Here is a 115343-nt window from a genome sequence, read left to right as displayed (position 1 = left end):
ATTTTGCAAAAACCGGATGGATCCAGTTGCAGAAACTGCGCTAATTCGGTATTAAGTTGGCGCAACAGATCGGCATGCTGCATGGTCGACAACAAAGAGCTTTGTTGCAGCAACTGACTTAGATCCACTGGTTTCTGAGAATAGCGCGCCATCTTAACTTATGAATTTATACTGAGGTTGCATGAGTGTAACAGTTTTCTATCGTGGCCGACATCGCCACTTCAGCTTTGGCAGTACGCCATCGCAACTGACAGTCACGGCCGTCTTACTTTTTTGTATTGCGTCTGGTGCAGGAGCAGCTTTTGCGAATCTGTTTCAGAAAGGTAATGCTGAACTTGAAAAAGCACAGCTAAGCCGTGCTGCTGAAACTGAGGAGATTGCTGATATTCGCCGTCGCGCTGAAAATCAGCTGGCTGCGTTGACGTCCAAAGTGGCAACACTGCAGGCTCAGGTGAACCGACTGAATATGGTCGGTGAACGGTTAATTGACGCCGCTAATTTATCGACTGAAGAGTTTAACCTGCATCAGGATCCTGCCATGGGTGGACCTGCGCAAACCTCTACTGAAATCAGTCTGGCTGAATTGAACGCCGTATTGTTACAGCTCAATGAGTTAGAACAAAACCTGCAATCAGAACAAACCCGTTTTGCGATGCTTGAATCTCTGGATTTGAATCACCATATAGGAAAAAGCGTTCAGTTATCGGGCCGCCCTGTATTAAGTGGTTATTTATCGTCGAGTTTTGGTGTGCGCAGTGATCCATTTAGCGGAGAACCCGCAGTGCACCGTGGGGTAGATTTTGCTGGCAGGGAAGGTGATTCTATTTTCGCTACAGCAGGTGGTATAGTCACCTGGGCTGGCGAACGTTTTGGTTACGGTAAAATGGTAGAAATTGAGCATAGCGATGGGTACCGCACCCGCTATGCCCACGCCAAAGAGACCACTGTTCAGGTAGGGCAGATGGTAACCAAAGGTCAGGAAGTTGCCATTATGGGCAGCACTGGTCGTTCAACCGGCCCACATGTGCATTACGAAGTACTGAAAAATGGTCAGCAAATTGACCCTATGATGTTTGTTAATCGCCGTATTCAATAATACATACCCAGTTTCCTGAAGCCGGAGTTTCAGAGATGTGGGTAATAATGGCTCAGGCCGGACTCGGAGCGAGTCTCAACCAAGAAGTGGTATTTATAAAATGTTTGGAAAATTTTTCGCCAAATTAATCGGTAGTCGTAATGATCGTTATTTAAAAAAGCTGAAAAAAACGGTTGATCTGATTAATAGCCTGGAACCTTCTTTTGTTGCCCTGACCGACGAACAACTCAAATTAAAAACTGCTGAATTTAAACAGCGTGTTGCAGATGGCGCCACACTGGATGATTTATTACCAGAGGCTTTTGCCACAGTGCGCGAAGCCAGTAAGCGTGTATTCAACATGCGTCATTTCGATGTGCAGCTGATTGGCGGCATAGTGCTGCATCAGGGCAAAATCTCAGAAATGCGTACAGGTGAAGGTAAAACCTTAACTGCTACTTTGCCAGCGTACTTAAATGCGTTAGGTGGTCAGGCTGTACACGTTATTACTGTGAACGACTACTTAGCTCGTCGCGATGCACAAACCAACGCGCCTTTATTTGATTTCTTAGACTTAACTGTAGGTGTCAACGTGCCTGGCATGGGACATCTGGACAAACAAGCCGCTTACAATGCAGATATCACTTACGGTACCAACAACGAATTTGGTTTTGACTATCTGCGCGACAATATGGCCTTTTCGTCAGTAGAGCGGGTTCAGCGCCATTTAGCTTATGCCATTATCGATGAAGTGGATTCTATCTTAATAGATGAAGCCCGTACTCCGCTGATTATTTCTGGTCAGGCGGAAGACAGCTCAGAGTTGTACCGCGTAATCAACACTGTGGTTCCTCAGCTTGTTAAGCAGGAAAAAGAAGACGAAGAAGGCGCTATGGGTGATGGTCATTTCACCATAGACGAAAAAGCCAAACAAATTTATCTGACTGAACTGGGTCAAATTCGTGTGGAAGAAATTCTGCAGGAACTGGGCTTAATTCAGCCGGGCGACTCTTTATTCTCAGCCGCTAATATTACTCTGTTGCATCACACCTATGCCGCTTTACGCGCGCATAACCTGTTTAAGAAAGACGTGGACTATGTGATCAAGGATAACGAAATCGTTATTGTTGATGAGCATACAGGCCGTACTATGGAAGGCCGTCGCTGGTCTGAAGGTTTACATCAGGCCATTGAAGCCAAAGAAGGGGTTCGTATTAACCACGAAAACCAGACTTTGGCTTCTATTACCTTCCAGAACCTGTTCCGTTTGTACGACAAACTGGCGGGTATGACTGGTACTGCAGACACTGAAGCTTTTGAGTTCCAGTCTATTTACGGCTTAGAAACCATAGTAGTCCCAACCAACAGACCTATGGTGCGTAACGATATGCCTGATCTGGTGTATCTGACCGTAGAAGAAAAGTATCAGGCTATTATCAAAGACATTGAAGAGAACCGTGCACTGAAGCGCCCTATTCTGGTGGGTACTGCGTCTATTGAAAGTTCTGAATACCTGTCGAAATTGTTGCACGACGCAAAAATTCCGCATCAGGTGTTAAACGCTAAGTTCCACGCCAACGAAGCACAAATTATTGCTCAGGCCGGTCAACCAGGCACTGTGACTATCGCCACTAACATGGCGGGTCGTGGTACAGATATAGTGCTGGGTGGTAATTTACAGGCTGAACTGGCGGCTTTAGGTGAGGTCAGTGCAGAGCAGATTGAACAAGTGAAACAAGAGTGGCAAAAACGCCATGACGCTGTGATTGAGTCTGGTGGTTTGCATATCATTGGTACTGAACGTCATGAATCGCGCCGTATCGACAACCAGTTACGGGGTCGTTCAGGTCGTCAGGGCGATCCTGGTTCTTCACGTTTTTACCTGTCGTTGGACGATGCCTTAATGCGTATTTTTGCTTCAGACCGTATGGCTGGCATGATGCGTAAATTGGGTATGGAACCTGGCGAAGCTATTGAGCATCCGTGGGTCAGTCGCGCTATCGAAAACGCTCAACGTAAAGTAGAAGCCCGTAACTTTGATATCCGTAAGCAATTACTGGAATTTGATGACGTAGCAAACGACCAGCGTAAAGTGGTGTATGAGCAACGTAACGAGCTGATGGATACGGCTGATATCTCTGAAACTATCAATGCGATTCGTCACGATGTGGTGGCCTCTGTGCTGGACCAATACATTCCACCTCAGTCTCTGGACGAGATGTGGGATATTCCGGGCTTAGAAGCGCGTTTCCGCGCTGATTTCTCCATCGACATGCCTATTGCCAAATGGTTAGCTGACGATAAAAAACTGTTTGAAGAGAAGCTGCGTGAGCAAATCCACGAAGTCGTGGATAAATCTTACGAGCTGAAAGAGCATATGGTTGGTCCTGCAGTACTGCGTCAGTTTGAAAAATCAGTGATGCTGCAAAGCTTAGACACGCACTGGAAAGAACATTTAGCAGCTATGGATCATCTGCGTCAGGGTATTAACCTGCGTGGTTACGCGCAGAAAAACCCGAAGCAGGAATACAAGCGTGAAGCTTTTGAGTTGTTCTCTACTATGCTGGACAACCTGAAGCTGGACGTTATTGGTGTATTATCACGGGTACAAATTCGCGCTGCTGAAGACGTGGATGCTGTAGAAGATCAACGTCGTAAAGCGGAAAGCACTGATATGCAATTTCAGCACGAGGAAATGGAACAAGTGGCGACTGAAGTGCCGCAAACCAGCCCTTCTGCTGTGTTTCGTGATGCGGAAAAAGTAGGCCGTAACGATCCGTGCCCTTGTGGCTCTGGCAAAAAATACAAGCAGTGTCACGGTAAGTTGGTTTAAGGCATGACGCTCAAAGTGGTTCATGTGGCTGTTGGTGTGATTTTAAAGGATCAACAGGTGTTGTTAGCGCTGCGCCCGGATAAGCTGCATCAGGGCGGCCGCTGGGAGTTTCCGGGTGGTAAAGTGGAAGCCGGTGAAACCACCAGCCAGGCTTTAGCGCGTGAACTGAAAGAAGAAGTCGATCTGGATATTGCAGCTTCAAACCCTTGGTTTGAACTGCAGTATGCCTACCCTGAAAAAACAGTATTGCTGGATATCCATCTGGTGCAAGACTTTGCAGGCGAAGCAAAAGGTCTGGAAGGCCAGCCAGTGCGCTGGGTGCCTTTGTCTGAGCTGAGCCAGTATCAGTTCCCTGATGCCAATCAGCCGATACTCGACAAACTTCTTACTGAATTTGGGCAGCCGTAACGGCCGTTTGGGATCGGTTTGAACGGGTAGACGGGCGACCATAAAGGTCGCCCCTACAATTGAACCATTTATTTAAAAAATTCGTTATCCTGCTCCAGTAACTCATTTTCTAACTGTTCTAATTGCTGCTCAGATAGTGGTAAGTCAGCACGGCCTTTATCCGGTATTTTATGTTCTTCATTGGCCCAGGCGCCTAAATCTATTAAACGACAACGGTCAGAACAAAAAGGCCGGAAAGCGGATTCAGGACCCCAGACGACTTCTTTCTGGCAGGTCGGGCATTTAACGATAGTTGCCATTAGTATTTCTCCATCAGCCTTTACAAAAGTGCGCTAGTGTACCGCAGACTGTAGAATTCAGGCGAGCATAAATAGTAGGGGCGGGTCTTGTACCCGCCCGTCCCGAATGACCAACTGTTTGTTGATTGGGTTAGCAACAAGCTAGCTTAAAAGGAATAGCTTTATCCATAGTGGTACGGCCTAAGCTGTCGCAAAGCTGCATAAAACGTATCGCATAGCGGTATCTGTTACCGCTGATGGTGGGATAACTTTGGTATTCCATGGAGTACTCAATGCGCAGTAATTCAAACTGCTCGGTGTTACTTTGGAAAAAGCCATTTTCAGCGGTTAACTCTTTAAACTGGCCGCGCTCCCGAATAAAGGTCAACACATAAGAAATGGCAGTTTCAACCAGAAAGAGTTGATCCAGCCATTCCACCGCCGCTTTTTTACGTTGAGCTAAAGGCTGAGAAAACCAGTATTGCAGTTGAGGCAAATCAAAATAACAGGTGCCACCGGGGATGAAAAAACGTTGGCGCAGTGGGGCGAGGAATTTATCTTCTTTTAAGCTATTGGCAAATTTTCCGCAACGCAATAAGTCACTTTGTAACCGCACCGCTTTTTGTAACATGCTTTGCAGCATCTCATCTGAAATTGCAGGATGACGCGACCAGTTCACCAAAGCTGATTCGCAACGCTCCACATCTTTAATCAGGTCAGGGCGAACATCATTACGTTCCAATACTTCAATCAACGAAAATAGTGAGGTAAAAAAGCCCTGCTGTTGCCATTCTGTTTCCAGTGGTAGCAACTTAGTGACTTGCTGAAACAAGTACTCAACCCGCAAATAGGTGCGTACTTTTTCGTTCAGCGGATGTTCGTAGATGATTGAAGTCATAACTGAAACATTTGTTAACAATGTTCATTACCATAAACCTAAGTAGAGCTTTTTGCTAGTTTTTCCTTGGCAAACTGCTGATAACGACTATGTAGCTGCTGTATCTGCGGTTGAAGCTCAAAAACCGGCACTGTATTAAGCAGTACATCATCTGCCAGACGCAAGCGCTCAGGCCGGGCTATCTGACTGTTCAGAATGTTTTGTACTTGTGCTGCAGGCACCTGATCTCGTTGCATAGTGCGGCTGAGCTGCAGCTCTTCAGGCACATCGACAACCAGCACCCGGTCCGTATAAGTTTGCAGATTGTTTTCCAGCAGTAAAGGAGCAATCAGCAAGGCATAATCCGAGCTACAGGCGGCTAATTGCTGTAGCAAGCGTTGGCGGATCAGCGGATGCAATAATTGATTCAGCCACTGTTTTTCGGCTTCATTGGCGAAAATCCGGGCTCTGAGCGCAGCGCGATCCAATTGGCCATCGCTTTGCAGAACGCTTTGACCAAAATGCATGACTATGGACGCCAAGGCGGGTTCTCCCGGCATCACCACATCGCGTGCCACTAAATCGGCATCGACACTTTGTATCCCTAAATCATGAAATAAATTGGCGACGGTGGTTTTACCGCTGCCTATACCACCGGTCAGGCCTACAACGTATCCAGACATGCTTAAAGACCCATTCTTTACAAACCCATAGTACCAAGATACCAGGCCGTTATATCTTTACCCCATAAAATAGCAATCCAACCTGCAGCCGCTATATAAGGTCCAAAGGGAATTGGTGTTGCTTTGCCTTTGCCTTGAACCAGCAGCATCAGTGAACCAAACACAGCACCCACTACAGAGGATAATAAAATAATCAGTGGTAACAGCTGCCAGCCAAGCAGGGCACCAAAAATGGCCAGCAGTTTAAAATCACCATAACCCATGCCTTCTTTGCCGGTCACCAGCTTAAAGAGCCAGAACACAGACCATAAACTTAAGTAGCCCGCCGCAGCACCAATCAGCGAATCAGTGGGGGATACAGTAAAACCTGTCACGCTAAGCAATAAAGCAAACCATAGCAGCGGCTGAGTGATTTGATCGGGCAACAGCATTTTGTCGATGTCGATAAAAGACAAGGCGATCAGACACCAGGTCACCAGCAAATAAATCAGTGTTTGTTCTGTTACACCAAAATGCATTGCAACCAGCAAAGACAACAGGCCGGTGAAGGCTTCAATAGCCGGATAACGCACGCTGATAGGCGCTTTGCAATAACGGCATTTGGCTTTGAGTATAAGCCAACTGACAAGAGGGATATTGTCCAGAGCCGATAACTGATGCTGACATTTCGGGCAATGTGAATGCGGCAAAGCCAGATTAAACCGGGTTTTTGTTTGCTCGGCGTTTTGATCAAAGTACTGCTGGTAGTCCTGTTGCCAGGCCAGTTCCATCATTTTCGGTAAACGGTAGATCACAACATTCAGAAAACTGCCTACAGCCAGACTAAACAGCACCACAACTACATAAAAGGTCCCAGCTGATTGTTCAAACACCTGCACCAAAGGAGAGAAAAAATCCATTACACAATACTGCCCAGTTGGAAGATCGGAAGATACATCGCGATAATAAGTCCGCCTATTAAGACACCTAATACGGCCATAATCAAGGGTTCAAGTAAGGCTGTTAATCCATCGACTGCATCGTCGACCTCCTGCTCATAAATTGACGCCACTTTCGCCAGCATACTGTCCAAGGCGCCAGACTCTTCGCCTATCGACACCATCTGATTCACCATCTCTGGAAAAGCTGCGGTATTTTTCATTGCCAGATGCATCTGATTACCAGCTGCTACCTCTTCGCGTACTGACAAAATAGCGGCTCTGTATTTTTCGTTGCCAGCAGCCCCTGCAGCAGACTCCAAAGCTTCAATCAAAGGCACACCAGCGGCAAAGGTAGTGGATAAAGTGCGGGCGTATCGTGCCACCGCGGCTTTATTTAAAATCATGCCCATAATAGGCATCTTTAAAATGGCGTGATCTGCTGCGACTTTAAAACTCTGGCTGGTTTTGTAGGATTTAGACAAAATAAACACCGCCGCTATGATGGCCCCCAAGACTATGTACCAGTAGCTTTGCATAAAATCAGAAATACCTAAGACAAACAAGGTAAAAGCAGGGAGTTCTGCCCCCATGCTGCCAAAAATTTCGGCAAACTGGGGCACTACAAAAATTAATAAAATGGAGGTGACTATACCTGCCACCACAATAACGGCTATAGGGTAAAACATGGCTTTTTTTATTTTGGACTTCAGCGCTTCGGCTTTTTCTTTATAAACGGCAATGCGGTCAAAAATTCTGTCCAAAGCACCGGACTGCTCACCGGACTTCACTAAATCACAATAGAGTTCATCAAAATAGTCTTTGTGTTCACGCAGCACCTCAGACAGAGGCGTACCTCCTTGTACTTTCACAGAAATTTTTGCCATCAGCTGACGCAAAGTTTCATTGCTGGCACCGCTGGCAATCAAATCGATACTTTGTACTAAAGGCACACCGGCGCCCAACATAGTGGCAATTTGCCGGGTGACCACCGAAATGTCAGAAGATTTTATACTGGGCTGAGTAAAAGACAGAGGTTTGCTTTTTTTCTTCACTGACGAAGGGGTAAAACCTTGCTGACGTAATAAAGCTTTGGCTTCGGCCACAGAACCAGCTCTAATCTCACCATTGCTGGTTTTGCCTCGTCTGTTAATGCCTTTCCACAAGAAGATATCCAGCTGCTTTACTTTTACTTCGGCCATGATTCTAATCCTTGCTGCTCTGTTGATCGGCTTAGGCGTTAGTCACCCGGTTCACTTCTGCCAGGCTGGTGAGCCCTGCTGCTGCTTTTTTCAACGCTGACTGGCGTAGGTTCGGAAAACCTTCGGTTTGAGCCTGAGCGGCAATATCCAGCGAATTAGCGCCTGCCATAATTTTAGCGGCAATTTGAGCTGTAATAGGCATCACTTCATAGATGCCCAAACGGCCTTTGTAGCCGCCAGTGCAGTGATCACAGCCCACAGGCTTGAAGAGTTTGAGCTGGCTGAGTTGGGTTGCCAAAAAACCTTGTTTTAAGGCTTCCTGCTCGGGCAGTTGTTCGGCGGCTTTACAATGATTGCATAAGCGCCGAGCCAAACGCTGAGCAATAATAAGCGTGACTGAACTTGCCACGTTATAAGCAGGCACTCCCATATTTAATAAACGGGTTAAGGTTTCAGGCGCTGAGTTGGTGTGCAAGGTACTGAGCACTAAATGGCCGGTTTGAGCGGCCTTAATGGCGATTTCTGCAGTTTCCAGATCACGTATTTCCCCAACCATAATGACATCAGGGTCCTGGCGTAAAAATGCTTTTAAAGCCGAAGGGAAGGTTAAGCCTGCTCTTGGATTCACCTGCACCTGGTTAATACCAGGCAGGTTAATTTCAACCGGATCTTCAGCTGTAGAAATATTGGTTTCTTCGGTATTAAGAATATTCAGCCCTGTATACAAAGACACGGTTTTACCTGAACCTGTGGGGCCTGTGACTAAAATCATGCCTTGTGGCTGAGACAAAGCATCCAGATACAGCTGTTTCTGTTCTGCCTCGTAGCCTAAAATATCAATACCCAGCATAGCGCTGTCGGAGTCGAGAATACGCATCACCACTTTTTCGCCCCACAAGGTAGGCAAAGTACTGACCCGAAAGTCGATCGACTTTTTCTGTGACAGCTTAAGTTTAATGCGGCCATCCTGAGGCACACGTTTTTCCGCTATGTCTAATCTCGACATCACTTTTAAGCGGGCTGACAAACGCGTTGACAAAGCCACAGGGGGTGATGCCACTTCGTGCAAAATACCGTCAATACGAAAACGGATACGATAGCTCTTTTCATAAGGCTCAAAATGCAAATCGGAAGCACCTTTGCGAATAGCGTCGTGCAGCATTTTGTTGATAAAAGTAATAATGGGCTGATCTTCACTGTCCGAACCTACAGTTTTTGTTTCTTCTTCATCACCTCCCGCCAAGCCCATTTTGGCCAAATCCCATTGGGTGTCGGTAAAACTGTCGGTGGCTGTGGTATCAAACAACTTGTCGATGGCTTTGTGCAGCTTATCAAACTCCACCACTATCATTTCTGCGTTCAGGCCGGTATTAAATTCAAAGTCTTCCACTGACGTCATATCAGTAGGGTCGACCACTGCCAGAAATAAGGTTTTGTGTCTTTTGCTCAGTGGCAGAATATGGTGTTTGCGAATAAGCTTTTCGTTGCGTAACTGTTCCGGGATCGCATTGATATCAAAAAAATCTAAATCCAAAGCGCTGTGCAGAGTAAAAGCAGCGGCGGCTTCCGCCAGAGCCTTCGACTGGATCAGTTTTTCACCAATCAGCAAATCAGCAATAGTCTGATACTGATGACTTTTTTCCTGCAGCAGTTTAGAGGTGTGCTGAGGATCAACTAAATTAGCTTGCTGTAAACGTTTTAATAATATTGAGTTTGGATTTAATGCCATACAGATTCCCGGTGGTGGAGCTTGGCCTGTCTGGTCGTGCTTTATCCTGAGAAAAACGGCCCTGAACGGGCCGTTTCTGATGCGAGAGACTAAATATTAGACGCCACAACCTTTAATGGGGACGGCGCCAGCACCTGACAAGGCACAAACCCAGGTAATATTCTGGCCAGCCGCAGCAGGTGCAGTGGGGGTCATGGTGGCAGTAATACCATCATAAGTTAAAGACAATACACCGCCAGGTCCGCAGTTTGGTATTGCTGTACCTGAAGAGTCCGTACAGCCCAAAGCTCCACTGGTGGCATAAGCTTCGGCGACTTTAATTTTTTGACCACCTAATGAAGCTACTGCGTTTGAGCCGCGGGCTTTGGCCGTGTAGTCCTGATAAGCAGGTAAAGCAATGGCAGCCAAAATACCGATAATCGCAACAACTATCATTAATTCAATAAGGGTAAAACCTTGATTACGTTTCATGGAACATCTCCTGATTGGTATGCCCACTGTTGGGGCTACTTAATTCTGGTTAATATTTGTTATTAAGCAAGCTTTGCTCTGATGTTTAATTTCAGTTGCAAACAGAGCGGATAAAAAAGTGAATTGGTGGTTAAATTACTGATTTTTAATGGCTATCTCACTGAATTTTTGTTAAAGCAGTGCCACTTTCTGCAAAAATGCGGAGCCGGAGTCAGATAATAACCAAAGTAAAAAACAACTATTGCCATAAATAACAAAACGAAACTCTCGCTGAAAAGGCGCTTTATGTACTTTATGATGCAAACGTTTTTGCGCCAGCCAGGCTCCGGGCCAACCGCCAATTAAGCTGAACATCTGCAAACTTTCTTCAGGTAAACGGCTCTGTTGTCCGTTGCACGCCAGTTTTTTATCAATTTGATACAGCCAATAGGTAAACAAACTGGCTTCGAGATAAAACAGTGGCATGGTAAAGACAAAAGATCCGGCCAATAAAGACAACAGTAACAACACAAAAAACAAGTAACGGAAACACCAGGCCTGATGTTGGATCTGATAAATAGCTGGTTCAGTGTTGCTGGTAGTTTTGGTTGACGGAGTGATCACAGGATCTTTGGCTGAGGCAAATTGCAATGCCAAAGCGCAAGGACGATGCTGTTTATCCTGCCCCAATTGATAACAGAGCAGATCGCCTTGCTGTGGTCTGTGCTGGGGGGCGGTTTCAAAATCCCGGATATGAAAAAACAGCCGCTCGCCGGAGCCAGTGGTAATAAACCCAAAACCTTTGTCATCACGCCAGTAACAGACAGTGCCATGCAAGAGTGGACTAGGATTCATAAGGATCACAGCGCTACGGAAACACTGATTAAAGTGTATCAGCCTTTTACCACTTTGCTGTTTGCTGCGACGAATGACCAGGGCTGTGCAGTAGGACACAGCCCTCTGTCAGTGGATCAGATACTGCGTAAGCGCATTGATAAATCAATGGCTTGCACGTTTTTAGTTAAAGCTCCGCTGGAGATATAATCCACACCAGTGCTGCTTAAAGAACGTAAAGCTTCGGCGGTAATATTGCCTGACACTTCCAGTTTGGCCTGACCTTTGTTTAGGCTGACGGCTTGCTGGATGTCGGCAATATGGAAGTTGTCGAGCATCACAATGTCAGCACCAGCTTTGAGGGCTTGCTCAAATTCAATCAAATCTTCCACTTCCACTTCGACAGGTTTCCCTGGGAAATTCTGCCGCGCTATGCTGACGGCCTTGTCGATAGAACCAGCTGCTGCAATATGATTTTCTTTAATCAAAAACGCATCATATAAACCCAGGCGGTGGTTTTTACCGCCGCCACATGCCACGGCGTACTTTTGCGCTAAACGCATACCAGGTAAGGTTTTGCGGGTATCGAGTAAACGGGTGGCGCTGCCTTCCAGTAAAGACACATACAAAGCCGTAGTGGTGGCCGTGCCACTTAAACTCTGGATAAAGTTAAGTGCGGTACGCTCACCAGTTAATAAAATTCGGGCTGGGCCTGTCAGCTCACACAATATGGAGTTGGCGGTAACTTTATAACCATCCTGAACAAACCATTCCACCTGAACTTCTTTGGATAACTGACGGAAAACTTCCGTCAGCCAGGCGCTGCCACAAAACACACAGTCTTCACGGCTGATAATAGTGGCTTTGGCTTGTTGGGTCGTGGGAATCAAAGACGCGGTAATATCGCCTTGCTCCAGCGGTAAATGGCCTAAATCCTCAGCCAGAGCCTGACGAACAGTCAGTTCAATATCCCGTTGCAAATCAGTAAGGTAAGGGACGTTAATCATCTGTATTTATAATTCCGATAAAATAACAGGCTCTTTGCCCTGTTAAAAGTTAGCGTTGGATTAGCTTCAGCTCATCCTGTTGTTGGCTGAATTCTAATTGTTTTAACGCACTCATGCCTAACAAAATATCTGTGCCATGCAAGCCAGGGGTAATACTGGCGCGTATTTCTGTCAGCACAATATCACCCAGTTGCAGGCTATTCAGTCTGCTGTCGTACGCTGCAGCCAGTCCGTTGGCTGTGCTGACTTGATAACGCTGGCCTTTAGGCATGCCCAATTTGAGTGCTGCCTGCTCTGACACTGCGACTACAGTAGCGCCTGTATCGAGCATAAACTCCATCGGGACACCGTTAAATAAGGCGGTGCCGACATAATGGCCAGCCTTGTTACGCTTTAATATGGTGACTTTTTCACCACTGCTGCCAATCTGACTTTGCAGCTGCTGATTTGGATTTATTTGTAACGAAATCTGATCTTCAAAAAACCAATACAGCAAGGCAAGCAACAGCAGCCAACTGATCCAGCTAAAGAACCGACCTAATTTAGTTGTATTGTCATGTGCTTGCATTCCAAAGTCTCAGGGTTGACAATAAAGGCTCCAGCTTAACCGAGCATGAAGCGCATTTGCAAAACGGGATTGACACTGTGGCGTTAAATCAACAGCAAGTTCCGATTGAACTTGAACAGCGTGCCAGTCCGCATTGGAACAGACGACCACAAGACTGTGATATCAGTTTGTTGGTGATCCATTGCATCAGCTTGCCTGCTGGTCAGTTTGGCAACAGTTACATTGATGATTTATTTATGGGTGTATTGGACACCAGTGCCGATAACAGTTTCGCTGACTTAGCGGGAGTGAGAGTTTCTGCTCATTGTGTTGTTTTTAGAGACGGCTTAATCAAGCAATATGTGCCCTTTCGGCACAGAGCCTGGCATGCAGGCCTATCGGAATTTGACGGACGACAAAACTGTAACGATTTTTCGATAGGAATTGAGTTAGAAGGTACTGAGCATCAGCCTTATACCGATGCGCAGTACCAAAGTCTGGTGCTGTTAACCAGACAACTGATGCAAGACTTTCCGGCTATTAGTCTGGAACGTATTGTGGGACATCAGCAGATTGCACCGGGTCGGAAAACCGATCCAGGCCCGTCATTTGACTGGAGCCGTTATCAATCTGCGTTAAAGGAGAATAGATAAATGACCTTGATCAGTATGCTTATCGCCTTAATCATTGAACGGCTGGCGGTTCGCAGTGAGGCCTGGCAGTTTTCGTTTTATGCCAAAAAGTACCAGTCTCTGAGCCACAGTTCTGGCTTATCTAAACTGTCAGATGACAGCAAAGGTCAATACCTGTGGCTGCTGTTACCCGGTATTCTGTATGCCCTGGTGCTGTGGCTGATTGGCAGCAGTCTGGTAAGCCTGGTGCTGAATACCTTGGTGCTGCTGGTGTGTATTGGCTGCTGGCACTACCGCCAACTCTATAAGCAGTATTTAAATGCCAGTGAAAGAGCAGATAACGAAGCGGCTTTTTTAACAATGCAGCAGTTAAGCAAGGACGCAGGCTTAACAGATGCTGAGTTGAGTTATGGTCAACGTCTGGTGTGGCTGAACTTTCGTTATTATGCCGCTGTATTGTTCTGGTTCGCCCTTTTAGGTGGAGCTGGTGCTATTACTTATGCTTTATTGCGTCAACTGAACGAACCTGTCAGTTGGGATAAACCAGTGACACTGGCAGAAACTGACGACGCAGAAACCGCTGAATTTGTTGAAACAGCTCCTGATATTCCTGTTGCATTCCAGCAGGTCATGTTCTGGGCCGACTGGGTACCAGCCCGTTTATTTGGGGTAGGTTTAGCTTTGGTTGGGCATTTCTCCCGTGCATCCGCTGCGCTGCTGGCATTTTTGGGTGACTTCAGTACGCCATCCACTACTGTCATTACCAGTGTCGCTAAAGCGGCAGAACCTTTGCCTGATGATGCCTATAACTGCGCGGAAGAAACCGCCTGTATGGTGCAACTGGCTAAACGTAATGTGCTGTTTTTCCTTGCTTTAGTAGCAGTGCTGACCTTGTCAGGCTGGTTGGGCTAAACAGAAGAAACAAAAGAAAGCAGCTTCGGCTGCTTTTTTTATGTCCATGGAAGGACGGTATGTCGCAACTGTAGGGAACAGTGTTGCGACGATGTCCATGGAAGGACGGTATGTCGCAACTGTAGGGTGATAGCGGTCTTTCGAAATGCCAACAGTTTGGCATTTCGCCGGTATCACGCCTTCGCGTCTGGCGGAGGCCGGGCTCTTGTTGCGACGATGTCCATGGAAGGATGGTATGTCTTTAATGTTAATGGTCAGACCAATTCTCTTACTGCATTTTTCCTCTGTTAATCCAGAGCTTTTACTCTAATTATTTACCCGCTTTGGTCGCATAATTCCGCAGTTTAATTTACAGTTTGAATCCTTTCTGCTAAGTTATGCCGCATTAAATTGAATTGGTAAGACCAATTTACAAGTGGTCAACTTAAAATAGCCAAAACAATAACCAGAGACTTAACATCAAGGTGGCAATGTCCAGTCTGAGAATCAAACCTGCCAAATTGTCCGATCAAATAGTCCAGCAACTGGAACATATGTTGCTGGAAGGTACTTTTACGCCCGGACAAAAGTTACCGCCTGAACGTGAACTTGCGCTGCAATTTGATGTCTCCCGTCCATCTTTACGTGAAGCTATTCAGAAACTCGAAGCCAAAGGTTTGGTGAATCGCCGTCAGGGTGGTGGCACTTATGTCTGTGAAAATCTGGCTGTGGGTTTAACCGATCCGTTATTTGCTCTGATTGGCCGTCACCCAGAGTCGCAATTTGATTTACTGGAGTTTCGTCATGCTTTAGAAGGCATTTGTGCTTATTACGCAGCTTTGCGCGGTACACAAGCTGATTACGAGTTGATTAAACAACGTTACGAAGAAATTTGTGCTGCCCAGCAGCAACAGGATTTAGACGCTGAAGCGCGGTCAGTTGGCCAGTTTTATTCGGCGGTTGCAGAGGCATCGCATAATGTGGTGCTTTTGCATTTGGTGCGCGGCTTAACGCCGCTGGTAGAGCAAAACATTAAGTTGAACCTTGAAGTTTTGCGGGAAAAAGAAGGCATAGTGAGCCAGCTGAATTCGCACAGGCATCGCCTGATGCAAGCGGTGATCAATGGCGAGCCGGAGCAAGCCCGGCAAGCCAGCAACAGCCATTTAGCCTTTATCGAAGAGGCATTGCTGGAAGCTGACCGGGAGCGCTCACGCATTGAACGCTCGCTCAGACGTTCACAACAGAGCGAATGAGCGTAAGCATACTTTTTAACTGTTAATGTTCCGCTCTCTGGCGTGGAACTGATTAAGGAAACTTTGATATGTCTGAAGTCAATAAGACTGACATCGACGCGCTCGAAACCAAAGAATGGTTAGAGGCTCTTGAATCTGTAGTTCGCACCGAAGGTGTAGAGCGCGCTCAGTTCCTGTTAGAACAAGTGCTGGAACAGGCTCGTCTGGAAGGCGTGGATATGCCAACAGGCATCACCACCAATTACATCAATACCATTCCGCCACAGCAGGAACCTGCGTATCCGGGTGATGTAAATCTGGAAAAACGTATCCGTTCAGTGATCCGCTGGAACGCTATTATGATCGTTTTACGCGCTTCGAAAAAAGAGCTGGATTTAGGTGGCCACATGGCCTCTTACCAGTCTTCAGCTGCGTTTTACGAAACCTGTTTTAACCACTTCTTCCGTGCGCCTAATGAAAAAGATGGCGGCGATTTGGTGTATTACCAGGGCCATATTTCTCCGGGTATCTACGCCCGTGCTTTTGTTGAAGGCCGTTTAACAGCGGATCAACTGGACAATTTCCGTCAGGAAGTGGGTGGTGAAGGTTTATCCTCTTACCCACACCCTAAATTAATGCCTGAATTCTGGCAGTTCCCTACTGTTTCTATGGGCTTAGGTCCTATCACTTCCATCTATCAGGCCCGTTTCCTGAAGTATTTAGATGGCCGTGGTATGAAAGATACCAGCCAACAACGTGTTTATGCCTTTTTAGGTGATGGCGAGATGGATGAGCCGGAAAGCCGTGGTTCTTTATCTTTTGCTGCCCGTGAAAAGCTGGATAACCTGTGTTTCCTGGTGAACTGTAACCTGCAGCGTTTAGATGGTCCTGTGATGGGCAACGGTAAAATCATCCAGGAACTGGAAGGTTTATTCCGCGGCGCTGGCTGGAACGTGATTAAAGTAGTCTGGGGCAGTGGCTGGGACAAGCTGTTAGCCAAAGACACCACAGGCAAGTTACTGCAGTTGATGAACGAAACTGTAGACGGTGACTACCAGACTTATAAAGCCAAAGACGGCGCTTATGTACGTCAGCATTTCTTCGGACGTTACCCTGAGACTGCAGCTTTAGTGGCTGATATGACAGATGAAGAAATCTTCGCGTTAAAACGGGGTGGTCATGAGCCGTCCAAGTTATACGCAGCCTTTAAATCTGCTCAGGAAACCAAAGGTCGCCCAACAGTGATCCTGGCCAAAACCATTAAGGGTTATGGCATGGGTGAAGCGGCTGAAGGCAAGAACATTGCGCACCAGGTCAAGAAAATGGATATGACCCATGTGCTGCAAATCCGTAAGCGCCTGAATCTGGAAGACTACATCAGCGAAGAAGATGTACAAAGCCTGCCTTATATTCAGCTGCCTGAAGGTTCACCTGAACATCAGTATCTGCATGCCCGTCGTAATGCGTTAAATGGTTATACGCCAGTGCGTTTACCGAATTTCACCAAGGCATTAACTCTGCCAGAACTGAACGTGTTTGAGCCTTTGTTGGAAGAGCAAAAACGTGAAATTTCCACCACTATGGCTTTTGTGCGTTCGCTGAACGTCTTGCTGAAAGATCCAAATATCGGCCAGCAAATTGTGCCTATTATTGCTGACGAAGCTCGTACTTTTGGTATGGAAGGTTTATTCCGTCAGATTGGTATTTATAACCCACGTGGCCAGACCTACACGCCGGAAGACCGCGCTGTAGTGTCTTACTACAAAGAAGAAACGTCAGGTCAGGTATTGCAGGAAGGGATCAACGAGCTGGGCGCTATGGCGTCATGGGTCGCCGCTGCTACTTCATACAGCACCAACGATCTACCGATGATCCCATTCTATATCTACTACTCGATGTTTGGTTTCCAGCGTGTGGGCGATATGGCCTGGTTAGCGGGCGATCAGCAAGCCCGTGGTTTCCTGTTAGGAGCTACCGCCGGCCGTACGACCTTAAACGGTGAAGGCTTGCAGCACGAAGATGGTCACAGCCATATTCTGGCAGGCACAGTACCTAACTGTATTTCCTACGACCCGACTTACTCGTATGAGTTGGCGGTGATCATCCAGGATGGTATCCGTCGTATGTACGGTGCTGAACAGGAAAATATTTACTACTACATTACAGTGATGAACGAAAACTACCATCACCCTGCTATGCCAGCAGGTGCTGAAGAAGGTATTCGTCGTGGTATCTATAAACTGGAAAGCCATGCTGGTGAAAAAGCCAAAGTTCAGCTGTTAGGCAGCGGCACTATCATGAACGAAGTGCGTAAAGCGGCTGAAATTTTAAGTGAAGACTACGGCGTGGGTTCAGATGTGTTCTCCGTGACTTCATTTAACGAGTTGGCGCGAGATGGTCAGGATTGTGAGCGTTTCAATATGCTGCATCCTATGGCTGAAGAGAAAGTGCCTTATATTGCTCAGGTGTTAGGCACAGCTCCTGCTATTGCTGCCACAGATTACATTAAAAACTATGCCGATCAGGTGCGTTCATTTATGCCTTCGGTATCTTATAAAGTCTTGGGTACAGATGGTTTTGGCCGTTCTGACAGCCGTGAAAATCTGCGTCGTCACTTTGAAGTGAATGCGGGTTACATAGTTCTGGCGTCGTTACGTGAACTGGCTAAACGTGGTGAAATCGATAAGCAGTTAGTGGCCGACGCCATTGCCCGCTTTGGTATCGACACCAATAAAACTAACCCATTGTACGCATAAGAGGATTTGTCATGACGATTGAAATTCATGTGCCGGACATAGGTGCGGATGAAGTTGAAGTCACCGAAGTACTGGTAAAAGTAGGCGACAAAGTCACGCTGGACCAGTCTTTGTTATCGGTAGAAGGCGACAAGGCTTCAATGGAAGTACCAGCTGCACAAGCCGGTACTGTCAAAGAAATTAAAGTCAAAGCCGGCGATAAAGTAAAAACCGGCTCACTGATTATGGTTTTTGAAGCTGAAGGTGGCGCTGTTGCAGAGCCAGTAGCTCCAGCTCCTGCGGCTGAACCAGCCCCTGCTGCCGCAGCTCCGGCAGCGCCAGCGGCTGCAGAGTTAAAAGAAGTTCAGGTACCTGATATTGGTGGCGACGCCGTTGAAGTGACTGAAGTGATGGTGAAAGTCGGTGACTCTGTTGCCGCTGACCAGTCTCTGTTGTCCGTTGAAGGCGATAAAGCCTCAATGGAAGTGCCGGCGCCATTTGCAGGTACTGTCAAAGAAATCAAAGTGAAAGTAGGCGACAAAGTACAAACAGGCTCTCCAGTCTTTGTATTTGAAGTGGCTGGCAGTGCTCCGGCAGCTACAACTCCTGCGGTAGCCGCTCCGGCTGCTGTTGCTGCGCCTGCTCCAGTCGCTGCTCCAGCGCCTGTTGTATCAACTCCGGCTGCAGCACCATCTGCTCCTGCAAGCGAGTTTACTGAGAATCAGGCCTATGCTCATGCATCTCCTGTGGTCCGCCGTTTAGCCCGTGAGTTTGGCGTCGATTTAAGCAAGGTCACAGGCACAGCCCGTAAAGGCCGTGTGCAGCGCGAAGACGTGCAAAATTATGTGAAAAACATTATTGCGCAAGTGGCGTCCGGCAAAGGCAACGTCACAAGCAGTAGCAACAGTGTGGGTTTTGATTTAATCCCTTGGCCAAAAGTGGATTTCAGCAAATTTGGCGCTGTGGAAGAAAAACCATTGTCACGTATTCAGAAGTTATCTGGTGCGAACCTGCACCGCAACTGGGTACGTATTCCGCATGTGACTCAGTTTGATGAAGCTGATATCACGACTTTGGAAGAGTTCCGCAAAGAGCAAAACGCTCTGGCTGATAAAAAGAAAATGGGCGTTAAATACACCCCGTTAGTCTTCATTATGAAAGCCGTTGCTAAAGCGATGGAAGAGTTCCCAACCTTTAACAGCTCGTTATCGGAAGATGGCGGCAGCCTGATTCTGAAAAAATATGTGCACTTAGGTATAGCGGTCGACACGCCAAACGGCTTAGTAGTGCCCGTAGTACGTGATGTAAACAAAAAAGGTATTATCGAATTGTCCCGCGAGCTGCAGGAGATTTCGTTAAAAGCCCGTGAAGGTAAACTGACAGCTGCGGATATGCAGGGTGGATGTTTTACCATCTCCAGCTTAGGTGGTATTGGTGGTACGGCTTTTACGCCTATAGTCAATGCGCCTGAAGTGGCTATTCTGGGGGTGTCAAAATCGGATATCAAACCTAAGTGGAATGGTAAAGAATTTGAACCACGCCTGATGGTGCCATTATCTGTCTCTTACGACCACCGTGTGATTGATGGTGCTTTGGCGGCGCGTTTCACCGCTACTCTGGCATCTTATCTGGCGGATATTCGTCAGATCATTATGTAAGACGAAACACGACTGAAAGTTGTCCCATGTTCTGAAAAGATACGGGACATCTTTCAGGTAGGGTGATAAAATTCCGTCACTTTATTTCCTGGCCGTCTGATTTTACAGGTGGCTATCTTAGCAAAAGATAAAAAGGTAAAACGATGAGCAACGAAATCAAAACTCAAGTTGTGGTGTTAGGCGCCGGCCCTGGTGGATATTCTGCAGCATTTCGCGCAGCTGACTTAGGTCTGGAAGTGACTTTAGTTGAAGCACGCAGCACACTTGGTGGTGTTTGTTTAAATGTTGGCTGTATCCCATCTAAAGCTTTATTACATGTCGCTAAAGTGATCGACGATGCTAAAGAAATGGCATCTCACGGTGTAACTTTTGGTGCGCCACAAATCGATTTAGACAAAATCCGCGCTTGGAAAGACAAAGTAGTAGCCCAGCTGACCAACGGCTTAGCCGGTATGTCTAAAATGCGTAAAGTTAAAGTAGTGACTGGTTACGGTAAATTCACTGGCCCAAATACGCTGGTTGTGGGTGATACCACTATTACTTTTGAAAGTGCCATTATCGCTGCTGGTTCTGAGCCAGTTGCTCTGCCATTTATTCCAAAAGATGATGCCCGTGTGATCGACTCTACCGGCGCTCTGGAATTAAAAGACATTCCGGGCGAAATGCTGGTTTTAGGTGGCGGTATCATTGGTTTAGAGATGGGTACTGTGTACCGTGCTTTAGGCTCTAAAGTCTCTGTAGTTGAATTTGCTGACCAGCTGGTTCCTGCTGCTGATACGGATCTGGTGAAGGTGTACACCAAGTACAACAAAGACAACTTCAACATTATGCTGTCGACTAAAGTGACTGCTGTTGAAGCCAAAGCTGACGGTTTGTATGTCACTTTTGAAGGTAAAAACGCACCGGCAACGCCAGTACGTTATGACAAAATTTTAGTGGCAGTGGGCCGTCGTCCAAACGGTTCTCTGTTAGATGCAGCAAAAGCTGGTGTAACTGTAGATGAACGTGGTTTTATCAATGTAGATAAACAACTGCGTACTAACGTGCCTCATATCTATGCGATTGGTGATGTGATTGGTCAGCCAATGTTAGCGCACAAAGCTGTACATGAAGGTCATGTGGCTGCTGAAGTTATTTCTGGCCTGAAGCACTTCTTCGACCCACGTTGCATTCCTTCTGTGGCTTACACAGATCCGGAAATGGCATGGGTAGGTATCACTGAAAAAGAAGCCAAAGAAAAAGGCGTTGCTGTTGAAACAGCTACTTTCCCTTGGGCAGCTTCTGGCCGTGCTATCGCTTCAGCCCGTACTGAAGGTTTCACTAAGTTAATTTTCGACAAAGAAACGCACCGTATTTTAGGTGGCGCTATTGTCGGTATTAACGCTGGCGAAATGTTAGGTGAAATCTGCTTAGCAGTAGAAATGGGTGCAGATGCTGAAGACATCGCTCTGACTATCCATGCTCACCCAACTTTAAATGAATCTATTGGTTTAGCAGCTGAGATGTACGAAGGTTCTATCACTGACCTGCCAAATCCAAAAGCCAAGAAAAAATAAGCTTCACTCTGTTATAAGAGATTAAGCACAAAAACCGGCAACTGCTTCGCATTGCCGGTTTTTTTATATTTTGTTACAACTTCCATTAACAAAAAATGGCCTGCCGGAGTAGTATAGTGAGGTTATTTAACCCACTTTGGCAGGAACCCATTCGAATGAAAAAAATTACCTTAACTGCGCTGAGTGTTGCCATAGCACTTGGTCTGGCAGCCTGTGGCAAAGCCCCTGAAACCACCACAACTGAAACCGCAAAACCAGCAGCAGAACAACAAACAACAGCAGAGGTAGCCGCTTTAGTTTCTGGTGTGGATAAAGAAAACTTTGATTCGACAGTACGTTTTCAGGATGACTTCTTTTTAGCTGTGAATGGCGGTTGGCTGAAGAAAACTGAAATTCCGGCAGATAAATCTTCCTATGGTTCTTTCCATATACTGGCGGATAACTCTCAGTTAGCTGTGAAAGCTATTATTGATGAAGTCGCCAGCCGCACTGATCTGGCCCCAGGTTCAGATGGCCATAAGTTAGGTAGCTTCTACAACAGCTATATGAACGAAGCCAAGCTGGAAGAATTAGGCTTAACAGCTCTGCAGCCACAGTTAGAACTGATCCAGAGCTTAAAAGAGAAAACCCAACTGGCCAGTACGTTTGCGTCTTTACAACGTGATGGTGTAACTATTCCGCTGAGCTGGTATGTCAATAACGACGCGAAAAAATCCACTGAATATGCTGTGTATTTTGACCAGAGCGGTTTAGGTTTACCAGACCGCGACTATTACACCAAAGAAGACGAAGCCTCGAAAAAAATTCAGGCAGATTACCAGACCTACCTGCTGGATTTATTTACTTTAGCTAAGCATGCCGACCCTGCAGCTGCAGCACAACGTGTTTATGCACTGGAAACTGAGCTGGCTAAAAATCAGTGGACCCGGGTTGAAAACCGTGACGCAGACAAAACCTACAACAAGGTATCTAATGCTGATTTAAGCAAAACCCTGGGGGACTTTAGCTGGAGTGATTTTGCTGCAGCTTCAAAACTGAGCAATGTGAACGAAGTCATTATCGGTCAGCCAAGCTACTTTGAAGCTTTAGGTAAACTTGTTGCGACCACAGATGTGCAAAGCTGGCAGGACTACCTGACCTTCCATACCATCAATGCCTTTGCTGACAAGCTGAATAAAGCGTTTGAAGACCGTCAGTTCCAGTTTTATTCAGCAACTTTACGTGGCATTAAAGAGCAAAAACCACGCTGGAAAAAAGCTGTGGATGCCAGTGACGCTGTGCTGGGTGAATTAACTGGCAAGCTTTACGTTGAACGTCACTTTAAACCTGAAGCCAAACAACGTATGGAGATGCTGGTCGCCAATTTGATCAGCGCTTATGAGCAGTCTATTAAAGAGCTGGATTGGATGTCGGAAGACACCAAAAAGGCTGCTTTAGTCAAACTGAGTACTTTTGTGCCAAAAATTGGTTACCCGAACAAATGGAAAGATTACTCCAATCTGGACATCAAAGCCGATGACTTAGTGGGTAACTTTGTTCGTTCCACCCACTGGGGTTACGATCAGATGCTGGCCAAATTAGGCAAGCCAATCGACAAAGACGAATGGTACATGACACCTCAAACCGTCAATGCCTATTACAACCCGGTGAACAATGAAATTGTGTTCCCGGCTGCTATTTTGCAACCGCCGTTTTTTAATATGGCAGCAGAAGATGCAGTCAACTATGGCGGCATAGGGGCAGTGATTGGTCACGAAATTGGCCACGGTTTTGATGATCAGGGTGCTAAGTACGACGGTGACGGTAACTTACGCAACTGGTGGACAGAGCAGGACGAAACCAAGTTCCAGGCTTTGGGTAAAGCCTTAAGCGCTCAGTACAGCAAATTTGAACCTGTGACAGGTCACTTTGTAAACGGTGATTTGACCTTAGGTGAAAATATCGGTGACTTAGGCGGTTTAACTGTCGCCCTGAAGGCCTATCATTTATCGCTGCAAGGCAAAGAAGCACCAGTGATGGATGGGTTCACCGGTGATCAGCGTGTGCTATTAAGCTGGGCTCAGGTATGGCGTTCGCAATACCGTGAAGAAATGATGAAACAACAGCTGGCAACAGGTCCTCATTCGCCTCCACATTACCGAGTCAATGGCATAGTGTCGAACTTGCCTGTGTTCTACACAGCTTTTGATGTGAAAGAAGGTGACAAGCTGTATGTAGCGCCGGAAAATCGTGTGAAAATTTGGTAACTCTCAGACTAAATCTGCACTAATAATAAAAAGGGGCCGCTAAACGGCCCCTTTATTGTTTTAAGGGTGATTGATTAAATGATTCCACCTTTTTTAGAGGCTATCCGTATCAACAAACAGAGAGACTGGTGTAGTAGTGCTGATGTTGAGTGCTGCCTTTGACCAGGTAGTATAAAACGAAGACTGGATAAAGGCATTTACACTGGCTGCCACATCAACAAAAAAGCTGGCAGGGGTTAACTGGCAGTTGGTGCAGGCAGGGCAGTGACCATCACAGAAACTGCAGTGAAAGTACTTCGGCGAATAGCCACATGGACCCCAGGAATAAGTAGCCTCAACTCGATAAAAGGCTCGTTTCCCGGTGCTTTTTTGATAGGCAGCCTGCGCTGCATCTTCTTTGGTCACAAAGCAGGTGGTGACATTAAAACCCCATACCATGTAAGGCAAGTTGATGTTGGCTGCACTGCTAATATTGTAGGGGTCGATACTGAACAAGGCATCGGCCAGAGTGTTATCCGCAGCTACCGCATAGTGCGCTGCCTGACCGCCGGCTGAGTGGCCTCCCAGCACATAATGGTTGATACCACTGCACTTGCCTGCAGCCCAGGTCGGCATATTGGCTTTGATTTCTGCGACCAGCGCTGCATAAGCCGTTGCGTCAGTTTTCGTCAGGCCTCCGACATTGTGATCGATAATCACTGTGGCATAGCCGTAGCTGGTTATGGCGCTAGACAGGCTATCGTAACTGGAAGTGGACATAGCAGTACCTACAGCCAGAACTACTACGTCACAGCTGGTGCTGCTGCTTGCAGGCAGGTGCACCCGTACGCCGCCATTGTTCAGACTGTAATCGGTATAAGCCAGCACAGTGCCACTACAGAGGGCTGCGCTTAACAGACTCAGGGATGCCAGAAACTGGCGCAGAGATTGAGTGAATTTCATTGTATTTCCTTGTTGCTTTTGTTGGGATTAAAAGCCACATCGACCTGCCACCTTAGGCACAACAAGGCAGCGCAATGGCGCGCTGTCTCAGCCAGTTTTTACTGCTGATTATTTGGTAGCCCGGGTCCATATGGCCTGGGTTTCATCCTTGTCTTATGGCATCTTCTATGGGCCCTTCCTTGTTCTGTCGGCTGAAGCTGAGCAGTCGGGTTAGAAATACCACAGTGGCCGGTTTCCGTTTAGCCACCTGATCCTTAATTTAGTGATCAGCTTCACCTGGCACCTGCTTACGTCTTCAGGCGGGTATCAAGCTGTCATGGAGTTTAATGAACTCTAAAGCTGTATAAATTGCATTAGCATTAATGCTATGTCAATAAATCATTTTGAGGTTGTTCAAATAATTTTAAAACCTTGATCCCGACAGTTTTTGTTCGAAGTAGCATCATTTTTGAGAATGATTCTCAACTGGATGGGGTATTCACGAAAGTTATAGCGACTATAAGCTTGCTTGCTTATACTCAGGTGTCAATTCAGGCGGTTTTTTCTTATAATCCAGCCTGTTCGAGATTCCTGTCTATCGCTGCGGTACTGATACAGTACTCTGTGGCGACCTAACCAGAGGACATTACTGTGCTTCAACAATACCGTGAACATGTGGCCGAACGTGCGGCTCAAGGCATTCCTCCGTTGCCACTGAATGCTCAACAAGTGGCGTCGTTAACTGACTTACTGAAAAATCCACCAGCGGGTGAAGGCGAATTCTTAGTTGATTTGTTAGAAAACCGTATTCCGCCAGGCGTGGACGAAGCAGCTTATGTCAAAGCTGGCTTCTTAACTGCTGTCGCCAAAGGCGAAGTATCAAGCCCTTTAGTCAATGCAGAGCGTGCAACTGAATTATTAGGCACCATGTTTGGTGGCTACAATATCCAGCCAATGATCGACTTGCTGGATAACCCACAATTAGCTGCTTTAGCAGCGAAAGGTTTATCTCATACTTTACTGATGTTTGATTCTTTCCATGACGTGAAAGAAAAAGCAGACGCAGGTAATGTGCACGCCAAAGCTGTATTACAAAGCTGGGCGGATGCCGAATGGTATACCAGCAAGCCTGCTATCCCTGAAAAAATCACTGTGACTGTATTTAAAGTTACAGGCGAAACCAACACTGACGATTTATCGCCAGCTCCTGATGCCTGGTCACGCCCTGACATCCCTCTGCACGCTTTAGCTATGCTGAAAAACGTGCGTGATGGTATCGAGCCTGATGCACCTGGTTCAAAAGGCCCGGTCAAGCAAATCGAAGCGCTGATCGCCAAAGGTTTCCCACTGGCTTATGTCGGTGATGTGGTCGGTACTGGTTCAAGCCGTAAATCAGCGACGAACTCTGTGCTGTGGTTTATGGGTGATGACATTCCATTCGTACCAAACAAGCGTACTGGTGGTGTGTGCTTAGGCAGCAAAATTGCACCTATTTTCTTCAATACTATGGAAGATTCTGGTTCATTACCTATCGAGTTAGATGTGTCGACCATGAATATGGGTGATGTGATCGACATTTTCCCACATCAGGGTGTGGTTAAACGCCATGGCACTGATGAAGTGATTTCTACCTTTGAACTGCGTTCTAACGTACTGCTCGATGAAGTGCGCGCTGGTGGCCGTATTCCTTTGATCATCGGTCGTGGTTTAACAGACAAAGCCCGTGAAGCTTTAGGCTTACCTCACTCTACAGTGTTCGAACGTCCTGCTGTAACTGAAGTGACCAACAAAGGTTTCACTTTAGCCCAGAAGCTGGTCGGTAAAGCCTGTGGCGTGAAAGGTATTAGGCCTGGCCAATACTGTGAACCAAAAATGACCACAGTAGGTTCGCAGGACACTACAGGTCCTATGACCCGTGATGAGTTAAAAGACTTAGCCTGTTTAGGTTTCTCTGCTGACTTAGTGATGCAGTCGTTCTGTCACACCGCGGCTTATCCAAAGCCGGTTGACGTGAACACGCACCACACGCTGCCAGATTTCATTATGAACCGTGGTGGTATCTCTTTACGTCCTGGTGATGGTGTGATCCACAGCTGGTTAAACCGTATGTTATTACCAGACACTGTAGGTACTGGTGGTGACTCTCACACCCGTTTCCCTATTGGTATCTCTTTTCCGGCAGGTTCTGGTTTAGTGGCTTTTGCGGCTGCTACCGGTGTGATGCCACTGGATATGCCTGAGTCTGTGCTGGTGCGTTTTAAAGGTGAAATGCAGCCTGGTATCACTTTACGTGATTTAGTACATGCAATTCCTTACTACGGCATCAAGCAGGGCTTGCTGACGGTTGAGAAGAAAGGCAAGGTCAATATTTTCTCTGGCCGTGTGTTAGAGATTGAAGGTCTGGAACATTTAACGGCTGAACAAGCCTTTGAATTATCTGACGCTTCAGCTGAACGTTCAGCTGCTGGTTGTACTATCACTTTGTCTGAAGCTTCAGTGGCTGAGTACTTAGAATCCAACATCGTGATGTTAAAGTGGATGCTGAGCGAAGGTTACGGCGATGTGCGTACTATTGAACGTCGTGTTCAAGCGATGCAAGCCTGGTTAGCTGATCCAAAACTGGAACGTGCTGACGCTGATGCTGAATATGCGGCCATCATCGAAATCGACCTGGCTGATATTAAAGAGCCAATTCTGTGTGCACCAAATGACCCGGATGATGCACGTTTGTTGTCGCAAGTTGAAGGCGACAAAATTGATGAAGTCTTTATCGGTTCTTGTATGACCAACATCGGCCACTTCCGTGCTGCCGGTAAACTGTTAGACAAGTTCAAAGGCCAGATCCCAACCCGTCTGTGGATAGCTCCACCAACCAAGATGGATAAAGATCAGCTGACCGAAGAAGGTTATTACGGTATTTACGGCCGCGTGGGTGCCCGTATTGAGATCCCAGGGTGCTCATTATGTATGGGTAACCAGGCTCGTGTAGGCGACAATACCACAGTGGTATCTACTTCTACCCGTAACTTCCCGAACCGTTTAGGTCAGGGCGCTAACGTCTATCTGGCTTCTGCTGAATTAGCAGCTGTGTCTGCTATTATCGGCCGTTTGCCAACAGTGCCAGAGTACCTGGAGTACGCTAAACAGATCGAAACGACGGCTGCGGATACCTACCGCTACCTGAATTTCCATCAGATGAGCCAGTACACCAGCAAAGCGGCTAACGTGATTATTCAGCAAGCTGTGTAATTCGTTTTAACCTGATGCCAGAGGCCCGCTAAGCGGGCCTTTTTATTCGCCATTATTCTTGGGGCAGGTGAGTGATGGAATTCGATTTTATTTACAACACTGATGCGAAGCGCTACAGCCTGAAGTTAAGTTCTGAGCAGCTGGCATTACAGTGTTTTTTGCTGGATGAGTTTGAGCCTAAGGCAAGTGCGTACCAGCTTCTGTTAACGCAGCTACAACAGCTAGATGCTCAGAGTCAGTATCAATGGGATGGCAAAGAATATCGTCTGACGGTACAGGCTTCTGAAGTGGTGATTTGTCATTACGCATTGTTGCAGGACGAAAGTCCTCACATGGAGTTGGATCCTGAGCAGGATCTGGAGTTGGATCAGAGTCAGCTTTATGCTGAATGTGGCCTGGAAGATTTGCTGCATTTAGTGCGGCAATGGCAGCAATTTTTACCTGCCTGATTTGGTTTTTTTATCCATCAGCTGCACTCTGGCAGTGAATAAACGCACCTTATTGGTGCGTTTTTTTTGAGCGTTTTGAATTTTATTTTGTAACTCATTGAAAAATAACATTTATAAATCTTGGCACAAGGTTTTCTTGTCTTATTGGCAAATGCAACAAGACACCATAAGGATAATAACCATGAAACTCGTATGTGCCATCATCAAGCCATTCAAGCTTGACGATGTCCGTGAAGCCATAGCGGACATCGGTATTGAAGGTCTTACTGTGACAGAAGTGAAAGGCTTCGGTCGTCAGAAAGGTCATACAGAACTCTATCGGGGAGCGGAATATCAGGTCGACTTTTTACCTAAAGTAAAATTGGAGATCGCGGTATTGGATGAAAACGTCGAGCGTTTATTGGAAGTGATCCAAAAAGCTGCACACACAGGCCGTATCGGTGACGGGAAAATCTTCGTTTACGATCTCGAACAAGTCGTGCGTATCCGCACAGGTGAAATGGACTCAGAAGCCATCTAAGGGGTAAATCATGCAGGAACAAATTTATCATTTACAGTTTGCAATGGACACTTTCTACTTTTTGGTGTGTGGCGCTTTAGTGATGTGGATGGCGGCTGGCTTTTCCATGCTGGAAGCCGGTTTAGTCAGGGCAAAAAATACCACGGAAATTTTGACTAAAAACGTGGTGTTGTACTCAGTATCATGTGTGATGTATCTGGTCTGTGGTTATCAGCTGATGTATGGCGGCGGCTACTTCTTAACAGGTATTGGCGAAGTGGATGTTGCTCAGACTTTAACCAGTTTCGCCGAACGTGAAAATGGTTTTGAAGGCAAAGCGATTTATTCCAAAGCTTCAGACTTTTTCTTCCAGGTGGTGTTTGTAGCAACTGCTATGTCTATCGTATCAGGTGCTGTGGCTGAACGTATGAAGCTATGGGCTTTCCTGACCTTTGCTGTGGTCATGACAGGTGTGATTTACCCAATGGAAGGTTCGTGGACCTGGGGTGGCCAGTCTGTGTTTGGTTTATACAGCTTAGGTGACTTAGGTTTCTCTGATTTCGCAGGTTCAGGCATAGTGCATTTGGCTGGTGCCGCAGCTGCTTTAGCTGGCGTGATCCTGTTAGGCGCCCGTAAAGGTAAATATGGCAAAGACGGTAAAGCTCATGCATTCCCTGGCTCCAACATGCCACTGGCGGCTTTAGGTACATTAATTCTGTGGTTAGGCTGGTTTGGCTTTAACGGTGGCTCTGTGCTGAAGTTAGGTGATATTGCTAACGCCAATGCGGTAGCAGTGGTGTTCTTAAATACCAATGCAGCTGCCGCTGCCGGAACTATTGCTGCAATTGGCTTGTCTATGCTGTTGTTCAAAAAGGCTGATTTAACCATGGCGTTAAACGGAGCCTTAGCTGGTCTGGTTGCTATCACTGCTGAACCTTCTACACCAACACCATTAGAAGCTTCTATCTTCGGTGCTATTGCCGGTGTGTTAGTGGTTGGTTCTATTCTGGCCTTAGACAAGTTAAAAATTGATGACCCTGTAGGTGCAATTTCTGTGCACGGTACTGTAGGTTTATTTGGATTATTGATTGTTCCTCTGACCAAGCCGTCAGCCTCATTAATGGGTCAACTGGCTGGTGCTGCTACTATTTTCGTCTGGGTTTTTGTTGCCAGCTCTATAGTGTGGTTTGCTTTGAAGATGACAGTGGGTATCCGTGTCACAGAGCAGGAAGAATATGAAGGTGTTGATCGTTCAGAGTGCGGTGTAGAAGCCTATCCTGAATTTGTATCGACAGTAAAGTAGGCAGCCTGGGAAGAGCCGGTGGGGCTTCTCAGGAGCTGGTTGCCAAGCCAGCCGCTACGCAAGTAGCAGTTGGTCTTGGCAACTAAACTCGTACCACCAAATTCGTCTATCCTTGTCCTTTGTCTTTATCAGACAACCCCGGCGGCGTAAGCTTCCGGGGTTTTTTCTTGTGGTCTTAGCCACGGACCTGTGCGCTGTTTTAGTGCAGTCGCCAAATCATTTTGCAAAGAACGCCTGTAATCTAACAGCTGTTTTCAAACAGGAAAAGAGCCTTGGTGAAAAAAACAACATTATTGTTAGTGCGAAAACTCTAAATTGCCTCAGAGTGGCGCAAGAAATGCTTTGAGATGGTGCATGTGTGAGGGGGAAGGTTGCAAATAAATAAATAAAAGCGGTTGCTCTGAAAATAAGACGGGCCGCGAACTTCGCGGCCCCTAAAACTTGGTGGCGTCCTTCCAACCACTATCCCTGATGGATCATCCCTGTGTTCATCCTGAACAATCCGACTGCATCCCCGCAGCATCCTTCTCCATCTAACTCTCATCCTGAGAGTACCTTCTGCCTCCGGCAGAGTCCTTTTCCTTGTATCTTCATCCTGAAGATGTATGCTCAATCCGGAGCCTGTCCCGTTCATCCTTGTGCTACCCTGCATAATCCTTTGGTATCCAAGCGTCCTGCTGCCACCTCTTGTAGCTTGTCCTGCTAAACATCTTGTTTAGCCGTCACATCCAGCGACGAAGTAATTATCGTACATTTATCACTGGAACAGGACCTTGTTTGTTAAATACTTGTAGTGAAACATTATTGTAATCTGTACTTTTTTAGAGGTATTTCATTATTAATCATATATTTAGATATTTGTTATTGGAGTGTTGCCTGCAATAAAAACTACATTGGCTTACTGATTTGTGAGATATATCTCACAAAAATACAGGGCAATTGTCTGCCAGTGCCGGCCACGAGTGAAAACTACTGACCAATACCTGCCAAATTGGTATGATCGCGCTCCCTTGATTCTAGTGAGATGGATATGGCCCGGGAACAATCAGGCATTTGTGCCGAAGCAAACTTGCATTGTTGTTATGTGCTGCTGAATGCCCTGGATGGTCATGAGCATTACGTACGAATGCAGTTAGCTAAAGTACCTATGTTGGTTGAGCGCTTATCGGATCAATTTTCTGAGGCAATGCTGAATGTGGTTGTGGCGATAGGACAAAACTACTGGCTTCATTTATATCCAGAGCAACAACCAGAACCTTGGCCGGATTTTGTGGACAATCTTGCAGGCTTACCTGTAGTGGCACCGGATTTGCTGATCCAAATTCGTGCCGACCGTTTTGATGTCATTCATATTGCTACCCAGCAAATTTACCATTTGCTGCAGCAGCATGTGGACTTGTACGAGCAAGTGCATGCATTTCGTTATCTGGATGGCCGCAGTCTGACCGGGTTTCATGACGCTCCAGATAATCCCAAAGGCAAACAACGGCGTTTGTGTGCGCTGATAAGCAATGAACCTAAAAGCCATATGAGTGCTGGCAGCTATGTGTATATGTTGCGCTATCAATATGACTTACAGCGCTGGCAACAATTAACGATGCCACAACAGGAAGCTGTAATGGGACGAAACAAGTTGGATGGTCAGTTGCTGCCTTCAGCCCAACGTCAGGCAAATTCTCATGCTGATAAAACGGCATTAGAGAATGAGTCCGGGCGTAAACAGATCTTATGGCAAAATATGCCGGTGGCTGATATTCGCTCGCAAGGTATGATTGCTGTAGGTTTTTCTGCGAACGCTGTAGATATACCGCTCTGGTTAGTGAATCGCTTAGGCTTAGGCACTGACAATGCAGATTTGCTGTTGGACTATTGTCAGATTGAAGCGGGGGCTGCTTTTTTTGCCCCCTCTATCAATTTTCTGGAAGAACAAGCCGGTTCAGACCTTTTCAAATAGCTCAGTCACCTTATTCAAGGTGAAGTTGATATTTTTAACACTGGTAGGTGCGATAAAAATGGTGTCATCACCAGCTATGGTGCCCAACACGCCTTCGGCTTTACCAACAGAATCCAATAAACGGGCTATTAGCTGAGCAGCGCCGGGGCTGGTGCGGATAATAATCATCACATCGTTATGTTCTATATCCAGCACTAATTGGCGTAACGGGCTTTTGGTGGTGGGCACACCCAATTCAGGCGGCAAACAATACACCATCTCCTGCTTTGCATTACGGGTGCGTACTGCGCCGTATTTGCTTAACATACGGGACACTTTTGATTGGCTGATGTTGTCAAAGCCTTCCGCTTTCAGCGCGTCCACGATATCGCTTTGTGAGCCAAAACGCTCTTCTTTTAGCAAGGATTTAAAGGCCTGGATCAGTGCTTCTTGTTTCGATTGTTTAGTCATCATTTTTGTTTAAACTTTTTGTTTTTTCGGCCGTCTTGACCGAACTTGGACTAATACTCTGGTTCAGCAAGTAAATTACACCAAAATCGGATAAAATGCTTAGACTTTAGGCGTAAGTGATTTGTATTTTGTGCCACATTTCAGTATTGTTGGCGCGTTTCTTTTGAACCGTAAATTGGGAGAATAGCATGAAAGTTGCCGTATTAGGTGCTGCTGGTGGTATAGGTCAGGCGCTGTCTTTATTATTGAAGTTAAACTTACCTGCCGGTACTGATTTAGCTTTGTACGATTTAGCGCCAGTGACACCAGGTGTTGCTGTAGATTTAAGTCATATCCCTACAGCGGTGAAGATTACAGGTTTTGGTAAAGAAGACCTGGATAAAGCGCTGATTGGTGCAGATATCGTCATGATCCCAGCTGGTATGCCACGCAAACCAGGTATGGACCGCTCTGATTTATTTAACATTAACGCTGGTGTAGTGAAAACTTTGGCTGAAGCCATTGTTGTGAACTGCCCTAAAGCTTTAGTGGGTGTGATCACTAACCCTGTGAATACTACTGTAGCTATTGCTGCTGAAGTGTTCAAAAAAGCAGGCATTTATGATCCTAAGCGTTTATTTGGTGTCACTACACTGGACGTGATCCGTGCTGAGACTTTTGTTGCTGAATTAAAAGGCAAAAACCCGGCTGAATTGATTGTTCCTGTCATTGGCGGCCACAGCGGTACTACTATTCTGCCTCTGTTGTCTCAAATCAAAGATGTCACCTTCACAGATGAAGAAGTCTCTTCTTTAACTTACCGTATCCAGAACGCTGGTACTGAAGTAGTTGAAGCTAAAGCCGGTGGCGGATCTGCAACTCTGTCTATGGGTCAGGCTGCTGCACGTTTCTGTGTGTCTTTAGTCAAAGGCTTACAGGGCGAAAAAGTCTCTGAATACGCTTATGTTGAAGGTCAGGGTGAACATGCCCGTTTCTTCGCACAACCTATCGTATTAGGTAAAAACGGTGTTGAAGCACTGTTACCTATCGGCGAGTTAAGTGCATACGAGCAAAAAGCCATGAACGACATGTTAGGTACGTTAAAAGCTGACATCACGTTAGGCGAAGAGTTTGTTGCTAACGCAAACTAAGGTTCTTTGACCTGTAAAAAAGCCAGCATCAGCTGGCTTTTTTCTTTTAAAATGAACTCGTTTTTAGTGATTCCGTTGCACTGCGATATCGGCTAACGTCAATAAAGCATCTTTGTAACCAGATTCTGGTAAGAAAGCGATAGCCTGACGGGCTTTTTCTGCTTCTTGTTCAGCCATTTCTCTGGTGTAAGCAAAGGCCTTAGTTTGCTCCAGAATCGCCATGATACGGTCCAGATGCTGCATACCGTTGGCATGTTCAATCGCATCTTTCAGCAGTTGCTGATCATCACCACTGGTATGACGCAGCGCATAAATTAACGGTAGGGTAGGTTTACCTTCTGCTAAATCGTCACCGATGTTTTTACCTAGCTCATCCGCATCCGCCTGATAATCCAGTACATCGTCAATGAGCTGGAAAGCTGTGCCCAAGTGCATACCATAGAGTTTCATGGCATTCACTACCGATTCAGGCTGATTTGCCAGAATAGCTGCAAGCTGGGTAGCGGCTTCAAATAATTTGGCAGTTTTGCAGTAAATCACCTGCATATAGTTTTGTTCGGAGGTTTCCGGGTCGTTGACGTTCATCAACTGCAACACTTCGCCTTCCGCTATGATATTGGTGGCATCGGCCAGGATTTGCATAATCTGCATTTTATCCAGCGACACCATCAACTGAAACGCTCGTGTATAAAGGAAGTCTCCGACTAACACACTGGCTTGATTACCAAATACAGCATTGGCCGTCTCTTTCCCACGACGTAGCATGGATTCATCCACGACGTCATCGTGCAGCAAAGTGGCGGTGTGAATGAATTCCACTATAGTGGCGAGAGTAATGTGTTGTTGGCCTTCATAACCCAGCGCACGCGCAGCTAATACAGCCAACAATGGGCGCAAGCGTTTGCCGCCACTATTGACTATATAGATGCCAAGCTGATTAATCAGCGCCACCTCAGAACTAAGCTGAGAGAATATATGTTGGTTCACGGCCGTCATGTCGTTAAGACTGAGCTGGCGGATCTCTTCGAGCGTCATCTGGTAAAACAACTGCTTAGGTATAGAATGTGGCTGATTCTACACCATTGCAGCTGATCAGCTAAAGCAAAACCCGATCCTTTTTGTTGCTCACTGATCTTTTTAATAATTCTGCTTGCGAGGGTAGGGGAAATTGCGTACAATTCGCGCCCTGTGATTATAATTAACACGCCCTTAAAAGTCGGCGTGATTTGTACGGAGTTAACTATGTACGCGGTTTTCCAAAGTGGTGGTAAACAGCACCGTGTAACGGAAGGGCAAACCCTTCGTCTAGAAAAACTAGACTTAGAAACCGGCGCAACTATTGAATTTTCAGCTCTGATGATCGCTAATGGCGAAGACATCAAGATCGGTACTCCTTTAGTTGAAGGCAGTAAAGTAACAGCGGAAGTGGTCAACCATGGCCGTGGCGATAAAGTTAAAATCGTCAAATTCCGTCGTCGTAAGCACTACCGTAAACAAGCTGGTCACCGCCAGTGGTTTACAGAAGTGAAAATTACCGGCATCAGCGCGTAATCGAAGGAGTAACTACTCATGGCAAGTAAAAAAGGTGTAGGTAGCACTCGTAACGGTCGCGATTCAGAAGCGAAACGCTTAGGTGTGAAACGTTTTGGTGGTGAGTCAGTGTTAGCTGGCAACATCATCGTTCGTCAACGTGGTACTAAATTCCACGCTGGTAGTAATGTTGGTATCGGTAAAGACCACACATTATTCGCCTTAACTGACGGTAAAGTGCAATTCGAAACGAAAGGCGAGCACAATCGCAAGTTCGTAAGCATCGTTAGCGAATAACGACGCATTGATTCGAAAAGCCCCGCCTAGTGCGGGGCTTTTTTATTAAGAATCGATCAAAGCCTGATATTTCAGCGTACTGAATATCAGTTTTGTTGCTTTCAATTCATCAGACCCTAGCCAGGCATTCATGCCAGGGCAGAATTGATAGTATAATGAGCCCATAGTTTTTTAAGATCAGGATAGTCCAGATGAAATTCGTAGATGAAGCAGAAATTCGGGTTGAAGCCGGCGATGGCGGCAACGGTATTGTCAGTTTCCGTCGCGAAAAGTTTGTCGCCAAAGGTGGCCCAAATGGTGGTGACGGTGGTGATGGTGGCGATGTTTATTTAATGGCTGACACCAACCTGAATACTTTGGTGGACTATCAGTTTGAAAAGTATCACCAGGCAGAACGTGGTCAGAATGGTATGAGTACCAACTGTACCGGTAAACGTGGTGATGACATGATTTTACGTGTGCCTGTTGGTACACGTGCCGTGGATATAGATACCGCAGAAGTTATTGGCGATTTGACCAAAAATGGTCAGAAGCTGATGATTGCTAAAGGCGGCTGGCATGGTTTGGGCAACGCCCGTTTTACCAGCAGCACCAACAGAGCGCCGCGTAAGAAAACCAATGGTACGCCAGGTGAAGTGCGTAATATCCGCTTAGAATTGCTGTTATTGGCTGATGTGGGTTTGTTAGGCTTGCCTAATGCCGGTAAGTCGACACTCATTCGTGCAGTGTCTTCAGCCAAGCCAAAAGTAGCTGATTATCCTTTTACCACACTGGTTCCTAACCTGGGTGTAGTGCGGGTTGAAAGTCACCGCTCTTTTGTTATTGCCGATATTCCAGGCCTGATTGAAGGTGCTGCAGAAGGTGCAGGTTTAGGTATTCAGTTCTTAAAACACTTAGAACGTTGCCGCTTATTATTGCACGTTGTTGATGTGCTGCCTGCCGATGGTTCTGATCCAGCTGAAAATGCTGTGACTATTTTAAAAGAATTAGATAAATACAGCGACAAGTTAGCCAACAAACCACGTTGGTTAGTCTTCAATAAACTGGATTTAGTGTTGGAAGACGAACTGGAAGAGGTGATTGAGCGTGTCACTAAAGCCATCAACTGGGAAGGCGAGGTGCATAGAATCGCTGCTGCCAGCCGCACTAACACTGAACGTTTAGCTGCAGATATCCTGAATTATATTGAATTGCTGCCTGTTGAAAAGCCAAGAGAGCAGATTGAAGACGCCGTAAACTTCAAATGGGATGATTATCATCAGGACGTATTGGCTGTAGCGGACGACCTGGACGATGAAGATGATGATTTCGATGAAGACGATTATGACGTTGAAGTAATTTACAAGCGCTGAGGTGACTATGCGGATTGCAATGATAGCGGCTATGGCCAATAACAGAGTAATTGGCAAAGACAACCAGATGCCCTGGCATTTACCGGCTGATCTGAAGCACTTTAAAAAAGTGACTTTAGGCAAGCCGGTGATTATGGGTCGCAAAACTTATCAATCTATTGGTAAGGCCCTGCCCGGACGACGTAATATAGTGATTAGTCGTCAGAGTGACGCACTCAGCGCTGATGCTGACTGGGTGCAAAGCATTGAGCAGGCATTGGCTTTAGTACAACACGAAGCTGAAGTCATGGTCATAGGCGGTGCAGAGATTTACCGTCAGGTGCTGCCTTTAGCTGACACTCTATATATTACGGATATAGATTTGACGGTAGAAGGCGATGCCTTTTTCCCGGATTATCTGGCTGAAGCAAGCTGGAATCAGTCTGCCCTAGAGCAACATGCTCCCGATCCTAAAAACCCCTATTTTTATCAGTTCCGCACCCTGAACAGAGAATGAACAAGTCTTCATTGCACCTGTTGTCACATGTTGTTACTATGGATTTGTCTGTTTTTTGACTGCTTCAGGAGTAATGTATGAAATTGTTGCCAGCAGTGTTCTGTGGTGTAGTGGTGGCAGGTGCAGTATTAGTGTCCCCAGTGGTGCATGCTGACGACCAGTTAGCGGCTTCGATGTGTGACTATGTCAAGGCTGACGATAAGAATAGATTACGGAAAGTATTAAGTGATTACCGTCTGCGTCTTCGTAACATCTATGATGGTGTGACGTGCAACGGTGACAGCTTAGTCCGGTTTGCGATAAAAAGTAATGCAGCGGATGTGGGCGAGTTTATTGTTAAGCAGTTACCTGCTGCTCAAGTTGCAGCGTCAGGTGATATTGCCTGGGCAGAAGGCAACGGCTTTGCGGCCTCTCCTTTGTTGGCAGTATTAAAAGAGCGTGCGGGTGGCGGTTAGTCATCATCATTGTAAGCATAAAAAAATCCGCCATCTGGCGGATTTTTTTATGTGGTTGTAACCAACTCAGACCTTGAACTGGTCTACAGATTGACGTAATTCTTCGGCTAAACGAGCCACTTCATGGCTGGACTGAGAGGTTTGTTCAGCGCCTGAAGCTGTTTGTTCCGCGATAGTTACAATAGATTCTAACAAATGACTGATTTCGTTAGAGACCTGATTCTGCTCTTTGGCAGCATGAGAGATCTGTTCGCTCATATCATGAGCTAAGTGAACCGCGTTCGTGATAGATTCCAACGCCTGAGCGGCAACTTCAGTTTGAGTTACACAGTTTTCAGCCTGCTTTTTACCTTTGTTCATGGCTTCTACCGCAGCATGAGCACCGGTTTGCAGCACCTGAATCATCGCCTGAATTTCCTGAGTCGAAGCTTGAGTTTTACTGGCCAGCGAGCGAACTTCATCTGCGACTACCGCAAAACCACGACCTTGCTCACCTGCACGTGCTGCTTCGATAGCAGCGTTTAATGCCAGCAAGTTGGTTTGTTCTGCGATGCCACGAATAACATCAAGAATGCTGCCGATTGACGCACTGTCTTTATGCAATTTGTTGATAACAGTGGAGGCTTGGTCTACTTCTTTAGACAACTGCAGTATGGTCTGCTTGTTATTTTCAGAAATAACCTTAACTCGTTCAGCTTCGCTATCCGCGTTCTTGATTTCGGCCAACGCATCATTTGAGCTTTGCATTACGCCTTGTGAGGTGCTGCTCATCTCTGTAGTGGCTGTTGCTGCTTGAGTCACCTGTGACTTCTGCTCACGAATGGCAGTAGTTGTTTCTACTGTAATGGCAGATGTCTGTTCTGAAGCTGCAGCAAGCTGCGTAGAACGCGAAATAATGCCCTGGATCAACTGACGTAAGTTGGTAATAACCTGGTTGCAGTTACGCGCCAGATCACCAAATTCGTCTTGAGCTTTATCATCCAGGCGTTTGGTTAAGTCACCTGAAGCCACTACACCTAAAATTTCGTTTACTTTAGACAACGGCACTGTGATGCTGCGTACTGTTACCATAGCAATACCCACGGCCAAACCAATAGAAATCAATACAACCAGGAAGATAGTAGTTATAGCCCCAGACACATCAGACTGGGCTTCTGCCTGAATTTCACCTGCTACAGTACGAGCTCTGGATAACAGACGATTTAACCCATCTAAAGCTGTTTTATTGTGACCTTCAGCCTGAGTCAATAATTTTTGAGCTTCAGCTGAGGCTGCCAGCATTTGTGCTTTTAAGCTCAGGATACCTTCATCACCGGCAAGTAATTCATTGATCGCAGTAATTTTTTCCTCTAAATCAGCGACCATATCAACAGCAGAACCAGCTTCAGTTCTAATGGTGTTCATCTGCTGGTTAACGCCAGCTAAGCGAGACGTGACTTCATTAGAAATAGTATCTGCTGTGGTTGCTGAGGTGGTACGAGTTAAATCCACTACTACGCTGACCAGGGTGTTTAAACCAGTCTCGAGTTCCGTGCCTGCTTTGCTTGCTTCAGGAAAGCGGCGGGTCACGTCTCTGATGTCACTGAAATCCAGCAGTAAAGAAGCTGAATCATCGGAGTTCAATTCAACATCAGATAACTGAGAGGCAATTTGATCTCGTAAACTCAGGCTTTTACTTAGTTCAGCGAAAAGCTTTTTACTGATAGGAGTAAAGTCAGTGTAAGCGGCTGAAACTTCTTTAAAGGAGTTCGCCAGTGTTTCTTCTTCTGAAACTACTGTTTGTAATGCTTTAGCTGCTGTATCGTATAAAACCTGTTCTGCACCGAATTGAGTTTCTAAATCTTTTACTTGCTTTACTTCAGTGGCATAAAAAGCCTGCAAACTGATTTTGCTCATTTTGACAAATTCACTTTGCAGCACTGCACTGTTTTCAAGTGCCGGGATAGAGATTTCATTTACTTGCGTGGTTGAGGCATTGATACTATTCAAGCTCATGTACGAGGTAATACCGATCACCAGCAGTAGTAGTGAAATAACACCAAAACCACCAATAATCCGAAGTGCTACCGTTAACTTCATAACCTTACTCCCAGTATCCAGGCTAAAAGGGCATCATTGGCCCTGTCACCACACAATAAACAATTCAAAATAGAACATTTTGAAACAACGTCGCATTATAGCGTTATTTTTAGTCAGAAACACTATAACGCTGTGCTGTCTCAATACAATAGGCTGTTAAAGAATTTCCCCAAACAGCACCTGTATCCAGCGCATTAATTCCCTCAACAGGGCTATATCCCATTAAGGAAGCCCAATGACCAAAAAAGATCTGTGGGTGTGGTTTGTGTTTCCAGAAGTCATACCACGGGATGAGCGTACTTACTTTTTCCGGGTGGCGCTTTTCTTTGAGTTCAAGTGCACCATTTGAAAGACAAAAACGCATTCTGGTGCAACTGTTAATAGCGAAACGCCAACGATCTTCATTAGTTTTCGCCTCAGCCCAAAGGGCTGGGGTATTGCCATACATGACTGCAAGTAGAGTTTCGGGGGATTCTCTTAATATTTGACTGACTTGCGCTGCTGTATCCAACGCTGTCTGTAAGTCCCAGTTCGGCGCTAAACCTGCGTGGACCAGCAACAGGTCGCGCTCTGGTTCAAAATACATCAGAGGTTGTTGCTGTAACCAATGGATTAGTTCCGACAGATCAGGGGCATGAAGTAACTCATCCAACTGGTCCTGAGGATCTACTGCGGCGAAGCCATAAACACTGGCCAAAAAATGTAAATCATGATTGCCCAGCACTACTTTAGCTTTATTTCCTAAAGAGCGGACAAAACGCAAGGTAGCTAATGAATCAGGACCACGTGCAACCAGATCGCCACAAAACCACAATTCATCCACCTGTGGATCAAACTGGATTTTAATCAACAGCGATTGCAACTGTTGAAAGCAGCCCTGAACATCTCCGATCACGTAGCCTGACATGACATCAATTCAGAATATTGGGCAGAGCTAAACGAAACAAGGGAATGGCGGCTTTAAAACATAACTGGCTTTGGCTGGTCATTTCATAATGACCTTGCATAGTGCCTACCGGTGTTTCCAATACTGCACCACTGGTATAGCTGTAACTTGAGCCCGGTGCCAGTTGAGGTTGTTCACCTACCACTCCTTCACCATGCACTTCAGTTTCTTTGCCATTCGCATCAGTGATAAGCCAATAACGCCGAAGTAACTGCACTGTTTCAGTACTATGGTTTTTTATGGTAATGGTGTAAGCAAAAACATATCTGTTTAGTGCAGGGTCAGATTGAGCTGCCACATAAAATGTCTCTACTGAGACAGGAATTTCAAAACTCAGACTCATAATTGTTGTTGCTCGTGCTGATGCAGCCAACGGGCGATGCCAATAAATTGCTCCACGCTTAATTGTTCAGGGCGCAAGGTTGGATCTATTCCCATTTCGATAATTTGCTCCGCTGTTGCAAAGTTGCTAAAGCAGTTACGCAAGGTTTTACGGCGCTGGTTAAAGGCTTCCAGGCAGACCCTGTTTAATACAGCAACAGGCACATCCTGACGTTCTGAACTGGGTTTTGGGATCAGCCGCACTACGGCCGAATGCACTTTAGGAGCTGGTTTGAAAGCTCCAGGTCCCACTTCTACCACTGGCATCGCATGACAAAAAAACTGGGTCATGACAGATAAGCGGCCATAAGTTTTGGAACCATGGCCTGCTGTCATACGCTCAACTACTTCTTTTTGCAGCATAAAATGCATGTTTTCAATATCGTCTGCATAGTCGAACAGATGAAACAACAGTGGGGTAGAGATGTTATAAGGCAAATTACCGAATACTTTTAACTTTTTACCCGGTTGTACTAACTGGCGAAAATCAAATTTCATCGCATCAGCCTGATGGATAGTCAGCTTATCTGCCAGCACAGGATGCTCCTGTAAGCGCTGGGCCAGATCTCTGTCCAGTTCAATCACAGTTAAATGCCCGGATTTCTCGGTCACAGGCTCTGTGATCGCTCCTAAACCTGGGCCAATCTCAACTAATACATCTGTTGGCTTTGGATTGATCGCTTTAACAATACGTTCAATGACGACCGGGTCGTGTAAGAAGTTCTGACCAAAACGTTTTCGTGCTGTGTGTCCCAGGTGTACTTTATCTGTCATGTGATAACTTGGCTCTTTGCGCTAAATAAATGGCTTGTTCCAGGGCGTGGAATAAACTTCCGGGGTCGGCTTTTCCTGTGCCGGCTAAATCCAGCGCAGTACCATGGTCGACTGATGTTCTGATTAAAGGTAAACCAAGGCTGATATTCACCGAACGTCCAAAGCCTTTATGTTTCAGCACAGGCAAGCCTTGGTCGTGGTACATGGCTAAAACGGCATCGGCATGGTCCAGATATTTAGCCTGAAACAGCGTATCTGCCGGCAAAGGACCCACCAGATTCATGCCTTGTGAACGTAATTCTTCTAAAGCGGGGCTGATAATATCTATTTCTTCACGACCTAGATGCCCGTCTTCTCCAGCATGTGGATTTAATCCACAGACGTAAATTACAGGGGATTCAATAGCGAATTTGTGCTGTAAATCATGATGGAGCACAGAGATCACTTTGTGTAAGCGTTCTTTGGTGATGGCTTTGGCCACATAAGCCAGAGGGATATGAGTCGTCGCCAGCGCAACCCTCAGACCTTCGGTGGCCAGCATCATCACTACATAAGGCGTATTCGACAGATGCGCAAAATATTCGGTATGGCCACTAAACGGAATACCTGCTTTATTGATAATGCCTTTATGGACTGGACCCGTAACTATGGCGTCAAATTCGCCAGACATGGATTTTTCGCCCACATACTTTAAGGTCTCTACCACATAACGACCATTCGCTTCATTGAGCTGGCCTGGTGCTACAGCGGCTTCTAAAGGGAAGTCGACATAAGTCAGAGTACCAGCCTGTTGTGGTTGTGCAACTTGAGTCGGGTCGTAAGGTAAAAGCTGAAGCGGCAGGTTTAATACTGCCGCTCTTTGTTGTAACACTTCGGCGTTGGCACAAACTACAAGCTGCACGGGCCAGTCTTTTTGCGCCAACATCACCACCAGATCGGGGCCTATACCAGCCGGTTCACCAGGGGTGATTGCAATCCTTAATGTCATTCAGTCTCCGCCAGCACTTCTATAAAGGCCTGATCACGCAACTCACGCAGGAAGTTGGCTTGCTCCTCGTTGAATCGGCGATTGAACAACATGCGGTACACTTGATCCTGTTTTCTTTCTGCGGTCATGTCAACAACACGTTTCTCTAATAACTGTACAACGTGCCAGCCATGTTCAGTACGGAAAGGTTCGCTAACTTCCTGTAATTGCATATTGTTTAAGGTATCGCGGAAGGCCGGTACATACATAGAAGGATCAGCCCAACCTAAATCACCACCTTTGAGTTTAGAGCCCGGGTCTTCAGAATTGGCACTGGCAAATTCGGCAAAATCAGCTTTGCCAGCTTTAAAGTCAGCAACAAATTGCTTCAAGGTGTCACGGGCTTTTTCTTCACTCATAATAATGGATGGTTTGATCAGTACATGACGTGATTTAACTTCATTCATTTCAGCAACGTTGGCACCACGAATATCAAAAATAGTCAGAATATGAAAACCGGCACCTGAACGTAACGGACCAATCACATCGGTTTTCTTTTTGCCACGAATAGCATCAGAGAACAAAGTTGGCATTTCGTTAATATTCATCCAACCCATATCACCGCCATCCAGCGCTGTGCTGTCAGATGAAGAAGCAATGGCAATCTTTTTGAAATCACTGCCTTCACGCAACAATTTCATCACTTTGTCGGCGCGATCTTTTGCATCATTGATCTCTTCGGTGCTGCCCTGATTTGGAATTGCAATCAGAATATGGCCTACATTGTATTGCTCGTTGGAGGCGCCTTGTTCTTCCATCACTTTCATCAGGCTGTCTATTTCCTGCGGGCTGATGTAGATACGACGTTGCACATTAGCGCGTAACACTTCACCTGCGGTGATTTCCTCACGGAAGCGTTCACGAAATTGCTGATAGTCGCCTTCTTCTTCCACTATACGTTGCCGAAATTGTTCCATCGTCAGGTTTTCGCCGCGAGCAACGTTTTCCAACGCCTGGTCCAATTGTGGATCGGTGATTTGCAGACCCATACGGGTCGCCATTTGCATTTGTAGACTATTGCTGATTAAACGTTCCAGAGCCTGAGTACGTAAAGCCCGATCAGAAGGTAAGGTCTGGCCCTGGCTTTGCGCATTACGCTTTACCTTATTGACCATATCAGTCACTTCAGTATCCAAAACGACACCGTTGTTAACTATAGCTGCAATACCGTCGATCTTCTGTTCTGCCGCCTGGCTCGAGAAGGCCAGAAATGCGGCCACAGAGCCGGCAATCAAAAGTTGTAACTTCATAGGTTCCTACATTAATTATTTAGTAAATATGGGCGTCTATAACCAAAAATTCCATTCGATAACATGTCGCTGACAGAGAAGCCAGCACCCTCACCAAAACCTTTTAATACAAACTGTACGGCTATACCGTTATCAAAAGTCGGAGGTTGGGACAAATCATTCAGTGCCAATTCAAGGTTGGTATTGATTTGGCGCTTAGCAACCACACGAATTGCCCAGCAACAAGATTCATATTGCAAACCGAGGTTAGCTTCTATCATATGATGCTTGTTGATGTCACGATAATAACTGGCAATCAGTTTCCATTTATCGTCAATAGGTGTGGTGCCTAAAAAGCCTATCTGTGCAATTTCGTAGTCTGAGACCTCGCGACTGTAGCGGTGGTTCAACTGAAACAGACTTTTATCATCTGCTATGTAATCCAAAGTCACGTTGCTTTTCACCATACGCTCATTGCTTGAATCATACTGCAATGCGGTATTTAAGTACCAGCCTTTGCTCCAATTCCACAACAGCTCAGAGGCCAGCACCGAATCGGCAGGTTGTTTGGCGTCGGGCACTATGTTGTCTATGGGCTGCGGATCATTCAGGAATACAATCTGACCCAAGCTAAAGCGGAATAATTCGGTATCCTGTGAGTCATACAGACGAGTTGTCCAGCCCAGAGTGAATTGATTGGTATCGGCAATTCGGTCAAGACCCGAATATCTGTTTTCACGAAATAAACCATAATAATCGTCTTGCAAAGGCGCAGTGTCATACAGGCCAATCATCGACTGGTCGCGATAGGGAATATACAGGTATTGTATTTGTGGTTCAAAAGTTTGTAATGAATCGGTATTTTCCCAGCTCAACTCTCTTTCCATATTCAGTTTGGCGTTGATCTGGACTTTGGGTACTGTTCTGTTGGTGTCTTTCTGAATGAATAAACTATCTTGATCAGTATTTTGTTGATAGCGGGTGTGCAGCAAGCTGGTTTGGGCCACTAACTCGAAGGCTGGCGTGATTAAAGGCCATCGAATGCTGGGTTCAAGATGTAAACGGTCTGCGCTGGTGATCAGAGCGCTGTCATTGCGAAAATGAGCGTACTGGCTGTGCCAGTTAAATTCAAAACCAGCAGCTAAATCCGTTGGTGCGGCAGAGCTTAGATCAATTTGTGGCAAAGCTGCATAAGAGGGCGAATAATTTCCGAGGATCTCAAAGCCTTGCAGACGGATTTCTGAGTTCAGATAATCCCCGAAATAATTCAGGCTGGCTTGCCGGTAAAGTTGAGTGTCACTTTGGTTATTGTAGTCCGATCCGAGTTCAGACAAGTAAGCGTCGTCGCTGACATCAGTAAAGTCGACACTGGCGCGCCACCGGTCTGATAAATCGCCACTATGGCTGAAGTGGGTTAAATAGCGACTGCCAAAACCTGCTGGCTTGTCGTTGTCATCAGGTAAAATTTCCAGTTGCAACTGGCCACTATGATCTTCTGTCAGATAACGGAATTCGGTGTTCAACTGAGCACCTCGTTTACTCATAAAACGCGGGCTGATAGTGGCATCATAGTTATCAGCCAGATTCAGGTAGTAAGGTGTTTCAAGATCCAGCCCTAATTTCTGTGAGCTGCCAATTTTAGGAAACAATAAGCCACTTTTGCGTTTATCACTGACAGGGAAAGTCATGTAAGGCAGATAAAATACAGGTACATCCTGAATTTTAATGACCGAATGCCAGGCTTCACCCCAGCCATCATCGGCGTTAATATTAATTTTATCTGCATGCAGGGCCCAACTACTGTCGTTGTCTGGACAGGTCGTAAAACTGGCTTCGGATAAATTAATTTGCTTTTTATCAGCACTCATCTCTTTGGCATAACCGCGGCCAGACTGGCTAATCAACTTATAATCCGCTTCACCTAATATAGCTCTGTCTTCTTTGAGATGAGCCGTGAAATGACTGCTGCTGACTTTTAAATCCGGGCTGTAGTATTCAATGCCGCCGCTGGCAAACAAGGTCTGGCTTTTTTGGCTGACCTGGGCATTTGCGGCGTTTAGCATAGTGTCGCGGTAGATGATTTCTATATTGCCATCAAATAATGCCGTTTGATCTTGCATCATTCGGATGCGGTCAGACAATATTTGTAATCGGTTATCTTTTGCTGACAGCTGGCTCAACTTTGCCGGGATATCCACAGCACCATAACATTGCTGGATAGGTTGAGGTGTTTGCTCTTCGGCATGGGCAAGATAAGGAATACCAAGCGCCATGATAATAAGGCGATAGATCAAAGAATGAGTCATGCAACCTACTTAGTACACTATGTGAAACAGGTGAAAAGGACCAGAACACCGGGTCAGCTATAATAAATCAATTTTCCGGATCCTGCTAATCCGTTATAGTGCTGGCTTTGACCAGATGACGGGGGATGAAGTGCCAGCTCGAATGCAGTTAATTCAAAGTTTTTTGACGGCGTGTTTTCCTGGTGAAGTTATTCACCTTGATCCTATTACCGGGGACGCCAGCTTCAGGCGCTATTTTCGCTTTTCTGTCGCTCAAACCAGCTACATTCTGATGGATGCACCAACGCCAACAGAGGATTGTGGTCGTTTTGTTGCGACCCAGCAGGCATTTGCGCAGGCAGGTTTAAAGGTTCCCCGGATCATTGCACAGGATATTGAGCAGGGCTTATTGCTGCTGAGCGATTTAGGCGACACCTTGTTGTTGTCCAGATTGACGCATGACACTGCTGCTACTTTTTATCGTCAGGCATTGGCACAACTAACTCAGGTCCGGACTATCAGCGCGACAAGCGCAGGATCTTTGCCAGTATTTGATCAGGACTTTTTATTGCGTGAAATGCAGATCTTTATTGATTGGTTTTTGTTGCAGCACTTGCAGCTCACTGTAACTGAACAAGAACAAAGCATGTTGCAGCGGCATTTTCTGTTGCTTGCAGCATCAGCACTACAGCAACCTCAGGCAGGTATGCATCGTGACTATCATGCCCGAAATTTGATGTTGCAGCAGGACGGTTGTCTGGCTGTGATTGATTTTCAGGATGTGGTGACTGGCCCTGTAACCTATGATGCCGTGTCCTTACTGAAGGATTGTTACGTCAAGTGGCCTGCTGAGCTGGTTCAATCTTTAAGTAATGAGTTTTACAGCAACCTCAAAGCAAAGGCTGAGTTGCCTGTTGAAGTTAGTGCTGAGCAGTTCCAGCTTTGGTTTGATTGGATGGGATTGCAGCGGCATATTAAAGTCTGCGGTATTTTCTGCCGCTTGTACCATCGTGATGGAAAATCGGGTTATTTGGCTGATTTACCTCGTGTCTTTGAGTATGTGCTTGAGGTCACTCAGTTGTACCCACAGTTGCAGGAGCTGGATCTGTGGCTGAACAATAAAGTCAAACCTGCACTGGAGGCTATGGCCTGAGATGAAAGCAATGATACTGGCTGCAGGTCGTGGTGAACGGATGCGACCTTTAACTGATCTGTTACCAAAACCACTGTTACCTGTGGCTGGCAAAGCATTGATCCACTACCATCTGGAAGCGCTCCGTGACGCCGCAGTGCAGGAAATAGTGATTAACCATGCCTGGTTGGGGCATTTGTTGCCACAGCATTTAGGTAGTGGTCAGCAGTTCGGGGTGAAGATCCGCTATTCGGATGAAGGTGCCGAAGGACTTGAAACGGCTGGCGGTATCAAAAAAGCCTTGCCCCTGTTGGGGAATGAACCTTTTATGGTGATCAATGGCGATGTATTCAGCGATTATCCTTATCAGCAACTAATGGATAAGCTGGCTCCTGATAGTTTGGCTCATCTGGTATTGGTGCCTAATCCACAACAGCATCCCCACGGCGATTTCGGTATCAGTGCAACAGGTTTGGCTTTGGCTGAAGCAGAGCAGTGTTTTACCTTTAGTGGCATTGCTGTGTACCGCCCTGAGTTTTTCAGTGCTGTGCCTGAGGGCAAGCAAAAATTGGCACCTTATTTACGCCAGGCGATGGCGCAACATCAAGTGACGGCAGAGCTTTATCAGGGGGTATGGCACGACATTGGTACTGTGCAGCGACTGACTGAATTGTCGGAGCAACTGGAGTCTGAACATGTGGGGTAAAATTCTTGGTGCTTTATTTGGCATGGCTCTGCTGAAGATCCCTGGTTTATTTCTTGGTTTATTGATTGGGCACTGGTTCGATAAATCCTATGGCGGAGCATTCGCCAGTCGTGGCGGTTTTAATGGTTTTTCCCGCGATACATCTGAAGCTCAGGGTATTTTCCGTTACAACACTTTTGCAGTGATGGGCCATATAGCTAAATCTAATGGGGTAGTCACTAAGTCCCATATTCAGCAAGCCACTGTTTTTATGGACCAATTAGGTTTAACAGCAGCGCAGAAACAAGAAGCTCAGGCGGCTTTTCGCCATGGTAAACAGGCTGACTTCGCTCTGTTAGAGCAGTTGGCTGAATTTAAATCTGCGTACAGATCCAGGCCTGATTTATTGCTGATGTTTTTGGAAATTCAAATCAGTACTGCTTATGTTGATTTACATCTAAGCAGCGCGGAGCAGAGAATATTGACACAGGTTGCTTCTGCGCTGGGGATCAGTGGCACTCAACTGGAGCAGATGTTGAGTCGTTACGAAGCTGAAGCACGTTTTGCTAAAAGCAATGGCAGCGGAGCTGTTGACGCAGGACATCGTTTGACAGATGCCTATAAGATTTTAGGCATCAGCGCAGACAGTTCTGAAGCACAGCTAAAAAAGGCTTACAAAAAGCTGATGGCGCAACATCATCCTGACAAGCTGATGTCACAAGGTTTGCCACCGGAGCTTATGGATGTTGCCAAACAAAAAACTCAGGATATTCAGGCCGCTTACGAGTTAATTCGTAAGCAACGGGCTTAATCGCGGAAAAACATAAAATAGACTGCGCCCAGCAGACACAAGCCTGCATAAACATAATTCCATTTAAAAGGCTCTCTCATATAGAAAACAGCGAATGGAATAAAAATACTTAAAGTGATCACTTCCTGCAGAATTTTCAGCTGAGCCAGGCTGAGTACCTGGTGGCCTATTCGATTGGCAGGCACCATCAGCATATATTCAAACAATGCTATACCCCATGAAACTGCAATAGCTATATACAGAGCCGAGCTTTTAAAATGTTTGAGATGACCATACCAGGCAAAAGTCATAAAAATATTACTGGCCGTCAGTAACAAGATGGTTTGAAGCAAAGGCGACATAGGCTGGTGTCTCCGGTGAAAAAGGGTAGAGATAGCGAAGGTTCGTAGTTTAATAGATTTTTATCAGTGGAAAAATTAATTTAATAACCCTGATAGCTTAACCAGCCATAAATTTCTTTAAATACCTGCTGTTGAGTTTCAGCTTGCGCACTAAGTCCACTGATTTCCCTCTGACGATAAAGTAATTTTTGTTGTTGCCTGGCCAGTTGTTTGCGTAACAGCCATTGAGCGGCCACTTGCTGATTACCTTGTTGTTGTATCAAGTCCAGAGTGGGAACCTGTTGTTTTGCTATAGCCAGCGGCAGGCTGCGTTGTTGCTCCGCTGCAGGTAAATAAGCTTCCAATAAAATCAACGATTGCGGTTCCTGCAGTTTTTTGTCTGCATACAGCTGGCTTATTAAAGCTGCACTGCTGCCTTGAGCCACAATAATTACAGTACTGTTTTCTGCCATAGCACTTTGCATCGCTACTTCAATGCGTTGCTGTAACTGGTCTTTGTAGTTTTGTAAGGCTTGCTCATCATCCTGTAAAGGCGAGTCAGGCACTGCAATTGCCAGAGTATCCCAGCCATAGTCATTAAACTCTTTTCGCAATAAATTCAGATTTTTTGGGCTTGAGGCATGCTGGGACCAATCTGGAATAAATAACATGGTGCCTTTCACTTTTGCAGTAAAAGCAGCCCTTTTTAAAGCCAGAAAGCTTGTATCTCCAGCCAACAATTCTGTGATTTCATCTGCAGGTAGCTGCCAGGTCAGATCGGCTTTATGCCACTCCTCCATAGAGGCGGCAGCAGCAACCTGAATGTGCACGACAAACAGCAGCAAGGCAAAAATTTTCGACGACATCAGATGGTGCTCTGAAAAGCTGAACTTGAGCAGGGTATCGGCAGCCAGTGCAAAAACTTTATTGAACAGGGTGAGTTAGCCTGGTGATGACTAGATACAAACAAAAAAACCGCCTTGCGGCGGTTTTTTTAGCAGCAGAGATTAACGCTCTACTTTTTCTTTGATAGTTGCAGTTACAACAGCTTCAATGCGGCGGTTAGCAGCATGTGCAGCTTTAGTATTGCCTTCAACTTTAGGACGTGAAACACCGTAACCTTTTACTGTTACACGATTAGCACTGATGCCGTGTTCGTTTAACAATACTTTAGCTACTGCATCAGCACGACGCTCTGATAATTTCAGGTTGTATGCAGCGCCACCAACGTTAGAGGCGTGACCACCGATTTCAACATCAGTACCAGGGAAACGTTTTAAGAAAGCCGCTAAGTCAGCGATTTCTGAATTGTATTCTGGTTTGATAACAGCTGAATCGTTGTCAAACTGAGCTTTTAATGTGAAGTTCACTTCTTTTTCAGTGAAGATTGAACAACCAGTTGCATCTACTTTATCAGTAGATGGAGTGCCTGGGCACAGATCGCTTGAATCAGGAACACCGTCGTTGTCGCTGTCTGCAACTACGACAACAGGAGCTACTGGCTCTGGAGCTGGAGTAGGTTCTGCTACAACAGGAGCATCACCAAACAGCACTGACATACCTAATTTAATGTTGGCGTCTGCAAAATTGTCACTGATACCCTGGAAACGGTTCATTTCGCCGAACAGAGATACGCGATCATTTAAGTACTGACGGTAACCCACACCGATGTTGATTGCAGAAGCATTATCAACTGTTTCGATGTCCAGGCGCTTTAAACCACCCAGCAGGTACATGCCTGAACCTGGAATGGAGTACAACACATCCAGACCTACGCGCTCGCCATCGATTTTATCGTCGGTGATTAATTGCTCTAAACGTTGTTTAGCGAATTCCAGACGTAAAGCCCAGGTCTCGTCCAGGTTGTAACCTAATTCAACACCGTAGCCCCAGCCTTTGTCTGCGTAAGCCCATTCTGAACTTTCGGTTTTGTCACCGTCTGGCAGGTAGTATTCACCAAACACAGAACCGAAAGCACGGTCGCTCACTAAAGGTTTTGAACTATCTGCTAAAGCAGCTGTCGAAAGTAAAGTTGCCATAATGGCAATTGCGCTAGTACTTAGTTTCATCCATATCTCCTAAGAGGTAAATTGCGGCTGCTATTCTATTTGAGTAAAATATTTAGTCAAATCTAGCTGCTCGTTATTACGAATTTAAGTCAGATGTCCATCTGACTTCTTACCGTTGTGCTAAGTTTACCTTAAATAACTGAACCTTAGGTTAACAAAGCCATCAATTACTGCTGTTCCTCTGATTAAAACGGGCACTCAACGTCAAAATATAGCTCAGTTCCTGAGGTTGGGTGTTTTAATGTCAATGAGCCTGCATGTAACTGAAGTCGAGTCACTGAACTTTTTCCTTGCTCAGTTCCATAAAACTTATCCCCAAGTATCGGATGTCCCAGCCATAACATATGTACTCTTAACTGGTGAGAACGCCCTGTAATGGGAGTAAGTTCTACTTTCGTTTGGTGTGGAGTTCGCTCCAACACTTTAAAATAAGTTAAAGAAGGCTTACCAGATCCAAAATGCACCATTTGTTTTGGTCGGTTAGGCCAGTCACAAATTAAAGGCAAGTCAACAGCACCTGAATCGACGGACACCTGGCCTTCCAGTAAAGCAAAATAACGCTTTTTGGTCTGACGCAACTCAAACTGTTTATTTAGATCGCGCTGGCTTTGAGCATGCATTGCCATTACAACCAAACCCGAAGTCGCCATATCCAGTCGGTGTACTATACGAGCCAAAGGCCAGACCAAGCGCACTCTGTAATCCAGACTGTCTTTGTGTTCAGGCGCTTTGCCCGGCACTGTCAGTAAGCCACTGGGTTTATTCAGTATCACAATATCCTGATCCTGATACACAATATCCAGATATGGTTCTGTTGGCGGCTTGTATTCAAGTAACATTGTATTCACTTTTAGTCATGACTGACAACAACAACCCGCAACGCATCAAATTTTAACCGAGCTTTACTGATGTAATCTGTTAATTCTTGTTGCTGTTTTTGTAAATGTATAATTTCTTCCGGTCGTACGGACGGATTCAATTTCTGCAGGGCCTGCAAGCGTTCAATTTGAGCATTCAGCTGTTGTTGCATCAACTGCTGGGCTTGCTGCTGAACTTCAATTAAACGCACTGTGGCCAATTCCTGCGCTTTGCCTATTAATGGATGAATAAAGCTTTGTAAGGCTTTTACCATCTTGGCAGCAGGTTGTCGGCCTACAGGCTTTAATTGCTTATTAAACTGCTCAAAGCCAACGTTTGCAGCCAGATTTTTCCCATTCTTTTCCAACAGCAAACGAACCGGAGTCACTGGCAAATAACGACCCAGTTGCAGCTCTTTGGGCGCGCTGGCTTCAACGATAAAAATAAATTCAACAAAATAAGTACCGGCAGGCAGAGCTTTATTCGGTAACAAGGCCACAGAACTGTTGCCCATTTGCTCATTGGTTAAGATATCTAAAGTGCCTTGAACCATAGGGTGATCCCAGCTTAAAAACTGAATATCTTCCTGTGCCAAAGCAGTGGCCCGGTCAAAGGTAACGCTGACACCATCGTCGTCCAGCATAGGGTAGTGGCTGTGCAAGTGTTCTGACATAGTCAGCACCATACTGTTTTCGCCGCGGTCGTCCTGATTCACACCCAGCACATCCCATGCCCGCAACATAAACATCGGCAGACGGGTTTCATCATCTAAAGTGGCAATAGCATCGGCCAGTTCACGGGCTCTACCTCGACCTGAACTATTGATTTCAAGCAGTTTATCGCGGCCTTGCTCCAGCTTTTGCTTGAGTTGCTGGTTCAGTTCTGCACTTTTTGCGATAAGCGCCTGTACAGCATCATGATCTACTGTGTTGGCAGAAAGCAGCTCAAACAGCTCAGTAGACAGGTGTTCAAATACGGAACGCCCGGTTTGGCAGGTTTGACTGAACGCCTGTAAGCCCTGCTGATACCAGTCCAGTAGCACTTGTTGAGGATGGTTAGCAAAATAAGGGATATGGATTTGAATATCCTGCGTCTGACCTATACGGTCCAAACGACCTATTCGTTGCTCAAGCAAATCCGGGTTCAGTGGTAAATCAAATAACACCAGATGATGAGCAAACTGGAAGTTACGGCCTTCACTGCCAATTTCTGAACAAATCAGCATTTGAGCGCTGTTATCTTCCTGGGCAAAATAAGCGGCTGCCATATCCCGCTCGACAATAGTCATGCCTTCATGGAATACCGATGCGCGAATACCTTCACGAACCCGAACTGCCTCTTCCAGTGCAATAGCTGTATCAGCATGAGCACAGATCAATAAAAATTTGCTGCGTTTATGTTGTTTCAGTAAAGCAATCAGGTGGTCAACCCTTGGGTCAAACTGCCACCAACTGCTGGCTTTGCCTTCAAATTCCTGAAACACCCGCTCAGGAAATAAACTGGCTTTGGCTTTTTGCTCTAGGCTTTGTTGCTTATTAAAGGCTTGCTGCACTTTTAACGCATTTTGATATTGTTCAGGCAGTTGCAGGGCAACAGCTTGGGGCTGACGTTGTGGAAAGCCTGAAATAGCGCTGCGGCTATTGCGGAATAAAATCCGGCCTGTGCCGTGACGGTCCAGTAATTGGCTCAATAACTGCTGTTTTACCTGATTAATTTCATCATCGCTGCTGTTCGCATCTTGCAAAGTGGTTAAAGCGGCTTTGATATCGCTTTCAGCTAACAATTGACTTAGCTCTTGGGCGGAAGCTTGGCTTAATGGCGTTTGCTCCAGCACAGCGGCCGCCAAATCGGCAATCTGTTTATAGCTTTGCTCTTCTGCAATAAACGCCTGATAGTCATGGAAACGATTTGGATCTAATAAACGCAAGCGGGCAAAATGACTCTGATGACCCAGTTGATCAGGAGTGGCTGTCAGTAATATTAAACCTGCTGTGCCCTCTGCCAGTTCTTCAATACGTTGGTATTCAGTGCTGGCTGCTTCTTCGCTCCAGTGCAGATGGTGAGCTTCATCCACCACTAATAAATCCCAGTCGGCTTCGACAGCTTTTTGGTGATGGCTGCGCTTTTTAACCAGAAATTCAAGGCTGGTTAATATTAACTGTTCGGTTTCAAAGGGGTTGCCACCATCCAATGAGGATTCAATACAACGTTCATCATCAAAAATAGAAAATTTCAAGTTAAAACGGCGCAGCATTTCAACCAGCCACTGATGTTGCAGTGACTCAGGCACGACCACTAGTACACGTTTGGCTAAACCCGCCAGTACCTGCTGATGGATCACTAAACCAGCTTCAATGGTTTTACCCAAACCTACTTCGTCGGCCAGTAATACGCGTGGGGCATGACGTTTTGCGACTTCTTCAGCGATGTAAAGCTGATGCGGGATCAAGCTCATTCTGCCGCCGACTAAACCTTGCAGCGGGCTTTGTTGCTGCTGATGTAAATGTTGCCAGCTTTGGTAACGCAGAGGGAAGGTTTCAAAACGATCGACCTGACCAGCGAATAAGCGGTCTTGTGGTTGACTGAAGCTAATAAAATGATCGAGAAATAATTCACGCAGTGCGACTGTCTCATCTGTGTCGGTGCGGGTTCCATGATAAATAAAACAGTCGTTTTTACTTTCTACTTCACTGATGAAAACTGAGAAACCTTCGGCACTTTTGACTGTATCGCCCGGGTTAAACTGTACACGGGTCAGCGGCGCTTCCAAAATGGAGTACAGTCGGTTTTCACCACTGGCGGGGAACAACAAAGTCAGCATCCTGCCTTCCTGCCCAATCACAGTACCTAAACCTAAATCCGACTCACTGTCGCTGATCCAACGTTGACCCAAAGCAAATTTTATCATCTTGTCCTCACTGCAGAAAATGGCGCGCCATGGTACAGCGAAAAGCCTGAGACCGCATCAGCTGTAATGACGTATTTTTTTCCATAGATTAAAAATCGTCATCTATTGGTCATACAGGCAGTGCATTTTTGCTCTAAGCTTAGATCAAATGAATAAAAGCACTGACATCTTCCTTCCCACTGAACCAAAACATCAGGGAGCCAGTCAGAGTTGAAGTAAAGATTGTTGTATTTTTGCCATGAACATTCATGGTTTTTATTGTCGCTAAGGAGCTGCTTATGGCGCGAAGAAGAGCTAAAGATAAAAAAATATACGTTCTGGACACCAACATTCTGCTGCATGAACCTTTCGCCTTCTTAAACTTTCAGGAACACGACGTTGTCATCCCGATGACCGTGCTCGAAGAACTGGACCATATCAAAGACAAACACAAAGACGTCAGCCGAGAGGCCCGTATTGCGATTCGGGCGCTGGAAGATGTACTCAAAGACGCTTCACCTGAAGAAATGTTGTTGGGTGTTGCTTTACCTAGCCCTATTGAAGAAAAAAATGCTGGTCATTTGTTTATTATCAACGACCACCATATCAGCGACCAAATCCCGGGCTTGCCCGGCGGTGAAAATGACCACCTGATTATTAATACCGCTTTATTTTTACAGCGGGAAAAAGCGCCGACCAAAGTGATACTGGTCACCAAAGATATTAATATGCGCCTGAAAGCTAAAGGGGCAGGGCTGAAACTGGTTGAAGATTACCGAACTGACCAGTTGATTGATGATGTGCGGTTTTTATACAAGGGCTATTACAAGTTTTCCGGCGATTTCTGGTCTGTGGTCAAAGATTGCCGTACCCATAACGAAGGTCGTGACACCTATCATTTTGTGCCTCGCTCCGTATTGCCTAATGCCTACCTGAATGAGTACCTGATTGACGAAGCTGAAACTTTTGCTGGCCGGGTGCTGGAAATCAATGAGCAGGAAATTAAAATTCTCGACCTGGGTTTTGAACGCCTGATGCACAAACATGCCTGGGGTATTCACCCGAAAAACATTTATCAGGCAATGGCACTGAATGCCTTGCTGGACCCTGATATGGATTTAGTGATCCTGACCGGTCCTGCAGGTTGTGGTAAAACTCTGATTGCGTTGGCTGCCGCGCTGGAGCTGGTGATTGAAAAAGGCTTGTACGACAAAGTAATAGTCACTCGTAACACACCGGAAATTGCTGAGTCTATTGGCTTTTTACCTGGCACCGAAGAAGAGAAAATGGCACCTTGGCTGGCAGCTATTACCGATTCATTGGAAGTGCTGCATAAAACTGATGAACATCCGCATGCCAGCGTGCAGTATATTATGGACAAAGCCAATATCCAGTTTAAGTCTGTGAACTTTATGCGCGGTCGCAGTATCCAGAACGCAATAGTACTGTTGGATGAATGTCAGAACTTAAGTGCAGCGCAGTTGAAAACTATTATCACCCGCTGTGGTGAAGGTACCAAACTGATTTGTTCCGGCAACCTGTCGCAAATCGACAGCAATTACCTGACGGCAGTGACCTCGGGTTTAACTTATATAGTGGAGCGTTTTAAAAACTTTGAAGGCAGCACTACCGTTAATCTTAATGGTGTGGTGCGAAGCAGGCTGGCATCTTTTGCTGAGGCTAATTTGTAAAAGATTTAAAAAAAGCCCCGCTTTGCTGCGGGGCTTTAACACTTCTGCACTATAGCTTTGAGTTCTCTGCTGGCAGTTAAACCACTTTAAATTTTCTGCGTGCAACAGCAACTGCAAACAATGCCAGTACACTTAACCAACCTAAACTGCCGCTGTCTTCTTCAATAATCACAACCTGTGGTCTGTCATAAGAATAATCTTCCAGTGGAAGCTCCGATAACGCTGGTTCGTCGAATCCTGAAATTTCAGCTAACAAGTCATTGTAATCCGCATCATAAATCCGGATCACCAAATCGTAGTAGGCTGGCGGCAGGCTATGCAGCAGTTCACTTTCTATCGCAAACCAATCGTCTGCACTGGTGCCGTATAAGGTAAATACAGAACTGGTATGGATGATGACCTCAGGTGCTCCGGTGCGTTTTAACGCAAAATGGGCATAGACTGGAACCGACGTATAGTTTGTATCGGCGTCAAAACGAACATAAAGACCGTGATAAAAGCCGTTGTTGTTTAAGTCTGAGTCAAATGAAATATCTATGGTATCAAACCAGACATTGTTTTCGACACTTTGAATTAAGGCGCCGCTGCTGCGCAGTGTTGCTTTAGGTTTGGCTGTCGCAGCCAGCTCAGACGGCAACGCAAATGACTCTTTGGTGGATGCGACTTCTGCAGGCGCGGCCAGAGTAAGAAAAGGTGTTACAACAAATAAACTGACCAACCAAAATTTACGCATACACAGAGCCTCCTAAGCTTTGGTATCATTACAGGCTAATGGCCATGAATACTGGCTGAACTCTTTTTTAAGTGAAAATATTTTGAAACTGACAAAAAAGCTCCAGATTACAGAGCCACAACAAGCTATTGAAGCTTTGGTTGCGGCTGCACCACAACTGAGTAAAGGCCGGCTGAAAGATGCTATGAATAAAGGTGCGGTGTTGTGGCGGCGTGGTAAACAAAATAAAAGGTTACGCCGTGCTCAGGCGGATCTATTACCTGGTGACAGTCTGGAACTAAATTACGACGAGCAATTACTGCAGCGCAGTTGTGAGCCTGCAGTTCTTATTCACGAAGCTCGTGGTTATAGTGTCTGGTTTAAGCCTGCAGGTATGTTATCCCAAGGTAATGAGTGGGGCGACCATTTGGCCTTACTGCGTTTTGCGGAGCTGCACTGGCAAGGCAAACGTCAGGTATTTTTACTGCATAGGTTGGATCGTGAAGCCAGTGGTTTGGTGTTAATAGCTCATACCAAACAAGCTGCAGCAGCTTTTAGTCTGATGATGCAGCAGCATAAAATCGACAAAGAATACCGGATTGAAGTCAAAGGTCAGCTGTCTGAAGAATTGCTGGCAAAAGGCGTTTTGACTGCACCGCTGGACGACAAAGCCTGTAGCACTGAATTTGAATTGGAGTCTTATTCAGAAGAGCGCCGCAGCAGCATCATCAGGGTGAAGCTGATCACCGGACGTAAGCACCAGATCCGCCGTCATTTTGCCTGGGCTGGGCACCCTGTGATGGGCGACCCTGCCTATGGTTCGGGTAATAAAAACCAACAAGGTTTGATGCTGCAAGCGGTGAAGCTGAAGTTTATTTGTCCTTTTCGTAAAACCGCTATGGAGTTTGAACTGCCAACAAACTTAATGCAGATTCAAATCTGAGCCAATTGTTGCTTTAGTTTGTCAGTCAATGAAATGCCATTCGCCTGTACTTCCAATAAGCCCAGGCTGATGGCATTAAATAAATCCTGCCTCAGGTTCTCAGCTTGCCAGGCGCAAGGGCGGCTCTGATTGCACTGATAGTGGAATTCCATAGCGCCTTGCAGCCCTTGTTTCTGCGCCAAAAACAAGCTGTACCAGACCAGCTCACGCAATGCGTCTAAGTCCTGTTCACAAATGCGTTCAGACAGCAGTGAGTGCAAAGGTAAAACCGCCGAATGAGCCTGATAATCTGGGGCTAAGCTTTGGAGCAACTGATGTTGCAAGTCATGAGCTTTCTGCTCTGAAGCGCAATACAACCAGAACTCCTGATCCTGCTCAACCCAAAATAATGCCTGGTCTAACAGTGTTCTGAACTGAACGAAATCTGCGCTGACTTGTTGTATGCCTTTGCTCAGCAGGGCATTCGTTTGCGCCGGAATGATCACCAGCAGTTGTCCTTGAGTTTTAGCCCTGTGATGATGCAGCATTAACTCGGTAAAACTTCGCCACTGTGGTTGCTGCACCAAGGTGCCTGAACTGTTTTTTTTCTGTTTATTCAACAACAAAAGCAAGCAAAAAAACGTAATTGCCAACAGAGCCAAACTAATCAGCAACCATTGCCGGAGTTGTTGTTGCCGTGCTTGCTGCACCTGTTGTTGTTTTTCTTGTTGCATCTGCAGTTCAAGACTGCTTTGCAAGCTATCCAGTTGTAGTTTGCTGTCGTCATTGAGCTGAGCGATCTCCAACTGATTGGCTGACTTTTCCAGCTGATAGGCTTGTTGCCATTGTTGTTCAAGGGCCGCCAGTTCCGCACTTAAGGCTAAATGTTTATGCTGAAGATAGCCGGCCAGTTTATCCGGTTGTGGTGCAGCTTCGGCCAACAACTGTGTTGCCGCACTGTAATTTTGTTTTTTGATAAACACATTAACAAGAAACAATGCAGTCTCAGATTTGATGGACTGTGCCGATACCTGGCTGGCCAGTTGATGGGCTTTGATCAGCAACTGCTCGGATTGATCCAGATCGTTTTGCTCCAGTGCCAATTCTGACAAACTGACATAAGCTGAGATCAGCATATGGGGATCCTGGCTATCCATTGCTAATTTCAGGGCATTGTTGTAAGTGACTTTCGCTTTGTCGATTTGTTTAAGCACCAGTTGGCTGTCGCCAATATTAATCAGCGCATTTACCTGACTACTTAGACTATCTAACTGCTGATAAAGCCTGCCAGCTTCTTCAAAATGCTGCAACGCCAGCTCGTGTTGTCCAAGCTTCTGATAGGCCATACCCAGACGCATATTGATCGAGGCAATGGCTTGTTGATCTGCCAATTCAATAGCAAGCGGTAAAGCTGATTTAAAATGCTGATAAGCTTTGGTCAAATGATTGTTTTGTAAATGCAGGCGACCCAACATGATCATTGAATCCAATTGACGCTGTTTGTCCGCGGCCTGAGTCGCCAGGGCCAGACTTTGTGCCGCGGCTTTCATCGCGAGCTCGGTGTTTCCTTGCTGATTGTAGGCTTGCGAAAAACTTTCCAGAATATCCATTCGCAGTGCCAGCAACACCGGGCTTTTTTCCTCAGGCAAAATAGCCTGTGCCAGTTTTAGCTTTTCAACCGCAAGCGCAGTGTCGCGGTAAAATACGCCATAAGTTAAAGCCTGCATTAATAAAATACGAGCGGCAAGCTCGGTGTCGGGTTCTAACGTCAGAGCTTTATTGCTGAACTCCAGCGCAGCCTCTTTGTTTTTCAGCACATAATGGCTATAGGCCAACAGAAAATAGTCAGTTGCAGTGCGTGCAGCTTGAGTTTGCTGTGCATCGAGTTGGCCCTGCGGATTGGCCTTGGTTTGCTCTAATAATTGAGTTAAATCCGCTGCATAGGTGCCAGCAGTAAACAGCAGCAAAAAAAAGCAGAAAGCAAAGCGCATGCGGACGTACTCCAAAAAATAGACAACGCAGTGTAACTGAAAGAAAATCAGACAGCCAGACCAAAACGACGAGGTGCTTAGTGACTGAAAATGTTAGCAATTTATGGCTGAGACACTGGCTTTTTTATAGCCTGAAAGCTCAACTGATGAAGCTGGACTCTATAAATAAACAACTCAGTAGATTAAGTCAGCTTCAACCGTCACAGCCTTTGATTATAGGCATCAGTGGCGCTCAGGGCAGTGGAAAAAGCAGTCTGGCCGCAGCTTTGCAAAAATTATGGTCAGGATTAGGTGTTCAGGCTGATGTGGTGTCTTTAGATGATTATTACCTTGAACCTGACCTAAGGCTAAAACGAGCCAGGCTCTGGCATCCACTTTTTGCTGAGCGTGGCGTTCCTGGCAGCCACGATATAGCACTGCTGTTGTCCCAGTTACAAAATTTCAAAGCGGGCGAAGCTCAGCACTGGCGTCGTTATGATAAAGGGCAAGACAAAGCTGCAGCAGCAGCGCCAGTAACAGGGGCGCGATTGTTGATTGTTGAAGGCTGGTGTGTTGGGCTGAAACCACAGCCGGATCATGAACTGCTGCAGCCTATCAATGCACTGGAACAACAGCAGGACTCTGATGCGGTATGGCGGCGTCAGGTTAACCAACAACTAAATGGCGATTATCAACTTGTTTGGCAAGAGTTGGACCAGCTGGTTTGGCTGAATGCGCCGGACTGGCAGGCGGTTTGTCGCTGGCGATCCTGGCAGGAACAAGTTCTGCAGCAGCAGGGCTTAGGAAAAAGCCCTGCACAACTTGAAGGCTTTATGTTGTACTTCCAGCGTTTGACGCAACAGAGTTGGCGACAGCTACCGCAGTGTGCAGATTTTATTCTGGATTTAGACTCGCAACATCACTTTATCCGTCTTACACCTGACGAACAGGTTGCTGACGAATAAAGGCTTGCAGGTTTTCCGACAGTTGCCCCACCAGACGTTGCATCGCCTGACGACTGGCCCAGGCGACATGAGGGGTCACAATCAGATTAGGAATGGGCTGGCTAAGCAGCGGGTGGCTGACAGGTGGTGGCTCAATGCTTAATACATCCAAAGCTGCTCCGGCCAGGCGGCCATTTATTAAAGCGTCCGCCAGCGCCGATTCATCAATCAGCCCACCTCGTGAGGTGTTAATCAGCAATGCAGTGGGTTTCATCCAGCTTAAGGTTTTTGCGTTGATCAGTTTTTCGGTGGCCGCAGTGAGCGGGCAATGTAAAGACAACACATCGGCCTGGCGCACTGCGCTTTCAAAGGGAGTTCGGCCTGTGCGAATTTCTGTGGCATCAGGTCGTTCAGCTAGCAGTACTTTCATACCAAAAGCTGCTGCCAGACGAGCCGTGGCCTGACCTAAATCACCGTATCCCACCAGAGTCATGGTTTTATCCGCCAGTTCTTCTATAGGTTGCAGGTGCAGGCAAAACTGCGAACTTTGACTCCAGGCCTCTTGTTGTACTGCCTGATGATAAGACTGAATATGGTTGGTCAGTTGCAACAATAAGGCAAAGACCTGCTGGGGCACTGCAGTACCGGCATACCCCTGAGCATTACAAACCACTATGCCTGCTGCCTTGGCTGCAACTAAATCGACCATATTCACACCTGTAGCTGCAACCAGAATACAGCGCAGTTCAGGCAAAGCCGCTATAGCTTTCGCATCCAGCGGCACCTTATTACTGATGACGACCTGCGCTCCGCCTGCATGAACAAGTAATTGCTCAGCGCTGGTTTGGGGATAGAGGTTTAAACTGACATCAGCTAACCGGAGCGGACTCAAATCGGTTTCAGCCATAGTGGCTGCATCAAGAAAAACGACTTTAGTCATGATCAGCGATACACCACATCTTTATACATAGGCGCTAACATCGCCAGAAATTCATTTTGTGCTGCAACAGGAACCTGTTGTTGCTGCATAGCTGTAATTAAATGATTGACCAGTGCATCAAAGTGCGCCTGAGTGATCTGAAAACCTGTGTGGCTTTCCTGCATAGAAACGCCTGTGTATGTGCAGGGACCTCCCGAGAGTTCGCAAAACTGCTCTATCAACAAACGTCGAAATCTGGGGATATCGGTGTCTGCAAAATGATGCACTATGCTTTGGTCGTGCTCGATGCCATACAAAACGCTATCGACAATTTTTTCAACGCCTGCTTCTGCACCTAAACGTTGGTACAAAGTAGTTTCTGGTTTTTGCTGGCAGGCGGTTAAGACCAAGGTCGCGATTAGCAGCAGGTACTTCACCATGTGCCCTCCACTGATAGATAAAAGCCGGTTTGTTCTGTGAGGCCCGCTATGTCACCTAAGTCGACATAACCCAAAACCACAGATGCATTTTTATTAATAAACCAGGCAGCAAATAAATCCCGCCAGTGTTGCTCGTCAGCAAAACCCAGCTGATTGGGTTTTTGCTTAAATTCAGCGCCAACAGCCAGATTGTAATTCAGCAGCAGCACCGCTGAGCTTTCAAACATCAGTTTACGAGTAACCCCCTGACCGCCAAAACCTAACAAGCCGGTTTGATGTGCCTCTGTTGAACGCACTGTCGTATTAAGTAACAGGTTACGGCCCGCTATGGCATCAAAAAACACTTTAGTGGCGGCAACATAAAACTCATAGCCAGAATCATCACCAGCGCCTACAGCCGCAGGTAAAGCAAAGTCGCGGTTTTTCTTAAATTGCACACCCAGACTGATTTGTGGCATAGCCGTATACAATAACTCACCTGCCACTTTGTATTTGATGCCCAGAACGTCCTGACGCAGCTCACCGCCTATAGTGTCGAGACCGAGCTTTTGTCGGGCAAAAGACAGTTCCCACTGGTTGTTGAAACTGGCACCCACACCATAACTATCCAGCGTAAAATCATCCACACCCACCCGGGCGGCAAAGGTAGTGACTGACCACTCGTCACTGCTGCTGTAGCCGTTGATAGTGGCCCATGGCACTATGCCTCCGCCTGAATTGCCTTCGATGTTTGTCGCCCCTCCGGTGGCTATAACTTTGGATCCTGCCATCAGGTTGCTGCTGGCTACTGCTAAACACAGCACCACTAAAATTTTTTTCATTCAGTTACTTCTTGTTCAAACCATTGAGAATTCTGTTCAGCAAACTGTTGAAGCCATTCGCTGAAAACTTCTGAAGTTAAAGGTTTAGAGAAAAAATAGCCCTGCACCTTATCACACTGATATTGCTGCAGCTTTGCAAGTCCTGCTCTGTTCTCCAAACCTTCAGCTGTTACTTTTAAACCTAAGCTATGAGCCAGTTGCGTGGTGGCGCTGACAATTAAAGCATCATTCTGATTGTGTTCAATGTCTTTAATAAAAGCCCGGTCGATTTTTACTTCATGCACCGGCAACTGCTTTAAATAGGCTAAGGACGACTGGCCTGTACCAAAGTCATCAATCGCCAGCTCGATACCCATATCACGCAGTTGGGTTAAAATCTGGATCACTTGTTTTGGATCCTGCATCACTGCACCTTCTGTCACTTCGAGTGCTAACACTGACGAGGGCAGTTGATAGCGTTGCAAAAGGGCGGCAATGTCCGCAGGTAACTGTGGGTTGGTTAAGTCATGGGCCGACAGGTTAACGGCCACAGTAATACGTTTCCCCTGTTGATACCAAAGGGCTAATTGAGCAACCACAGTGTTGAGCATCCACTCTGTCACCAGGGCTATATTGCCTGAGTGTTCAGCGAGTTTAATAAATTCATCTGGTGGCACAAAACCCAGCTCAGGGTGAACCCAGCGAATTAATGCTTCGGCAGAACTGCACTTTCTTTGACCCAGCTCCACTTTGGGCTGATACACCACAAAGAGCTGGTTTTGCTGCAAGGCAGCTGGTAAGTCTCGCAAAATGGTCAATTCGCGCTGATGGCTTTCATCCTGACCTTGCTGATAAAAAGCGATCATTCCAGGCTGTTGTTTGGCATGGCTTAACGCAATATCCAGTCGTCGAATGGCATCATTGGCATGTACGCTGCCGGGGGCAATATTATAAGCGCCAAGGGACACCTGTAAGCTCAAAGACGAATCGGCCAATAAATACCCTGAATGCAGTTGCTGCCTTAATTGTTCTAATTGCGGGGCAGAAATATGCTGGTTGTACAGCAATAAAAATTCATCTCCACCTAAGCGGGCAACCAGCAACGGCGTGGGATTGAGTTGATTCAGACGCTGCGCCATTTGTTGCAATAAGGAATCCCCATTGGCGAAACCTAAAGCATCATTAATATGGCGGAAATTTTTTATATTCAGCAGCAATAAACCCACATCCTCAGTGGGCAGCAGTTCGGCCAGCTTACGCTCGGCTGCGCCGCGGTTTTTTAAACCTGTCAGGGAATCATGTTCAGCCTGATACAGCAGCTCCGCTTCCCGGCTGCGGATATCCAGCTGCATCTTTTGTAAGGTATTTCCCAGCAAACCTATTTCACCTTTGGCTGCAGGTAAATCCTTGGTCGTCAGACCCTGACCTATCTGGCTGGCAAAGTCGGACAATAATCGTAAAGGCTGAGTAATACTGCGGGCTATCACAAAAGCCAACAGCAGTGCCAGGGTTAAGCTCAAACCAAAAATGACCAGCAGTTGCTGACGGATCTGCTGGTAACTTTCTTGCCAGCGTGCACTTGGATAATGCAATACAGCCCAAAGCAATTGCTGTTGGTCCAGGGCTAAAGCCAAAGATAAAAACTGGTCTTCGTTGCTGCTAAAAGGTTGTTGCTTTGTGTCCGCCAGATTAGGCAATAAAGGTAACAAGCTTTGTTGTGTCATGCTGTCTAAGGTGGAGTGTAAGGTTTGATTTCCCTTGTCACTGTTGGTCGTAAAGCTGATATCCAGATCTGTGATACCTTTAATTTGCTCGGCCAGTTCTTTGTTTAAACTGAACCCCATGCCAACCCAGGCTATGGTTTGCGGTGCTCTGACAGGGACAAGTACCAATTGGTAGGAACTACCTGCTAATACCAGAATATCGTTGACAGTGCCGGACTGATTGCCTTTGCTCTGTAAAAATACTGGCTTTACATCTGCATTTGTTAAATCTGTGCTGGTGCTGGTAAGTAAGTCCCCCGCTGGAGATAGCAGCAGCACCAGATCGGCATTGACTCTGCTGCCATGATTCTCAAGTACAGACAAAATAGTTTCTTGCTCAGCAGTGGCTACAGCACGGCGAAATCCGAAGTCGCTGGCCAGAATACTGACAGAATTAGTGAGCTGGCTGGCTCTGTTCTCCAGCGCCTGTATAAATACGTTAGCTGCAACCCTTAATACTTGTTGGGCTTGTTGTTCACTGTCTTTTTTCATCGCATTTAAAGTGGCTAAACCACTGGCTAAAGCCAGAATGGTTAACAGACTAACAAGCGATATCACCAGGCGACTACGCAATGAATCGAACATTTGACCTCGTTGTGGCAGCAAATAGTGAATGCTGTCATAGTAGATAATAAAGGAAAATTTGAGTGTCAGGATATCGGCAGCTACAACACTAATGCTCTCAATAGTGAACGCCAATGCTGCCGTGATGAAACCTTAGCAACAACTCAGAAAGGACTCAACTCTAAAGCGGCAAAACCAGAAAAAAACCTGACTTTTCAACTTCGTATTTAATACTATTGTTAGTAATGGATGAGTTAAACAGAGGAGCTGCGGATGAGGGCAAAATGGGGACTGTGGTTTGTTGCGCTGTTGTTCAGCGAATTTGTGCTTGCCGCAGAGTCTGAAGCCACAGGGCAGGAGCCTTGCGCCAGAGTAAAAAACCGGCCTTGTATCGCTTTAGTTCTGGGGGGCGGTGGTGCCCGTGGCGGCGCTCACCTTGGTGTGATCCGGCAACTGGAACAACAAGGCATACCTATAGATCTGATCGTAGGCACCAGCATAGGAGCCTTTATTGGCGGCCTGTATGCAACAGGTCATAGTCCGGATGAAATCCAGTCTATCCTCGATCATTTGGAGTGGAGTACAGGTTTTCGCGATAAAGTGCATCGTGATGAAATGCCGGTGCGACGCAAACAGCAACAAGACCATTATCCAATCCGGCTGGGTCTTGGATTGGACAGTTCAGGCGTAAAAATTCCTAAAGGCGTGTTGTTAGGTCAGGCTATGGCGGAACTGATTCTGGAGGCCTATGGAGCTCAGTTAAATCATAGTCATTTTGACCAGTTGCCTATCCCTTTTCGTGCCGTGGCTGCAGATTTAACCAACAGAGAAACTGTGGTGATGAGTCAGGGTAGCTTATTGCAGGCTGTGCAGGCTTCTATGTCGATCCCAGGAGTAGTGCGGCCTATGGAACTTAACGGCCGGGTGCTGGTAGATGGTGGCGTGGCGAATAACTTACCTGTCAGCATTGCTAAAGATTTAGGCGCCGACAGAGTGATAGCTGTCGCTATAGATGCGCCCCTGCTAACTAAAGAACAGCTGGATTCAGCTTTTGCCGTGACTGATCAGTTAACCAATTTTTTGGTGCGTCAGGTGGTCGACCAACAGATTGCTTTGTTAGGATCTGAGGATCTGCTGCTCAATCCGGACGTGGCAAAAATTGGCACTCTGGATTTTGAACAGTTGCCTGCCTCCATCGACGCGGGTCGTGTCAGTGCACAACAGCAAGCTGCTGCACTGGCCAGTTTTTCCTATCCAGAGCATTTTCCGGATTGGCTGGCAGCTCACAGAGCAAAGCAAGCGACCAGCATTCGGGTAGATCGCATTGAGCTGGATAATCAAAGCTTGTTATCTGATCAGGTCATATTGCACAGGCTGGCATTAAAAGAAGGCCAAAATTACAACAGTAAAAAACTCAAAGAAGGTTTGAGGCAGGTGTATGGCGTCGATACGCTGGAGCGGGTGTCTTTGCAACTGGAGCAAAATTCACAAGGTGAAGATACCACCTTAAAAGTTCGGGCCGTGGAAAAAGACTGGGGGCCTGGTTATCTGAATTTCCGTTTTACTATGGAAGATGATTTCCGCAATAACAGATATTACCAACTGGCTGCTTCCTATACCTACACTAACATTTCTGAGTTAGGGGCCGAATGGCACAATGAACTGGCGCTGGGTACAGATAAGCTCATTAGTTCAGAATTGTATTGGCCCGTTTTTACACCTGCCACTTTTGTCAGCGCACAAATAATGCGCGATACCACTATTTTGGCTTTGGAAGATACTGAAGGGTTATCCTTAGGCGACTTATCTAATAAAGAAACCACATTGACGGCGAAAGCGGGCTGGAACTTGTCTGATCATGCCCGACTCAGTTCTGGCTGGACTGACAAGAATGGCTACTTTCGTATTCCGGTGTCCGGGGTGGACGAGTTGGGTTTTAGCAAGCTGGAGTATCAGCGTGAAGGGCCTGTGCTGGATTTTGTCTGGGATCGACTGGATAATCCGGCTTTTCCAAGTAGAGGTTTTCGCATTAGTGCCAATTGGCAGTGGTTAGATGATACAGCTCTGGGCCAGACGAATCGCAGTCGTAGTCATGTCATTGAAGTGTTGGCTGCCCGCAGCTTTTTTGAGCGCCATATTTTGCGAACCCGCTGGCGTCATGAAGAGTATACGCCCGGCGACCCTAATGTGGCTGTGGAACAATTTTCACTGGGAGGCTTATTAAATCTGTCCGGATACCCAAAAAACTATTTGTTTGGCAGTGAAGTGAAGTTTGGCAGTCTGGTGTACCTGTACAAAATGAGTGAAAACAGATTCAGTATCATTAATTCGCCTTTTTATCTGGGCGCTTCACTGGAAAAAGGCCTGGTGCATGGCAATATGATCCAGCTTGAACGTCTTGCCAATGAAACCGACTGGATTTGGGCCAGCAGTGTTTTTGCTGGCTGGGATAGTCCTTTTGGTCCTGTCTATCTCGGATATGGCCGGGCGGAAGACGATCTGAATGGCAAGGCGTATCGCTATTACTTATCTTTGGGGCACAATTTCTGATCAGAGGCGGAATAATGAACAATATCAGTAGCTGGTTGGTGGTGCTTTTGTGTTCTTTGCCCTGCCATGCAAGCTCAGTCCAAACAGAGTTGAGGGTAGGTCTGAGTCAAAATGCTGCACCGCAAAAACAAGGCAATACCCTTCATTTTGAAACTGAATTGTTTCGTCAGTTATTGGCTGAGCTTGGCTATAAGGTAAAGTTTGTTGCTGTGCCACACGCCAGATTAAGCCGCATGTTACAAAATAAGCAACTGGATATGGCAGCACGACAAGGTAAAGAGCAGTTAGCAGGGCTGTTTTATAGTCAGCCTTATCTGGAGTTTCATAACTTGGTTTTTGCCTTGTCCGATTTTCCGGACTCGTTGCAGAAGGTGCAGCAGATGAGCCGTTATTCAGTGGTCAGTTTTCATAATGCGACTAAAATTCTCGGTACCGAATTTAGTCAGGCGATGCAAAGCTCACCATCCTATAGGGAAGTGGTGGATCACAATCAGGCCATTGATCTGTTGCAGCAACAGCGCACTGTGTTGCTGGTGCTGGATAAAGTGACGTTTTATCGGCGCTGGGCTGAAAAAGGGTTATCTGCAAATAAGGTAAAAAGTTTCGATTTGTTTCCAAAAGCTGAGCATAAAATTGGCTTTACTGATCAGAAGTTGCAACAAGAGGTGAGTCAGTTGCTGCAAAAATGGCAGGATTCTGGCCGGGTTGCACAGCTGCAAAAACAAACCCGGCAGTACAATCCATCGTTGAATTAACTTGCTTCTTCAGTCAGTTTTTTTGCACTTTCTTTGATCAGTTGTTCTTTTTGTTTTTGCAGTATGTCCAGCTGAGCTTTTTCAGCGTCCGTCAGTTCGCCTTCTTTACTGAGCAGAGCTTCAATTTTCTTTTCTATTTCTTCCAGTTTTTTCCTGTCTATACCCATTTTGGCGTCCAGCACTTGTTGCATCATGTTGGCAAGCCGACTTGTATCTGTTAGCTGTTCATTCTCTTCATTTTGTTTGCTTGGTTCTTCAGACAAAGAGCTGCTGTTGCTTTTTGCCAGATGGATGTAAGTCAAAGCAGGTTCTTGTTGTCCATCAGACAAACTGACTTTGTCGGCATAAGGGTCTTCAACAAAGACCCTGTCTTTGCCAAAGGACGGGGATTTCAATAGCTGACTATCCAGTCCAAGCGACTGTGTGGCACCAGAAATACTGAACATACGGATCTCCTGAGCTTTATGCTGTGGTCATGGATCTGACCTTTTACACAAAAGGAGCAAATTTGGTGCCAGAGTTACTTGGCTTCAAAACACAGGAAAATAGCGGGTCATGAAGCAAGGTGCGGCAAAAGCTGGCCGTTTTTCACATGTTTTTAGATGATACTTGCCACCAGCTATGCCACAGCTTACAACTGACTGCAGCTGAATTGACGTTGATACTGACGGGGGCTTATCCCCAATTGCTTTTGAAACTGCTGACGCAAGTTCAATGCTGAGCCAAAACCTGTCAGATCACTAATTTGTTCTATCGAATGCTGACCTTGTTCCAGATAATGCTGCACCAGTTGCAAGCGTTGTTGCGTCAGCCACTGCAGCGGGCTTAAGCCCGTACTGGCTTTAAAATGCCGATCAAAACTGCGTCTGGACATCCCTGCTTTATCGGCCAGTTGCTCAATAGCTAAAGGCTGATGTAAATGCAATAAAGCCCAGTCCATAGTGGTGCTGAGTAAATTAGTTTTTTTCTGTAGCGGCTGTGCGACAAACTGAGCTTGTCCACCTTCACGGTGAGCGGAAATCACCGCTCTTTTTGCCACCTGATTGGCAATTTCAAAGCCAAAATCCCGCCTTATTACCGCCAGTCCCAAATCCAGCGCCGCTGCGCTACCAGCCGAGCAACCTATGTGGCCATCAAAACAATAGAGCACATTTTGCTGATACCTGCTGTCAGGATAACGGCGCTGAAACTCATCGGCATAACGCCAATGGGTCGTTGCGGCTTTGCCTTTAAGCAAGCCAAGCTCTGCCAGCAAAAATGCACCTGAGCAGAATGAAATAAGCCGGACACCACGCTGATAAGCGGCCACTAACTGACTGCGCAACAGCGCTGGAGGTTCAGGCTGCGACACAGACCAGTTGGGGATCACAATGGTATCGTAGGCTGTTAAATCCTGCACCTGCGGTACCAGCAATTGCAGGCCGCCAGTTGCAGTGAAAGGCCCCTGATGAAAGCTGATAATATCGGTCTGATACCAGTTTGGGTATTCAGGCCGACTTAAAGCAAACAACTCTGAAGCACAACCCAGTTCAAAACTAGCCACTGCAGGGCCTAATAAAATAGCAACTTTATGCATAATGGCTGTCCGTATTTAGCTGATGGCTGAGGTTGGCTTAATACTATCTTATTGTGTCTTTTCAGCCAATGGTGTGGGCTTTGTCTGTGAAGTAGAGTACTGCTGAAGTTCATCAGCGCTCGAATGCAGCGCATTTAATCAGGAGTTGTATTTATGTCATCTATGGTATCCAGACCAACAGCAGCGGGATCCGATCAAGCGGTTGCCCACTTTAGTGCTTTGTTGCAGTTTGAAACCGATTGTTGGGACTTGCACCATGCCATCAGCAATAAAAGAAAGGATTTTGTGTTGCTGGATGTACGGGGAGAGGCTGCTTATCAGCAAGGCCATTTGCCTGAAGCTGTGTCCTTTCCGCATAGCCGGATTTCAGCTGAAAGTCTGGCGCTTTATCCGGCCGATACTTTGTTTGTTGTCTATTGTGCCGGACCTCATTGCAATGGTGCAGATAAGGCGGCACTAAAACTGGCTCAGTTACAAAGACCAGTCAAAAAGATGATAGGCGGAGTGACGGGGTGGCTGGATGAAGGGTTTGAGTTGCTCTGTTAAAGAGACCACCAGTACAGCAGGTGACAGAACACAACCACAGTCGTCAGCTGATTTCTTAATCTATGGTAAGCGGGGCTGTAATTTAACAGGCTGCCTTGCCAGAGTTCAATCAGCCGGACTGCGATAAAAGCAGCTGCAAGCACCAGAAGCTGGTGCTGTGGCAAAAGCAAGCTGCTAAACCAGCCAACCAGAGCTATGCTCACCACCCACACAGGCAGAGATGGTCCGGATTGCTGATTAAGTAAAGGCCAGAGTGCTCCAGCCATAAAGGCCAGGATGATCTGGCTGTAACTTTGGAATGCACTAAAAGGCAAAGTAAAAGCTATAAGCTGAGGCCATAGTTGTACAAACGTCAGGCCGATAAAAGGCACTAAGCCTGCATAACCTAAGATGTGGATCAGTTGCATAAAAAAATCTCAATGAAAGGCGAAAAATTCTTATACGCAGCAGAAGATAGAGCGGATGAAAAAGTAAAAAAAAGAGGGAGAACCACAAGGGTTTCCCTCATAAAAATCCAGGACAATCCAGGGAGTTAAAGCAACACATTGACAGGGTTCGCACTTAACTGGGGCTTATTATCCGGCTGTCCCGTGGCATTTTTATGACAAGTTGATAAAGCTTTCGCGACACTTGCCAAGCCGTCTGCTTTGCGGTTCACTGCTATCCGAAGCAAGCCAAAGCCAGAATGGGATCGTGAATGTTAAAAAAATACCTGCAACAAATCCGTCAGGGCAAGCCTGTGCATTACGGTCGTATGCTGGAGTTGTTGCCTCCACTGTTTTATCAGAAAAAGTCCGAGCTATTTAAAGTACGGCAGTTAGGGTCAGGCCGTTGGCAGGTCAGTATTGTCTCTGAAGTATTGTTTCGTCAGCTTGAACAACAGGCGCTGCAGCCAGCATCACGCAAAGAAGCGGCTCAGATTGGCGACTCGCATCGGGTCAATACCTCTTTTGGTTATCAACTGGTGTATCACGAGGGGTGTCAGAACCGACAACCTGAAGTGGTGGTGCTGGATGGGACCGACAAATTCCAGAGCTATCAGGCGAAAAGTAGTTTGCTGCTGATAGAAAATGAAGAATGTTTTTTCCGTTATCCACAACTAGTGCCGGTCTGTGGTCAGATGCTGGCGTTGGATTTTTCCTTGCACAACACTGATATTGGTTTTGCTTCTGGCAGCAAAGCCAGTAGTGCTTTACTGATGCCCTTTTATCAGCAGTACCAACAGATTTATTGCGCCTTTGATTTTGATGCTGCAGCTTTAGAGCTGTTTGATCTATTAAAACAACGGCTGGGTGACAAACTAATTTTTGTAACTCCTGCTGATTTTAGTCCCTGGCAGACGTTATTTAACAACAAACCCAAGCATCCGAATCAGTTAGCCAAAGCGATAGAGTTGGCTGAAAAACACCATTTTTACGGCTTGCTGGATGCACTACAGCAAAAAGGCTGCTTTTTAGAGCAGGAAGCGCTGTTGGAAAGCTAATGGCTTGTTGTTCAGATCAACAAGGCCGACTGTATTTTTTCAGTTTCTTTGTTTTGATTGTCCCCTTTTAACCCGGCCGTGACTCTATCACTGTATTCAATATTAAAAAGGGGTAACACATGAGTTTCAGAATTTTGTTCATAGCGCTGTTCTGGTTCTGCAGCACTGCAACGGCTGAGCCACTGAAGTTAAATCAAATACAGTGGATTGGTTCGCACAACAGTTATAAACAGGCTTTACCTGATGGAGTCAGTCACTACATGCAGCAACAAGGTCAGGATACCTCATCGTTGCAGTATCAGCATTTGCCGTTGCAGCAGCAACTGGAGCTGGGGTTACGTCATCTGGAGCTGGATGTTTTGGCTGACCCTGAAGGGGGCATGTATCTCAAACCTGCAGCAGAGCAATGGTTAGGTAAATCTTTGTTGTCTGCAGAACACAAAGCAAAATTACAGCAACCTGGCTTTAAGGCGTTTCATATTCCGGATCTGGATTTTGCCTCCCATTGCCCATTATTTCAGGATTGTCTGCGTCAATTACTTCAGTGGTCTTTACAGCACAAAAATCATTTGCCAGTGGTGATCCTGCTGAATGTAAAAGAAAGCGGCGTGGCTGGGGGCATTAAGCCCCGGATTCTGACGACTGAGGATTATGCTCAGCTGGATCAGGAAATACGTGCCGTTTTGCCGGAAGAGAAGCTATTAACACCGGATTTTGTCCGAAAGCCAGGCCTTAGCCTGCAGCAAAGCGTGTTGACTAAAGGCTGGCCAAGCTTGGCGTATTCCCGCGGCCGTTTTGTCTTCTTGTTTGATGGTCAGCCAGAACAACTGGAATTGTACCGCAAGCAACATCCCTCTTTAGCCGGAAGGGTGATGTTTGGTAATTATCCACCATCCAGTGCTGAAGCCGCTATGTTGCTGCAAAACCAGCCAGAACAGCAGTTTGAAACTATAGAGCAATTGGTCAAGCAGGGTTATATAGTTCGCACCCGCAGTGATGAATTTCATCCTAAGGTTTATTCCACTGTAAGACGTGATACAGCGTTACAAAGTGCAGCTCAGATTATTTCTACCGATTTTTACCCACAGGCCCCTCAACAAACTCCGGATGGCAAAGCGGTGCAATTTCCGGATCAAAGCCTGTGGCGCTGTCATCCACAATTAACTCAGGTCAACTGTGTTATTTCAGAATAATTGCCTGCAGTGTGCCAGTTGGGCCACAGCGCGGCTGATATGTTTTTTCAGCGCTGCTTCGGTCATATTCAGCTCCAGAGCTATTTCTGCTCTGGGCTGATGATGCAGGCGGCAGCGGATAAAAACTTCACGGCGTAGCGGAGGCAACAGCAGCAACACTTGCTCCATATGCTGCACCTGTTGCTGCAGAACACACTGAGCTTCAGGATCTGAGGTGGGATCTGTGCATTCCAGTTCGTTGTATTCATCGGCGAGTTCAGTTTTTGTGTGGTTAGATTTAGAGTGATGAAAAACCAGATGCCGTGCCACAGTGATGGCATAAGCCAGAGGATTTCGCAGCTTATCAGGACTTGTATGACTCAGCAGCGCCATGATGGTTTGTTGGTACAGATCGGCTCTGTCTTGAGGTCTGTGTACTCTGGATCGCAGGTAACTTTGCAGTTGTGGACTGAGTTGCCTAATGGAGTGATGAAGTTTGTTATCTGTATTCACTGCGATCTTTAATGGTCATGCTGTGCTGCAAGAAGAATTGCGCCACAGCATGACGATTTTTTATGACATGCAGATGAAAGAGGCCAGTGATCTGTTAGTGACTTGTTTTTGTCAGTACAGGCCGTTGCAAGCGCTGAAACAGCCAGCCAAGCAACACCAGGCTTAAACCTAAACCTATAAAAGACAAAGCTCTGAGCACCCCTGTTAAGTCGTTTAAATCCACCACAAAAACTTTCAACACCACAGCGCTTAACAACACAAAACCTGCTTTACGGGCTTGGGTTTTGTTTTGCCATTGCGCCAGTAACACAGTGGCTATGGCGATCACTAAAAACACCAGCGAATAGCTGTATTGCTCGGCTACAGAGGTAGGTAAACTCAGCAGGATTTGCCCGTCCTGCCAGAAATGCCGGATAGCGCCAGTCAGGTATAAAGTGCCGGTAGCCAACGCTGTGTATAAGGCCAGTTTTTTCAGGCGAGCGGATAATGGCAAGCGGCTAAAAGCCCAGCATATCAAGGCCGGTAAGCCCCATACCAACAGCAACAGATTCAGTACTGGTACAGCACCTAAAGACTGTGTGTGCCAGAACGGGTTTTCCATCACACTCAGTTTCAAATGTGCCAGCGCAACCAGAACCACTAAAGTGGCAGCTGCAATACGATACAGCAATGCGGTATTGCCTGCCTGAGCGCTGCGCCACTGATAAATCCATGCCATCAGTAGCCAGTTAAAGGCCTGAATAGTCAGGGTATTAAAGTTCATATCGGTAAAATCAACAACGCCGTTATTTAACCAGTACTGGGTTTGCACTGTGATAAATACAGCCACCAAATGCAGTAACGCACCTTCCAGATAGCTCCGAAGGGCGGTGGCACACCACAAATACCAGCTCAGCCCAAAACACAGCAAAGCGACGGGGTAAACCACAAAAGACCAATGCAAACCAAATAACAGTTCGGTTTCATAGTGCCCAAGCAGCGGGGCTGTCGTTAAACGCACCAGCACTGCAGCAACGATCAGTTTGATTAGCCAGTGCGGCACAGGCATTTTTAACCGGATAGCCAGTAGAGTCAGCAGCACCAGTTGCGCTGCGATGGCTAAAGTTAAAGCTGCATCGGCAAGCCAAAAGGTAAAACATAACGTCAGTGCAAAGTTAGCTCCAGCCATTTGAATAAAAGCAGCGGCTTTATGGCTGGTTTTCAGCGCCATCGCACTTTGAACTGCGACCAGCAACAAGGCTAGGCAAGTCCAGAGCAATTGCAACTGCTGCTGCACCTCAACGCTGGCCTGTGCATGACTTACACCGAGTAATAGCGCAGGCAGTACGGCTAAAGCACTACTCCATTGCAGGCGCCCTGGCCATTTTAGCGCTACAGTGCACACAGGTACCGTAAAGACCAGCAATAACAACAGATGGTGTTTTACGCTGGCACTGCTTATGGCATAAGGATCTGTAGATAATCCCAAAGGTGCTTGTAGCAGCCAGCAAAGGGCAGGCAGAAAGGTCAGCCAAACCAACAGTTCAGATTTACTGTGGCTGGCTGCGCACCCCAGCATAAGCAGAACAAAAATTAACAGGCCTGTGAAACTAACGATATCTGTTGTATTAAACAGCGCACAGCATGCCACTACCAGCAGCGCCAGACTCAATATCAGCTCGCGGCTCAATGGCCACCAGCCGCGCATTGGCTGGTGGGTAAACTCCATATGTTGTGCTTTTACCCCAACAGAGGGTAACCAGACCAATAAGGCGAAACTGCCACAAAGTACCAGCCAGAACGCCCATAACTGAGTTGAACTGACTAGCCAAATTGCAGCAAAAAGCCATAACAGATGGGCAGACATCGGCAGCCACCACAGCCAGGGGCGTTTAACTTTTTGTTCTACCAGTACTGAAGATACTGTGACCAGTGAAATATATGCCAATAAGGCTGGCACATTACCTGAATCCGTGGAGACCAGCACGGGCACTGCATAAGCACCGACAATACCAATCAGTGCCAACAATGGGCCTTGTCGCAAGGACATCCAGGACGCGGCCAAAGCAATAATAGCTAAAAGTGGAAAAGCAACAGCAGGACTCAGTAATTGATACCAGTCCAGCGCGACCAGCACTGCTGCATAAAGGCTGATAAAACCGCCGCTGGACAAGGCAGCTGGTGCATAGTTGTTCAGCGCATGACCCTGACTGCGTTTATGCAGCCATTCACTGCCGATAATTAAAGTCAGACCAAAAGCCATACCGGACGCGATACGTAAAGCGGGAGATAACCAGCCAGCGTCCAGTGAATGCTTAACTAAAAAGATGCCACCTAAAGCCAGGGCCAAAGCACCAAGCCAGACCATGCCTCTTTTAATCAGTTGCTGCTCTATCCAACCTGATAGTGCTGAAAACATATCAGCGGGCGGGGCGGAAATGTCAGGTGTTGGCACAGGCTGGGTTTGAGGAATAATAGCTAAGGGGTTTAATGGATTCACATCTGCTACTGGTTGGGCTATCGCTGAAGCTACAAGTTCAGGCTCAGTCGGCAGTGCAGTTGGTGGGACTGACACACTTTTGCCCTTGAACTGTTTTTTCAACTCTGCCAGTTCAGCTCTGATTTGGCTCAGTTGCAGCATTGCCCTGATCCCACAAAGAGCACCAATGACAGCAATAAGACCAACTAAAACCATCAGACTGGTCATACATCAGGCCTGCAAATAAATAGATGAAAAGACATCCGGACACTCCATTGTATATAGCCAAGGCAAGTGATTAACATCAAAGAAACATCAGCTTAAACCAGCTGAAGCAGAAAAGGAATGCAAAGGCGGGATAGTCAAAGGACTGGCCGCGACTCAGTGCCGCGGCCTGAACAGAGTCTTAGGTGTTACGTTGTTTCAGCTCTTCTCTTAAAGCTTTTAACTCGTGTTGAATGTCAGCCAGTTGCTGGTGCATCAGTTGCTGTTCTGCTTGCTCTGCTTTTTTGTCTTCAGCCCGTTCGGCTGCATGCTCCTGATCGGTAAAGGTTTGCATGGTATTGACGATAATGGCGATAAAGAGGTTTAGCATGGTAAAAGTGGCTATTAAGATAAAAGGCACAAAAAAGGCCCAGGCATAAGGGAACTGTTCCATCACAGGTCGGGAAATACCCATAGACCAGCTTTCCAATGTCATTACCTGAAACAGCGTGTAAAAGGACGCGCCTATAGAGCCAAACCATTCAGGAAAAGCACTGCCAAACAATTTAGTGGCAATAACAGCAAAAACGTAATAAATCAGTACCAGCACCATGGCGATAGAACCTAAACCTGGCAAAGAACCCAGCAGAGCCGAAACCACGCGGCGCATTGAAGGTACGATCGACAATAAACGTAAAACCCGCAGCACCCTTAAAGCCCGCAGCACTGAGAACTGGCCGGTAGCAGGCATCAGAGCTATAGCCACTACGGCAAAATCAAACAAACTCCAGGAGTCTTTAAAAAAACTAAGGCGGTAGGCAAAAATACGCAGCAGCAGCTCGATGACAAAAATCGTCAGCAAAATTTTATCCGCCAGCAGTATTACTACACCAAAGTTTTGCATCACTGAAGCTGAGGTTTCCAGGCCTAACAAAATAGCGTTGATTAAAATCAGCACTAAAATACTGTGGTTAAACCAAGGTGTCTCGACCAGCTGCAGCACTTTTTGTTGCATGTTATGTGGTTTCATTTTTCCCTCATGACTAAAAAAATTTCCGCATTGTAGCTGCGTTCAAATGAACTTGGTAGCTGTCGTGAAACCTCCGTCACGGTGCTGTCAAAGGAATGACTTTTAGTGCTGGCCTGTATCTTGCTTTGGTACGTTCTTAGTCAGAGAGGGCGAGGAATAAAGGGCAGAGTGTATGAAACTGGATAACAGCAATCTTTTTGAAACCCTGAGCCAAATACGCTCAGGTCAGTACTCAGCTATGTATACAGCTGTAGCCAAACAAGAACCTCAATCTGTCACCGACCCAACAGCTAAGCCTGCAGACAATGCTAATGCTGAGGCGAAGACTTTAGTCTTTGACAATATGACTCGCAAGCAATTATCCGATTGGCTGACCAAGGGGCTGGACAGCGGTAAAATTCCGGCTGAGCAGGAGCAGGCATTTAGGGTGTTGTTGTATTCAGGCAAAACAGAAAGCTCAGACGAGCAAGCTGCTACGGACAACAGTGCGGTAGATTTTACTGCAAAAGCCAAAGATGCTTTAAGTAGCGCTGTGCAGCGTAACGATAAAAGCTCAATCCTGTTTTGGGCCAATGCGATGGCGACCATGAATCAGTTTCAGGGCAAAGAAAAATAAGGCAGTCTGTACTGCCTTATCTGGTCGTGGCTAAAAAGGCGACAATAAAGTCCGCAGTGCAGGTCGTAAAGCCAGCAATATAGTGTCTTTTTGCAGTTCAGGGTACAAAGTCCGACGGATTGCCAATCCACCTATCATGGCAAAAATAACATTAATACGGGCATCCAGTTCTTTGTCTGTTGCATCTTTGACCAGACTGCGTTCTCCTGTCAGTAAGCGACGCATGCGTGCTCTGGCGTGAGTGTCAGATTGTTGCATCAAAAAGGCTACTTTTTGATTGCGGGCAGCTTCAGCCAGCATTTCCAGTTCCAGTGCATTTTTATCTTTGTCTATATGGCGTTCGACACCCTGATCGGCACCGTCCAGCATAATGGTCATCAGATCGCCTGGCTCGTCTTCGAATTGCTGAAATACGGAAAACATTTCTTCCATATCGCGCTGAATAATAGCTTCGATAATGGCTTCTTTACTGTCAAAATAATTGTAAATATGACCAGCGCTCATCCCTGCAGTTTTTGAGATCTCAGCCATGCCAGCACCATGGTAACCTTTGCGACGGAAGCAATCTGCCGCAGCGGTCAGGACCTGGTTTCTGCGTGCTTCTGCTAAAGCCGGATCTGTATGTCGTTTTTGTTTTTCTGTCATAGGGCACTCCAACGCCGGGCTTGAAAGCCCGGCGACTGCTTGTTATTCAACAGGACTGGTGTTGCTCTGCCAACCACCGCCGAGCACTTTATACAAACTAATCTGACTGGCAAGCAAAGCTTGTTGGCCATTGATCAGTTGTTGTTGTGCGCTGTACCAGGAACGCTGAGCGTCCAGTACCTGCAGATAGCTGTCCACGCCCTGCTTAAAGCGTGCTTCGGACAAGGTAAAACTTTGTTGGTTGCTGTCAGCTAAGTCTTGCTGTGCCTGTAACTGCGCCGCATAACCTTCGCGATCCGCTAAACCGTCAGACACTTCACGAAACGCCTGCTGGATTTTTTGCTGGTAGGTAACCAGTGCCACTTGCTGCTGTGCTTCTGCTACATCCAGATTGGCCTGAGTCCGACCCATATTAAAGATCGGCAGGTTGATGGATGGAATAAAACTCCAGCTACCCGAACCACCTTTAAACAGATTATCCAATTCAGCCGAGGCCGAGCCAGCATTAGCCGTTAAGCTGATGCTTGGAAAAAATGCTGCTTTGGCGATGCCTATATTGGCATTGGCTGCCAATAAGTCATGCTCTGCAGCTTTCAGGTCAGGTCGTTGCTGCAATAAATCCGAAGGTAAACCCGCTGGCAATTCAGGCAACTGCAACACTTTACTCAGCGGCTGATCCGGCAACAGCTCTGCAGACACTTGTGTGCCTGTCAGCAGATCCAAAGCGTTTTTATCCCTTTGCAACAATCGCTGATAGCGGGCTATATCCACTTTGGCTGTAGCTACAGAGCTTTTCACTTGTTGCAGTGTTAAGGCTGATGCTGCGCCTAAGTTGTAGCTTTGTTCAGTCAGTTCCAGTGTTTTTTGCTGGCTGCGCAAAGTATGAGTCGCCAGCTCCAGTAGCTGCTGATCCGCTGCATAGGTCAGCCAGGCATTAGCAAGCTCTGATACCAGACTGATCTGGCTACTTAGTTGTGCCTGCTCTGTCGAATACAACTGTTGCAAGGCTTGTTCAGACTGATTACGCACCTTGCCCCAGAAGTCCAGCTCATAGGAGGTAATACCTACTGTAGCGCTGTATTGCTGATTTATTTGCGCACTGCCTGTGCCTGTTAAATCGGCAGGTAAACGCTGGCGTGTGCCTGACGCATTTAAATCCAGCGAAGGATACAAAGCTGAGTCTTCAATCTGATACAAAGCCCGGACCCGCTGCACATTTAACGCAGCGATTTGCAGGTCTTTGTTGTTCGCAAGGCTGAGCTCTATCAGTTGTTGTAACTTAGGGTTACTGAAAAATTGTTGCCAGTGCAGCTCTGAAGCCACAGTGCCAGAGCCTTGTGCTGCTGATGCATAAGCATCAGGCACAGGGAGTTCAATAGCTTGCTGTTCTGGTGCCATTTGGCAGGCACCCAATACCAGCATAGCCAGAGCACTTAAACTTAAAGATTTTAATTTCATTCGGCTTTCTCCTGTGCATGATGTTTGCCTGGGAACACACGGCGAACCAGCACAAAAAACATTGGCACAAATACCACCACCAAAATCGACGAAGCTAAAGTACCGCCTATCACTGAAATACCAAGGGCGTTCTGTGCGCCAGAGCCTGCACTGGAAGCTATTGCCAGAGGCAACACACCACAGATAAAGGCCAGAGACGTCATAATGATAGGGCGCAGACGTAAGCGTACGGCTTCAATAGCTGCTTCGACCAAACCTAAACCTTGCTCCATGCGGTGGATAGCAAACTCCACTATTAAAATGGCGTTTTTCGAGGCTAAACCTATAGTGGTCAATAAACCCACCTGCAGATAGATATCGTTCGACAAGCTGGCAAGCATTGCAGCTAATGCAGCACCAAATACACCTAATGGCACTATCATCATCACAGCTGCAGGCACAGACCAGCTTTCATACAAGGCTGCTAAACAGAGGAAGACTACTAACAATGACAAGGCATACAGCATAGGAGCCTGACCGCCACTTAAGCGTTCCTCATAAGAAATGCCTGTCCATTCGTAGGCAAAACCCGGTGGCAATTGCTTCGCCAGTTTCTCCATTTCATCCATCGCCTGACCTGTACTGTAACCAGGTGCGGCAGCACCCTGAATTTCCATCGAGGAAAAACCGTTGTATCGTTCCAGGCGAGGCGAACCATAGGTCCAGTGTGAACTGGCAAAGGCAGAGAAGGGCACCATCTCTCCCTGGCTATTGCGTATATACCATTTGGTTAAGTCTTCAGGCACCATGCGGCTGTCTGCTGTACCTTGCAGGTAGACTTTTTTCACCCGGCCACGGTCAATAAAGTCATTGACGTAGCTGCTACCCCAGGCTGTTGCCAGCGTGCTGTTGATATCAGCCTGACTGACGCTTAGCGCTTCAGCTTTAGCTAAGTCGATATCCAGTTTCAGCTCCGGCATATCTTCCTGACCATTAGGGCGCACACCTGCCAGCACAGGACTTTGTGCCGCCATACCTAACATCTGATTACGGGCCGCTAACAGTTGATCGTGACCTAAACCAGCTCTGTCCTGTAAGTGCAGGTTAAAACCGTTGGCAGTACCAAGTTCGACTACAGCGGGTGGCGGGAATGCAAAGACAAAAGCTTCTTTGATGGTGGAGAAATAGCCCATGGCTTTGCCAGCGACAGCACCTACAGACAAATGATCACCCTGACGTTCATCCCAGTGTTTTAAATTGACAAAACCTAAGGCCGCATTCTGACCAGAGCCAGCAAAGCTGAAGCCTGTAACAGTAAAGATAGATTTCACTGCTTCGCCCTGGTCCTGTAGGAAATGGTTTTCCATTTTTTCTACCACTTTTAGGGTTTGTTCAGTGGTTGAACCTGCTGGCAGCACCACCTGATTAAACAAAATACCCTGATCTTCGTCCGGTAAAAAAGCCGAAGGCAACTGGCTAAAAATGTACACCATACCGCCAAAAATCAGCGCATAACATAACAGGTAGCGTTTGCTTTGCTGGATCATACGGCTGACAAAGTTTTGCGTGCCTTTGTTGGTTTTATCAAAACCACGGTTAAAACCAGAGAAAAATTTCCCTAAGACAGAGCTGTCGTCATGCACATGGCTTGGCTTTAATAAAGTGGCACACAAGGCTGGTGTCAGAATTAAAGCCACCAATACAGACAGGCCCATTGCAGAGACCAAAGTGATAGAGAACTGACGGTAAATTACCCCAGTAGAACCACCAAAAAATGCCATAGGAACAAAGACCGCTGACAACACCATGGCGATACCTACTAAAGCACCTTTGATTTCATCCATGGATTTACGGGTGGCTTCAAGCGCAGATAAACCCTCTTCGGTCATCACCCGTTCGACGTTTTCAACGACCACTATGGCGTCATCGACCAATAAGCCTATCGCCAGAACCATAGCAAACATAGTCAGGGTATTAATGGAATAACCAAAGGCCGATAAGATGGCAAAAGTACCCAGCAATACCACAGGCACAGCGATGGTCGGAATTAAGGTAGCGCGGAAGTTTTGCAGGAACAGATACATCACCACAAACACCAAAACCACAGCCTCAATTAAGGTATGTACTACTTTTTCAATCGACAACGAAACAAAAGGTGTGGTGTCGTAGGGCACCACCGCTTTTAAGCCCGCGGGGAAAAAGGGTTCCAGATCGGCAAGGGCTTTTTTCACCCCTGATGCTGTATCCAAAGCGTTAGCACCACTGGCCAGTTTTACACCAATACCTGAGGCAGGTTTACCGTTAAACCGGGCTACAACACCGTAGTTTTCGCCACCCAGTTCCACAGTGGCTACGTCAGCTAAGCGCACCACAGAGCCGTCGCTGTTGGTCTTTACCAATATTTCGCGGAACTGTTCCGGGGTTTGCAAACGGCTTTGTGCTGTGACTGTGGCATTTAATTGCTGCCCTTCGATAGCAGGCATGCCACCTAATTGTCCGGCAGACACCTGAGCATTCTGCGCACTGATAGCGGCGCTGATATCCGCAGTTGTTAATTTGTAGTTTTGCAGTTTGGCCGGGTCTAACCAGATACGCATCGCATACTGAGAACCAAACAGCTGCACTTCACCTACACCATTGACACGTGAGACTATGTCCTGCACGTTGGACGCAACGTAATCGCCTATGTCGATATTCGTCATGCTGCCGTCTTCTGAGACAAAACCAGCCACTAATAGGAAGTTACGTGCAGACTTGGCAACAGATACCCCTTGGCGCTGCACTTCTTGCGGTAACAGCGGAGTGGCCAAAGCCAGTTTATTTTGCACCTGAACCTGGGCTATGTCCGGATCGGTTTCTGCACTGAAGGTCAAGGTTAAAGTCACTGAACCATTGGACTCAGAAGTGGATGACATATACATCAGTCCATCCAGTCCTTTCATCTTCTGTTCTATCACTTGCGTAACCGTATCTTCCAGCGTGCGGGCTGAAGCTCCCGGATAGCTGGCACTGACACTGATAGCGGGCGGTGCTATGGATGGATACTGCGCTATGGGCAAAGACTGGATGGCCAATATACCGGCCAACATCACCACTATGGCCAGCACCCAGGCAAAAATCGGCCTGTCGATAAAAAATCGTGACATGAAAATTCTCCGTTGGCGTTACTGTGGGCTGGCCTGAGCTGCTGAATCGGCAGGAACAGCCTGAACCGGTGCACCCGGACGTATTTTCTGCAGGCCTTCAACAATCAGCTGATCGCCTTCATTTAAGCCACTGCTGACCAGCCAGTTAGAACCTATAGTGCGGTCAGCCTGTAAAATACGGGCTTCGACTTTGCCTTCTTTGCCAATCACCATGGCAGTGGCTTCGCCTTTACTGTTGCGGCTGATGCCACGTTGTGGTGCCAGAATAGCATTGGCTTTCACGCCTTCCACCACTTCGGCCCGCACATACATGCCCGGCAGTAATAACTTTTCAGGGTTAGGGAACTGTGCTCTTAAGGTGACAGAGCCTGTGCCCGGATCGACAGTCACTTCTGAAAATTGCAAAGTGCCTTTGTGTGGATACACAGAACCATCTTCCATTTTCAGTTCAACTACAGTCTGAATGGCAGCATCCGAACCTAAAGCACCAGAGGCCAGCGCTTTTTTCAATTGCAGCATCTCGTTGCTGGATTGAGTCAGGTCGACATAAATTGGGTCCAGTTGAGTCACAGTCGCCAAAGCTGTGCTTTGATTGGCACTGACTAAAGCACCTGCAGTGACCGCAGACTTACTGATCTGGCCGCTGATAGGAGACAACACCTTGCTGTAATTTAAATCAATCTGGGCAGTTTTTAACTGAGCCTGAGCTGTCAGTAAATCGGCCTGAGCTTGTTTATAGCTGGCGTCCGCTTCATCAAATTCCTGCTGACTGACGGCTCTGATTTTTAACAATTCGGTATAACGACCGGCTTTGGCTTTACTGCTGGCGATGCTGGCCTGAGCTCGTGCCACAGCTGCTTTTGCGCTGGAAAGCTGTGCTTCAAAGGTCGCAGGATCAATCTGATACAAGGCCTGACCAGCTTTCACTTCACTGCCTTCGGTGAATAAACGCTGCATGACTATGCCGTTCACCTGAGGACGGATTTCAGCAATTTGCGAAGCGGCAACACGGCCAGGTAATTCTTTAGTCAGGGTAACGGCCTGACTTTTCAGAGTGACCACACCAACAGGCATGGCCTGTGCAGCAGGTGCTGCACCTTGTTCAGCCTGGCCACAACCGGCCAAAGCAACAGAGCCCGCCAGGGCTGTCAGGGCAATAAATACAATGCGGGAACGCTGCATCTTTAAAATCTCCATTTAGAGTGAACGTTCATTCTAAATTGTTTTTTCGTATTTCGCCAGTTCAATTTGTCGCCGTTTTGCAGGTTTTTGTCGTGAAAACTGGATTGCAGTGCAGGAAAAACAAGCTTTGTTATTTCAGATCAAGAGACTGCGAGCTTGAGTCTTTTACACTTTGCTTAATTTTGTTGCAGGGGAAATAATGATGGACTTAGCACCACAGCTTTTATGGTCTTCCGATTTAATACAGAAGTATTCGGTGAATGGACCACGTTACACCTCTTACCCTACGGCTTTATCTTTAGTGCCTGACTTTCCGGCTTCAGCAGTGCAGGCGGCTTTGGCGGGTTCTGCTGCAGAGCTGTGCTTGTATCTGCATATCCCGTTTTGCCAGCAGCTTTGTTATTACTGTGGCTGCAATAAAATAGTGACCCGCCACAGCACAAAAGCTGATTTGTATCTGTTGGCGCTGGAACAGGAGATGGGGCTGTATCAGCACTTATTAGCAGACAAAACTATTTCGCAGCTGCATTTAGGTGGTGGCACTCCAACCTTTTTAACTGAAGAGCAATTGTCATTATTAATGCAGCTGCTTCGTCAGCATTTTGTGTTTCAGGCTGATGCAGAGCTGTCGATAGAAATAGATCCACGCAGTTGCACTCTGGATAAACTGGCGCATCTGCGTGAACTTGGTTTTAGCAGGCTGAGTTTTGGTGTGCAGGATTTCGACGAACAGGTGCAAGTTGCGATTAACAGAGTGCAAAGTGAGGAGCTGGTTCGGGTTTTAGTTCTGCATGCCCGGGCTTTAGGCTTTACCTCCATCAATCTGGATTTGGTCTATGGTTTGCCTTATCAGCAAATCACAAGTTTTGCGGAAACTCTGGATAAGGTACTGCAACTGGATCCGGACAGAGTGTCGTTGTTCAGTTACGCCCATATGCCGACCCGTTTTGCTGCGCAGCGTAAAATTCCAACCCAGAGCCTGCCGCAAGGGGAAGATAAACTGGCCTTGCTGCAATTAGCGATAGAACGTTTTAGTCAGGCGGGGTATCAGTGTATTGGTATGGACCATTTCGCCAAAGCCACAGACAAACTGGCAATAGCTCAGCAACAAGGCAAATTACAACGTAATTTTCAGGGCTATACCACAGCAGGGCAGGATGCGTTGGTGGGTTTAGGCGTGTCCTCTATCAGCCAGGTAAACGGCGTGATCTGGCAAAATCAGAAAGAGCTGAAACAATACCAGCAGCAGTTAGCCTTAGGCCAATGGCCGGTGGATAAAGGCTTGAGTTTAACTAAGGACGATAAAATCAGAGCAGCTTTAATCAGCCAGCTGATTTGCCATTTTGAATTAGATATACCCGGCTTTTGTCAGCGTTTTGCTCTGACGGACTTCTGGGATTACTTTGCTGATGTGTTACCTAAACTGGAACCATTGCGTATGGATGGCCTGGTCAGTTATTCCAACGATCATATTCAGGTGACTGCACCAGGCCGGTTGCTGGTGCGGGTTGTGTGCGCCTGTTTTGATCGTTATCTGGCGACAAGTGACAATTTGAGTTATTCCAAAGTGGTTTGATCCAACGCAAAACGCTGAGCTGAACAGGCGCTAAGATGCGCCTCATTTTTCTATTCTATGAGTTGCAGCGATGAATGCTCCGGAACTTTTATCCCCAGCAGGCAGTTTAAAGGCCATGCGAATGGCTTTTGCTTATGGTGCTGACGCAGTGTACGCAGGTCAGCCGCGTTTTAGCCTGAGGGTGCGTAACAACGAATTTGATCTTGAAACTCTGGCTATCGGCATCTGTGAGGCTCATCAACAGGGTAAGAAATTCTATCTGGTGGTGAATATTGCACCGCATAACAGCAAGTTGCAGCGTTTTGTCGAAGATATGGCACCGGCTATAGCACTGAAACCTGATGCACTTATTGTGTCTGACCCCGGTGTGGTGTTTTTATTACGCCAGCATTTCCCGCAGGTGCCTTTGCATTTGTCGGTGCAGGCCAACACAGTGAACTGGGCGGCCGTGTTGTTCTGGCAGCAACAAGGCATAGAGCGTGTCATTTTATCCCGTGAGCTGGCGCTGGAAGAAATAGCGCAAATCCGCGAAAAAGTACCGGCTATGGAGCTGGAAGTTTTTGTGCATGGTGCGCTTTGTATGGCCTATTCAGGTCGTTGTTTATTATCAGGCTATATCAATAAACGGGACCCTAATCAGGGCGCTTGCACTAATGCCTGCCGTTGGTCTTATCAAAGCCATCAGGCTGAGGAAGATGAAGTAGGACAATTCAGACCTGCCGCTTCAGCATTGCCAGATCCCGTGTTGGTGGAAGAACAAGGCAGACCAGGTGAGCTGATGCTGCTGGATGAAGACGAACATGGCAGTTATATCTTTAACTCGAAAGATTTACGTGCTGTGCAGCATGTTCAGGCTCTGGCCGCTATGGGTGTGCATTCGCTAAAAATAGAAGGCCGTACCAAGTCGCCTTATTATGTGGCCCGCACTGCTCAAGTGTATCGCCAGGCTATAGATGATGCGATGACGGGCAAAGCTTTTGATCCGGTATTACTGCAGCAACTGAATGGCATGGCAAACCGTGGTTTTACCGAAGGTTTTTTGCGCCGTCATGTGCCTGCTGATTTGCAAAACTATCAAACCAGCCACAGTGAAGGTGAACAACTGCTGGTGGGCGAATTTAGTGGCGAAATCAACGCTCAGGGCCAGGCTTTAGTGCAGGTCAAAAATCGTTTTACCTTTGATGATCAACTCTTGCTGATGACACCAGCGGGCATCATGTCAGTAGATGGCATTTTTTATGCGGAAGAGGGTTGCCAGTTGCTGGTAGCGCCAGGTTCTGGTTATCAGGTCTGGTTGCAGCTGCCTGATGGCGTCAGCCCACAGCATGCTTTTTTACTGAAGCAGCAAAAAGCGCAGGTTCAACTGACGTGTGGGGAAAGTGCATGTCAGTGTGGATAGAAGCAGACTGTATTAACTGTGATCTCTGTGCCCCGGAATGCCCGAATATGGCTATTTACAGAGGAGAGCAGCAGTATCAGGTGGACGCCGAACTTTGTACTGAATGTGTGGGTTTTTATCACAAACCTGCTTGTATTGAGGTTTGTCCGCTGGATTGCATCGAGTTTGTTTCTGTGTAAAGCCGCAGGAAAGAGATTTTTTTAAACCATCTTCACTCTTTTGCAGGTTTTATCACTAAACTATTGAAACAGAGCCACAACCTTAACAGGATCTGGCTGATTTCAGATGAGATGCAGGATGGTGTGAATGACTGACCCTTTTATGTTAGCGGCTATAGAGCAGGCCAAAAAAAGTTTAGCTGAAGGAGGGATCCCTATAGGTTCTGTGCTGGTGATCAATGGGAAAATTGTCGGGAGAGGTCATAATCAGCGGGTGCAAAAAGGCAGTTGTGTCTTGCATGCTGAAATGGATTGTCTGGAAAATGCCGGTCGTTTAACAGCCAAGGACTACCAAAGCGCAGTCTTGTATTCCACTTTATCCCCTTGTGATATGTGCAGTGGCACTGTGTTGTTGTATGGTATTCCTAAAGTAGTGGTAGGCGAAAACCGAACTTTTCAGGGACCTGAAGCTTATGTTCAAAGTCGCGGAGTGGAGCTGGTGATCCAGGACAATGCCGAATGTGTGCAGCTGATGCAGGACTTTATCGCGACTAAACCAGAATTATGGAATGAAGATATAGGGGAATAACGTGAAGCCATGGTGCGTTATGCTCAGTGTGCTTATGGCTGCTGCTCAGGCTTCAGCCCAGATACCAGCGGTTGAAAACCACAACTCGGGCTGGCTGTTTTTAGCCGCCGCTGCACTTTGCATTATTCCTGCAGTATTGGCTTTTCTGATCTTTGTGTTTCGGGTTAATCGTAAACTCAAAGCAATTGTGGCTGCTGGTCAGCACTCTACCTTGATGCAGCAAAATCGCAGCAGAGTATTAGCGATGATTGTTGAGCAGGCTCCCCTTAAACAAGTGTTGGATGCCTTGGTTGAAGGAGCAGAGCAAATGGATCCGTCAGCCTACTGCACAGTCTTGTTACTTGATGAACAAGGGCTGTTACATGTGGCTTCAGCGCCACATTTACCTGCTGAATACAATGCAGCTATCGACGGTATTGCGGCGGGTTATGGTGTGGGCTCCTGCGGTACTGCAGCCTATTCAGGTGAGCGGGTGATAGTTGAAGATGTGCGTGTTCATCCTTACTGGCAGCCTTATCAGGCTCTGGTTGATTTAGCCGGTATTTGTTCCTGTTGGTCTGAACCTATTAAAAACCGTCAGGGCAAAGTACTGGGTACTTTTGCTATTTATCATAAAGAGGTGACAGTACCGTCGGAGCAGGATATCCAGTTGATTAGCGAAAGTGCAGCTTTGGCAGAAATTGTGATAGAGCGCATTAATGCGATCGAAGCGTTAAAACGCAGCGAAGAGCGGCACCGTTTATTGGCCGATCATGCCACTGATGTGATCTGGACTATGGACCTCAATGGTTATTTCACTTATATCAGTCCTTCAGCGCAGAAGCTGACAGGTTTTACTGTCGCTGAGCTGATGCAACAACAAATGCTACAACTGGTGACACCTGAGTCTTATGCTCAGGTGAAATTACAAATGAAAAAAGCCGCCAAAGCTTTGCAAGACGGAGAAACCTATCCGGATTATGTCGGAGAAGTAGAACAAGTATGCAAAGACGGCCGCCGGGTCTGGAGCGAAGTTAAAATCTCCGGTATGTATGATGCTGAAGGTCAGTTTGTAGGTATTTTGGGGGTCAGCCGCGATTTAACCGAGCGACGCAAAATTGAAGAGCGGATGCGTTACATGGCGCAGCACGATACCTTAACAGGTCTGCCCAACCGCACTTTGTTTGCCGACCGATTACAAAAGGCATTGCAATACGCTATAAGGCACCAAAAATCTTTGGCCCTGATGTTGCTCGACTTAAACAAATTTAAACCTGTGAACGATACCCATGGCCATGCAGTGGGCGACTTGTTATTACAGCAGGTGGCTGAGCGTTTGCTGTGTGTAATCCGATCGTCCGATACAGTTGCTCGTATCGGAGGGGATGAGTTTATTATTCTGTTGCCACAAATTGACGAATTACATCACGCGGCCATAGTGGCCGAAAAAATTCAGCATGCTATCGCCAGACCTTTTGATATTCATGGTTTGGAGATCCACATTAGCTGCAGTATAGGCCTGGCCTGTTACCCAGAGGATGGAGAGACTGATCTGGCTTTGACCAAACTGGCTGATCAGCGCATGTATCAGCAAAAATCTGCTGTGGAGCAGACGCGTCTGAACCCTTCAGACCTGCAAGCCGAGTAAGGGGCGCAGGCTTTTTTCCAGTTGTTCTCTGGATAACTGGTCGGTAATAAACACCAGTTTGCTTTGCCTGTCGTCATTGGGCCAATGTGTCAGCACAGCTGTTGGGTGCAATAACTGCTGCACCCCATGGATCACTATAGGGCCGGGAAATCCTTCCACGTTTAAAATTGCTTTTACACGCAGTAACTGATGACCCATCTCAGGCAATAAGGCGTCCAGCCAGAGTTGGATAGCCAACAAAGTTACAGGGCGGGTTATCTGATAGCAGTAGGTGTTGATCGTATCCTGGTGTGCGCTTATTTCAGGGGCAGTTGAAGCTGGAGATGATATCACCTGGCTGGAGTCCAAAGGTTCAAACTGTGCAGAACCAAAATTCAGCCAGTGGGTCAGTGGTGTGACCGACTGGACGGGCTCTACATGATCCAACTCCAGCAGAGCAGAGAGAGCAGTGACGCCCTGATCAGAGTGCTGCACAGGGGCAGTTGGGTTGAGCTGGCGAATGTGCTGCTGCACCTGGGTTAGAGTGTCCTCATCAGCCAGATCCTGTTTGGTTAACAGGATCAAATCGGCTACCGCAACCTGACGTTTAGCTTCCCGGTACTGACTTAAGGTATGCGGCGCATTCACAGCATCTACCGTAGTCACAGTGCCCTGCAATCTGTATTGCTGAAAAATTTTCTGATTGGAAATCAGCGTACTGAGTATAGGGCTTGGGTCTGCCAGCCCCGTAGTTTCGATAATAACCCGGTCAAAACTTTTAATGCCGTTGCGGCTGAAACGCCAGCTGATGTCAGTCAGGGTTTTCACCAGATCGCCTCGTGTCGTGCAGCAAATGCAGCCATTGGACAGTTCAACAATTTGCTCTTCAGTGCTGCGACTGACCAACAAATGATCCAGGCTGGTTTCGCCAAATTCATTGATAATCACCAGGGCTTTACTGAAGGCTGGATCTTTTATCCACTGGTTCAATAAGGTTGTTTTGCCGCTGCCTAAAAAGCCGGTCAACAGATAAAGCGGAATACGCTGTGAGCTTATGGTCATTTTGTATGATCCTTTTGGCAAGATGCACATATGCCATGAAATTCAACAGGCTGTTGATGTAACTTAAAACCTGTGGCTGCTATTTTGCGTTTTTGTTGTTGCAGTGGATTTGAGCTGGCCGAAAACGTCACGGCCTGGCAAATTTCACAGATCAGGCACTGGCCAGGTTCCGTCAGGCCACTGGGCAAAGCGACAAATTTATTGACCGACACCAGCTTCACGATCAACTGCTTCGCCAGTAAAAAATCCAGACAGCGGTACACCAGCATAGGGTGAATGATCCGGCCTATTTGTGGGCGCAACAGGTCGATAATTTCATAAGCAGACAAAGCACGTTGTTGCTGTTGCATCAACATATACACGGCTTTGCGGTTGCCGCTGAGCTTCAGCTCCCTTTGTGTTTGCTCTGTTGTGGCTGTCTGCATAGGTTAGTTCAGCGATAGCTGATGGTCAGCCGGTGTCAGAGTGGTAGCGGACTGACCCTTTTCAGTGATCCAACTGCTCTGGATCTGCTGCAGGTCTGGGAACAGGCTAAATAAATTCACCTTTAGCGTCACGGGCTCTGTAACCGATGTACAACTGAACTGATAACTGCTTTCTATATCGGAATGACCTGTATGCTTGTGGTCATGGTCATGGTCATGGTCATGTGAGTGTTTGTGTTCAGTCTTTGCATGCTGCAGTTCGGCCAAATTCGATTGATGGTGCTTCAGGTGACAGTCTGCCCCTGCAATGCTAAACAGCTTGTCAGGCTGAGCCAGCAGCGTTTTGGCTTTTTTGACGGTATCAAGTTCAGCCTGTGTTTCTGGCTGATGTTCAAAACCCAGAATATCTGAACCTGTGGCATAAAAGCTGATCTGTAAATCTGTCGCCAGCTGAAATAGCTCAAGCCGGGCTACCCCATGCTGATGGGCTCTGGTGTCAGGTTGTTCAGCCTGAGCGCAGATACTAAGCAGGGTACAACAGCTGACAAAAATATAAGATAAGCGCATAGACATTCTCCGGATATTGTAAGTGGGTCCGCCGACTTAAAGCTGAGTCGTTCAGTAGTGTCAGGAGTTGAATAGTGTTTGCATCAGGCAAATTCCGCCTGAAAAGGGCTGGCGAACGTTTTCCATTCGTTGATTGACTGCGCCAGTTCTTGTTCAGTCAGCAGGCACTGCTCTAATTGTTTCAGCATCTGTGCCTGATCCAACTGCTGACCAATAAACACCAGTTCTTGCCGGCAATCCCCAAAAGGCCCGACAAAGCTGCTTTGAATACTGTGCACTGCTTCAGCGTCATCCGGCCATTCCTCTTGTGGTACTGCATGCCAGAACAAACCTGCCATACCATAACGGGCTATGCCACCGGCCTGATGCCATTGCCATGCATAGTCAGGTTCACTGGCCAGCCAGAAATAACCTTTAGATCTCAGTAACTTGCCTTGCGGCCAGTCCTGATGCAGGAAATCATAAAACCGCTCTGGATGAAAAGGAACACGGGCCTGAAAGGCAAAGCTGCTGATGCCATATTCTTCTGATTCGCTCTGATGTTCGCCCCGTAACTCTTTTAACCAGCCTGGGGCTTGCTGGGCTTTTTCAAAATCAAATAAGCCTGTTCCCAGCACTTTATCGATGTCAATTTTTCCCTGACTGGCCTGATGGATTTGAGCCGTACTATTAAGTTTGCGCAGTATGGCTTTGAGTTCCTGCAAATCGTGCTCACTGACCAAATCTGCTTTGCTGATCACTAACAGATCACAAAACTCCACTTGTTCGATCAGAAGATCCGCCACACTGCGCTCGTCCTCTTCACCCAAACTTTCGCCTTTGTCCTGCAACGAACTGGCTTCACGATAGTCTTTTAAAAAGTTCACTGCATCGACCAGTGTCACCATGGTATCGAGCCGGGCTATATCGGATAAACTCTGGCCTTCTTCATCAGCAAAAGTAAAGGTTTCAGCTATAGGCAGGGGCTCTGAAATACCTGTTGATTCAATGACTAAATAATCAAAACGGCCTTCGCGGGCTAAGCGGCCCACTTCCAGCAATAAGTCTTCGCGCAAGGTGCAGCAAATACAGCCATTGGACATTTCCACCAGTTTTTCTTCAGCACGATTCAAACTGACTTCGTTTTTCACTGTGGCGGCGTCAATATTCAGCTCGCTCATATCATTAACAATCACCGCCACTCTGCGGCCTGCTCTGTTGTTAAGGATTTGATTTAGCAAAGTTGTTTTTCCTGCACCTAAAAAGCCGGAGAGCACAGTGACGGGTAATCTTTTATCTACGGAGTTATTCATAGTGAATTCGCCACTGCAGCAGGAATATGGGTATTCAGCAGGCGTCTGTTCAAAAGATGCGCTGCAATCAGAATAAATCCACCTAAAACCGCCAGCACAGGCTCAGCGGATTCAGGCACAAAAAGAGAGAGCAGCAATAAACTAAAACCCAGACCGCCAATCAGTAACGGCTTCATATTGCGATGTTTCACCCAGGACAGCGGCAGACTCCAGGCCAATATCAGACTGATGGGCGCCAGCAATAAATAATGCACCCACTCGGATTCAAACCAGGCGCCAATCAGACCTACACCACCCAGCGCCAACAACACAGGCGTAAACAAGCAATGCAGGATACAAAGCCCTGATAAACACACTCCTAACAGATCTTTCATGATTTTTGCCTTATTTGATGGTGCAGGGACTTGCCAACTTACGATGATTTCGTGATATGTTATATTATCACAATTCGTGAAAGCAACTGAAACTGATTTTGTTTTTTTGGGGAAGTGCATGGGTAGAAAAACTTTATTGGCCAGTCTGATCGCCGCTGGTCTGAGTGGTCAGGTATGGGCTCAGTCAGTGCAGGGTACTGTAGTGGATGAGCAAGGACAGCCTGTAGCTGAAGCCTGGGTCACAGTAGTTGGGCAGAATAAAAAGGTGAAAACTGACGCTGCTGGTCGTTTTGAATTTCAGGCGTTGCAAGGTCATCACACTGAATTACATATTGAAGCAAACAGTTTTGCGCACCGGAATTTTCAGCTGGAGTTACCAGCACAGGGCATGCAATTTGCGTTAAGTCCTACTGCACTTGAAATCATTGATGTGAAAGCCAGTCCATTTCATGCTTCCAGCACAGAATCTGCTTTGCCTGTCAGTGTGCTGGCTGGTGATCGGCTGAAAATGAATCAACAGTCTACTTTGGGCGATACGCTGAAAAACGAAGTAGGGGTGCACAGTAACTTTTATGGCTCTGTGGCCAGTAGCCCTATTATTCGTGGTTTAGATGGCCCACGGGTTCTGATCACGCAAAATGGTTTGGATGCTGGTGATGCATCACGGGTTGGTCCTGATCATAGCGTGTCGGCTGAAGCCAGCACAGCCAGTCAGATAGAAGTCTTACGTGGACCTGCCACTTTGTTTTACGGCAGTGGCGCTATTGGTGGTGTGGTCAACGTGGTGGATAACAGAATTCCCACTGAGCAAGTCACCAAAGGCGAGTGGATGCTGCAGCGCGAGTCGGTGAATAACGAAAAACTGGCTTCAGGTTCGGCTCAGACCTTTGTTGGTCAAACCGGTTTGTATGCTGACGTATTTTGGCGTGATAACGATGATTACAGCATTCCGGGTGAAGCAGAAGTGCATCACGATGAAGACGAGCATGATCACGAAGAAGGCGCATCAGGCAAAGTCGCCAACACAGCAGCAACAGCCAAAGGTTTTAGCTTAGGCAGTAGTTACTTACTGGAGAACGGTTTTGTTGGTTTGTCTTTTGGTCAGTTAAAACGTGAGTACGGTATTCCGGGTCATAGCCATGGTGGGCATGCACACGAAGATGAAGAACATGCGGAAGAGTCTGTGTATGCCGATCTGAAACAAGACAGAGTGCAGTTTTTAAGTGAGCTGAATTTTGACCTGCCATGGCTGCAAAAGCTGAACAGCCGCATTGCTTACACAGACTATCAACATATGGAAATTGAAGAGGGTGTCGTAGGTACCACCTTCAAAAACCAAAGTGAAGAAGCCCGTTTTGAATTACTGCATCCGGTGATTGCCGATTGGCGTGGTGGTGTCAGCCTGCACTACAAGCACAGTGATTTTGAAGCTGTAGGAGCTGAAGCTTTTACTCCTCCGTCAACCAGTGAGATGCTGGCTATTGCTCTGATGGAAGAGCGGCACTTTGGCCCAGTGTTATTGCAACTGGGTGCCCGTACTGAGCAGGTGACTATCAATGCAACTGATGTATTGTTACCCCCACTTGCGGCGCATTCGCACGACGAAGATGCGCATGATCACGATCATGATCACGGCGCAGAATTTATCCGTGTGTTTGATGTCGAGCATAAGTTTAAGCCCTACAGCTTGTCCGCTGGTGCTGTCTGGGATTTTACTGAAGGTTACAACTTAGGTTTGTCGTTATCCCGCTCTGAGCGTGCTCCTTCAGCTTCTGAGTTATTGTCATTCGGCCCTCATATTGGCACTGGTTCTTATGAAATAGGTGCTTTATTCAGCCTCAATGACGACCTGCACGCAGAACAAGCCATAGTGCTGAATCGCCAACCGATAGAAATGGAAGTGGCGAATAATCTGGACCTGACCTTCCGTAAAATCAACGGTGATATTGGTTTGGTATTTAATGCCTTCTACAACAAAGTAGATAACTACTACTACCAGCAAAACACAGGTTTGTTCGCTGAAGACGGCCATAACCATGATCATGGCGACGAAGAGGGTCATGATCACAGTGGTGAGTTGCCGGTTTATCTTTTTGTTGCAGAAGATGTGATTTTGCATGGTTTTGAATCACAGCTGGTGTGGCAAATTGCCCAGCCTTATCGCTTCACAGTACAGRCCGATTACATTCGTGCACGTCTCGACAGAGGGGGTGATTTACCCCGCACTCCGCCACTGCGTTTATCCAGTGAACTGGCCTATGAAGGCGATCAAATCTCCGCCGATCTGCGCCTGACCCGTTATTTCAAACAAGACAAAGTCTCAGAGCTGGAAAGTGCAACTGCCGGCTACAACCTGCTGGATGCATCAGTCAGTTATCACTTCAGCGGTGCCTTACAGGACATAGTGCTTTACGTCAAAGGTGAAAACCTGACGGACGAAGAAGCCCGTGTTCATACCTCTTTTTTGAAAGACAAAACCCCCTTACCAGGCCGTTCTTTGGGCTTAGGTATTCGTGGTCAATTTTAAGTTTTGTCGCGGCTGTACTGTTCCTGGTGTTCCTGCTGAGCCGCGACCTTTTTATTTTTATGGAGTTTATATGTTGAAATCAAAACTAAATCTGTTGGCGTTACTGGTTAGCGCCTCACTGTTGGCCGCCTGTGGTGACAGCACTACCAACATAGTGGAAAAGGAGCCTGTTCCTATTGAAGACGATCATGATCACGATCACGAAACCGGTGCTGGTCGTTTAGTTATTTCCGACAAAGACAGCACTATGCTCAGAGTCTACAACCTTGAAGATGGTGATTTACTGGGCCAATTCAGTTCACTAAGCAACGCCTCAGCTTTGTATGCTTCAGCCAGTCAGCGTTTTGCTATGGTAGTGCAGCGTGAAAGCGATAAAGTAGAATTTATCGACGGAGGTTTGTATCAGGAAGATCATGGCGATCATTTGCACCCTTACGAAGAAGAACCACGCTTGATGAGCCTGCAGCTCAGCGAAAGCCGTCCTACTCATGTCACCACTACAGATGAACAAATTGCCATCTTTTTTGACGGCAATGTGGCCACTTCCAGTGTGGCAAAAGTAGCAATGTTGAATGATGATCAAATCAACACAGGCAGTAATGACTATCCGGTTTTAACTTACAGCACCCATATGCACGGCGCAGCTCAGGCTCGTGGTGAGATGTTAGTTTCAACTATCCGTGATGCAGCAACAGCCAGTACTTTGCCGGATCAGGTGGGTATTTATCATGTGCATGGTGATCACTTCCATCTGGAACAAGAATTTGATACGCGTTGCCCTGGCTTACATGGCAGTGCACAAAATGCAGATTACGTCAGCTTTGGCTGTACTGATGGCGTGATGCTGTTAAAGCAGGACGGCGAAACTTTTACTGCCAGCAAAGTGGCTCATACCGCTGATTTCACAGGTACTATGCGTATCGGCACGCTGGAAGGTGCTGAAGACGCTGCACACTTTATCGGCTTTGCCGGTGCTACTGTGTTTTCAGTCAATCCTGCTGCAGGCAGCATGGATAAAGTCGATTGGCAGGCCGCTGCAGGAGCCAGCATCATAGGTTATGGTTTTGCTGATCATGGCGAAAAGTTTGTGCTGCTGGACTCCACTGGAGCTCTGAGTATCCTTAATTACAATGCAGAGGCAACAACTGGTGCTGCTTTTGAACTGGCAGGCAAAGTTCAAATCACCACTGCAGATTTAACCACTATGCCAACAGGTAGCCAGTTACAGCTGGCTATTTCTGCAGCGGATGACAAGGTTTATGTAGCTGATCCGTTGAGTAAAACAGTCAATACTATTGACCTGGAAGAAGCTGAAGTGACTGATAAACAGGAGCTGGGTTTCACGCCACATAAACTGGTGTGGTTAGGTATTCCAGCTGGCCATGAAGAGCATTAATCTTTAGCTTTATTCAAGCTCAATAGCAAAGGCAGTCGGCGATGACTGCCTTTTTTGATCTAACAGAGTCAGCTGCTAAAACACTTGCCGTAATAACTTCAATTCAAAGGTTTCGCCAGCCTAAAGATTTAAAATTTGCCCAAAGCTAAGCCCATGCAGGCTTAAAAACCTTATCGCAAATAAATAAACAAATCTAAGCTGCATACAGCGGTACTGGGAATTTAGGCAGGATAAGGATCAACTGGAGCTGAGTTAATAACAGAAATATAGATAAAATGGTGGCCCCACCTGGACTTGAACCAGGGACCTGCCGATTATGAGTGCAGCCAGGGCCACTTACCAGCAGTTACTTTATAGAATACTGATTTACTTTATAAGCGATTAAATTCAATGAGTTATAGTCAATTCGGCTATCTCTGATGCATAAGGGCGTTGTGATTCAACGCGTTATGAATTGAGTGCAAAGTAGCACAGAGGTAGCACCAATGACTCTGCAAACCAAAATCCGTTTTACTGAAACTGACGTTAATGCCATTCCGTTTTCTGCCAAGCGTGTCCGTTGGCACGACAATCAAATGCCTGGGCTGGTATTGGATGTCACCAGCAAAGCCAAAGTATTCAGGGTGTATAAAAAGCTGTCGGGCCGCAGAGTACCTGTGTCAGTGACCTTAGGCACTTTTCCGGCTTTATCTGTAGAGACAGCCCGTAAGCTTGCCCGCAAAGCGATGGCTGACATGGCCGATGGTGTGAACCCTAATGATAGTAAGCGGCAGTTCCGCGCTGCAGCAGTCACCTTGCAGGATGTGTTTCAGGAGTATTTAGAGCAACGGGACTTAAAGCCTGCAACATTGCGGGGTTATCACGCCAATATGAAGCTCTATATTGCTGATTGGCATAACAAGCGTTTGTCTGACCTGAGCGAAGATATGATCGCCAAGCGCCATCTGGAGCTAACCAAGCGCAGCAAGGCACAGGCTGACTATTGCATGCGAATGCTGCGGGCTTTGTTTAACTTTGCCAAAGCTGAATACAAAGACTCCAACGGTTATTCGTTATTTCCCAATAATCCGGTACAGGTACTATCGGCAAAGCGTAGTTGGAACAATGTGGCTCGCAAGCAAACCAGATTAAGACCCTCCCAGTTAAAACCGTTTTTACAAGCCATTACCGAGATTAGGCAGCAAGCCAGTATTTACCGTCAGGATTCAACAGTGGCTATGTGTGACTATATCGAATTTATTACTTATACAGGCCTGCGAAAAAGCGAAACCATGACCTTGGCATGGTCTGATATTTATATGGCCGATGGCTTTTTTATGGTGAAAGACACTAAAAATGGCGACGATGTAGAGCTGCCAATCACTGTGCCCTTGCTTGCCATCTTAAAACGGCGCAAAGACTATAAAATCAATAACTATGTGTTTGGCGTTGATAGCCCAAAGGGCCATATTGTTGAACCCAAAAAGACGCTGGAAAGAATCCGCCAGCAAGCCGACGTTAGTATAGGCCTGCACGACCTGCGCCGTACTTACTGCTCCATTGCCGAAAACACAGGGGTAGGGCACTACACTCTTAAACGCCTGTTAAACCATAAAACAGGCCGCAACGACGTAACTGGTGGCTACACCATACTGACTGCAGAAGAACTGCACGAACCTGCTGAACGTATCGCTCAACGGATTATGCAGTATGCAGGTCTGGCGGAGCAGAAAAAAGAAACCGATATCGCTGGATTGAGAAACTTGGTTTCTGGCTTTACCAAGGAGCAGAAGTTGGCTTTGCTGGCTGAGTTGATGGGGTAGTTCGTGGTAAGAGGGGTATATTATTTATCCCTCTTTTCATAAACAATGAACCGCCACCAAAATTGCCAACCTCACTGCGACTGCAAAGAGCGAATTGCAGACACTCAGAATAAACCTCCATAGTTATACAACTGATAAGACCAACCACAATTTAAAATTGTGGATGGCTCATTTAAATCCATTTTTATACTATTTGCTCCTCGACTGATTCTTTAATTGCTGCCATATATGGAACAATCACACCGATATATATTCTAATGTCGCCGAATGAAATATCGGCAGCTTCATCATTATGATGAACAATGTTATTCCTCTTTGTTACTATAGTATTTATCAAATCTTTTCTGCTTTCAAATTTTTCGTTTTTAGACAGATCTACCCCTAGAGATTGGAATAATTTCAAAGTTCTGTAAGGGTTAGCCGAAATTACGTCTGAAATATCTTTTTTAGTAACTGGCAATGCGATATGGCTGTAACTCAATTGTTTATCCTTGATTCCAGTATTTAATCTCCAATGAAGAAAATTATGCGGAATTTTTGCGGCAGTCACTCTGCTAGATAGCGTTTGAGAATACCTGAAAGCAATGTCCTGAAGATATGCTTCAAGATAACTACAAACGCTGATCAGATAAGACTTCACAAAAAAATTTACATTGTCAATAAATAGTGGGTCAGGTTCATCCGAAATAACCCGCTGCTCTGAACTACTTACAACCAGTTTCAAGGATTCAAATAGGGTTTCATATTTTAATAATAAAGTGGCACTAGCTGATTGCGGCATCCAACAATGGCCTCCATAGGTTCCGTCTTCTTAAAATAGAGGACTTTTTCTGCAAACCGCTTGATAGAGTACGTCTGAATTCATCGCTTGCGCATAATTGATCGTAAGCGTTTTTGATCTCTATTTTTTTATTTTCTACAGTCTGGCTATCTAGCAAGCCAACTGTAGCCATTAGTAGGTCGTAGTGCACCATCCCCTGTTTTGGTCTATCTCGAGTTGTATCTAAAAATACATTTTCCTCAAAGATTAGCTTACAATTGTGCAGTGCTGTTTGGAATCTATTACGCAGCTGAACAATTGTTTGTTCATCTGCTTCAGCATGTAGCTCCATATAATCGTGAAGAAAGTCTTTTAATACACCATCGTAACTGGTGAGTTCCAGATCGTCCGTAAATGCGAAAAATCTTAAAACTTGTTCATCAGGTTCTCTGTCATTGCGTACCTTATCGCTACCTTCAACAATTCCAAACTGAATTATTTCTTGCGTAGCAGCAAGTTCTATTAATAATTCATCTAGCCTTCCTGGGTAAATAGCATGTCGTATTTCTTGATCGCTTAGTTGAACGGCTCCTTGATTAAGGCGCGCAAAAATTTCTCTTATAAGTTTTTTGGGGTTTTCTTTTCGAAGCACAATGCAGCGTATGGTTGTCGACTCCAGCTCTGCTTGCAAATCTCCAAGCTCAGAAAACTTTTTACCCTCAAGGTCTTTAAAGGTTGTCATCCCTTCCAGTGCAAACTCATCGTTAAAAAACTTGGCTATAGTAGTTAATCTCTGAACGCCATCAATAACTAGCTGCTTTCTATTTTCATCCTCAGCGAAATAACATGACGGCAAAGGGATTCTCATCAAGCAAGATTCAATAAACTTCGACGCTCTTCCCCAACCTTCTTTGTCCCACTTATATTTCCTCTGGAATTCAGGATTTAAGACAGTTTTTGGGGGATTAGAAGTTATCCTAGATACTAAAGTTTCAAATGGGTAGTCTATCGGATACAGGTCTAACGTTTTGTTTTCAGCTTCTTCAGGCATGTCAATTTCCTATGCTTCAATGATAACTATTATCCATATTACAAAATTAATATTTTCTTTGGCTTGAAATTCCATGTTTTACCAGATAAGTGGTCGACATGAAAAAAAGTTCTGTACAAATCAAGCTATGTTCTATCAAAAGCGGACTGCCGACTCCTAAAATTAGTTTATTTTCCCCACTACAGCAACATATAACTGGGCCTACTCATAGCCTCAAAGCGTACTTGTTATCTAGTGAAAGTAAATAACACTGTGTATTCGACCTTATTCGCTGCCAAAGTCTGCAATTGGCACAGAACCAGCCCTTTGAGGGATTAGCAAACGAGGCTAACGTTCGCGTAAGAGGCTGATAATAGTTTGCTAAAACTGTGAAGTGAAGCGGAACCGAGCAAACTGTTAGCAGTCCCATCCTTGATATGCTTGTTAGAATTGTGTGTTGAAGTTTAAAAGATCGATGACAAGTAGCTTAAGAATCAGACTACATTTATCAATTTTCAACTCTTCATTCGAATGCTCTTTTACCCAATGAAAGCTCGGATGGACTCGTTCTGCATGCACAAGTTTATTTCGTGCAAAATAAAGATATTTAAGACACATGAATGCTACCACTTCTATATCATTATTCGCATTTAGCACTTTTTGCTGCTGAATATGAGTCTGAACTGCTGGTAAGTGCCCCTTATTCTGCAAAAATTGTTGACGAATTGGCAAAGAGTCTTCGATTTTCTTTATTAATCGCGCATCAGAAATACGTTGGATAAAGCCAAGAAGGTAACCACTCTGAGACTCAAGTTTATAATCATTAAGGATCATATCACGCCAGTTGACAATCGAGAAAATATCATCATGGGTCATAGGGTTTACGAATGCTCTGGACAATGGGTAGAGCGACACGTTAGCAACCATATGAGCTCTCAAATTTTGTAAGCAAGAGGAATCTTGCATACTGCCCTCTTTCAGCTTGTAAAGGGAGTTAAAACACTTCCAAAGCGCCTCAAACCTTTGGAATGGTTCGGGTGATGAACAGGAGCTTATGAGATGGGTTATTGCGTATAATAGAGCGTGGCCAGCTTCTGACTCTTCCCAAACAGTTTTAAGTTCAATTCGACTAATATTTTGTAAATAAACCATCCCATTGTCACAGTTTATAATTTGACGAACGCCTGATTTATTAATCGTCTTTTCTTCTTGCAGCTTCCCACTCAGGTGCCTAGACACTTTAATGCTTGTAATTATGTTTGGCTGTCCTACAGCGGCATAGTAATAAGCGAGAGATTTTGAAATCTGTCGATTCATAGCAGTATTTGCATTATGGAGTACATCAGATATGACAGTCTTTTTACTACGATTTGCCGTTATTTTTATCGATTTTTCTTTTACTATAATCTTATCTTTTAAACTTGAATTACTTGAGTATGGGTACTCTACATTAAAACTACCAATAGAACGATTTGTTGCTGTAGAAAACCTGATAATTATTGTGTACTTGTAATTTCTGCTCATATTTTTCACATAAACTCTAACGCCGCATTCAGTGGCTTGTACGCTGCAATGCTTTGTTACAGCTCATTGCCGATTCTTCGCTGCCATTCCAGACCAAAAACTGGTTGTCTTAGCATACTCTTGCAAAAACCATCCAATCCTGGATATATATTTGAGGAATTTATGTTCATTTTATTTAACTTTCGAAGCCCTTCAAACCTTTGCTTGGCTGGTATTATAATTTTAATTACATCAGTATCTTTAATGGCATAGTCATTCAATATTTTTCCATGACTTATATCGAGCGTGTTTGTCGCAACAAATAGGCCTTGCTGAGATAGTAAGCGTTGATTAGAAAACGTAGGCTCAAATGCGAAAAGATATGGGTCAGATTTTCCATTTACAGGGTCAAGTATCTTAGAATACACTTCGAGTCTATTTTCCCCGAAATATTTATCGTCATCATTTCGAATAGCATCATGATTTATACAATAGACTGCAGCATCGTCTTCGCCGGACTCTAACGCAAAGAACAATGCAACATAGGGAGAAAACGAAAAATCTAACAATCTGGTAGGAGCCCCATGATGTTGCATCAGGGAGAGCCAACTTAGGAGATCTTCAGCCTGTGGAAGATGATCTAGGTACAAGTGAGCGTTACACTTGAAACGATCTATCATCACCTTTTCATGCTCAACCCGGTTCAGATTTTTCTCTTTTCCCCTACTTAGTTTATGTATTGACTGAGCTTCTTTAAATGCACGATGCAATGAACTCTCAAGAGCCCAATCAGACGAAGACTGGCCTCTAAAAATCCATTTGCGAAAGTGTTTTTTACTGACGATTCGATCAAAATCACTCCAGCTTGTTATCGTCTTGCTTTGCATCATACATCCTAGCTGTAACGCTTATTCAGCGGAAAGATCTGTATTTAAATACGAACCTCTCCTCAATTATAAATTTATTGTATGGAACACTACATCGCTTCTCTAAATCTTACAATACCATTTAGGTACAAATGGTATTTAGGTTTGCTACAAATACGGATCAATCCGTCTCACAAGCGCAGGCAACATCCAAATGCTGACAGGATATTTTTACCGAGCTCAAAGTTTGGGAAAGATTAGAAATGTCTGCTTTTGGCACTAAGCAGTCGTTGAATGTAGCTGCTTGAATATTTGTCGATGTGGCAAACATTGCAAAACCCTGATTCTGGGGCATCAATAATAAGTTATTTTTCTTTTTAGTGATAAAGAGTTACAGAGTCATGTTTCTGTAATCGGTCTGCGACGACAGGTCTTGCAATGTAAGCCTTTGGAGGCAAATTTTTCTTCGTATTCACAGAATATGGATTTCCAAAAGTACGACAAATTTTACCAAAAGTACGTGGCTATCCACTCCTAAAAGTACGATGGTTTTTACAGCTTCCCCACAGGCTATACATAGCTAGCTTTGAGCTGCATTCGTAATGCTGCTAGCAGTGGGCTGTTCTGGTTTTTGCAAAGTTTTGTTGATGTGAAGAAGAGATTTTTGAAGAGTTAAGGTGAAGCCTGGTATGTCCGATGTTTGTGTTAGTTTTCGGATGTCACAACGGAATTTAGCCACTGAACTGTCACTACCAACTAATGTATGCAGATTACTGATAGAGATCTTCCCTTTCAGTTTGTGCCCCCCATATTTTTGTCGGCAGATTTCGTAAATTCTGCGATGCAAAGGTCGAGACATTTCAAAGTAGGTGCTATGCAAATCCAGTACTATGCCTTTATGCGCGCATTCGATTAGCCATTCAGGCAGTATTACTTCGATATAGTTGGCTGCTGTTGTTTTGTTATATCGGTATCCTGCGATAAGCTGAGCCCCTTTAGGCAGACTTATCCCTTTCACTGTCAAATTCGTGGTGATACGGGTGTTGTTAAGTCTCTGCAGCGACTTTTCAAGGTCTTTATAGTCTTTACCTGTTGTGCCTTTGCCTATGGTGGTTAAAAAGTCGTATGCGGTAAATGATGCGATATTGCCTGTTTCATACGAGTTATTGAGTTTCACCATGAGCTGGCTTAGACAAAAAACCAGAATTGCTTTGTCCTTGATAGTGGCTCTGCCTATGGCTTCATTTATAGGATTTATCTCTAAATACAGTCCCTTATAATAAATAATTGCTTCATTAGTAGCTTTTCCATCTAGGGCAAAAATAGGCAGTATCAGCGAAAATACATCAGATTTCAGCTTGTACGGCGCGCTCAGATCGCACTTAAAAACGGCATCATGCATCGGGTGCTATCTGTATCAATTTCGAGGCTGGGCTTTAACCCAAGCTTCAAACTCTGAGACAGAAAACAGCAAGCGGCCATTAATTCGGATGTAAGGTGGAATAGGGTAGCGATCAGCTGATTTTTTGTTGTGGTTGATATGGTTGTACAGCGTTTGTTTTGATACATGCAGCAACGCTGCGATTTCTTCGATTCGATAGAACAATGGTTTCATAAGCACTTCTCTTACTGGACGATATCAGTGCTTACCCATTCTTCATATATTTTAAGAAAAATCTCAAAAAAGGTAGGGTGAGTTTTGCCGAGGTTTTTAGATTAACAGGTACAAATCTGTGGTTAAGGCTGAGAAAAAATTTGGCATGCCAAATTTTCCTATGAATTTGTCTTCAAAAGTTAACGATTGAGGCTTAGTGGCGAGTAATATTTGAAAAGCCAGATTGGCTCCAGTCACATAGCTGGATCAGCCACTGGCAAATAGCTTGCAACCGCTGAGGTGTATTGTGCTTCGCTGCAAAAGTAAGATCGGTGCTTCGAGCCATAAACCTATTAAATGGCTCTGTCAGAATGTCCCAATACTCATTACGTTCGTTATTCACCTGAAGCGTAAAAATTTCTTGTGTGAGCAGATCATGGAATAGTTGTTCTTCTGTTTGGTAAGCATCGGCAAGCTCTAAGCCAAAATGCAGTTGATGCTGTTCGATGCCAGCCATACGGTTCTGCAACTCTTTAACTGCCGGAATAAATGGTCTTAGTTCGGCGTTTCGACACAGGTCTTCAGGGCTCATTTTTTCTCCAACGATACAGCCGCTTTATATTCCACACCTTACCAGGGAATTTGGCATGCCAAATTTTTAATAGTAAGTATCGTAAAGTTCACCACGCGCCTGAGCAACTTTAGCTTCTTGCATTGTCATCTCTTCGCCGTCAGCAATAACATTACCCATGCCATCGTTAAGCATATCTAACTGCTTTTTGTGTTTGTCATTTTCATCATCAGGGGACAGCAGCGCACCCACAACTGCCACTGTAACCCGCCCCGTCACTTTTAGTATTTTTCCAAGCATAGTGATACCCAATTCATTGATGGAACCCGAAGGTTGAAAGCTAAGAAGTCCTTAGTATCTGGAATCTATTAAAGCTAAGAAAATCTTAGCTTTCAATAGTCAATGTCTCACAAAATTTGAACATCAATGATGGTTCACCGTTTCCTAAACGGTTAAAGCAGGCGAGAACACGCAAAGGTTTATCCCAAAAGCAGCTTGGTATTCTGGCTGGGATGGATCAATTTGTGGCGTCTGCGAGAATGAACCAATACGAACGTGGTGTTCACTCCCCTGATTTCAAAACCGTTATTGCCCTGAGTGAAGTACTTGAAGTGCCAACGGCCTTTCTATATTGCCTTGAAGACGAGCTTGCGGAGCAGATTTTGCTTTGGGTTGATTAGTGTTTTATTAAACACTTTTGCTTGCTTCTATTTTTTGCATACCCAAAACGCATCTTTCGCCAGATGGAAATCTGCTTGGTGCCGAAAGCTGATACTGGTTGTACATCTAGACGAATACTCGGTGTTATTTGCTTTAACCTTAGAGCAAGCACGCTTTGAGCAAATCAACAGGCACATTTATTTGTTGCTGAATAAGGAAAAACATTCTAATTTAGAAACTTAGGTTGGACCAACCTAAAACTAACAAGCTAGGCAAAGGTAATAATGTGCCAGCAAGCTTTTGGCTGGAGCTGAGAGTAGTCGTTTGGAATTAATTATTTATCAATAAGTTAATGTCGACTGCTCATCTGGTAAAACCACATGGATCGTGCTGGTACAATATACAAATGTTAGCCGTACAGATGAAAATTGGAGTAATTGTTATAAATGGATGAAAGTAAAGTTATTATCTTTTCAATTTTGGGTGGTGCTTTAGGTGGTTTAGCTTCCTTTATGTGGGTCGCCTACAGTAGTTTTGAAAAAATCCCTACCGTTGATGAAGCTAAAGAAATGGTTGAGAAGCATAAAAGAAAAATGTACATGGGGGCACGAGTAACATTTGGTATATTGGTCGCTTTTATGTTTTCTTTTTGGTTCATGGATAGTGTTGTTGCTGGTGAAATCAGTGGTCCAAAATTAATATTTTATTCATCTCTCATTGGCTTTAGCACTGGTTTCCTTCCTGCGGTAGCACAAGGTTTTCAAAAAGCGGCTAAGAAGGTCATGAGTAAATTCGGCGGCTAACAAGCGTATCAACGTATGGACTAATAAAGCTTGGCTTGGTTAGTGCCTCACTAATTATAGCCAAGCTCTATAGCCCCTTTGTGCGGGAGTTAAGGCTGCATTAGTTATAAAGAGGAGAGATAGATGTTTGCGAGTTTTCAATCTAAACAACTCAATAATTTTTATTGCCGTATTAAGGCGGAGCCAGTATTGGTTGTTAAGGATATCCTTGTTTACGAGTTGGTGGATTCACAATTTCCTAATAGCATCATTGACACAGTGAGAGGTCAACCTGTTGCAGAATATAGGCATGTTGCTTTAGATTCTGCAGGAAATGGCTTTGTATTCGATCTTCAGAATAAGAAGATTGCGTTTTCTGTAGGACCAAGTGAATATATTAAAGATTAAAAGCCTAATAAGCGCAGGCTCTGGGGAGAGATTTCCGCTGCGCTACAATTTCCCCGTGCTGCGGGCGTTATATACAAAGGACAGTTCATGGATAATCTAAGTATCTTCGACGTAATTTCATTTCTATCAAGCATTGCATCACTAATACTTGCCATCGTCGCCATTCTGGCAGCTAAAAGCTCGGAGAAAGAAGTTAGAGATAATTTTGAAAAAACGCAGCGAGTAATGATGGAGTATCAAGAGAGAACAAAAGAGGTTCTCGCTGAAATTGATAAAAAAGCAGAAGTTATCGAAAGAACTGTTTCTGAGTCGCAGCGACAACTCATGAACACAATGACAAACATCATCAACGAAACCGTAATACCAAAAAAGGTTGATATGGGCGAGCAGCTTGGCATGCAGTTCATGCAGCAAATGTTCTCCAATCCTGAAAAAGCAAACGAAATGATGGGGGGCTTAGCTCAAATGATGAAAATTGCTGAAATGCAAAAAGACAAGAAATGAATGTTTGCGTATAACAATTGGCTCAACTATTGTTCACTTCGTTCGCTGTATAGTCAAAAACTGCGATTTTGTCTGCTCACTAGCTTAATTGTTGACGTCTCCAATTCGCTCAAAGTTACCGATATGCTTGTTTGCATATTTTGGGCTAGCTCTCGAAAGGCCTTACTCTAATAAGGTTACTATCCATACCCAATGATATTTAAATAGGCATCACGAGCAAATGCCTACCTTTTTTGGCTGCGCCAGCCGCTGGGTACAAGCAATGAATTGCCCTGTACCCAGCGGCTGGCGAGAGCGGAAGAGCTTTCGACGCAGAAAGTTATTTGCAGATTGAAAGTTAAATTGGTTCGCAGTAGACTTTTATTGTCAATCGGGCAAAAGCCCAACATCAAAACAGGCGCTGTTAAAGCTGCCTTCAATACGCATCTCCGCGAGAGTTTATTTAGTTTCCTATAGCAACGCTTTCAATGCTGCGTTTTCCCTTTTGCATTTCCAAACTTAGGCGCGATCAGTCCGGCCTGCTTCTTTTGAAGCATCGTGGGCGAATAGGCTTCAGTGCCGCTGAACCGTTTTACGGTCAGTTAGTTCTTACAAGTCTTCGCAAAGGTGGATAGCAATGTCAGATTTTAATCCTGAAGTTGAATTGGCACGGTTAAAGGTTCAAACCGTGATCCTTAGAAAGAAAGTGTATAAGAGATCGCGGCTTGATCGATATAAAGGCGAGCTGTTGCAGCTTAAACGCCAAGGCGCAACAACTGCTGAGTTACAACGATGGTTAAAAGACAAACACATCAAGGTTGTTTGGACCACCGTTAAGCGCTGGCTGGATAACAATGGCTAAGTTTGCAAAGCTACAAAAACAAGCTGGAGCTGTTATGAAGCAGCTCCAGGGTACAGTGATTAAATCTGTACGTACTGTTAGTAACTTCGAGCAGGCGCTAACTCGGGTTGCTGAATACTGCCAACAGATGAAGTTGCCAAGCTTGCAGGCAATGAGCATTAACGACGTGCTCACTTATCTTGATCTAAGGGGGCAGATAGTCGGGCAAAAAACGCTGGATATGGAGCGGCAGGCCATCCAGAAAATGTTGCAGCATGTCACCGGCACTTTGCCAGTAGATAAAACACTTCCAGTTATCAAATCAGAGCATCAGCAAGTGCTGCTTTCCAGAGCTTATACAGTACCACAGATTGAGCTTGTTGCTGGTCAACAGAAAGACTCCAATTCACTAGCTACAAGAATTAGCCATGCCGCTGGGTTAAGGGCGCATGAGTTATTAACCTTAGCAAAGCCAACAGAACGGCCAGCAGATAAACGCCCAGCAAACTCGACTAAGTTCTCAGGCAGGGAGGGTATTATCTATACAGTGCAAGGGAAGGGCGGTTTGAAAAGGGAAGTGTTGATCCCTGTGTCTTTGTCGCGGGAACTTGAAAAGTGCCGAAGACCAGCCCCTGTTACCGTTCAGGACAGAGGAATCAACTATTTAAGCCGCTACCAGCTAGCTGGAGGCCAGCCTTGGTCTAACTCATTCAGTGCAGCATCCAATAGGGCATTAAACTGGTCCAGAGGCGCACACGGGCTTCGCCACAGCTATGCGCAGGAAAGAATGCACGAATTGCAATCTCTTGGTCTTACAAGGCTTTTAGCACTTGAAACTGTGTCTCAGGAAATGGGACACTTCCGACCAGAGATTACGGAGACTTACTTGCGATAGGCAATCTATATGCATTCAGTCGCTGCCATCGAGATACAAGTACTGAAGGTAAACGAATGAAGATTGCAAATTTTATTTTGTTAATTGCTGTATTGGCAAATATATCTGCACTAAAAGCGCAAGATTATTCCAATGTAAAGTATGTTCCATGCGACCACAAAGACTCTGAGCAGTTAGATAGAGAAGCTGGTAACTCCAAATTATTTATTGAATTAGCTGAAACATCCAAACAATTATGTTCTTTTTCGTTGCAGAGAAAAGTGATGGTGCACGTTCCATTACGCGATGTAAACCTTCATGATGCTAATTTAAGATTATCAAATTTTAGCTCTTCTGATGCTGAAAACGTAAAGCTTTTACGGTCCTACTTAGAAGAGACGTCTTTTAAGCGCGCTAACTTAAAGAGTGCAAACTTTAACGAAGCAAAGTTAAACAATGCAGACCTTAGTGAAGCAAACTTAGTTGGCGCACTCTTCTCCATGGCAAACCTCGACGGTGCTAACCTTTCCAAAGCTGTGTTTGGATGCTCAGACGATAAACCTAGTAAGTGCACTGATATCACACAAGCCTCATTTTATGGACCTTCGTGTTCCTATAATCATCAACAAAAGGATGTTGTGTGTAACGACGAAAAACTTGTTTTCACTAACTTGAAAGGCGCTAAAAATATCAAGTCTCTTGTGTATGATTACTCAGACCATTTGAATTTCCCATCAACTTTAATCTCTCTGAGAAAATATTTAAGAGAAAGTGGATTTGAAATTGAGGCGCGTGAAATCACCTATGTGATTCAAAAAGGATTAGACGAAGAGGATTTGTTTGATTTGTCAAAAGTCAGTACTTTGGAAATATTAGGGGCTTACGCACGGAAATTTGCTTTTGACTACACAGTGCAATATGGCGCTTCACCAAGTAATGCCCTGGTCATCATGCTATATACCTTGATTATCTTTAGCTTTGTGTATTTCTCTACGTTAATGATACAAGTTTTCTGCAAATTAAAGTTTGTCGGAGATGTCTTCTTAATTTCGCCAAAAATAACGATCCCAGATATTTTAGACGTACAGGAGTATGAAGACGGTATATTCAAAATTCAAAGCTTGTTAAGAATTATCCATAAGTATCGAGACATGCAGCCTCCATATGGGCCAGATAGACAGTTAGAGTTAAAATATTACTTCTACATATGTCGACATGCTGTTTGGTTTAGTATTTTATCGTCTTTCCATTTTGGTTGGCGAGACTTGAATGTTGGAAGCTGGTTGGCTCGCCTTCAACCCACTCTCTTTACTTACAAACCTACAAAGATGTTCAGAATTCTCTCTGGGATTCAATCTTTAGTTTGCATCTATCTTCTAGCAATTTTCGTCATCAGCTATTTTGGCAACCCATGGGGCTAGTGAACAGCAGAGCGATATCATATTTTTTCTAATACTAGTAACCATATTGGGTATATCGCCCGAGTGTAAGAGATTAGAAATGTGTTTGTGTTGGATAGTGACAATATCTAAGGATTGGATGTTGGTTCAAAAAATACTAAGATGTTGGTAGCACAGAGGTAGCACAGACTTAAAGTGGATCAAAAGAAGTAACGTAAGTGCTTGATAAATGGTGGCCCCACCTGGACTTGAACCAGGGACCTGCCGATTATGAGTCGGATGCTCTAACCAACTGAGCTATAGGGCCATTTAAAACAGGCTTTAAGTAAACAAGTCCAAGGGCTGAACTCTTTAAAGCGCAGGCAGTATAAGAAGTTTTTCTTCCGTTGTCACCGCTTCGTGACATGCTCTTTGTACTGATTGCTGGTTTTTTATCCGCTTCTCTATCAATCCTCTGCGCTAAACTGGATATTTACAGGGAAGATGCAAGCTTAAACGGAGTTTTCGCCGATAATAGTGTTCTGCTACTAACTGTTTTTAGCTGTTGCCAGTCATCATCTTAAACAGGAGAAAAATTATGGATATTCAGAAGTTTTCTCATTTTTTCTATAAAAGCCCAAAAATGCTGTTTATCTTTCTGGTTTTTCTGTATGCGTTGTATTCACCCTGGCTCTATAGCAGTGCGGATCCTCAGCGTTATTACCAGTTTGCATTTGCATTGCTAATGCTTGCTTTGTTGTTTGAATTACATCTGGCCAACTTGCGTTTTGCTGAGTTCATTCGACAGCCACTGCGCTGGAAATCGCTAACAGGTTTTTTGTATCTGTCCGCTTTCTTATGCTTCGGCTGGGGCTTATGGGGCGCTGAGTGATAGCTGCTCCTTTTAAGTCACAGCCTCCGTCAGCTGAAAAAACAAAAGACACCCTAAGGTGCCTTTTGCATATCAGTTTGGCCATGCCGGAGCAGCTGCCAGCTTAAAAATTCTACTCGTCGAGGAAGCTTTTTAATACTTCTGAACGGGAAGGGTGGCGCAGTTTACGCAGCGCTTTGGCTTCGATTTGACGGATACGTTCCCGTGTTACGTCAAACTGTTTGCCCACTTCTTCCAGTGTATGGTCGGTATTCATATCGATACCAAAACGCATACGCAGTACTTTTGCTTCACGGGCTGTTAAACCGGCCAACACTTCGTTGGTGGCGGCTTTTAAGCTTTCCATGGTGGCTGAGTCCAGCGGCGATTCTGAAGTGCTGTCTTCGATAAAATCACCTAAATGCGAATCTTCATCATCACCTATTGGTGTTTCCATGGAGATTGGCTCTTTAGCAATTTTCAGCACTTTACGGATCTTGTCTTCCGGCATGCCCATACGTTCGGACAATTCTTCCGGAGACGGCTCACGACCCATTTCCTGCAACATCTGACGTGAAATACGGTTCAGTTTGTTGATGGTTTCAATCATATGCACAGGGATCCGGATAGTACGGGCCTGGTCAGCGATAGAACGGGTGATTGCCTGACGGATCCACCATGTAGCGTAAGTTGAAAACTTATAACCACGACGGTATTCGAACTTGTCGACAGCTTTCATCAAGCCGATGTTACCTTCCTGAATTAAATCAAGGAATTGTAAACCACGGTTGGTGTATTTTTTCGCGATAGAAATAACCAGACGTAAGTTCGCCTCAACCATTTCTTTTTTCGCACGACGGGCCTTGGCTTCACCAATCGACATACGACGGTTGATATCTTTAATTTTAAAGATCGAAAGGCCGGTCTCTTCTTCAATTTTTTTCAGCTTCTCAACGCTGCGGACCAAATCGTCACGCATCTCACCCAGCTTGGCTGAATAAGGTTTGCCTGCAGCAATTTCGGCGTCGATCCATGCCGTTGAGTTTTCGTTACCGCTGAAAGACTTCATAAAGTTTTTCTTTGGCATTTTTGCGTACTCAACGCAGTTCTTCATCACAATACGTTCCTGGACGCGCACGCGGTCCATCATTTCACGCATGTTTTTGACCAGACGGTCGAACTGTTTTGGTACTAAACGGAAGCAACGGAAAACTTCGCTGAGTTTTTCAATTTCTTCTTTGGTGGTCGGGTGTTCGCGGCCATTTTTGACGATAGAGTTACGGGTTACTTCGTACTGAGTACGGAGTTCACCAAACTTCTCGCGAGCCATTTCCGGATCCGGACCAGTGTCTGCTTCTTCGTCCGAGTCTTCAGACTCTTCGTCGTCACTTGTGATATCAGCGTCTTCATCGGCCAGTTCTTCTTCTGGCACGTCCGAACCGATATGAGTGGCCGTTGGGGCCATATCATCCACTTCGTTTGGATCGATAAAAGCGGTGACAATGTCACTTAAGCGAATTTCTTCGGCTTCGAATTTATCCCACTGTTCTAACAGGTAGGTGATGGCTTCAGGGTATTCAGCCACAGAGGTCTGAACCTGATTGATACCATCTTCAATCCGCTTGGCGATGTCGATTTCGCCTTCACGGGTTAACAGCTCTACAGTGCCCATTTCGCGCATATACATGCGGACCGGATCTGTAGTGCGACCTAACTCTTTATCCACACTGACTAAAGCCTGAGCGGCTTCTTCTGCGGCGTCTTCATCCGGCGCAGCGTCAGACATGATCAGGTCATCGGCATCTGGTGCTGTTTCAAACACCTGAATGCCCATGTCATTGATCATACGGATAATGTCTTCGATCTGATCGGAGTCAATAATATCTTGTGGAAGATGATCATTAACTTCAGCAAAGGTCAAATAACCTTGCTCTTTACCCTTTAAGATCAGGAGTTTTAGTTGCGACTGAGGATTATGCTCCATAGAGGCTGTTCTTCCACCCAAATAGTTAGTTCAAAAATGCGAATTAGCGATTATAACAAAGCGCGGCTTTTCTAGCCACCGCGCAATGACGGCTTACTCACGGTTATTTGCTTTTAAAAGCTTTTAACAGCAACACAAATTCGTGTTTCTCCGCCGTGGTCAGTTGCTGCAAAGTATCTTTGCGTTGCAATTCTTCCAGACGTTGACCCAGATACTGATCTTCAATAGAGCGGAAGGTATCCAGAAATTCTTTAGTTAACTGCTCTTCGGCAACCTGATGGTCCCATAAAGCCAGTTTCACCAATATGTTGTATTCAGGCGTATCGCGCCAATGTTCCAGCAATTGCGCTGTGGTCAGTTCAGGCTGAGCTAATAAAGTCTGCTGTACTGTCAGCAATAGCTGAATACCAGGTAAATTCGCTTCTGCCAGTTCAGGAGCCAAAGGCATCACTTTGGCAAGGGCAGGGTATTGCAGTAACAACGCAATAGCCCGGCGCATCGGCGTAATTTTTGTGGCCGCAGGAGCTTTGCTCTGCACCTTGTTCTGGCTTCTGGCCGCCGTATTTTG

At 46.0% G+C, this 115343-nt stretch carries 107 protein-coding genes and 2 tRNA genes (2 of these 109 running past the window's edge); 50 read left to right on the top strand and 59 right to left on the bottom strand.

What is annotated here, in order from left to right; all coding sequences use genetic code 11:
- Window positions 1-152 carry the beginning of a DciA family protein gene (locus P3C17_RS07200; RefSeq protein WP_233078741.1) on the bottom strand. Its footprint begins 325 nt before the window's first position, so the window shows 152 of its 477 coding nt (coding positions 1-152); it begins with the start codon at window positions 150-152; its stop codon lies off the left edge, out of view.
- A 29-nt stretch (window positions 153-181) separates the two neighbouring features.
- Between P3C17_RS07200 and P3C17_RS07195 the strand changes: the two genes are divergently transcribed.
- From P3C17_RS07195 to mutT, 3 genes are all read left to right on the top strand, one after another.
- A complete protein-coding gene (locus P3C17_RS07195) occupies window positions 182-1096 on the top strand; it encodes a M23 family metallopeptidase (RefSeq protein ID WP_300928772.1) in 915 nt (304 codons plus the stop codon).
- A 100-nt stretch (window positions 1097-1196) separates the two neighbouring features.
- Window positions 1197-3908: a preprotein translocase subunit SecA gene (gene secA, locus P3C17_RS07190; RefSeq protein WP_300928771.1), complete on the top strand. Its 2712-nt coding sequence runs from the start codon at window positions 1197-1199 to the stop codon at window positions 3906-3908.
- 3 nt (window positions 3909-3911) lie between these two features.
- Window positions 3912-4316 carry an 8-oxo-dGTP diphosphatase MutT gene (gene mutT / locus P3C17_RS07185; protein ID WP_300928770.1) on the top strand — a complete coding sequence of 135 codons (405 nt, stop codon included), beginning with the start codon at window positions 3912-3914 and terminating at the stop codon, window positions 4314-4316.
- A gap of 68 nt (window positions 4317-4384) precedes the next feature.
- On the opposite strand, the gene yacG is transcribed toward mutT, so the two are convergent.
- From yacG to P3C17_RS07135, 10 genes are all read right to left on the bottom strand, one after another.
- Window positions 4385-4615, bottom strand: coding sequence for a DNA gyrase inhibitor YacG (gene yacG / locus P3C17_RS07180; protein ID WP_127025899.1), 231 nt, complete (start codon window positions 4613-4615; stop codon window positions 4385-4387).
- A 130-nt stretch (window positions 4616-4745) separates the two neighbouring features.
- Window positions 4746-5492, bottom strand: a complete 747-nt coding sequence (zapD, locus tag P3C17_RS07175; protein WP_300928769.1) for a cell division protein ZapD — start codon at window positions 5490-5492, stop codon at window positions 4746-4748.
- Between the two features lie 38 nt (window positions 5493-5530).
- Window positions 5531-6154 carry a dephospho-CoA kinase gene (gene coaE / locus P3C17_RS07170; RefSeq protein WP_300928768.1) on the bottom strand — a complete coding sequence of 208 codons (624 nt, stop codon included), beginning with the start codon at window positions 6152-6154 and terminating at the stop codon, window positions 5531-5533.
- Window positions 6155-6171: 17 nt separating this feature from the next.
- Window positions 6172-7053, bottom strand: coding sequence for an A24 family peptidase (locus P3C17_RS07165; RefSeq protein ID WP_300928767.1), 882 nt, complete (start codon window positions 7051-7053; stop codon window positions 6172-6174).
- Window positions 7053-8273 (bottom strand): type II secretion system F family protein, encoded by a 1221-nt coding sequence (locus P3C17_RS07160; protein WP_300928766.1) that lies wholly within the window; start codon window positions 8271-8273, stop codon window positions 7053-7055. The genes P3C17_RS07165 and P3C17_RS07160 overlap by 1 nt, the downstream gene beginning before the upstream one ends.
- A gap of 31 nt (window positions 8274-8304) precedes the next feature.
- Window positions 8305-10002, bottom strand: a complete 1698-nt coding sequence (gene pilB / locus P3C17_RS07155; RefSeq protein WP_300928765.1) for a type IV-A pilus assembly ATPase PilB — start codon at window positions 10000-10002, stop codon at window positions 8305-8307.
- A gap of 96 nt (window positions 10003-10098) precedes the next feature.
- Window positions 10099-10473 (bottom strand): prepilin-type N-terminal cleavage/methylation domain-containing protein, encoded by a 375-nt coding sequence (locus tag P3C17_RS07150; protein WP_300928764.1) that lies wholly within the window; start codon window positions 10471-10473, stop codon window positions 10099-10101.
- Between the two features lie 171 nt (window positions 10474-10644).
- On the bottom strand, window positions 10645-11307 hold the full coding sequence (locus tag P3C17_RS07145; RefSeq protein WP_300928763.1) for a cold shock and DUF1294 domain-containing protein: 663 nt from the start codon (window positions 11305-11307) through the stop codon (window positions 10645-10647).
- A gap of 116 nt (window positions 11308-11423) precedes the next feature.
- Window positions 11424-12293, bottom strand: a complete 870-nt coding sequence (gene nadC, locus P3C17_RS07140) for a carboxylating nicotinate-nucleotide diphosphorylase (RefSeq protein WP_300928762.1) — start codon at window positions 12291-12293, stop codon at window positions 11424-11426.
- A 49-nt stretch (window positions 12294-12342) separates the two neighbouring features.
- Window positions 12343-12861 (bottom strand): TIGR02281 family clan AA aspartic protease, encoded by a 519-nt coding sequence (locus tag P3C17_RS07135; protein WP_300928761.1) that lies wholly within the window; start codon window positions 12859-12861, stop codon window positions 12343-12345.
- A gap of 77 nt (window positions 12862-12938) precedes the next feature.
- On the opposite strand from P3C17_RS07135, the gene ampD reads away from it, so the two are divergent.
- The 7 genes from ampD (at window position 12939) to P3C17_RS07100 (ending at window position 23790) form a co-directional block, all read left to right on the top strand.
- Window positions 12939-13493, top strand: a complete 555-nt coding sequence (gene ampD / locus P3C17_RS07130) for a 1,6-anhydro-N-acetylmuramyl-L-alanine amidase AmpD (RefSeq protein ID WP_300928760.1) — start codon at window positions 12939-12941, stop codon at window positions 13491-13493.
- Complete coding sequence (gene ampE, locus P3C17_RS07125; protein ID WP_300928759.1) at window positions 13494-14384, top strand: beta-lactamase regulator AmpE; 891 nt, start codon at window positions 13494-13496, stop codon at window positions 14382-14384.
- 470 nt (window positions 14385-14854) lie between these two features.
- Window positions 14855-15616, top strand: coding sequence for a pyruvate dehydrogenase complex transcriptional repressor PdhR (gene pdhR / locus P3C17_RS07120; protein ID WP_233078757.1), 762 nt, complete (start codon window positions 14855-14857; stop codon window positions 15614-15616).
- Window positions 15617-15684: 68 nt separating this feature from the next.
- On the top strand, window positions 15685-18351 hold the full coding sequence (aceE, locus tag P3C17_RS07115) for a pyruvate dehydrogenase (acetyl-transferring), homodimeric type (RefSeq protein WP_300928758.1): 2667 nt from the start codon (window positions 15685-15687) through the stop codon (window positions 18349-18351).
- An 11-nt stretch (window positions 18352-18362) separates the two neighbouring features.
- Window positions 18363-19988, top strand: coding sequence for a pyruvate dehydrogenase complex dihydrolipoyllysine-residue acetyltransferase (aceF, locus tag P3C17_RS07110; protein WP_300928757.1), 1626 nt, complete (start codon window positions 18363-18365; stop codon window positions 19986-19988).
- A gap of 143 nt (window positions 19989-20131) precedes the next feature.
- Window positions 20132-21544: a dihydrolipoyl dehydrogenase gene (gene lpdA / locus P3C17_RS07105; protein WP_300928756.1), complete on the top strand. Its 1413-nt coding sequence runs from the start codon at window positions 20132-20134 to the stop codon at window positions 21542-21544.
- Between the two features lie 155 nt (window positions 21545-21699).
- The gene (locus P3C17_RS07100) at window positions 21700-23790 is read left to right on the top strand and encodes a M13-type metalloendopeptidase (protein WP_300928755.1); all 2091 of its coding nucleotides are present in this window, start codon (window positions 21700-21702) and stop codon (window positions 23788-23790) included.
- A 93-nt stretch (window positions 23791-23883) separates the two neighbouring features.
- On the opposite strand, the gene P3C17_RS07095 is transcribed toward P3C17_RS07100, so the two are convergent.
- A complete protein-coding gene (locus tag P3C17_RS07095) occupies window positions 23884-24732 on the bottom strand; it encodes a hypothetical protein (protein ID WP_300928754.1) in 849 nt (282 codons plus the stop codon).
- Between the two features lie 630 nt (window positions 24733-25362).
- Here P3C17_RS07095 and acnB point away from each other — a divergent pair.
- The 5 genes from acnB to P3C17_RS07070 all read left to right on the top strand — a co-directional run bounded on the left by acnB (window position 25363) and on the right by P3C17_RS07070 (window position 32165).
- A complete protein-coding gene (gene acnB / locus P3C17_RS07090) occupies window positions 25363-27960 on the top strand; it encodes a bifunctional aconitate hydratase 2/2-methylisocitrate dehydratase (protein ID WP_300928753.1) in 2598 nt (865 codons plus the stop codon).
- Window positions 27961-28034: 74 nt separating this feature from the next.
- Complete coding sequence (locus P3C17_RS07085; RefSeq protein WP_300928752.1) at window positions 28035-28409, top strand: YacL family protein; 375 nt, start codon at window positions 28035-28037, stop codon at window positions 28407-28409.
- A gap of 181 nt (window positions 28410-28590) precedes the next feature.
- A complete protein-coding gene (gene glnK, locus P3C17_RS07080; protein WP_008899672.1) occupies window positions 28591-28929 on the top strand; it encodes a P-II family nitrogen regulator in 339 nt (112 codons plus the stop codon).
- A gap of 10 nt (window positions 28930-28939) precedes the next feature.
- Window positions 28940-30211, top strand: a complete 1272-nt coding sequence (locus tag P3C17_RS07075) for an ammonium transporter (RefSeq protein ID WP_300928751.1) — start codon at window positions 28940-28942, stop codon at window positions 30209-30211.
- A gap of 1030 nt (window positions 30212-31241) precedes the next feature.
- A complete protein-coding gene (locus P3C17_RS07070) occupies window positions 31242-32165 on the top strand; it encodes a Dyp-type peroxidase (RefSeq protein ID WP_300928750.1) in 924 nt (307 codons plus the stop codon).
- On the opposite strand, the gene argR is transcribed toward P3C17_RS07070, so the two are convergent.
- Window positions 32148-32618 carry a transcriptional regulator ArgR gene (gene argR / locus P3C17_RS07065; protein WP_008899669.1) on the bottom strand — a complete coding sequence of 157 codons (471 nt, stop codon included), beginning with the start codon at window positions 32616-32618 and terminating at the stop codon, window positions 32148-32150. The genes P3C17_RS07070 and argR overlap by 18 nt on opposite strands.
- 185 nt (window positions 32619-32803) lie before the next feature.
- Between argR and mdh the strand changes: the two genes are divergently transcribed.
- Entirely contained in the window at window positions 32804-33745 is a 942-nt protein-coding gene (mdh, locus tag P3C17_RS07060) for a malate dehydrogenase (protein WP_300928749.1), read from the top strand.
- 63 nt (window positions 33746-33808) lie between these two features.
- Here the strand turns inward: mdh and ispB are convergent, their stop codons facing one another.
- Window positions 33809-34780, bottom strand: coding sequence for an octaprenyl diphosphate synthase (gene ispB, locus P3C17_RS07055; RefSeq protein ID WP_300928748.1), 972 nt, complete (start codon window positions 34778-34780; stop codon window positions 33809-33811).
- Between the two features lie 207 nt (window positions 34781-34987).
- Between ispB and rplU the strand changes: the two genes are divergently transcribed.
- The 5 genes from rplU to P3C17_RS07030 all read left to right on the top strand — a co-directional run bounded on the left by rplU (window position 34988) and on the right by P3C17_RS07030 (window position 37875).
- Window positions 34988-35296 (top strand): 50S ribosomal protein L21, encoded by a 309-nt coding sequence (rplU, locus tag P3C17_RS07050; RefSeq protein WP_008899666.1) that lies wholly within the window; start codon window positions 34988-34990, stop codon window positions 35294-35296.
- Between the two features lie 18 nt (window positions 35297-35314).
- On the top strand, window positions 35315-35572 hold the full coding sequence (rpmA, locus tag P3C17_RS07045; RefSeq protein WP_008899665.1) for a 50S ribosomal protein L27: 258 nt from the start codon (window positions 35315-35317) through the stop codon (window positions 35570-35572).
- Between the two features lie 191 nt (window positions 35573-35763).
- The gene (gene cgtA / locus P3C17_RS07040) at window positions 35764-36924 is read left to right on the top strand and encodes an Obg family GTPase CgtA (protein WP_233078769.1); all 1161 of its coding nucleotides are present in this window, start codon (window positions 35764-35766) and stop codon (window positions 36922-36924) included.
- Between the two features lie 7 nt (window positions 36925-36931).
- A complete protein-coding gene (gene folA / locus P3C17_RS07035) occupies window positions 36932-37420 on the top strand; it encodes a type 3 dihydrofolate reductase (protein WP_300928747.1) in 489 nt (162 codons plus the stop codon).
- A 77-nt stretch (window positions 37421-37497) separates the two neighbouring features.
- Entirely contained in the window at window positions 37498-37875 is a 378-nt protein-coding gene (locus tag P3C17_RS07030; protein ID WP_300928746.1) for a DUF3718 domain-containing protein, read from the top strand.
- 66 nt (window positions 37876-37941) lie between these two features.
- On the opposite strand, the gene P3C17_RS07025 is transcribed toward P3C17_RS07030, so the two are convergent.
- The 7 genes from P3C17_RS07025 to lptD form a co-directional block, all read right to left on the bottom strand.
- Window positions 37942-39954, bottom strand: a complete 2013-nt coding sequence (locus P3C17_RS07025; protein WP_233078772.1) for a methyl-accepting chemotaxis protein — start codon at window positions 39952-39954, stop codon at window positions 37942-37944.
- Between the two features lie 109 nt (window positions 39955-40063).
- The gene (locus P3C17_RS07020; protein WP_300928745.1) at window positions 40064-40861 is read right to left on the bottom strand and encodes a symmetrical bis(5'-nucleosyl)-tetraphosphatase; all 798 of its coding nucleotides are present in this window, start codon (window positions 40859-40861) and stop codon (window positions 40064-40066) included.
- A 4-nt stretch (window positions 40862-40865) separates the two neighbouring features.
- A complete protein-coding gene (gene apaG, locus P3C17_RS07015; RefSeq protein WP_300928744.1) occupies window positions 40866-41243 on the bottom strand; it encodes a Co2+/Mg2+ efflux protein ApaG in 378 nt (125 codons plus the stop codon).
- Window positions 41240-42055 carry a 16S rRNA (adenine(1518)-N(6)/adenine(1519)-N(6))-dimethyltransferase RsmA gene (rsmA, locus tag P3C17_RS07010; RefSeq protein WP_300928743.1) on the bottom strand — a complete coding sequence of 272 codons (816 nt, stop codon included), beginning with the start codon at window positions 42053-42055 and terminating at the stop codon, window positions 41240-41242. Before rsmA ends, apaG begins: the two co-directional genes overlap by 4 nt.
- Entirely contained in the window at window positions 42045-43043 is a 999-nt protein-coding gene (pdxA, locus tag P3C17_RS07005; protein ID WP_300928742.1) for a 4-hydroxythreonine-4-phosphate dehydrogenase PdxA, read from the bottom strand. Before pdxA ends, rsmA begins: the two co-directional genes overlap by 11 nt.
- A complete protein-coding gene (gene surA / locus P3C17_RS07000; RefSeq protein WP_300928741.1) occupies window positions 43040-44332 on the bottom strand; it encodes a peptidylprolyl isomerase SurA in 1293 nt (430 codons plus the stop codon). The genes pdxA and surA overlap by 4 nt, the downstream gene beginning before the upstream one ends.
- An 11-nt stretch (window positions 44333-44343) precedes the next feature.
- Window positions 44344-46617 carry an LPS assembly protein LptD gene (gene lptD, locus P3C17_RS06995; RefSeq protein ID WP_300928740.1) on the bottom strand — a complete coding sequence of 758 codons (2274 nt, stop codon included), beginning with the start codon at window positions 46615-46617 and terminating at the stop codon, window positions 44344-44346.
- Window positions 46618-46759: 142 nt separating this feature from the next.
- On the opposite strand from lptD, the gene P3C17_RS06990 reads away from it, so the two are divergent.
- From P3C17_RS06990 to djlA, 3 genes are read left to right on the top strand one after another with little or no spacing between them, the layout of a single operon-like run.
- Window positions 46760-47749, top strand: a complete 990-nt coding sequence (locus P3C17_RS06990; protein WP_300928739.1) for a phosphotransferase — start codon at window positions 46760-46762, stop codon at window positions 47747-47749.
- A gap of 1 nt (window position 47750) precedes the next feature.
- Window positions 47751-48434: an N-acetylmuramate alpha-1-phosphate uridylyltransferase MurU gene (murU, locus tag P3C17_RS06985; protein ID WP_300928738.1), complete on the top strand. Its 684-nt coding sequence runs from the start codon at window positions 47751-47753 to the stop codon at window positions 48432-48434.
- Entirely contained in the window at window positions 48424-49224 is an 801-nt protein-coding gene (gene djlA / locus P3C17_RS06980; RefSeq protein WP_300928737.1) for a co-chaperone DjlA, read from the top strand. The genes murU and djlA overlap by 11 nt, the downstream gene beginning before the upstream one ends.
- Here the strand turns inward: djlA and P3C17_RS06975 are convergent.
- From P3C17_RS06975 to rapA, 5 genes are all read right to left on the bottom strand, one after another.
- Window positions 49221-49565, bottom strand: coding sequence for a DMT family protein (locus tag P3C17_RS06975; RefSeq protein WP_300928736.1), 345 nt, complete (start codon window positions 49563-49565; stop codon window positions 49221-49223). The genes djlA and P3C17_RS06975 overlap by 4 nt on opposite strands.
- A gap of 80 nt (window positions 49566-49645) precedes the next feature.
- Window positions 49646-50410 (bottom strand): DUF3530 family protein, encoded by a 765-nt coding sequence (locus P3C17_RS06970; RefSeq protein WP_300928735.1) that lies wholly within the window; start codon window positions 50408-50410, stop codon window positions 49646-49648.
- A 141-nt stretch (window positions 50411-50551) separates the two neighbouring features.
- The gene (locus tag P3C17_RS06965) at window positions 50552-51613 is read right to left on the bottom strand and encodes an OmpA family protein (protein ID WP_300928734.1); all 1062 of its coding nucleotides are present in this window, start codon (window positions 51611-51613) and stop codon (window positions 50552-50554) included.
- Window positions 51614-51798: 185 nt separating this feature from the next.
- Entirely contained in the window at window positions 51799-52452 is a 654-nt protein-coding gene (locus P3C17_RS06960; protein WP_300928733.1) for a pseudouridine synthase, read from the bottom strand.
- An 11-nt stretch (window positions 52453-52463) separates the two neighbouring features.
- Complete coding sequence (gene rapA / locus P3C17_RS06955; RefSeq protein ID WP_346015653.1) at window positions 52464-55379, bottom strand: RNA polymerase-associated protein RapA; 2916 nt, start codon at window positions 55377-55379, stop codon at window positions 52464-52466.
- A 278-nt stretch (window positions 55380-55657) separates the two neighbouring features.
- Between rapA and P3C17_RS06950 the strand changes: the two genes are divergently transcribed.
- Window positions 55658-57049, top strand: coding sequence for a PhoH family protein (locus P3C17_RS06950; RefSeq protein ID WP_300928732.1), 1392 nt, complete (start codon window positions 55658-55660; stop codon window positions 57047-57049).
- A 76-nt stretch (window positions 57050-57125) separates the two neighbouring features.
- Here the strand turns inward: P3C17_RS06950 and P3C17_RS06945 are convergent, their stop codons facing one another.
- Window positions 57126-57782, bottom strand: coding sequence for a choice-of-anchor H family protein (locus P3C17_RS06945; RefSeq protein ID WP_300928731.1), 657 nt, complete (start codon window positions 57780-57782; stop codon window positions 57126-57128).
- Between the two features lie 82 nt (window positions 57783-57864).
- On the opposite strand from P3C17_RS06945, the gene P3C17_RS06940 reads away from it, so the two are divergent.
- Window positions 57865-58704, top strand: a complete 840-nt coding sequence (locus P3C17_RS06940) for an RluA family pseudouridine synthase (protein ID WP_300928730.1) — start codon at window positions 57865-57867, stop codon at window positions 58702-58704.
- Here the strand turns inward: P3C17_RS06940 and P3C17_RS06935 are convergent.
- Entirely contained in the window at window positions 58695-60674 is a 1980-nt protein-coding gene (locus P3C17_RS06935; protein ID WP_300928729.1) for a tetratricopeptide repeat protein, read from the bottom strand. The genes P3C17_RS06940 and P3C17_RS06935 overlap by 10 nt on opposite strands.
- 80 nt (window positions 60675-60754) lie before the next feature.
- On the opposite strand from P3C17_RS06935, the gene P3C17_RS06930 reads away from it, so the two are divergent.
- On the top strand, window positions 60755-61618 hold the full coding sequence (locus P3C17_RS06930; protein ID WP_300928728.1) for a kinase: 864 nt from the start codon (window positions 60755-60757) through the stop codon (window positions 61616-61618).
- On the opposite strand, the gene P3C17_RS06925 is transcribed toward P3C17_RS06930, so the two are convergent.
- From P3C17_RS06925 to P3C17_RS06910, 4 genes are read right to left on the bottom strand one after another with little or no spacing between them, the layout of a single operon-like run.
- On the bottom strand, window positions 61587-62537 hold the full coding sequence (locus P3C17_RS06925) for a D-2-hydroxyacid dehydrogenase (protein ID WP_300928727.1): 951 nt from the start codon (window positions 62535-62537) through the stop codon (window positions 61587-61589). The two genes, P3C17_RS06930 and P3C17_RS06925, sit on opposite strands and share 32 nt — an antisense overlap.
- 2 nt (window positions 62538-62539) lie before the next feature.
- The gene (locus tag P3C17_RS06920) at window positions 62540-62956 is read right to left on the bottom strand and encodes a group 1 truncated hemoglobin (protein ID WP_300928726.1); all 417 of its coding nucleotides are present in this window, start codon (window positions 62954-62956) and stop codon (window positions 62540-62542) included.
- On the bottom strand, window positions 62950-63777 hold the full coding sequence (locus P3C17_RS06915; protein WP_300928725.1) for a DUF3034 family protein: 828 nt from the start codon (window positions 63775-63777) through the stop codon (window positions 62950-62952). The genes P3C17_RS06920 and P3C17_RS06915 overlap by 7 nt, the downstream gene beginning before the upstream one ends.
- On the bottom strand, window positions 63774-66104 hold the full coding sequence (locus tag P3C17_RS06910; protein WP_300928724.1) for an EAL domain-containing protein: 2331 nt from the start codon (window positions 66102-66104) through the stop codon (window positions 63774-63776). The genes P3C17_RS06915 and P3C17_RS06910 overlap by 4 nt, the downstream gene beginning before the upstream one ends.
- Before the next feature lie 24 nt (window positions 66105-66128).
- Here P3C17_RS06910 and P3C17_RS06905 point away from each other — a divergent pair, with 24 nt between their 5' ends.
- Genes P3C17_RS06905 through P3C17_RS06895 form a run of 3 tightly spaced genes read left to right on the top strand, consistent with a single transcriptional unit; the run spans window position 66129 to window position 69388 of the window.
- Window positions 66129-66314, top strand: coding sequence for a hypothetical protein (locus tag P3C17_RS06905; protein ID WP_300928723.1), 186 nt, complete (start codon window positions 66129-66131; stop codon window positions 66312-66314).
- 42 nt (window positions 66315-66356) lie between these two features.
- On the top strand, window positions 66357-68633 hold the full coding sequence (locus tag P3C17_RS06900) for a patatin-like phospholipase family protein (RefSeq protein WP_300928722.1): 2277 nt from the start codon (window positions 66357-66359) through the stop codon (window positions 68631-68633).
- 14 nt (window positions 68634-68647) lie between these two features.
- Window positions 68648-69388: a transporter substrate-binding domain-containing protein gene (locus tag P3C17_RS06895; protein WP_300928721.1), complete on the top strand. Its 741-nt coding sequence runs from the start codon at window positions 68648-68650 to the stop codon at window positions 69386-69388.
- Here P3C17_RS06895 and P3C17_RS06890 read toward each other — a convergent pair.
- Window positions 69385-69834, bottom strand: coding sequence for a hypothetical protein (locus P3C17_RS06890; RefSeq protein ID WP_300928720.1), 450 nt, complete (start codon window positions 69832-69834; stop codon window positions 69385-69387). The two genes, P3C17_RS06895 and P3C17_RS06890, sit on opposite strands and share 4 nt — an antisense overlap.
- A 185-nt stretch (window positions 69835-70019) precedes the next feature.
- On the bottom strand, window positions 70020-70964 hold the full coding sequence (locus P3C17_RS06885; protein ID WP_300928719.1) for a helix-turn-helix domain-containing protein: 945 nt from the start codon (window positions 70962-70964) through the stop codon (window positions 70020-70022).
- Window positions 70965-71117: 153 nt separating this feature from the next.
- On the opposite strand from P3C17_RS06885, the gene P3C17_RS06880 reads away from it, so the two are divergent.
- A complete protein-coding gene (locus P3C17_RS06880; protein WP_300928718.1) occupies window positions 71118-71510 on the top strand; it encodes a rhodanese-like domain-containing protein in 393 nt (130 codons plus the stop codon).
- Here P3C17_RS06880 and P3C17_RS06875 read toward each other — a convergent pair.
- Entirely contained in the window at window positions 71507-71917 is a 411-nt protein-coding gene (locus P3C17_RS06875; RefSeq protein ID WP_300928717.1) for a DUF3429 domain-containing protein, read from the bottom strand. The genes P3C17_RS06880 and P3C17_RS06875 overlap by 4 nt on opposite strands.
- 290 nt (window positions 71918-72207) lie before the next feature.
- On the opposite strand from P3C17_RS06875, the gene P3C17_RS06870 reads away from it, so the two are divergent.
- Both P3C17_RS06870 and P3C17_RS06865 read left to right on the top strand, forming a co-directional pair.
- On the top strand, window positions 72208-72993 hold the full coding sequence (locus tag P3C17_RS06870; protein ID WP_300928716.1) for a hypothetical protein: 786 nt from the start codon (window positions 72208-72210) through the stop codon (window positions 72991-72993).
- 119 nt (window positions 72994-73112) lie between these two features.
- Window positions 73113-74186: a Ca2+-dependent phosphoinositide-specific phospholipase C gene (locus P3C17_RS06865; RefSeq protein WP_300928715.1), complete on the top strand. Its 1074-nt coding sequence runs from the start codon at window positions 73113-73115 to the stop codon at window positions 74184-74186.
- Here the strand turns inward: P3C17_RS06865 and P3C17_RS06860 are convergent.
- The 3 genes from P3C17_RS06860 to P3C17_RS06850 all read right to left on the bottom strand — a co-directional run bounded on the left by P3C17_RS06860 (window position 74178) and on the right by P3C17_RS06850 (window position 78370).
- Window positions 74178-74678 carry an RNA polymerase sigma factor gene (locus P3C17_RS06860; RefSeq protein WP_300928714.1) on the bottom strand — a complete coding sequence of 167 codons (501 nt, stop codon included), beginning with the start codon at window positions 74676-74678 and terminating at the stop codon, window positions 74178-74180. The genes P3C17_RS06865 and P3C17_RS06860 overlap by 9 nt on opposite strands.
- Window positions 74679-74772: 94 nt before the next feature.
- The gene (locus tag P3C17_RS06855) at window positions 74773-77364 is read right to left on the bottom strand and encodes a DUF2339 domain-containing protein (RefSeq protein WP_300928713.1); all 2592 of its coding nucleotides are present in this window, start codon (window positions 77362-77364) and stop codon (window positions 74773-74775) included.
- Window positions 77365-77542: 178 nt separating this feature from the next.
- The gene (locus P3C17_RS06850; RefSeq protein ID WP_300928712.1) at window positions 77543-78370 is read right to left on the bottom strand and encodes an ion transporter; all 828 of its coding nucleotides are present in this window, start codon (window positions 78368-78370) and stop codon (window positions 77543-77545) included.
- A 172-nt stretch (window positions 78371-78542) separates the two neighbouring features.
- Here P3C17_RS06850 and P3C17_RS06845 point away from each other — a divergent pair, with 172 nt between their 5' ends.
- Window positions 78543-78986: a hypothetical protein gene (locus P3C17_RS06845; protein ID WP_300928711.1), complete on the top strand. Its 444-nt coding sequence runs from the start codon at window positions 78543-78545 to the stop codon at window positions 78984-78986.
- Window positions 78987-79016: 30 nt separating this feature from the next.
- On the opposite strand, the gene P3C17_RS06840 is transcribed toward P3C17_RS06845, so the two are convergent.
- From P3C17_RS06840 to P3C17_RS06825, 4 genes are read right to left on the bottom strand one after another with little or no spacing between them, the layout of a single operon-like run.
- The gene (locus P3C17_RS06840) at window positions 79017-79631 is read right to left on the bottom strand and encodes a TetR/AcrR family transcriptional regulator (RefSeq protein WP_300928710.1); all 615 of its coding nucleotides are present in this window, start codon (window positions 79629-79631) and stop codon (window positions 79017-79019) included.
- A gap of 42 nt (window positions 79632-79673) precedes the next feature.
- Window positions 79674-81089: an efflux transporter outer membrane subunit gene (locus P3C17_RS06835; RefSeq protein ID WP_300928709.1), complete on the bottom strand. Its 1416-nt coding sequence runs from the start codon at window positions 81087-81089 to the stop codon at window positions 79674-79676.
- Window positions 81086-84214, bottom strand: coding sequence for an efflux RND transporter permease subunit (locus P3C17_RS06830; RefSeq protein WP_300928708.1), 3129 nt, complete (start codon window positions 84212-84214; stop codon window positions 81086-81088). Before P3C17_RS06830 ends, P3C17_RS06835 begins: the two co-directional genes overlap by 4 nt.
- A gap of 18 nt (window positions 84215-84232) precedes the next feature.
- Window positions 84233-85396, bottom strand: coding sequence for an efflux RND transporter periplasmic adaptor subunit (locus tag P3C17_RS06825; RefSeq protein WP_300928707.1), 1164 nt, complete (start codon window positions 85394-85396; stop codon window positions 84233-84235).
- Window positions 85397-85595: 199 nt separating this feature from the next.
- On the opposite strand from P3C17_RS06825, the gene hemN reads away from it, so the two are divergent.
- From hemN to P3C17_RS06800, 5 genes are all read left to right on the top strand, one after another.
- Entirely contained in the window at window positions 85596-86972 is a 1377-nt protein-coding gene (gene hemN / locus P3C17_RS06820; RefSeq protein WP_300928706.1) for an oxygen-independent coproporphyrinogen III oxidase, read from the top strand.
- Between the two features lie 70 nt (window positions 86973-87042).
- Window positions 87043-88371 (top strand): tRNA 5-hydroxyuridine modification protein YegQ, encoded by a 1329-nt coding sequence (gene yegQ / locus P3C17_RS06815; protein ID WP_300928705.1) that lies wholly within the window; start codon window positions 87043-87045, stop codon window positions 88369-88371.
- Window positions 88356-88550 (top strand): YfhL family 4Fe-4S dicluster ferredoxin, encoded by a 195-nt coding sequence (locus P3C17_RS06810; protein ID WP_300928704.1) that lies wholly within the window; start codon window positions 88356-88358, stop codon window positions 88548-88550. Before yegQ ends, P3C17_RS06810 begins: the two co-directional genes overlap by 16 nt.
- A gap of 127 nt (window positions 88551-88677) precedes the next feature.
- Window positions 88678-89118: a nucleoside deaminase gene (locus P3C17_RS06805; protein ID WP_300928703.1), complete on the top strand. Its 441-nt coding sequence runs from the start codon at window positions 88678-88680 to the stop codon at window positions 89116-89118.
- Between the two features lie 19 nt (window positions 89119-89137).
- The gene (locus tag P3C17_RS06800; protein ID WP_300928702.1) at window positions 89138-90745 is read left to right on the top strand and encodes a diguanylate cyclase; all 1608 of its coding nucleotides are present in this window, start codon (window positions 89138-89140) and stop codon (window positions 90743-90745) included.
- Here the strand turns inward: P3C17_RS06800 and P3C17_RS06795 are convergent.
- From P3C17_RS06795 to P3C17_RS06775, 5 genes are all read right to left on the bottom strand, one after another.
- Complete coding sequence (locus P3C17_RS06795; RefSeq protein ID WP_300928701.1) at window positions 90725-91786, bottom strand: GTP-binding protein; 1062 nt, start codon at window positions 91784-91786, stop codon at window positions 90725-90727. The genes P3C17_RS06800 and P3C17_RS06795 overlap by 21 nt on opposite strands.
- Window positions 91783-92211, bottom strand: coding sequence for a transcriptional repressor (locus P3C17_RS06790; protein WP_300928700.1), 429 nt, complete (start codon window positions 92209-92211; stop codon window positions 91783-91785). The genes P3C17_RS06795 and P3C17_RS06790 overlap by 4 nt, the downstream gene beginning before the upstream one ends.
- A 3-nt stretch (window positions 92212-92214) precedes the next feature.
- The gene (locus tag P3C17_RS06785) at window positions 92215-92778 is read right to left on the bottom strand and encodes a DUF2796 domain-containing protein (RefSeq protein WP_300928699.1); all 564 of its coding nucleotides are present in this window, start codon (window positions 92776-92778) and stop codon (window positions 92215-92217) included.
- A gap of 83 nt (window positions 92779-92861) precedes the next feature.
- Complete coding sequence (zigA, locus tag P3C17_RS06780) at window positions 92862-94070, bottom strand: zinc metallochaperone GTPase ZigA (RefSeq protein ID WP_300928698.1); 1209 nt, start codon at window positions 94068-94070, stop codon at window positions 92862-92864.
- Window positions 94067-94444, bottom strand: coding sequence for a MerC domain-containing protein (locus P3C17_RS06775; RefSeq protein ID WP_300928697.1), 378 nt, complete (start codon window positions 94442-94444; stop codon window positions 94067-94069). Before P3C17_RS06775 ends, zigA begins: the two co-directional genes overlap by 4 nt.
- 118 nt (window positions 94445-94562) lie before the next feature.
- Between P3C17_RS06775 and P3C17_RS06770 the strand changes: the two genes are divergently transcribed.
- Window positions 94563-96971: a TonB-dependent receptor gene (locus P3C17_RS06770; protein ID WP_300928696.1), complete on the top strand. Its 2409-nt coding sequence runs from the start codon at window positions 94563-94565 to the stop codon at window positions 96969-96971.
- Between the two features lie 70 nt (window positions 96972-97041).
- Window positions 97042-98367: a 5-methyltetrahydrofolate--homocysteine methyltransferase gene (locus P3C17_RS06765; RefSeq protein ID WP_300928695.1), complete on the top strand. Its 1326-nt coding sequence runs from the start codon at window positions 97042-97044 to the stop codon at window positions 98365-98367.
- Window positions 98368-98643: 276 nt separating this feature from the next.
- On the opposite strand, the gene P3C17_RS06760 is transcribed toward P3C17_RS06765, so the two are convergent.
- Window positions 98644-98717, bottom strand: a tRNA-Ile gene (locus P3C17_RS06760).
- A 135-nt stretch (window positions 98718-98852) separates the two neighbouring features.
- Between P3C17_RS06760 and P3C17_RS06755 the strand changes: the two genes are divergently transcribed.
- Window positions 98853-100169 carry an integrase family protein gene (locus tag P3C17_RS06755; RefSeq protein WP_300928694.1) on the top strand — a complete coding sequence of 439 codons (1317 nt, stop codon included), beginning with the start codon at window positions 98853-98855 and terminating at the stop codon, window positions 100167-100169.
- A 184-nt stretch (window positions 100170-100353) separates the two neighbouring features.
- Here P3C17_RS06755 and P3C17_RS06750 read toward each other — a convergent pair whose 3' ends face one another.
- From P3C17_RS06750 to P3C17_RS06715, 8 genes are all read right to left on the bottom strand, one after another.
- Window positions 100354-100950, bottom strand: a complete 597-nt coding sequence (locus P3C17_RS06750; protein ID WP_300928693.1) for a HEPN domain-containing protein — start codon at window positions 100948-100950, stop codon at window positions 100354-100356.
- Entirely contained in the window at window positions 100934-101980 is a 1047-nt protein-coding gene (locus P3C17_RS06745) for a DUF262 domain-containing protein (RefSeq protein ID WP_264346540.1), read from the bottom strand. Before P3C17_RS06745 ends, P3C17_RS06750 begins: the two co-directional genes overlap by 17 nt.
- 423 nt (window positions 101981-102403) lie before the next feature.
- Window positions 102404-103483 (bottom strand): hypothetical protein, encoded by a 1080-nt coding sequence (locus P3C17_RS06740; protein WP_300928692.1) that lies wholly within the window; start codon window positions 103481-103483, stop codon window positions 102404-102406.
- A gap of 56 nt (window positions 103484-103539) precedes the next feature.
- Window positions 103540-104352: an FRG domain-containing protein gene (locus P3C17_RS06735; RefSeq protein ID WP_264346537.1), complete on the bottom strand. Its 813-nt coding sequence runs from the start codon at window positions 104350-104352 to the stop codon at window positions 103540-103542.
- Between the two features lie 556 nt (window positions 104353-104908).
- On the bottom strand, window positions 104909-105730 hold the full coding sequence (locus P3C17_RS06730; RefSeq protein WP_300928691.1) for a replication initiator protein A: 822 nt from the start codon (window positions 105728-105730) through the stop codon (window positions 104909-104911).
- 15 nt (window positions 105731-105745) lie between these two features.
- Window positions 105746-105943, bottom strand: a complete 198-nt coding sequence (locus tag P3C17_RS06725) for a helix-turn-helix domain-containing protein (RefSeq protein WP_300928690.1) — start codon at window positions 105941-105943, stop codon at window positions 105746-105748.
- Window positions 105944-106136: 193 nt separating this feature from the next.
- Window positions 106137-106514 carry a hypothetical protein gene (locus tag P3C17_RS06720; RefSeq protein ID WP_300928689.1) on the bottom strand — a complete coding sequence of 126 codons (378 nt, stop codon included), beginning with the start codon at window positions 106512-106514 and terminating at the stop codon, window positions 106137-106139.
- A 66-nt stretch (window positions 106515-106580) separates the two neighbouring features.
- On the bottom strand, window positions 106581-106793 hold the full coding sequence (locus P3C17_RS06715; protein ID WP_300928688.1) for a hypothetical protein: 213 nt from the start codon (window positions 106791-106793) through the stop codon (window positions 106581-106583).
- 116 nt (window positions 106794-106909) lie between these two features.
- Here P3C17_RS06715 and P3C17_RS06710 point away from each other — a divergent pair, with 116 nt between their 5' ends.
- The 7 genes from P3C17_RS06710 (at window position 106910) to P3C17_RS06680 (ending at window position 111962) form a co-directional block, all read left to right on the top strand.
- Window positions 106910-107173 carry a helix-turn-helix transcriptional regulator gene (locus P3C17_RS06710; RefSeq protein ID WP_300928687.1) on the top strand — a complete coding sequence of 88 codons (264 nt, stop codon included), beginning with the start codon at window positions 106910-106912 and terminating at the stop codon, window positions 107171-107173.
- A gap of 426 nt (window positions 107174-107599) precedes the next feature.
- On the top strand, window positions 107600-107956 hold the full coding sequence (locus tag P3C17_RS06705; RefSeq protein WP_300928686.1) for a hypothetical protein: 357 nt from the start codon (window positions 107600-107602) through the stop codon (window positions 107954-107956).
- A 123-nt stretch (window positions 107957-108079) separates the two neighbouring features.
- Window positions 108080-108343, top strand: a complete 264-nt coding sequence (locus P3C17_RS06700) for a hypothetical protein (RefSeq protein WP_300928685.1) — start codon at window positions 108080-108082, stop codon at window positions 108341-108343.
- Between the two features lie 87 nt (window positions 108344-108430).
- Window positions 108431-108847 (top strand): hypothetical protein, encoded by a 417-nt coding sequence (locus P3C17_RS06695; RefSeq protein ID WP_300928684.1) that lies wholly within the window; start codon window positions 108431-108433, stop codon window positions 108845-108847.
- Window positions 108848-109463: 616 nt separating this feature from the next.
- On the top strand, window positions 109464-109688 hold the full coding sequence (locus tag P3C17_RS06690; RefSeq protein ID WP_300928683.1) for a hypothetical protein: 225 nt from the start codon (window positions 109464-109466) through the stop codon (window positions 109686-109688).
- Window positions 109681-110562 (top strand): hypothetical protein, encoded by an 882-nt coding sequence (locus P3C17_RS06685; protein WP_300928682.1) that lies wholly within the window; start codon window positions 109681-109683, stop codon window positions 110560-110562. The genes P3C17_RS06690 and P3C17_RS06685 overlap by 8 nt, the downstream gene beginning before the upstream one ends.
- A gap of 56 nt (window positions 110563-110618) precedes the next feature.
- Window positions 110619-111962, top strand: a complete 1344-nt coding sequence (locus P3C17_RS06680) for a pentapeptide repeat-containing protein (RefSeq protein WP_300928681.1) — start codon at window positions 110619-110621, stop codon at window positions 111960-111962.
- Between the two features lie 209 nt (window positions 111963-112171).
- On the opposite strand, the gene P3C17_RS06675 is transcribed toward P3C17_RS06680, so the two are convergent.
- Window positions 112172-112248 (bottom strand) — tRNA-Ile (locus P3C17_RS06675).
- 270 nt (window positions 112249-112518) lie between these two features.
- On the opposite strand from P3C17_RS06675, the gene P3C17_RS06670 reads away from it, so the two are divergent.
- Window positions 112519-112812 (top strand): hypothetical protein, encoded by a 294-nt coding sequence (locus P3C17_RS06670; RefSeq protein WP_300928680.1) that lies wholly within the window; start codon window positions 112519-112521, stop codon window positions 112810-112812.
- 112 nt (window positions 112813-112924) lie between these two features.
- Here the strand turns inward: P3C17_RS06670 and rpoD are convergent, their stop codons facing one another.
- A complete protein-coding gene (gene rpoD, locus P3C17_RS06665; protein WP_300928679.1) occupies window positions 112925-114775 on the bottom strand; it encodes an RNA polymerase sigma factor RpoD in 1851 nt (616 codons plus the stop codon).
- A gap of 103 nt (window positions 114776-114878) precedes the next feature.
- Window positions 114879-115343 carry the 3' portion of a DNA primase gene (gene dnaG / locus P3C17_RS06660; RefSeq protein ID WP_300928678.1) on the bottom strand. It continues 1260 nt past the right edge of the window, so the window shows 465 of its 1725 coding nt (coding positions 1261-1725); its start codon lies beyond the right edge, outside the window; the stop codon is at window positions 114879-114881.

This window comes from Rheinheimera sp. 1928-s (genome assembly GCF_029269265.1).
In the GTDB taxonomy this organism is placed as follows: Bacteria; Pseudomonadota; Gammaproteobacteria; order Enterobacterales; family Alteromonadaceae; genus Pararheinheimera.
Note: the sequence above shows the minus strand (reverse complement) of the source record. Positions and strands in the feature narration are given on the sequence as shown.

Bases quoted from the DNA above. Each gene is read 5' to 3' on its own strand.
- P3C17_RS06990 (WP_300928739.1), top strand. From the start codon at position 46,760: ATGCAGTTAATTCAAAGTTTTTTGACGGCGTGTTTTCCTGGTGAAGTT.
- P3C17_RS07145 (WP_300928763.1), bottom strand. From the start codon at position 11,307: ATGAATCCTAGTCCACTCTTGCATGGCACTGTCTGTTACTGGCGTGAT.
- aceE (WP_300928758.1), top strand. From the start codon at position 15,685: ATGTCTGAAGTCAATAAGACTGACATCGACGCGCTCGAAACCAAAGAA.
- murU (WP_300928738.1), top strand. From the start codon at position 47,751: ATGAAAGCAATGATACTGGCTGCAGGTCGTGGTGAACGGATGCGACCT.
- P3C17_RS07030 (WP_300928746.1), top strand. From the start codon at position 37,498: ATGAAATTGTTGCCAGCAGTGTTCTGTGGTGTAGTGGTGGCAGGTGCA.
- P3C17_RS06785 (WP_300928699.1), bottom strand. From the start codon at position 92,778: ATGCGCTTATCTTATATTTTTGTCAGCTGTTGTACCCTGCTTAGTATC.
- P3C17_RS07195 (WP_300928772.1), top strand. From the start codon at position 182: ATGAGTGTAACAGTTTTCTATCGTGGCCGACATCGCCACTTCAGCTTT.
- P3C17_RS06685 (WP_300928682.1), top strand. From the start codon at position 109,681: ATGGCTAAGTTTGCAAAGCTACAAAAACAAGCTGGAGCTGTTATGAAG.
- lpdA (WP_300928756.1), top strand. From the start codon at position 20,132: ATGAGCAACGAAATCAAAACTCAAGTTGTGGTGTTAGGCGCCGGCCCT.
- P3C17_RS06845 (WP_300928711.1), top strand. From the start codon at position 78,543: ATGAAACTGGATAACAGCAATCTTTTTGAAACCCTGAGCCAAATACGC.
- P3C17_RS07070 (WP_300928750.1), top strand. From the start codon at position 31,242: ATGGCCCGGGAACAATCAGGCATTTGTGCCGAAGCAAACTTGCATTGT.
- P3C17_RS06755 (WP_300928694.1), top strand. From the start codon at position 98,853: ATGACTCTGCAAACCAAAATCCGTTTTACTGAAACTGACGTTAATGCC.
- P3C17_RS06855 (WP_300928713.1), bottom strand. From the start codon at position 77,364: ATGACCAGTCTGATGGTTTTAGTTGGTCTTATTGCTGTCATTGGTGCT.
- P3C17_RS06745 (WP_264346540.1), bottom strand. From the start codon at position 101,980: ATGCCTGAAGAAGCTGAAAACAAAACGTTAGACCTGTATCCGATAGAC.
- folA (WP_300928747.1), top strand. From the start codon at position 36,932: ATGCGGATTGCAATGATAGCGGCTATGGCCAATAACAGAGTAATTGGC.
- mutT (WP_300928770.1), top strand. From the start codon at position 3,912: ATGACGCTCAAAGTGGTTCATGTGGCTGTTGGTGTGATTTTAAAGGAT.
- P3C17_RS06935 (WP_300928729.1), bottom strand. From the start codon at position 60,674: ATGCGCTTTGCTTTCTGCTTTTTTTTGCTGCTGTTTACTGCTGGCACC.
- P3C17_RS06805 (WP_300928703.1), top strand. From the start codon at position 88,678: ATGACTGACCCTTTTATGTTAGCGGCTATAGAGCAGGCCAAAAAAAGT.
- P3C17_RS06915 (WP_300928725.1), bottom strand. From the start codon at position 63,777: ATGAAAAAAATTTTAGTGGTGCTGTGTTTAGCAGTAGCCAGCAGCAAC.
- aceF (WP_300928757.1), top strand. From the start codon at position 18,363: ATGACGATTGAAATTCATGTGCCGGACATAGGTGCGGATGAAGTTGAA.
- P3C17_RS06870 (WP_300928716.1), top strand. From the start codon at position 72,208: ATGTTAAAAAAATACCTGCAACAAATCCGTCAGGGCAAGCCTGTGCAT.
- P3C17_RS07025 (WP_233078772.1), bottom strand. From the start codon at position 39,954: ATGAAGTTAACGGTAGCACTTCGGATTATTGGTGGTTTTGGTGTTATT.
- P3C17_RS06695 (WP_300928684.1), top strand. From the start codon at position 108,431: ATGGATAATCTAAGTATCTTCGACGTAATTTCATTTCTATCAAGCATT.
- P3C17_RS06705 (WP_300928686.1), top strand. From the start codon at position 107,600: ATGGATGAAAGTAAAGTTATTATCTTTTCAATTTTGGGTGGTGCTTTA.
- P3C17_RS06790 (WP_300928700.1), bottom strand. From the start codon at position 92,211: ATGCAGACAGCCACAACAGAGCAAACACAAAGGGAGCTGAAGCTCAGC.
- P3C17_RS06975 (WP_300928736.1), bottom strand. From the start codon at position 49,565: ATGTCGCCTTTGCTTCAAACCATCTTGTTACTGACGGCCAGTAATATT.
- P3C17_RS07020 (WP_300928745.1), bottom strand. From the start codon at position 40,861: ATGTCAGGCTACGTGATCGGAGATGTTCAGGGCTGCTTTCAACAGTTG.
- nadC (WP_300928762.1), bottom strand. From the start codon at position 12,293: ATGATTAACGTCCCTTACCTTACTGATTTGCAACGGGATATTGAACTG.
- zigA (WP_300928698.1), bottom strand. From the start codon at position 94,070: ATGAATAACTCCGTAGATAAAAGATTACCCGTCACTGTGCTCTCCGGC.
- P3C17_RS06725 (WP_300928690.1), bottom strand. From the start codon at position 105,943: ATGAAACCATTGTTCTATCGAATCGAAGAAATCGCAGCGTTGCTGCAT.
- rsmA (WP_300928743.1), bottom strand. From the start codon at position 42,055: ATGACAGATAAAGTACACCTGGGACACACAGCACGAAAACGTTTTGGT.
- apaG (WP_300928744.1), bottom strand. From the start codon at position 41,243: ATGAGTCTGAGTTTTGAAATTCCTGTCTCAGTAGAGACATTTTATGTG.
- glnK (WP_008899672.1), top strand. From the start codon at position 28,591: ATGAAACTCGTATGTGCCATCATCAAGCCATTCAAGCTTGACGATGTC.
- P3C17_RS06730 (WP_300928691.1), bottom strand. From the start codon at position 105,730: ATGCATGATGCCGTTTTTAAGTGCGATCTGAGCGCGCCGTACAAGCTG.
- ampE (WP_300928759.1), top strand. From the start codon at position 13,494: ATGACCTTGATCAGTATGCTTATCGCCTTAATCATTGAACGGCTGGCG.
- ispB (WP_300928748.1), bottom strand. From the start codon at position 34,780: ATGACGCTCGAAGAGATCCGCCAGCTCAGTCTTAACGACATGACGGCC.
- P3C17_RS06950 (WP_300928732.1), top strand. From the start codon at position 55,658: ATGGCGCGAAGAAGAGCTAAAGATAAAAAAATATACGTTCTGGACACC.
- P3C17_RS06720 (WP_300928689.1), bottom strand. From the start codon at position 106,514: ATGAGCCCTGAAGACCTGTGTCGAAACGCCGAACTAAGACCATTTATT.
- P3C17_RS06895 (WP_300928721.1), top strand. From the start codon at position 68,648: ATGAACAATATCAGTAGCTGGTTGGTGGTGCTTTTGTGTTCTTTGCCC.
- P3C17_RS06875 (WP_300928717.1), bottom strand. From the start codon at position 71,917: ATGCAACTGATCCACATCTTAGGTTATGCAGGCTTAGTGCCTTTTATC.
- P3C17_RS06700 (WP_300928685.1), top strand. From the start codon at position 108,080: ATGTTTGCGAGTTTTCAATCTAAACAACTCAATAATTTTTATTGCCGT.
- P3C17_RS06960 (WP_300928733.1), bottom strand. From the start codon at position 52,452: ATGTTACTTGAATACAAGCCGCCAACAGAACCATATCTGGATATTGTG.
- P3C17_RS07135 (WP_300928761.1), bottom strand. From the start codon at position 12,861: ATGCAAGCACATGACAATACAACTAAATTAGGTCGGTTCTTTAGCTGG.
- P3C17_RS06920 (WP_300928726.1), bottom strand. From the start codon at position 62,956: ATGGTGAAGTACCTGCTGCTAATCGCGACCTTGGTCTTAACCGCCTGC.
- P3C17_RS06690 (WP_300928683.1), top strand. From the start codon at position 109,464: ATGTCAGATTTTAATCCTGAAGTTGAATTGGCACGGTTAAAGGTTCAA.
- pdhR (WP_233078757.1), top strand. From the start codon at position 14,855: ATGTCCAGTCTGAGAATCAAACCTGCCAAATTGTCCGATCAAATAGTC.
- argR (WP_008899669.1), bottom strand. From the start codon at position 32,618: ATGATGACTAAACAATCGAAACAAGAAGCACTGATCCAGGCCTTTAAA.
- P3C17_RS06715 (WP_300928688.1), bottom strand. From the start codon at position 106,793: ATGCTTGGAAAAATACTAAAAGTGACGGGGCGGGTTACAGTGGCAGTT.
- yegQ (WP_300928705.1), top strand. From the start codon at position 87,043: ATGAATGCTCCGGAACTTTTATCCCCAGCAGGCAGTTTAAAGGCCATG.
- P3C17_RS06795 (WP_300928701.1), bottom strand. From the start codon at position 91,786: ATGACCATAAGCTCACAGCGTATTCCGCTTTATCTGTTGACCGGCTTT.
- P3C17_RS06750 (WP_300928693.1), bottom strand. From the start codon at position 100,950: ATGCCGCAATCAGCTAGTGCCACTTTATTATTAAAATATGAAACCCTA.
- rpmA (WP_008899665.1), top strand. From the start codon at position 35,315: ATGGCAAGTAAAAAAGGTGTAGGTAGCACTCGTAACGGTCGCGATTCA.
- rapA (WP_346015653.1), bottom strand. From the start codon at position 55,379: ATGATAAAATTTGCTTTGGGTCAACGTTGGATCAGCGACAGTGAGTCG.
- P3C17_RS06810 (WP_300928704.1), top strand. From the start codon at position 88,356: ATGTCAGTGTGGATAGAAGCAGACTGTATTAACTGTGATCTCTGTGCC.
- hemN (WP_300928706.1), top strand. From the start codon at position 85,596: ATGATGGACTTAGCACCACAGCTTTTATGGTCTTCCGATTTAATACAG.
- zapD (WP_300928769.1), bottom strand. From the start codon at position 5,492: ATGACTTCAATCATCTACGAACATCCGCTGAACGAAAAAGTACGCACC.
- P3C17_RS06680 (WP_300928681.1), top strand. From the start codon at position 110,619: ATGAAGATTGCAAATTTTATTTTGTTAATTGCTGTATTGGCAAATATA.
- P3C17_RS06880 (WP_300928718.1), top strand. From the start codon at position 71,118: ATGTCATCTATGGTATCCAGACCAACAGCAGCGGGATCCGATCAAGCG.
- P3C17_RS06885 (WP_300928719.1), bottom strand. From the start codon at position 70,964: ATGCATAAAGTTGCTATTTTATTAGGCCCTGCAGTGGCTAGTTTTGAA.
- cgtA (WP_233078769.1), top strand. From the start codon at position 35,764: ATGAAATTCGTAGATGAAGCAGAAATTCGGGTTGAAGCCGGCGATGGC.
- P3C17_RS07160 (WP_300928766.1), bottom strand. From the start codon at position 8,273: ATGGCCGAAGTAAAAGTAAAGCAGCTGGATATCTTCTTGTGGAAAGGC.
- P3C17_RS06670 (WP_300928680.1), top strand. From the start codon at position 112,519: ATGGATATTCAGAAGTTTTCTCATTTTTTCTATAAAAGCCCAAAAATG.
- P3C17_RS07095 (WP_300928754.1), bottom strand. From the start codon at position 24,732: ATGAAATTCACTCAATCTCTGCGCCAGTTTCTGGCATCCCTGAGTCTG.
- P3C17_RS06735 (WP_264346537.1), bottom strand. From the start codon at position 104,352: ATGATGCAAAGCAAGACGATAACAAGCTGGAGTGATTTTGATCGAATC.
- P3C17_RS06775 (WP_300928697.1), bottom strand. From the start codon at position 94,444: ATGAAAGATCTGTTAGGAGTGTGTTTATCAGGGCTTTGTATCCTGCAT.
- pdxA (WP_300928742.1), bottom strand. From the start codon at position 43,043: ATGACATTAAGGATTGCAATCACCCCTGGTGAACCGGCTGGTATAGGC.
- rpoD (WP_300928679.1), bottom strand. From the start codon at position 114,775: ATGGAGCATAATCCTCAGTCGCAACTAAAACTCCTGATCTTAAAGGGT.
- mdh (WP_300928749.1), top strand. From the start codon at position 32,804: ATGAAAGTTGCCGTATTAGGTGCTGCTGGTGGTATAGGTCAGGCGCTG.
- P3C17_RS06910 (WP_300928724.1), bottom strand. From the start codon at position 66,104: ATGTTCGATTCATTGCGTAGTCGCCTGGTGATATCGCTTGTTAGTCTG.
- P3C17_RS06740 (WP_300928692.1), bottom strand. From the start codon at position 103,483: ATGAGCAGAAATTACAAGTACACAATAATTATCAGGTTTTCTACAGCA.
- secA (WP_300928771.1), top strand. From the start codon at position 1,197: ATGTTTGGAAAATTTTTCGCCAAATTAATCGGTAGTCGTAATGATCGT.
- P3C17_RS06890 (WP_300928720.1), bottom strand. From the start codon at position 69,834: ATGTTCAGTATTTCTGGTGCCACACAGTCGCTTGGACTGGATAGTCAG.
- surA (WP_300928741.1), bottom strand. From the start codon at position 44,332: ATGAAGTTACAACTTTTGATTGCCGGCTCTGTGGCCGCATTTCTGGCC.
- rplU (WP_008899666.1), top strand. From the start codon at position 34,988: ATGTACGCGGTTTTCCAAAGTGGTGGTAAACAGCACCGTGTAACGGAA.
- P3C17_RS06900 (WP_300928722.1), top strand. From the start codon at position 66,357: ATGAGGGCAAAATGGGGACTGTGGTTTGTTGCGCTGTTGTTCAGCGAA.
- djlA (WP_300928737.1), top strand. From the start codon at position 48,424: ATGTGGGGTAAAATTCTTGGTGCTTTATTTGGCATGGCTCTGCTGAAG.
- P3C17_RS06840 (WP_300928710.1), bottom strand. From the start codon at position 79,631: ATGACAGAAAAACAAAAACGACATACAGATCCGGCTTTAGCAGAAGCA.
- P3C17_RS07075 (WP_300928751.1), top strand. From the start codon at position 28,940: ATGCAGGAACAAATTTATCATTTACAGTTTGCAATGGACACTTTCTAC.
- P3C17_RS06865 (WP_300928715.1), top strand. From the start codon at position 73,113: ATGAGTTTCAGAATTTTGTTCATAGCGCTGTTCTGGTTCTGCAGCACT.
- P3C17_RS06970 (WP_300928735.1), bottom strand. From the start codon at position 50,410: ATGTCGTCGAAAATTTTTGCCTTGCTGCTGTTTGTCGTGCACATTCAG.
- P3C17_RS06830 (WP_300928708.1), bottom strand. From the start codon at position 84,214: ATGTCACGATTTTTTATCGACAGGCCGATTTTTGCCTGGGTGCTGGCC.
- P3C17_RS06965 (WP_300928734.1), bottom strand. From the start codon at position 51,613: ATGAAACTAAGTACTAGCGCAATTGCCATTATGGCAACTTTACTTTCG.
- P3C17_RS06925 (WP_300928727.1), bottom strand. From the start codon at position 62,537: ATGACTAAAGTCGTTTTTCTTGATGCAGCCACTATGGCTGAAACCGAT.
- coaE (WP_300928768.1), bottom strand. From the start codon at position 6,154: ATGTCTGGATACGTTGTAGGCCTGACCGGTGGTATAGGCAGCGGTAAA.
- pilB (WP_300928765.1), bottom strand. From the start codon at position 10,002: ATGGCATTAAATCCAAACTCAATATTATTAAAACGTTTACAGCAAGCT.
- P3C17_RS07150 (WP_300928764.1), bottom strand. From the start codon at position 10,473: ATGAAACGTAATCAAGGTTTTACCCTTATTGAATTAATGATAGTTGTT.
- P3C17_RS06800 (WP_300928702.1), top strand. From the start codon at position 89,138: ATGCTCAGTGTGCTTATGGCTGCTGCTCAGGCTTCAGCCCAGATACCA.
- lptD (WP_300928740.1), bottom strand. From the start codon at position 46,617: ATGACTCATTCTTTGATCTATCGCCTTATTATCATGGCGCTTGGTATT.
- P3C17_RS06835 (WP_300928709.1), bottom strand. From the start codon at position 81,089: ATGAAATTAAAATCTTTAAGTTTAAGTGCTCTGGCTATGCTGGTATTG.
- P3C17_RS07100 (WP_300928755.1), top strand. From the start codon at position 21,700: ATGAAAAAAATTACCTTAACTGCGCTGAGTGTTGCCATAGCACTTGGT.
- P3C17_RS06945 (WP_300928731.1), bottom strand. From the start codon at position 57,782: ATGCGTAAATTTTGGTTGGTCAGTTTATTTGTTGTAACACCTTTTCTT.
- P3C17_RS07165 (WP_300928767.1), bottom strand. From the start codon at position 7,053: ATGGATTTTTTCTCTCCTTTGGTGCAGGTGTTTGAACAATCAGCTGGG.
- yacG (WP_127025899.1), bottom strand. From the start codon at position 4,615: ATGGCAACTATCGTTAAATGCCCGACCTGCCAGAAAGAAGTCGTCTGG.
- P3C17_RS06825 (WP_300928707.1), bottom strand. From the start codon at position 85,396: ATGCAGCGTTCCCGCATTGTATTTATTGCCCTGACAGCCCTGGCGGGC.
- P3C17_RS06850 (WP_300928712.1), bottom strand. From the start codon at position 78,370: ATGAAACCACATAACATGCAACAAAAAGTGCTGCAGCTGGTCGAGACA.
- P3C17_RS06765 (WP_300928695.1), top strand. From the start codon at position 97,042: ATGTTGAAATCAAAACTAAATCTGTTGGCGTTACTGGTTAGCGCCTCA.
- P3C17_RS07085 (WP_300928752.1), top strand. From the start codon at position 28,035: ATGGAATTCGATTTTATTTACAACACTGATGCGAAGCGCTACAGCCTG.